The organism is Phytobacter cepae, from assembly GCF_054165735.1.
In genome coordinates this window covers 1954553-2067212 of the sequence record NZ_CM135107.1, presented here as the reverse complement: position 1 = coordinate 2067212, position 112660 = coordinate 1954553, and the positions used below count along the sequence as shown (strand labels likewise).

The following is a 112660-nucleotide window of genomic DNA, read 5'->3' as shown; positions in this document are numbered from 1 at the left end:
CGTCAGATGATGGTCATTTTCATCACTCATCCCGACGTTAAAAACCGGAAAGTCTTTTTCACCGGCAACGGCCTTAAGCTCGTTAAGAATGGTGGCGTTTTTACCCGCCTGGCTGTTTTCCATCATCAGTGCAATTTTCATCTTCATCTCCAGATTAACGTGCTCGATAGCAAATGTTAGTCAACCTTACTACCTGGTAAACATACTTTCAAATTTAATGAAAAAAGGTTTTAAAAAAGCAAATTGCCTTCACAGTTTTGCTGGCGTGAAATGAGCGCGAGGGAGAAAACGGGATGGACGATACATGCGGAAAACAAAAAGGAAGGCGGTGGTGAAATTTTTTTCCAGCATGGCCGGCGTCACCTTTTTTCTCATCACCCTGGTCGGTTATTGGTGTGGAAGTGCACCTGCAACCGCAGCCCCTGGCAAAAGTCAGACCGCGGAACAATCTGTTCCCGTCTGGCTTTATGATGCCCAGAGCTTCGAGTTCTGGCGAGATGATAAAGGCCAGTATCAGGGACTTTACCCCACGCTTGTCCGTTTGATTAACGAAACCTACGGTTATCACCTGCAAATTATCCCCATTGATGGCGAAGCGATTGCCCGCCAGTTTAGGAACAATCAATACGGCGTTTATGCCGGGGTGATACGCACGGAAGATCGTGCGCGCACTCGCCTGCTCTCCTCCCGGATTTTCGATAACGAAGTGGTGGCAGCCAGCCTAAATCAGCGCGTTTTTAAAACGGAAGAGTTGACCAAAGCGCGCGTACTGTTTCGTGCCAATGATGCCACGCTGGAACGGGTCAAACAGAGCTACCCCGCCCTCACCTTCCGTGATTTACGCATGGTGAGCAGCAGCGAAGAAGCGTTTCAGTTATTAAGTGATGATCGGGCCGACTTCTACATCAATGATGCCAGTGAGATGGAAAACACCACGCGCTATTATCAACTGTCGCGCCCTTTTCCCGCCTTACGCATTGCCAGCGTGTTTGCTTTTAGTCCTGAGCTCGTCAGCCTGCGCAACACCTTCAATACGTTCATTGATGACGCCTGGCGAAGCGGCAAAATGCAGCAGCTGTTAACGGAAAATAAACGGCAGTATCTGTTGAGTCGTATTACGGTGAGCGACGATGAGCAGGCGTGGTTACAGGCGAACCGCCTTGAGCTTTGGTTGCCAAAAAATGAAAACTTCGCCCCGCTTATCTGGCGCGATCGCTCCGGCTATCATGGCTCAGCCATTGATATGATTAATGACATGCGCGACTTAATGCATATTAATGTCGACGTGCATTATGTTGATGATTATTTCTCTGAACTCCGCCGTCAGAACTGGCCCATTAAACTGGTTGAGTTGATTGACGTTCGCGATCCGTCGCCACCAGAGGGGATGATTGGGCCGACAATTTCCTGGCATAACGTTTACTACAACCGCATCGGCCAGCCCTTCCTGTGGGATGAAGAGCAGATTCGCCACCAGCGTGTCGGCGTAATTAAAGGCAGCTTCTCGCAGTTTTATCTGCAGCAACGTTATGGCAGCGACATTACGCTCGTGACTTATGCCAGTGTCGATGGACTGATCTCGGGTCTCGAAAACGATAAAATTGACTTTGTGCTCGGCGATTTAAGCACCATGGAGAGCTCGCTGCGCGGCAATGAGTTGTTCCGGGGTGTCCTGAAGGTCGCAGGCATCACCCGCTCGGAATACCGGATTGGCTCACGGGTCGATAACGACCATCCACTGCACAGTTTGATGACCAGGCTGCATCGGTTGTCGAGCTACCGTACCCAGCTTGAGCGTAGTGAGCCCCCTTCCGCGTTCCCGGAATTAACCCGCAACACGCTGAAAATCATCAGCGTTCTGCTCCTTATCACCGTTATCTTCAGCCTCTTTCTGCTGGTCATTATGTGGCGACACATGAAGCAGAATCGTGTGGTGAATCGCAACATTGTACAGGCGCTGGAAAAAGTAAACCGCGCCCATGATGATGAGACGGGCAGCCACATTCAGCGGGTGGCCAGGTATTGTGGTTTTCTCGCCAGGGAATTACATCTGTCTCGTCGCGTCGTCAGGGATATCGAAAATTTTGCCTCCTTGCATGATGTGGGCAAAATCGCTGTGCCAGAGCGAATCTTACGCAAACAGGGCCCCCTCACACCGGAAGAGTTTGATGAAATGAAGCTGCACACTCTTAAGGGCTGGCGGATCATTCAGGGGCTGTCGCTGGGCCCGATTGCGGAGAACATGATTCATTTCCATCATGAGAAATGGGATGGCAGCGGTTACCCGGAAGGGCTTCGCGGTGAACAAATACCGCTGGAAGCTCGCATTCTCGCACTCGCCGATGTTTACGATGCCCTGCGTCAGAAACGAATATACAAACCCAGCTTCAGCCATACGCAGGCATCGCAGATCATCGCCGATGGCGCAGGCCGCCATTTTGATCCGCAGCTGGTGGCACTGTTTCGTCAACATCACGCACAATTTGCGCTGATCTACGACAGCCTTGCCGACTGAGTTTGAGTTGTTGTGCATAAAAAGGCCTGTTCCGCAGGCTATTCCAGCGATTGCCCACGCCCTGCCCGTGTAAGATGCAACAATGCCCATAAAAAACAGAGCGAATTCATGAACAAAATCAGTGTTGCCGCCGCATTGTTGCTGCTCACCGGGTGCACCATCACCAAAGAACCTAAAGTGAGCAGCGTTGATACCACCAGCGGCATCGTGCGGCTTAGTTTTAGTGAAGCGATGATGCAATCGGCACGCTATGACAGCTATACCACTCAGGGTACGGCCAATAAACAGTGCCAGCAGATGGGCTATGCCACCGCTGTGGCTTACGGCCAGCCTATTTCCACCTGTAGCGTTATTAGCGGTTCAGTGTGCATGAATACCACGGTGACCATTCAGTATCAGTGTCGCGGTATTGCTTTTAATCAAACTGCTTCCGCCGGGACACAAGCCTGGTAATCCCCCTGCCAGCGTTAATTCGCTGGCCATAATGCCATTTAATAAATTAAAGAATAATTATCATTTGCAGTGGTAATAATAATGCAATGCGTTTTATTCCCATTCTCATTGTTAATAAATGAATTTTTTATTTTACCTTTTGCAAATAATTAAATAACAAATTATAGTGGCGACACTTTACTCCCCTTTATTATTTTCTGGAGCTGCACCATGTTAAAAGCTGAAATGATTGAAAAACTCAATGAGCAGATGAATCTGGAACTCTTTTCTTCTCTGCTTTATCAACAGATGAGTGCCTGGTGCAGCTTTAACAGTTTTGAAGGTGCTGCCGCCTTTTTGCGTCGCCATGCGCAGGAAGAGATGACGCACATGCAGCGCCTGTTCGACTATCTCACCGACACCGGCAGCCTGCCCCGCATCAGCACCATTCAGATGCCGGTTGCGGAATACGCTTCCCTGGATGAGTTGTTCCGTGCCACTTACGAACATGAACAGTTAATTACGCAAAAAATCAATGAACTTGCCCATGTAGCCATGACGTCTCAGGATTATCCTACGTTCAATTTCCTGCAGTGGTACGTTGCCGAACAGCACGAAGAAGAGAAACTCTTTAAATCGGTTATTGATAAACTGACCCTTGCAGGTAAAAGTGGTGAAGGTCTTTATTTCATCGATAAAGAACTGTCCACCCTCGATACGGCAAATTAATAATCCGTGCGGTAATGGAGATTCATTACCGCATTATTTTAATGGCGACAGATTTTACTTTCGTGTGTTGAAAACCCCTCTTCTGCCGGAATAAACTTTCCGCGTGACGCCAGAAATGCCACCAGTTCCGCAGCCGTCATCTCAGATGCAGAACAGGTATGAAAACGCGCCTGCTCCCCGAATCGCCTTGTAATGGCTTCCACCAGACTCTTTTCTGAATACGTCTCTGCCGATTCCAGCATCATGTTAAGCACTTCATGACCGTGTATTGTCGCCATAACCCCTCCGGTTAAAAATGGCATAGTAAACGGCACCCTGAAAAGGTGTGTTGCGCTGCGACAGGTTTACACGCATCGGACGCAAAGGTTTCACCCACTCGCCCAGCTTGAAAAAGCGAGGTCAGGGCCATCACTTCTTCGCAAACTTTTCTTTACACCCTCTGTAAGGGTGGTTTGACGAATATGCTGTTTTCACTTACTCTGCGCCGCATATTTGTATATCCAGCCCTATCTGTTACAGAGGAAAGCGTGAAAAATCGAACACTTGGTAGTGTTTTTATCGTTGCTGGCACCACCATTGGTGCCGGGATGTTGGCCATGCCACTGGCCGCAGCCGGGGTCGGTTTTGGTGTAACGTTGGTGTTACTGGTGCTGCTTTGGTCGGTCATGTGCTACACCGCTCTGTTGCTACTTGAAGTCTATCAGCACGTTCCGGCCGATACCGGGCTGGGTTCAATAGCACGCCGTTATCTGGGCCGGTATGGTCAATGGGTCACTGGTTTTAGCATGATGTTTTTAATGTACGCGTTGACTGCTGCCTACATGAGCGGTGCCGGTGAGTTGCTGGCCTCCAGTTTGAGCGACTGGACGGGCGTTTCTCTCTCTCCGGTTTACGGCGTGCTGCTCTTTACCCTGGTGGCGGGTGGAGTGGTCTGCATTGGCACCTCGCTTGTGGATCTTTTTAACCGTTTTCTGTTTAGCGCGAAGATTATTTTCCTGCTCGTGATGCTGGCACTACTCGTGCCACACATTCATCACGCAAACTTACTGTCGTTGCCGCTGGAGAAAGGCCTCGCACTGTCGGCCATTCCGGTCATCTTCACCTCTTTTGGTTTCCATGGCAGCGTGCCCAGTATCGTCAGCTATATGAATGGCAACATTCGTAAGCTACGTTGGGTATTTATTACAGGCAGTGCGATCCCTCTCGTCGCCTATATTTTCTGGCAACTGGCAACCCTGGGAAGTATTGAATCATCAACCTTTGCCGGGCTGCTGGCAAACCATGCGGGGCTGAACGGTCTGTTGCAGGCGCTTCGGGAAGTTGTGGCTTCGCCACACGTAGAACTTGCCGTACATCTTTTTGCTGATCTGGCGCTGGCAACCTCATTCCTCGGCGTATCGCTAGGACTCTTCGATTATCTGGCCGATCTGTTCCAGCGCAGAAATAACGCGATGGGACGGGTGCAATCAGGGCTTATTACCTTTCTGCCACCCCTGGCCTTCGCGCTTTTCTACCCACGCGGTTTCGTCATGGCGCTGGGCTATGCCGGTGTCGCCCTCGCCGTGCTTGCACTGCTGCTACCTGCATTGCTGGTCTGGAAGAGCCGCCATGCGCACCCGGATGCCCCTTACCGGGTCGCGGGTGGCAAACTTGCGCTTGTTACCATAATGGCCTGCGGCATCGGCATTATTCTGGTGCAGTTTGCTATCGTCATCGGGTTTTTACCGGAAGTCGGCTAAAAAAAGGGGCTCATGTCTGAGCCCCTTCTCTTTTAATGCAAACAACAGCTTTTGAACTTCCTGCCACTGCCACACGGGCAAGGATCGTTACGCCCCACTTTGACACCGTTCACAATCGGCTGCTGCATGACCGGCTGCTGTGGGTTAGCTGACCAGTAATCGTAAAGGCGCAGCGCGGCAGGACGAATAGCGTCCAGGCTATGGTTAAACTGCACTTCGTCCATCTCATCCAGGCGAGCGAAGTTCTCTTCAGTACCGTGCAGCGCGATGGCATCGAGGTCGGCTTTCAATGCGTCCGGCAGCGCCGACCAGTCGCTTAGACCAACACCGCGCATATAGCCAAAGCACCACTCTTCCACTATGGTAAAGAGTCTGCCGTCCACTTCATTCTCACCAAATACGGGCTCAAACTGATCCGGATAGTGGCTCAGCCGCTCGGCAATATCATTCATGTGCTTGAAACAGAGATTGATAAAACGATCCATTTCACGATCGTTCTTCCAGCGAGGGATATTTTTTTCGCCCCCCCAAATAGCCACTAACCAGCGGTCAGGCTCTACCACAACCGGACCAGACAACACCGCCGTCAGCAGACCGTCCAGCTCAGCGACGTCCATAATTGATTCATCGTCATGCGCATAAGACATCAATGTCTCTTCCAGCCACTGCAATTCGTTTTCGTTTAATGGGCCTTCGGTCATATGATGAACTCCTGAGGGCGAGGGGATTAATGGGAACTGCCTGAAGGGTAAAACAAAATAGTTAAAACAGAAAAACCACCCGGAGGTGGTTTCACGACACTGCTGGCAATGATACCCATGCCGGACAAAAAATATCAAGCGGTAATCATACTTTATAAAATTATGAATAAAATATGTACTACGCCTGTTTAGTGAAAATGGCTGGCTGAAACAGCTTCAGATATAACGCCTTATCACCGGGATAATCCTGGCCAGATAAACCACAACCATGCAAACAGTAAATATCATCAGTTGCCATAAAACACAGGCAATAAGCGGATGCATACTGGTTAAAAAGTTTAGATAGTAGGGAAAGGTTCTTACCAACACAAAATCCGAGATCAAATAGGTGCCAAACACACATAAAGCCATTGTGTGTATCAGGCCTTTACTTTTCACCAAGATTTTATTGTTAGCGACACACTTTATAATATAAAAGAAAGATAAACTTTCAACGATGGTATTGAGTGACTGAAGATCGCTCCAGCTCAAGTACCTTCCGTAGCCGAGATCAAATTGACTCCACGAAATCAAGACGGCAAATATCACTGAAATTATAAAAGCCGCAATCGCAATAGCCAGAAGTGCTGACGATGAAGGGACGTATTTTTGTACATAGTACCCGGCGCATAAATAGCCCACCGGATAGGCAAAGAATGTTAATTCTATCTTTGCATAGGCCTGCACACCCAGACCATGCGTTAAGCTATACAAAAAACCGAAAAGCAGTAAAGAGATGATCAGCAACATCTCGATGTCTCTTTTATCCAGCGCCTTAATCAGCCGCTGAAGAAAAGGCAGCGCAAAGAGGATGCCAATATAAAGGTAAAGATACCATAACGCATTCGAGGCCGGTTTGCCTGTCAGCGTTTTTATCGTCTGCAGCCCATCACTAAACGTTGTGGGGAACGCATTGTTTACATAAAGATAAAACATTGAAAAAACGACCAGAACCACCATCATTCTGCCTATTCTTTTTGCATGTACAGAATAAGGCTCCACACGTGATAATAAAACCGCGCCCGTAGCCATTATAAAAACAGGCACGGCGACCCGGCATAAATAAAAATAAGTTAGTGATGAAAACCACGTGATGGAGGGAGAAAGCGATAAAAAAATCTGGCTGTTAGTGTGGTTTACAATCACCAAAAATATGGCCAGTACTTTTGCCAGGTCAAGATACAGGTAGTGATCTTTTTGCATTTATGCGGTCACATACAATCATGGGTAAAATGTCAATAAATGTAAATATATATGACGTTTAACGATATGCAAGCAATTAATCGGATAAACGTGCCTCTGTATGCTTTTTTCTAACAAGGCGACATAAATTTGACTTAAGGTATGCCAGATCATATATCTTGCAAAAGCGCGATCATCCAACTCAGTAACTGTGTTTTTGAACAAAGAAAAACTCTAATAATGTACCCGCTTTTTTTAGAGGTCACTGCCTTCAATTAGAGTGACTTTAGAGAGGTGCAAGAATATATTCTTTCCGGTGTTGTACCCTATTCACTTTGCATTTTTAACATGATGTCCAGGCTTCCCACAGTTATCAGGCTCCATTCTGCAATGGCCTAATCATTACTCTGGCGGATGACGGCAGTCGGTATGAGTAAAAGGTGCGGGGAGAATTTCAGGCAGCCGTGGAAGAGGATTTGTTTTGCCCGACGGGAAGCCACATTACAAAAACAAAAAAACCACCCGGAGGTGGTTTCACGACACTGCTTATTGCTTTGATTATTCTTGTTTTTCCCATGGTACCCGGAGCGAGACTTGAACTCGCACAGCGCGAACGCCGAGGGATTTTAAATCCCTTGTGTCTACCGATTCCACCATCCGGGCTCGGGAAGAAATTGGAGGCGCGTTCCGGAGTCGAACCGGACTAGACGGATTTGCAATCCGCTACATAACCGCTTTGCTAACGCGCCAAATTCTTCAGGCTTTTCAGCCAGCACCCGCAAAACGCCGATGCTTTTAAACTGGAGCGGGAAACGAGACTCGAACTCGCGACCCCGACCTTGGCAAGGTCGTGCTCTACCAACTGAGCTATTCCCGCATATCAAGTTATGTTGCAATCACTTGATTTTGTTATCTTCTGGAAGCCTGCGCTGCCGTCTGATGCGATGCATTCTACTTACCTGGCGCACTGAGTCAACGTTATTTTTCAAAACCGGGATCGTTTGATGAAAATTAACGCGATACGATCACTGATCGAGCAAATCGCCGCGTGCAGCGTTCAAATACTGCAGCATTGACCACAATGTCAGAACCGCAGCAACAAGGAACAGCGCAATCCCTGCCCACTCGACCCACTCATTTGGACGCCATAACATCCAGGTCAAAGCAGCCATCTGCGCCGTGGTTTTGACTTTCCCAACCCAGGACACGGCCACACTGTTACGCTTACCCAGCTCGGCCATCCACTCCCTAAGGGCAGAGATGATAATTTCACGCGCAATCATGGTGGCCGCAGGCAGCGTCACCCACCAGCTATGGTAATGCTCTGCCACCATGACCATGGCGATCGCAACCAGCACTTTATCGGCAACCGGATCAAGAAACGCGCCAAAACGCGTACTCTGGTTCCAGCGACGCGCCAGATACCCGTCAAACCAGTCTGTTACCGCGGCAACAAGAAAAATCAGTGCGGAAGCAAAAGGAGCCCACGGAACAGGGAGATAAAACGCCAGCACAAAGAATGGAATCAGGATGACGCGGAACAGGGTGAGCAACGTAGGGATATTAAATTGCATAATGACGGTAACTGTCTGTTGTCAGTAAATTTTGACCCTATGTTGCTACAGAGCCCCTAATGTTTCAACGAGTAGTAGATCTTTTCTGCCAGGCCTTGCGAGATGCCCGGCACTTTTGCAATTTCTTCGACGCTGGCATTCACCAGCCCTTGCAGACCGCCCATGTATTTTAGCAGCATCTGGCGGCGCTTCGGTCCAACACCTTCAATCGTCTCAAGGCTGCTGGTATTTTTTACTTTAGCCCGTTTTTTACGGTGACCGCTGATCGCATGATCGTGCGATTCATCACGAATGTGCTGAATAACGTGCAGCGCGGGTGAATCCGGCGGTAAGCTGAATCCCTCCCCTTCCGGTTCGAAGAACAGCGTTTCCAGACCGGCCTTACGGTCGACCCCTTTTGCTACGCCCAGTAACAGCGGGTGGGTTTTATCCCAGGGCACATCAAGTTCCGCGAACACGGCTTTCGCCTGCCCCAGTTGGCCTTTGCCGCCATCGATGATGATCACATCCGGGATCTTGCTCTCTTCAATGGCTTTTCCATAACGTCGACGCAGCACCTGATTCATTGCAGCGTAATCATCGCCAGGGGTAATGCCGGTGATGTTGTAACGACGGTATTCGGCGCGCAGCGGGCCATTCGCATCAAACACGACACAAGACGCCACCGTCTGTTCGCCCATAGTATGGCTGATATCAAAACACTCCATGCGCCTGACTTCCGGAATCTTCAGGAGCGTTGCCAGTGCGGTAAGTCGCTGACTGACGGTGGATTGCTGAGCCAGTTTGGTGCTCAATGCTATGGCCGCATTGGTACGCGCCAGTTTTAAATAACGCGCGCGATCCCCACGAGGTTTTGTCTGCACATTGATTTTACGCCCCGCCAGTTCGGAGAGTGAGTCCGCCAGCAGCGTTTTATCACTGAGGGTAAAATCGAGCAGGATTTCGCCCGGTAGCGTGCGCATCTGGCTCCCCTGCAGATAGAACTGCCCAACAAAGGTTTCGACCACCTCCTCCAGTTCCGTACCGCCGGGAACCTTCGGGAAATAGCTGCGGCTCCCCAGAACCTTACCCTGACGAATAAAGAGCACGTGGACGCATGCCATACCGGCATCAAACGACACACCGATAACATCCAGATCGTCACCCGAATTAGAGACAAACTGTTTTTCGGTTACGCGTCGTACGGCCTGGATTTGATCGCGAATGCGCGCAGCCTCTTCAAACGCCAGCGACTGACTGGCCTTTTCCATTCGCGCGATTAGCTGGGTTAATACCTGGTCGTCTTTTCCCGAGAGGAACAGACGCACATACTCGACCTGCTGCGCATACTCTTCTTCGCTCACCAGACCGGCAACACAAGGCCCAAGGCAACGGCCTATCTGATATTGCAGGCAGGGACGCGAGCGGTTGCGGTAGACGCTGTTTTCGCACTGGCGTACCGGGAAAATTTTTTGCAACAGCGCCAGGGTTTCACGAACGGCATAGCCGTTAGGAAACGGGCCAAAATACTCCCCTTTCGCATGCTTTGCCCCACGGTGCATTGCCAGCCGAGGGTGCGTATCTGCACTCAGGAAAATAAAAGGATATGATTTATCATCGCGCAGCAAGACGTTGTAGCGCGGTTGATAGAGTTTGATGTAATTGTGTTCAAGCAGTAGCGCTTCTGTCTCGGTATGGGTCACCGTGACGTCAATTTGCGCTATTTGTGCCACCAGCGCTTCGGTTTTACGCGACGCAAGGTGGCTACGAAAGTAGCTCGAAAGACGCTTCTTGAGATCTTTGGCTTTGCCAACGTAGATGACCGTGCCGCCGGCGTCATACATACGGTAAACGCCGGGGTTGCTGGTCACGGTCTTAAGGAAGGCTTTTGAATCGAAAACTTCATTCACTGACTTGCTAACGTCTCCGCATTACACAGACCATGGCGTATTGCCAGGTGCGTCAGTTCAACGTCACCGTGGATGTTCAATTTACTGAACATACGATAACGATAACTGTTCACCGTTTTAGGACTGAGGTTCAGTTGTTCAGAGATCTCATTGACCTTCTGACCTTTGGTGATCATCAGCATAATCTGCAATTCGCGTTCAGACAAACTCTCGAACGGTGAATCGGCTTCGGGCTCGATCTGACTCAATGCCATCTGTTGAGCAATATCAGAGGCGATGTAACGCTGCCCGGCATGGACCGAGCGAATGGCGTTCACCATCTCCTGTGGCGCCGCGCCTTTACTCAGGTAACCTGCAGCACCGGCCTGCATCACTTTGGTCGGCAGAGGATTTTCAGTGTGAATCGTTAACATGATGACTTTGGTATCGACATTAAGACGCACTATTTTACGCGTTGCTTCAAGGCCGCCGATACCGGGCATGTTCATGTCCATCAATACCACGTCGACGGAATTACTCCGGCACCATTTAACGGCATCTTCACCGCAACAAACTTCGCCAGAAACTTTTATGCCCTTAATATCTTCGAGAATGCGTCGTATCCCTGCGCGCACAAGTTCGTGGTCATCAACAAGAAGTACGTTGATCAAAGGAATATCTCCAGAAGAGGGGGTGACGCTGCTGCAAACTAATTCCTCTCATACTAACGGTTTTTATCATGGTAATGAAAGGTAAATAATGCAGCGCCCTGCATTTGACGCACGTTTTTGGAAATTAACCTGTACATGGTGTGGAAACTTCCGCAACACGCGGGAGGGACAACAGTACAATTCAAAAATCAGCTTTCAAAAAGTTACCCAAAAGTCAGTGGGCGCGCTGAATATAAAAATGAAAGTTGTAACAATAATTAACCGGCGCAATACCTCGGTTAAACATATATTTGCAGAGCAATATTGGAAAACGAATAAGCGGCAACAGTTTAATTTAATAAACCGCCGACGGGGAGTTCAAAAAACAACCACTGCTGATTTACTAAAATGTTGTGGTATACTCCGCCGCTTTGACATTCTATGTCGCGCGAAGATACTGTAACGTAACGAGGTAATTACATGAGCACCCCTGATTTCACCACTGCTGATAATAGCCAGGAACTGGCTCAGGAAGTCTCCTGCCTGAAGGCAATGGTCACGCTGATGTTGCAGGCGATGGGACAGGCTGATGCGGGTCGCGTAATCCTGAAAATGGAGAAGCAAATCGCGGGTCTGGAAGATGACGCTCAGGCGGCAGTGTTCTCAAACACCGTTAAGCAGATTAAGCAGGCTTACCGTCAGTAAGCGAATCCGGCTGGTGGCTAATGATTGGCTGGCAGCCGGTTTTCGTCTGGCACGCAGAACCGTTGTGACGCTCAAATCATCCCGATTGCGGCAGCATAGCAGGCAATTTGGGTCTTATTCGGCGCGTTAAACTTCTTCTGCATATTCTTTTGATGGAAGTTCACCGTATTCTCTGAAATCGATAAAATTATTGCGATTTCCGCCGAGGTTTTCCCTTCCGCTGTCCATCTCAGAATCTCTTTTTCACGCTTGCTGAATTTCATCTCCGGGGCTGTAACCATATCGTCGCCCAATCGGACCAACGCAAGCAGACTGAGTTGCACCAGCAGTTGTAAACGCAACTCCAGGTCATCACCTTCCCTTACTTTGCCGAGCGTACTGGCCCGCGACACCGAGAGAAAACCGAGTGCGTGATTAGGCAGCATCATGCATTGAGTGACCCCTTTACGTAGTCCGTGATCCCGTGCAGCGTCCCACAGCATCGGCGCTTCGTGGAATAAGGTGTCATTCCACGGCAGATGGCCGTGCATAAAATTCTCCGCCTTCAGTACCGGATCGATAGCGGAATAATTCTCCGCCAGGTAATGCGTCATCCACACCTCGGGATATGACGATTCGATATTGATTTTAGGACGAGTAAAGGGCACCGGGTGGCGAACACACAGCGAAAAATAGTCATATTCCAGTTCCTGCGTTTGACGCTTCAACTCAGAATATACTTCATCCGTGCAGCTCATCTCCTGAAAACGCAGTAGCGTCTCTTTGCGCCACTTAAAAAAGTCATTCTCCCACATCTGACGGATATCACCCCTGCCACTAATCATCATTATTATGAATACAATAAATTAACACATAAAACTTTTTTATAAGTATAAAATATCTTTCTATGGGGGAAATAATTTGAAACCTGGGTTCAATATTCAGGCAAAACAGGTTAGGTTTCCTCGGGTTGCCTGAAGGTTTTGAGACAGCGGGGGATATATCCCCGACAGATGTGGCTGTAATAAATTAGCAGAAATAAATTTAACTTAAGTTTTACTTATTCTCAGGATCGGGAATTAACCTTTCCAGACCCTGAGTGGGTTACTGCATCAGAAATTTCTCCAGAAACTGCCGGGTACGCGGCTGTTGCGGATCGGCAAAAAGCGACTTCGCAGGGCCCTGTTCGACAATCCGCCCCTGATCCATAAAAATGGCCCGGTCGGCGACATCACGCGCAAAACTCATCTCATGCGTGACGATGACCATGGTTCGTTTTTCCTGCGCTAGCTGACGTATGGTATTCAGGACCTCGCCCACCAGCTCTGGGTCCAGCGCCGAGGTCGGTTCATCAAACAGAATCACATCCGGGCGCATTGCCAGCGCACGGGCAATGGCCACCCGCTGCTGCTGCCCGCCTGATAAGCGCCGGGGATAGCTGGTCTCTTTACCGCTCAGGCCCACTTTTGCCAGCAGTTCACGCGCCCGCGTTGACGCCTCTTCCTTCCCTTCTCCTTTCACAATCACCGGCCCTTCGATGATATTTTCAAGCACGGTACGGTGAGGAAATAAGTTGAAGCTCTGGAAAACAAAACCCACGCGCTGGCGAAGCTCACGAATTTGCGCCTTTTGTTGGCTCAGCGCCCGCCCGGTATCAATGGTAATCTGGCCGACCCGAATGGAGCCATCTTCCGGCTGTTCCAGCAGGTTAATGCTACGCAAAAGCGTGGTTTTACCCGAGCCACTCGGCCCGATAATGGCGACCACTTCCCCCTCTTCTACTTCCAGATCGATACCGTGCAGCACCGTCTGACCGTGAAATTTCTTCACCAGGTTCTTCACTTCAATGGCACTCATTTCGGCTCACGCTCCTGACGATTAAGCTGATTTTCGAAGTAGTTTTGTAAGGCGGAGAGAACGGTCGCCATCACCCAGTAGATCAGAGAGGCGGCAAGATACATGGTGAAAACCTCCAGCGTGCGGGAGGTGATTAACTGCGCCTGGCGGAACAATTCCGGCACCTGAATCGTCGCGGCCAATGAGGTATCTTTCACCAGACTAATAAAACTGTTGCTGAGCGGCGGCAAGGCGACGCGAGCAGCCTGCGGCAGAATGGCGCGCCTGAGCGTCTGCCAGGGCGTCATCCCAATACTGGCTGCGGCCTCCCACTGACCTTTATCGATGGAGGAAATCGCCGCGCGTAAGGTTTCAGACGTGTAGGCTGCCGTATTGAGCGACAAACCGATCATCGCCGCGGGAATGGGATCCAGCTCGATTCCAAACTGGGGCAAACCGTAGTAGATCATAAAAAGCTGCGCGATAAGCGGCGTGCCGCGAAATATTGAAATGTAGATGCGTGCCAGCCAGCGCACGGGCCAGACAGGGGACATGCGCATCAGGGCCAGCACAAAACCCAGCAGCAGGCCAAAAATCATGCCACCAATACTCAGTTGGAGCGTAAAAACAGCACCTTTGAGCAGGAAGGGCGCGGAGTCCAGAATCAGTTGTAAGCTCTCTTGCATTATGATTGCTACGCCTTGCGATTAAACGTGAGGGTGGTAGGCGAAGAGCGCCGGTGCACCACCCGTATGAATAAACAGAACGGGCCCTTCATCTTTAAACCGTTTCTGGTTAATGCCATCGATCAGCCCTGCCATCGCTTTTCCGGTGTAGACCGGGTCAAGTAAAATCCCTTCCAGGCGCGCCAGCAATTTTACTGCTTCACTGCCTTCATCGTTAGGTGTGCCGTAGCCAGGGGCAAAATAGTCATCCCATAACAGAATGTCGGCCTTCGCCTCCACCTCAAGAGACCGGGCAACGGCCTGTTGCAACGTCACCACTTTGGGCTGCTGCTCGGCAACGCTACGCGAGACGGTGACACCAATCAGTTCAACCTCGGGCAGAAGCTGTTCAAGCCCGACCGCAAGCCCGGCATGGGTGCCTGCACTGCCTGAAGCGACCACCACTGAAGAGAGACTGACCGCGCCTTCACATTGCTGGGCAATCTCCAGCGCACTTTCAACATAACCGAGGGCGCCTAAGGCATTCGAACCGCCTACCGGAATCACATACGGACGATACCCCTGCGCTTCAATGCGTGTTGCCAGTTCATCAAGCTGACGCACCGGATCGGTTAAGGCATCACACATCTCGACCTGGGTATTAAATAGCTCAAGCAACAGGCGATTACCGTTAGTTAGATAGTTTTCCGCCGTGGTACCGATCGGGTTTTCCAATAGCGCAATACAGTGGAGACCCAGTCTGGCCGCGACGGCGGCAGTTTGACGCACATGGTTTGACTGAATAGCGCCTGCGGTGATCAGCGTGTCCGCCCCTTCCCGCAATGCATCTGCAGCGAGGAACTCCAATTTGCGCAGCTTGTTCCCCCCCATCGCCACTGGCGTGACGTCATCACGCTTGATGAAGATATCGCGTCCCATATAGTCAGAAAAACGGGGCAGATACTCCAGCGGCGTGGGCGCACCAATTAATTCCAGACGCGGGAAGCGGGTCAGGTTATGCAAGGACATGGATCCTCCGGTTGCGGAACAGGTTTTGCCTTTAATTATGCACATATACAGCGCGTAAATAAAAAAAGGCGCTAAATTTAGCGCCTTTTTGTCGTCCCGACGATTATTTCGTTACGTCGGCACCAAACCATTTTTCAGAGAGCGCCTTCATGGTGCCATCTTTCTGCATATCTGCAATCGCTGCATCAATGGCTTTCAGCAGATCATCATTGTCTTTACGCAGGGCAACACCCGACTCCTGACGAGAGAACGCATCACCGGCGACCGCCAGCGTATCTTTGGTTTTCTTCACCAGATCCAGCGCCGCCAGACGGTCAACCAGGATGGCATCGATACGCCCAACGCGCAGATCCTGATATTTTGTCGGGTCATCATCATAAGTGCGAATATCGACACCCTGAACATTCTGACGCAACCACTCTTCGTAGTTGGTTCCCAGACCGACACCGACCTTTTTACCTTTCAAATCCGCCGCGGATTTGATGCCGCCTTCATTGCCTTTTTTCACCAGCGCCTGGATACCAGAGACGGTGTACGGCGTAGAGAAATCATATTTCTTCTTACGCTCTTCCGAAATGGTCACCTGGTTAATCACCACGTCGATGCGTTTAGAGTCCAGAGAAGCCAGCATGCCATCCCATTTGGTCGGCTTAAGATCCGCTTTAACACCCAGGTGTTTCGCCAGCGCCTGCGCAAACTCGACTTCAAAGCCGGTAAGTTTGCCATCGTCGCCCTGGAAACTGAACGGCGGGTAGGTTCCTTCAAGTCCGACCAACAACGTACCGCGATCTTTCACTTTCGCCAGCAGATTTTCCGCTGCGAAGGTTTTCACGCTCATCCCGGCGACCAGCGCAACCGCCATCGCGCCCATCAGTGCCTGACGACCCAGAAGTGCAAGTTTCATAATGACCCCGAATGATAAATTTTAAAAACAGGGTAAGGGCCTTGTCATAAAGCACAAGACCCCTTCCGTTAGATGTTATTCATTTTTAATATATATCAGATCGTGCGCCGACCGCGATTTTTTGCATCACATTGAAATGTGATTGCGCTTTAAATTGCGCGTACTTGCGTAACGCGATGCGGTAATTGTTGGTACTGGTGGTGGGTAGCCAGGGCTCCAGATTCTCATCAGGGAACCCTTGATCAAGCAGGTCGCGGGAAACATTCAGCTCGGTCAGGTGATTGCCGAGGCGACGCAAACGTACCACATACTCACGAACGGTGCCGTGACTCATCTCCGTCTGGTCGAACAGGAATTGTTTAAAACCGATGATGTCGAAGAAGTCGCTCTGCTCTTTACAGTGCAGATCGCCGCAGAAACGACAGAGCGCGACCCATTCCTGCTGCTCTTCCTGCCATGCAGCCTCATCCAGCAAAATATCCAGGCGGGAAATCGCGATTTTGTTCACAATCTCGCCCCGACGCACCAGAGTGATACGGTCGAGAAGCTTGTGACAATGCGCACAATGCGTTTGGCTGTGTTTAAAGTCTTTAAGATAGCGGCTTAGTGGCCGTCTTTTAGGTTGCTGCACCGTCATGATAACTCCTGGTTGTCAATGCAATGTGCGGCATCTTCCAGGGTTAACAGACAACCAACCCTATAACTTACCCAGCTTGGTACGTAAGCGTTTTATGGCCTGACTATGAAGCTGACTTACCCGTGATTCCCCGACTTCCAGGACCGCGCCAATCTCTTTAAGATTGAGCTCTTCCTGATAATAAAGCGTCAGAACCAGCTGTTCGCGTTCCGGCAAGGACTCAATGGCTTCCATGACACGGTGACGCAAATTACTTTCCAGTAACTGGAATAACGGGTTTTCCTGTTTATGATCGTCAGTGACAAGCTCAATACTGTCGCCGTGCTCTTCCCGCCACTCATCGTAGGAAAAAAGCTGGCTGTTGTTGGTATCGAGCAGCATCTGACGGTACTCTTCAACAGGGATACCAAGACGTTGCGCCACTTCTGTCTCCGTCGCGTTACGTCCCAGCTCTTGTTCAAGTTGCCCCATCGCCTGTGCCACTTCGCGAGCATTACGCCGGACGCTGCGCGGCACCCAGTCACGGCTGCGCAGTTCATCCAGCATTGCCCCACGAATACGCTGCACTGCGTAAGTGGTAAATGCCGTTCCTTGCAGAGCGTCGTATCGGTCAACTGCATTCAGTAACCCGATCCCGCCCGCCTGTAGCAGATCGTCCAGTTCCACACTCGCCGGCAGACGCACCTGCAGGCGCAATGCTTCGTGACGCACCAGCGGAACATAACGCTGCCACAGCGAGTGTTTATCCATTACACCTTCAGCGGTATACAGTGAATTCACGATAAACAGCCCTGCGTTAGTTTGAGTTATCGGCATGATTATCCGATTCTGTAGGGGTTTTAATCGGATGAATAGTGGGTGAAATGGGCGTTATTTGCAGTAATAAAAATTTTATGTGCTCTGAATCGCATTAATTGGCCAGCTATGGCACAAGACGGGACGGCTTTTTTTAGGATAAAAAAGCGGGGTTTTGAATAACAAATATTCAAGGTTAAGAACTAACCTGCTTATATGTATCAGTTTCTTAACAAGGTTGCTGCTGACGCGCGCGGCTTTGTCTGAGGGTGCGGGGGGCAACCGGCATGAGCAGTGTTGGATAAAAAGAAAGCGGCATTTATTAACTGAGGCGCTAAAAAAAGGCATCGTTAGCTGATGCCTTTACAAATAAATACAGCGATCAGGCTGTTTTTTCTGGAACGAAATAAAATACCGTTTCAAGCACGCCTTCGGTGTAATGACGCATATAAAGCTTATAATCTGAGCGGAAGGAGAAAATCAGCTCGGGTAGCTTCCAGAAATCGTCCACAAGGTGATACGCACAGATTGCCAATACCGGATGATCGTTCAGAATGTGTTCGCGCGAACCTTCCAGGGCCGCATATTCATGACCTTCGATATCCATTTTTATAAATGAAATTTTTTCATTTACCAGGGCATCTAAGGTATTGATTTTGACTTCGATATCGCCTTCTTCATCCATGTGAGACCAGATGCCGGAAGAGGTAAATCTCAAGCGGCCTTCCTGGTTTGACACGCCATACTCATGGAAATGTATCTCTCTGAGATCTTGAAGCTTAGATTTAATTTTTGCCATTTGGCCCGGTTCAGGCTCAAACAGATGAACACTTTTATAGTCTGGATAATGGCGAATAAAATCGCGGGTCGTTTCACCGTCGAAGCAGCCTACATCGGCAAAAACAATATCTTTAGCATCTAACCCAAGAAAGGATTCAAAGTAAATATCCGCGGGTCGGAATGAGAACCAGGACAATTGTTCCAGGTCTTCAGTCAATCTGAAATTTACCAAACGTGTGAATGTTTCTTTCGAAGCCTCATCAGCTAATAGGTTGAAAACAGATGCATATTTTTCGCGGTGGTTTGCATGATCAATATTAAACGCTGATGAACTCACATGCGTTGGCTCTCTTAACGTCAGGCCTGAATATTTTTTAAAACTAAAATAGTCAAGACCACGTAAATCGCTATCTTTAATGACTTTACTGGCAGTAACGGGTCTTCCGTCAACAATAGAAGATATCACGATCGACTGTTTGGGAACGTCAGCCAATTTAACCACCGGAATGTCCTTAAATGCGGTATCGGTGGTAAAATCGTCAATCACTCCATCAGGTTTTATATGCGCAATGATATCTGCAGCATAGGGTGTTCTGCCAAAAATATAACGAGGGGTGCTACCGCTCATAAATTCGTCACATAACTGGCGAATTGACTCGCCGTGTTTAATCGTCATAACAACCCCAAAATATGTTTTTAGGTAAGATTAAAAACCTTTGATCTACAAAGATTTTATCCATAAGGTGGCATCATCTTTCGGTTTAAAGATTTACCGCAGTAAAAGATCCACCGCGTCTACATCAAGCACCAGACATTTCGTTTTCTCATATACGTCTCTTCTTTCGATAAAGTAATTATCGATAAATATCGAATCTGGCTTAATATAATTGGCCTTACTTTCTTTATCTTGTACATGATAAATACCGTCGAACACTGCGGGAGAAATTCTGACCTTTTCCAGTGTTTGATGGACATCAAACTCATGGCGGGTAATCAGGTAGACTTTCTTACCCTCAGCAATAGACTGGTAAATGAACCCGATCACTTTAGGTACAACGAAACCGTTAATAATGAGCGTATCATCAAGATCTACATACACGTTTTTGTAGTCGCGATTGACCCGCGCCTTGGTACTAATGCAGCGATCTATTAACGTGACATCTTTATTCGGCAGGGCAGCAACATCCCTGCCCATAAAATCATGGATGGCCATCAGTGGCAGGTTGATCCCCTGAGCACGCTGGAAAACCATGGTGCCACTCACTCTGCAGGAAATTTCCAGCAGCTTCCACTTACCGTTTTGAGCGGCTTTTAGCTGAAAGAACCAGGGACCGCGTAGCGTCATTCTGCTGTTAATGGTCCGGGCAATGACGGCCAATTCTTCAGTCAGCTCAACCGACTGCGAACGCATGGTAATACCTGCACGTATACGCTCACGTGTACGTGGCCCCATCCAGACAACCTCACCTTTGCGACTGGTGAAACAATCCACGGTCAATTCCCCGCCGGGAAGATATTCAACAATAACCGGCGACGCGATATTTTTGCAGGCTAAGACCGCTTCTTCGCTATTATTGATAAGCGTTACGCCCTGCCCGCCCTGACCTAAATCGGGTTTAATGATGACCGGCCACTTCGTAATATCATCGATGCTCTGAAAATAATCTGGCGCCCAGTCACAATCCTGGAACAGGTCATAGGAAAGACTTTTTCTACGCGCTATACGGGTTGCAGAGGGGTCGCCATTAACCATAAAAAAGCCGAGCGCATTTGCTAACGGTGCAAGCGCTTCTGCCACGGTGTCGTGGGTAGCAAAAACCACCTCAATGCGATGATCTTTTATTATATCGGCGAACACCGCCTCAAACTGGGGATGGTTGATATTGGGTATGTCAGAAAGATAATTCGGGAAAGTAAACCTGCCGTGATCTTCTACGCTAGAAGCCCCAATGATATTCACATGTAATGAATAACGCAGCGATTGATATATTTCATTCGCATTTTCAGCACCGCATGGGAAAACCAGTACGTTAATTTTTTTTCCAGCACTCATTATTCATTTCCTGCAAGGACGTCCTGAACGATTTTTAACATTGCCACAATATCATCGTGTCCATAACGTTGATCCAGAGGCAAGGGAATCAGGTTATGTTTGAGATATAATGCATCACTCTCTTTCGCACAAACTTCCTCCAGATGTGGCCAGTAGGTTGCTACGTACACTTTTTTAGCGATAAGTTTTGCTTTAATCCCTTCCTGTTCAATAAGTAACGGATAAACCATTGGAACATCGTCGTCGGTAAGCGTGATATCCAGTCTGTTTATTGGCGAAAGGGTGTGATGCAGTAAAGCGAAATTTTCACGACGACGTTCTTTCACATAAGCATAATCAATACCCGACATGAAATTTTTCGTCAGGTTTGACATGAGCCTGATTTCTGGTGCATTCAGCTGATTATCCGCCTCGCAAAAATCGGCATAGGCGGCGTTGGCCCCCAGATCGTGGCGTTTTAACAAATGTGAGCATCGTTGCCAGGAATGATCCCGGACAAACTGTTCATCCAATTTTCCACAGGTGATCGCCATGCCACCATCTGGTAATCCGAAAAATTTCCGGGGACTGTATATTGTCGCTTTCGCATGGTGAGGAGAAAAGAAAGCCTGGGCATTGTCGACAATCAGGTTGGGGTATTGGGCTGCAATGGTTTCAACAAGCTGAGACTGAACGCCGAAATAGTTATTACAGAGAATATACTCATCACTTTGAATCCCCTGTAGAACGGGTTCCATTTTTTTATTCACAGCATAAAAGATAATTTCACAATTTTCTTCTTTTATTGCTTGCCAAATGACCGGACAGGTAAAATCCGGTACCCTCAATCTTTTAACGCCGTGCAAACGAATAATATATTTTAAGGCATTACGAGCAGAATTAAGACAGGTGGCATTATCATGATAAAGATTGCCACGCCCGGTTTCCATTTCAAGAAACCCGCCAAACTCTCTATAAGCATTCATAGTTATCCAGCATCACATTAATATCTTCAGGAGAGTTAAACATCATCACATCGATGATAGACAGACCCGCTTCAAATTCCGCATTCGGTTTAAGTTGGCGATAGGCTGGGAGATGATTTTTTTGAAAAACTAAATTAATATTGGCGGAGAGATATTTGCTTTTATCAAAGAATTCCATCCCTCCAATAGGATTCCAGTACTCAGAGACACCCTCAATATTCTTGCAAATATTGAGCGCCCATTCATCTGGCGCTGAGGGGGGCTCTATCTGCATATTTAAATGTGAAAAAATTGAAATATTGGCCTGAATACCAAGATAGGCACATACAGAGCCCAGAACATGCATATTCAACTCGGTAATGCTCTGCGTCTCAATGTTCAACGCGTCTTCCAGTACGGCTAATGTCTTTCTGTAAAACGGCGCTCGTTTTTTATAGTGCTCAACCTGTCTGACTAATTTCGTCTTCCAGTCGCTACTGTTATTAATTTCAGTATCTTTTATCGTTGTGGTATAGCTTTTTTTAATGAGTGGAACCGAAATATACTGCCAGCCACTTTCTGGCTTTAAAATTCTGTTTCTTTCAATCCACCCATGACGTATAAACTGGACCTCGTCCAGCAATATCATTCTATCCGTCTGTTTAATTAAACTCAGATAGCCAATATAGGGGAAGAAATAAGGCTGCATTATTGCTATTTTCATTTAACACCAGCTTGCTTTATACGGCATTATGCGAGAAAGACAATCTGAACAGGCAGCAGGCACTGCCGCAGATACGATCCCTGGGAACCTGGCGCAACAGGTATGAAAACACAGGCTACCGCCCGTGGCTTACAGCAACCAATGCGCTAAAAATTTGCTGAAGTGCAGGGAAAAGGACTTTATTTATAAGCCCATAGTGTCATAACCTGGCTTAAGTCAATGGAAAAAAAGCCATACATTTATGGCTTTTTTTCGACAATCAAATGCTTATTTACAGTAGGGTGTATCAGGATACTTTTTCAAACAACGAGGGTTGAACCGTTAGCGGCGACTGGATGATGTCGACAATCTTTTCCTGTTCTTCAAATTCCAGATCGGGATAAATGGGCAAACATAGAATCTCATCAGCGACAAGATTTGCCTGAGGTAACAACCCTTTCGCCGCACTGGGTAATCCGCGATACATCGGGAAGCTGCTAATTAACGGGTAGAAATAGCGGCGTGACATGATCCCGTTTTGCTTGAGCAATTCGTAAATAGCATCACGGCTTAACGGATAATCAGGGCCAATGCGCACCGGGAAATAGGCATGATTCCAGTCAATGTCATCAGGGACATCCAGCACGCTGACTCCGGCCACGCCTTGCAATAATTTGCGGTAACGGGCATCCAGCGCCACACGTTTATCAAAAGCGCCCGCAATGTGTTGCAGTTGCAACAAACCAAACGCCGCCTGCACTTCGTTCATCTTGCCGTTAATTCCCGCCGCAACGACGGTTGTTTCCCCGGCAAAACCAAAGTTTTTCAGATAATCAATGCGTTGCTTAGTGCGCTCATTGTGGCAAATGATGGCCCCGCCTTCGAAGGTATTAAAGACTTTTGTGGCGTGGAAGCTCAACACGGAAAGGTCGCCGTGGTTGAGGATGCTGGTCCCCTCTTTTTTCACCCCAAAAGCGTGTGCCGCGTCGTAAATCACCTTGAGGCCATAGATGTCCGCGATTTTCTGTATTCGGTCTACATCACAAGGGATACCGTAGCAGTGGACCGGCATAATCGCGGTGGTATTAGGGGTAATCAGTTCTTCGACGCGATCGGGGTTGATGTTAAACGTATGGGGATCAATGTCGGCAAAAACAGGCGTCAGCCCGTTCCATAACAAGGTATGAGACGTCGCCACAAAAGAGTAAGGCGTCGTAATGACTTCGCCCGTCACTCGCAGCGCCTGCAGTGCTGTTAAGAGAGCCAGTGTTCCGTTGGCAAACAGGCAAACGTGCTTCACACCGAGATAGCGCGCAAGCTCAGCTTCCAGCTGTTGATGGAAACTGCCGCCATTTGTTAAGTTTTTGTTTTGCCATATTTTCTCTAAATAAGGCACAAACTCTTCCAGTGGCGGCATAAGCGGACTGGTAACGTATATATTCTTGCCCATAGAACCCTTCACGCACATGCGCACGAGTGATGATAATTCATCATACCGTCGCCTCTGCTGACTTATCGGCAAAACAGCACCATTTTCCAGGGCCATTTCCTGAGTTCATTGGCGAGTGAAACCTTGCTATCACCTGAACAGAGCAGCAAAACGGCGGATATTTACCAACTGGTATTAAAGGACATTATGGCAAATTGAGGCATCGATCGGTTCACGATCCCTTACGCGCGTACACGCGTGGGTTTGCTTAACGGAAGAAAAGATGAACGAACATGCTTTGGTGAGTATTGTTGTCCCGGCCTATAACCCCGTCTTTTTTGAGACTGCGCTGTTGAGCGCCCTCAACCAAAGCTGGTCTAACCTTGAAATTGTTATTTGCGATGACAGCCTGGACGACACTATTCGTATCGTGAGTGAGCGATATGCAGCCCGTTCCGCTATTCCGGTTCGCTATTATAAAAACGAAATTCGTCTCAATGAAGAAGGCAACGTATTGCGTGGTGTGCATCTTGCTAAGGGGAAATATATTAAATTCCTCTATGACGACGATATTATTTATGCCGACTGCGTCACACGGCTGGTCGCAGCGCTTGAATCAGCCCCGAATAACCGACTCGCCTCTTCACGTCGCATGCGAATTGATGCAGACGGCAACCCCCTGGTAGACATTGGCGCGACCGCCTATCCCTTTGCCGGGGACGTTATCCTGAATGGCGCAGATGCTCTTGCTTTTTTCACCGATTATTTATTTAACTTCGTCGGTGAGCCGAGCGTCATACTCTGCTATCGCGATGATCTCGTTGCTTTCGGCAACGATCTCTTCTTGCTCAAAGGCGAAAGCATGCCCTTCCTGGGAGACATGGCGGTTTTCGTTAAGTTATTGCATCTTGGCAACCTGGCATATGTTAGCGACACGCTCTCCGCGTTTCGCGTGACGGAATCGCAAAGCAGCCAGCTTGCCAAATCAGAAAAATTCCGTGACATCGTGAGTACGACCTACACCCGTATGCCGCAAGTGTTGCGTGAACTCGGCTGGTACAAAGGTGATAAAGAGCAAAATCAGCTGGTGCGCGTCGCGCCGATGAGCGATCCCACACGGTTCCAGCAGGAAAACTTGCTGCGTGGAGTTCTTGAGTCTTTGCAACGCTCTCAGCGTGACTATCAAAGCTGGCAAATGGGTAAGTGGTTAAATGAACGACAACTCACCGCCCGCCAACAGGCTCACGCAGAGGCTTTCCAACAACGTCGCGGTACGCAGCAAACGCTTTGCGTCATCATCGACCAGCAGGGCCATTCTGTAGAAGCCACGGCGATCACCCTGGCAAGCCTGGAAGCCTGGACGGGATATGGGCTGACAATAGAACCCGTGGTATTAAGCAGTGACGCTGTCGAACTGCAGGTCACGACAATCCTTGCCTCTTCTGCGGATCGTATTAACGCCATCAATACTTATGTTGCCGGGCACCCCGGTGACTGGATCCTGTTCTTACAGGCGGGCGAGACGCTTATTAAGAGCGGCATGCTGACGTTCGATCTGGCGTTGGACAGCGCAGCAGGATGCGATGCCATTTACGGCGATGAAATTTACCAGGATGGCGATCGGATTGTGGGGACCGCGCTACGCCCGGATTTCAACCTCGATCTGCTGCTAAGCTGCCCGGCCGAGATGGCACGCCACTGGATTTTTCGCACCGACACGCTGCTGGCGCTGGGTGGATTTAATCCACAATATGCTCACGCCTGGCAGTTTGAAATGATCACCCGACTGATTGAACATAAAGGCATACAGTTCGCGGGCCATCTGCCGGAACCCTTTGTGAAAGCCCATCCGCCTGTGATGGCGGCCGAGGCCGAGGAAGTCGCGATCCTGACGCAACATTTGCACCACCGTGGCTACCAGAACGGTACGGTTGAGGCGCCGCAGCAGGGCCTCTATGCCCTGCGTTATCATCATCAGCAACGGCCCCTGGTGTCGATCATTATTCCCACCAAAGATCAGCTTGCCGTACTGATTCCCTGCGTCACCAGCCTGCTGGAAAAAACCACTTACGCCAATTACGAATTGTTGATCGTCGATAACAACAGTGAAACGCCTGAAGCCCAGCAGTGGCTGGAGGGGATCGCCGGTATTGATCCGGGTCGAATTCGGGTATTGCGCTATCCGCATCCGTTTAACTACTCCGCGATTAACAATATGGCAGCACGGGAAGCGCGCGGGGAGTACCTTGTCCTGCTGAACAACGATACCGCCATCATTAACGGCAACTGGTTGGATCACATGCTTAACCATGGCCTGCGTCCTGAAGTGGGGATCGTCGGGGCAAAACTGCTTTATCCCACCAGCCGGGTCCAACATGCGGGCGTGGTGCTTGGCCTGCGCGGCCCTGCCGATCATCCCTTTATCGACAGCGAACCTGACCGCCCGGGCTATATGCACCGCCTACAGGCAGATCAAAATTACAACGTCGTGACGGCGGCCTGTCTGCTGATCCGAAAATCACTGTACGAAGAGGTCGGCGGGTTAGACGAAGTGAACTTTACCGTCTCCTATAACGACGTGGATTTGTGTCTTAAAGCCAGACAGGCCGGTTATCTGACCGTCTGGACGCCGTATGCGGTCGTCATGCATGAAGGCAGCGTGAGTCAGAATAAAGTGGATAAAACCGCGCAGGAGAAAAAACGCCAGCGCTTTATGGCCGAGCAGGACGTCATGTACCAAAAATGGCTGCCGCTCATCGCTAACGATCCGGCCTACAACCCCAACCTGTCGCTGGATAATGCCGGTTTTGAGCTGGTCCTTGACGACCCGACGCGTTGGCAACCACTGCACTGGCGGCCTCTGCCGGTGGTGATGCCTTTTGCCCTCGATAAACAGCCGGGCAGCTACCCGCGCCTGGTGTCAGCCCTGGACACGCTGCACGATGCCGGACTGATGGAGGGCGTCGTCAGCCGTCGTGCGCGTAGCTATGTCGACATTGCCCGCATTGAGCCGAGCGCTATCATCATCCAGCGGCAGATTATGCCGTTTATGGAAGAGTGGCTGCAGCGCAGCAAAAAAATCACGCCGGTAATGACGGTCTTTGACCTGGATGAGTACCTCCCGGCACTGCCTGCCAACGCCGCTGCTCGTGGGGATTACCCGCAGGATATTGAACGCGCACTGCGTACCACCGTCGCTCATGTTGACAGGCTGATTGTCGCCAGTGAGTTGATGGCAGAGAGTTGTGCCGGCATGCATCAGGATATTCGTGTCTTGCCCACGTGGCTTGCACCATCGCAATGGGGTGCGCTTTCCAGCCTGCGTAACAGAGGGAAAAAACCACGCGTCGGCTGGGTGGGTGATGCAGGCAACGTTGCGGACCTGGAAATCATTCATAAACTTGTCGGCCAACTTGCCGATCGGGTCGAGTGGGTTTTCTATGGCTATTGCCCACCTTCTCTGCGCCCGGTCGTCAGTGAATTCCATGCGGCAGTCAGTCCTGAACGTTACCCGCGTAAACTGGCCAGTCTGGATCTCGACCTTGCACTGTTGCCGCTTGCAGATACGCCATGGAATCGTCATAGCAGCGCGGTAAAACTGCTGGAGTTTGGCGCCTGCGGCGTCCCGGTCATTTGCAGTGACATCATCAGCCTGCGTAACGCGTTAACGGTAACCCGTGTCGAAAACCGCGCCCGCCACTGGCTCGATGCTATCGACATGCACCTTCATGACCTCCCGGCAACGCACAAGCTTGGCGATGCCCTGAAAGCCGGGGTCATGCAAAGCGGCCTGTTGCAGGGTGAAAATCTGCTCACCCACGCCCGCTGCTGGCTACCTGACTAAACAAAAAGGCCGGAACAAAAATCTGTTCCGGCCCTCTGTATTCGTTTTGCCGGATGGCGGCGTAAACGCCTTATCCGGCCTACGGTCCGCTATCAGCGCAGTCACCGTAGGCCTGATAAGCGAAGCGCCATCAGACATTGCCGTTAGCGTGATGGTAACCACGCCTTACGCCAGTCATCCAGCCCGGCATCACGCAGGTACCAGTCACGGTGCACCGCTTCGCGCAGGGCATCGCCCTGCCGTTCACGTAATAGCGGGTCGTTGATAAACGCCTGAATGACATTCATCCAGTCTTTGAAGCGGTTTTCGACCAGAGTGACCGGCAGACCGCAGCGATAAGGCGCAAGGTTGGTCGCGATAATCGGCACCCCGCAGGTGCCAATCTCCAGCAGGCGCAGGTTGCTTTTACACTCGTTAAAGTGGTTAGCCTCCAGCGGCACCAGGGCAAGATCCAGGTTCAACGACGCCAGTTTTTCCGGGTACATATCAAAAGGGACGCCCGGGTGGAACTCGCAACGCACATTGCGCGGTTTCATGCCCATAAACACCCATTCAACCTGCCCTTCCAGCGCTTTGATAAGCGGCAACAGGATCTCCAGATCGCCACTATGAGAGCTGCCTCCTGCCCACCCAATGCGGATTTTTTCACCCACGCCACGCTGGCTTTGCAGATGCCCCCACTGGTCCGGTGCTAGTCGGTTAAGGGCCACGCGAATATCCGAATGGAAACGGCTGTACGCCTCGGCCAGCGGTTCGGTTGAGACCACCAGCCAGTCGGCGCTGTCGATGACCTTGCGGAACGTCTTCAGGGCTTTTTGCGGGAAGTGCTGCCGGGTGCCATTTTTGAGCGGGATGTTCAGCAGGTTATCATCATATTCCAGAACAATTTTGGCGTTGTTAACTTCACGCAGCTGGGTAATGATTTCCGGGAAACGGCTACCCGTTACCAGCTCCAGCAACACCACATCCGGTTGTAATTGTGCCGTCTCCATCAGCCCTGGAATCGCACTGATGAGCGCGCCCTCCATATGCAGATGACGCTCAAGCGCCTTGAAAGGCTGCATGACGCGGTGGTGACCATTGCCCTGCCAGTTTACGTGATGGGCCAGTACGACAGGCAGCGGTCTTCCCGGCAGAGGCTGACGAAAACGTGCCGTGTGTTCGCTCAGGGTGAACGGCGTCCCGGTTTTTTGCATTAAGGGGTGGTAAGCGGGTTCCGCCAGTACCCCTTCCTTCCACTCGCGGCGTAGGGTCGCGTAGTCTTCGCGAAGCGGTCGCTCCTGGACCTTGAACTGCTGCCCCATTAAGCGGGTTGCCCCGCCCATATGTTTCACACGTGCGTAAGGGGTCCAGACGTTGAGATAACCTGACTTTTGTGCCCGCAGACCGAAATCCACGTCGGCGAGATACAGGGGTAACGCCTCCTGATTCAGGCCGTTCAGGGCGAAGAAAACCTCTTTACGTACCATCATGCACGATGCACTGACCGCCGCCAGATTGCGGGGAGTTTTCAGGTAGTGCTGGTAGCCATTGCTGTTGCCGTCGGCCCCGTCAAAAGCCACCTCCGCGCCCGGCCCCACCCCGACCAGGTAGCCGCCATGCTGAATGCGGCCATCACTGTATTCCAGCCGCGCACCCACCACGCCCACTTCGGGCCGGAGCACCTGCTCAACCATCGCCCCCAGCCACTCTCCGTCAATGATTTCGCAATCATTATTGAGGAACAGCAGCACCTCGCCCCGCGCCTGTTGCGATGCGGCATTGTTAATTTCTGCAAAATTGAACGGCGCGTCATAGCGTAAAACGCGAACCTGCTCGATACCGGAATCCGCCAGATCGTTAAGAAAACGGCAGGCATCTTCCTCAACGGACTGGTTATCGACAATCAGCAATTCGTAGCGGGTATAGCGCGTTTTTTCCATCAGGCTTTCAACGCAGCGCTTTAATAGCGCAAACCGGTCGCGGGTAGGAATGATGACAGAAACCAGCGGCGTGGCATCCCAGTGATAACGGACACGTGCCACGCCGGGTGCCATCCCCTCCTCCAGCGTCGCGCGGATCCCCAGACGCGAGAGGTGAGATAACAGAATGTCCTGGCATTCCTGCTGAACCTCGGCAGAGCTTGACCACTGTGAGGGCAGATACGGACTCTCAACCAGCACATCCGCCACACGCCCCAATGCCCCTGCGCCCTGGGCTTCAACAAAGCGCCAGAGCAGGTCGATTAACGGCGCATGAGAATAACGTGCATCCAGCCCACCCAGTTGCAAAGCCATATCTCGTGAGAACAACAGCACTTCGCCCACATAAGGGATGCCGCGCAAGAGATCGATATTCACGTCCGGGCGGATCGCCAGCTGCGGCTCGCCGTTTTCTTCCCGGGTCATCTCATCGCAGTAGAACAGCCAGGCGTTTTGCTGGTGCAGGCGCTGCTCACAAAAGCGCAGCAGCGCATCGTCCAGCAAGGTAAATCCTGCCGGGATAATCAGCATGGCGTCGGCGCTGCGTTCAGCTAACAGGGTATTGATGGCGGAAGCCGGACTCGCCTGCCCGCTAATGACGTCGACGCTGACGGGTGGCAACGATTGCGTATGAACAGTAGCCAGCGTTTTTTCGCGGGCAGCACCGTCTGTCTGTGGGTCGACAACGATCACGCCAATGCTGCCCTTTTCCGGATAGCTTCGGGCAAACGAGAGCAATGCCTCCCGGCGAGCCGCGCTTAACTGACGATCGTCAAGCCAGCGGGACATGGAGTAGTCAGTCGACTGCTGAGCGATGACCGCTTTGCTGTGGAAGTTCAGTGCATAGCGGGCTTTTTCATTAATATGGAGCGGCTTTTCTGCCAGCGGCTTTGAAAAAATGGCATCCAGCATGCTGCCAAGGTGCCATTTCTTGATGAAGTCTGACCGATGCGCAGTAACCCATTTAAGCGCGCTGGGATAACCGTTTTTCAGCAGTTCCAGCCACTCTTCGGCATCCGGGCAGTTGCGCAGGGTTAGCGCGCAGAAATGTTCGTTTTCATGGCGCTCAACATTATCTTCGTTGAGGTAGCCTTCCACATAACCTTCATTCGCCAGAAATAGCGGAATGCCGAGCGATAAGGCTTTCGGTACGCTGTCTTCATTGCCGATAACGACGTCATACTGTTCAAGCCAGGCAGGTTCAATGCCTGTCCTCTGTGAAGAAAGATCCAACCAGTCGAGCTGGATCCCCTCTTCGCCGGCTTTTTGCTGAATTTCATACATTTCAGCCGTCATTTTGGGGGCGACGTAGAGGATTTTCTGCAAACCCTGGGTTGTACGGGTTCGCTCATACGCCGCAAATTTTTCCGCCACGGTCCAGGGCAGCGTCTGAAGTTGGGCACTTTCAATGCCCGTTTGCAGCAGTATGTTGTTGCTGCGCGTCGACTGCCCAAGCGTCAGGGTGGCAAGCTGGTTCTCCAGTTGCACGCCGTAAGGGATATAAAGATCGTTGTAGTCGCTGAAATGGCGGAAAATCATCGCCCCGGCCAGACGCTGTTCGGTCAATGCGTCCAACAGCAGATCGTGAAAGTAACCGCGATAGATCCAGATGGCGTCGTAGCGTGCCGCGAGGTGCCCCCGTGACTCCGTTATCACCTTGAAGCGGCCTGTTGCAGCGCGCTGTTCAATTTCGTGGGTCAGCACTTTGCCCGCGGCAGAGGTCATGATATCAATCTGCCAACCTGCGGCCAGTAAGGCATCGGTCACATCCAGCGCTTCGCAGGTGTGGGCAGAGTAAACGTCTAGTTTATCGACGCTGATTAATATACTTCGCATCTGTCATCCTCAACATCGTCGGAAGTGCCCGGCCTGCATCGTGCGGCATGTTAAAAAGGCACAGCGGTAGTTATGGGATATTGTGCGGTAACAGGGGGATATTGAGAGGGAAAAAAGGTTACAGAAAAGGGCTTATATCCAGCGATTGTCGATAAAAACCAATAAAAAAAGGCATCCGAAGATGCCTTTCTGAAAGCGTTGCGATTAACGCAGCAGGGACAGCATGGTCTGCGGAACCTGGTTGGCCTGAGCCAGTACAGAAGAGCCAGCCTGTTGCAGGATCTGCGCACGGGACATGTTGGACACTTCGGTCGCGTAATCGGAGTCCTGAATACGGCTGCGGGCAGCGGTCAGGTTGCTCACGGTGTTGTTCAGGTTAGTGATGGTGGACTCGAAACGGTTCTGAGACGCACCCAGCAGGCTGCGCTGGCTGTCTACCGCTTTGATTGCGTTATCGATGTCAGCCAGTGGGCCGCCATTCACGCCGCCGGTGGCGTTCACGGTGCCGCTCAGAACGTCAAAACCTTCAGCAGCAGTGGTACGTGCGTTGCCGTTAACAGTCTGGCTCGTCGTGGTGAAGGTTGCACCCGTTGCGTTGAACAGGTTGTAGTCGTTGCTTTTGCTCATGGAGATAGAGATGGTTTCGCTATCTTTAGAGCCAACCTGGAAGCTGTAGGAGGTGCTGGTGCCGGAACCGGTGTTCAGCACTTTGATGCCGTTGAAGTCAGTCTGCGTGGTCACGCGGTTAACTTCTTCCATACGCTGGTTAACTTCAGCCTGGATGGAGTCGATGTCTGATGCAGAGTTGGAGCTGTTCTGCGCCTGCACGGTCAGGTCACGGATACGCTGCAAGTTGTTGTTGATCTCGGACAGCGCGCCTTCAGCGGTCTGCGCCAGGGAGATACCGTCGTTGGCGTTACGTGCAGCAACGGTCAGACCGTTGATGTTGGACGTGAAACGGTTTGCAATAGCCTGACCTGCAGCGTCGTCTTTGGCGCTGTTGATACGCAGACCGGAAGACAGGCGCTCAATCGAAGTACCCAGAGAAGACTGTGATTTAGTCAGGTTGTTCTGAGTCGTCAGCGACAGGGTGTTAGTATTAATAACAGCCATGGTGTAGTTCCTTCATTGATGAATGTAAGTTCCGGTAAGGGCCAGCGGCATCATCACCGTCATATTAGTTATCGACGGTCTGAACAAATGCTTTAACGCTTTTTTGATTATTTTATTAACAGCATAACCCATTGAGTTCATACATAAAAAAAGCGCCGCAAGCGGTAACACCGATCGGTTAAGCAAAATGATCGGTTGAACGATCCGGCGGGTAGACGACAATAGCCTCATCAATTCTCTGATGGGGCTTTTTAATGCTTTCGACCTGGCTTGACGATACGCAGACCTGGGCTGAACCCGCTTCACTTTCCTGTTTCCAGCGTGCCATTCCCCTTGAGTGGATTTCTCAGGTACTTGAGTCCACGAATAAAGCCAGTATCCGTAAACGTAAGCTCCCTGCAGAACTCGTGGTCTGGCTGATTGTGGGCATGGGATTGTACCGCGACCGTTCCATCACGGATGTGGTGACAAAACTCGACCTCGTCCTGAGTTCGCAGGAGGGGGATACACTCGCCGCCAGTTCCATTGCCCAGGCCCGACAACGGCTCAGCGAAGAACCGCTTCGCGAACTCTTCACGCTGACGGCCGGGCACTGGACCCAACAGGAAGACAAGGATGACCTCTGGCACGGATTACGCCTGTTCGCCGTTGATGGCACGCTTTTCCGCACACCCGATACACCTGAACTTGCAGACCATTTTGAGTACATAAAGCATCGCCCGGACAGACACACTGAGTACCCGATGGTCAGGCTGTGCGCGCTGATGTCCCTGCGCAGTCGGTTGATCCACGATGTGAAATTTGGGCCGGCAAACACCGGTGAAGTCAGTTACGCGAAGCAGTTATCGCCTCAGGTGCAGAGCCTGACGCTGTTTGACCGCTGTTACTTGTCCGCAGAATTACTGATTAACTGGCAACACAGGCAACAGGACGCGCACTGGCTGGTTCCCCTGAAAGGCAATACAAAATACCGGATAGTTGAAACCTTCGGTGAGGGAGACCATCTGGTGGAGATGCAGGTCTCACCGCATGCGCGAAAACAGGACAGCTCGCTGCCTGAAAACTGGCAGGCCCGGCTAATAGAATGTGAGGGTGAATCAGGTGATTACAAAGGTTTTATTACCTCTCTGACAGAGCCGGAGCAGTATCCGGCAGAGGCGCTGCGTTATGTGTATCAGGAGCGATGGAGTATAGAAAACGGCTACGGAGAGCTGAAACAGTTCCAGCTGAGTACAGCGACTCTGCTGCGCAGTCAGAAGGTGAGCGGAATATATCAGGAAATCTGGGGCCTGCTGACAGGCTATAATCTGATACGGATGGAGATGAGTCAGATAGCCCGGGAAGCAAAAGTGGCGCCGCTGCGAATAAGCTTCGTGATGGCGATGAGGCTGATCCAGGATGAACTCATCTGGTGTTCACTGAGTAAACCCGGGACGATCCCGACGAAGCTGAAGAAAATGCGGGAGAATGTGAAGCAATTTATCCTGCCAGAAAAGAGAAAACGGCCCAAAAAGAGGACCGTTCGAATCTCTAAAACCCAGTATCCCGTTCGCTCAAAACATCTTAAGTGAACGGTGTTACCGCAAGCGGCGCTTTTTTTGTCATCAAGACATTTGCGATTAACGCAGCAGGGACAGCATGGTCTGCGGAACCTGATTGGCCTGAGCCAGTACAGAAGAGCCAGCCTGTTGCAGGATCTGCGCACGGGACATGTTGGACACTTCGGTCGCGTAATCGGAGTCCTGAATACGGCTGCGGGCAGCGGTCAGGTTGCTCACGGTGTTGTTCAGGTTAGTGATGGTGGACTCGAAACGGTTCTGAGACGCACCCAGCAGGCTGCGCTGGCTGTCTACCGCTTTAATGGCCAGGTCGATGTCTGCCAGCGGGGAACCGTTGGTGCCGCCGCCAGAAGCAACGGTACCGCTCAGTACGTCGAAGCCTTCAGCTGAGGTTGCACGGGCGTTGCCGTTAACCATGCCGCCGGTAGCACCGGTAGCAGCGGTGGTATTGAACAGGTTGTAGTCGTTGCTTTTGCTCATGGAGATAGAGATGGTTTCGCTATCTTTAGAGCCAACCTGGAAGCTGTAGGAGGTGCTGGTGCCGGAACCGGTGTTCAGCACTTTGATGCCGTTGAAGTCAGTCTGCGTGGTCACGCGGTTAACTTCTTCCATACGCTGGTTAACTTCAGCCTGGATGGAGTCGATGTCTGATGCAGAGTTAGAGCTGTTCTGCGCCTGCACGGTCAGGTCACGGATACGCTGCAAGTTGTTGTTGATCTCGGACAGCGCGCCTTCAGCGGTCTGCGCCAGGGAGATACCGTCGTTGGCGTTACGTGCAGCAACGGTCAGACCGTTGATGTTGGACGTAAAGCGGTTTGCAATTGCCTGACCCGCTGCGTCATCTTTTGCGCTGTTGATACGCAGGCCGGAAGACAGACGTTCAATAGAAGTACCCAGAGAAGACTGAGATTTAGTCAGGTTATTCTGAGTCGTCAGAGACAGGGTGTTAGTATTGATAACAGCCATGGTGAAATTCCTTCATTGGTAAAAGTAAGTTCCGGTAAAGGCCAGTGGCGTCATCACCGTATTACTAGTTATCGACGACCTGAACAAATGCTTTAACGCTTTTTTGATTATTTTATTAACAGCATAACCCATTGAGTTCATACATAAAAAAAGCGCCGCAAGCGGCGCTTTTTTTGTCATCAAGACATTTGCGATTAACGCAGCAGGGACAGCATGGTCTGCGGAACCTGGTTGGCCTGAGCCAGTACAGAAGAGCCAGCCTGTTGCAGGATCTGCGCACGGGACATGTTGGACACTTCGGTCGCGTAATCGGAGTCCTGAATACGGCTGCGGGCAGCGGTCAGGTTGCTCACGGTGTTGTTCAGGTTGGTGATGGTGGACTCGAAACGGTTCTGAGACGCACCCAGCAGGCTGCGCTGGCTGTCTACGGCTTTGATTGCGTTATCGATGTCTGCCAGCGGGGAACCGTTTACGGTACCTGCGGTAGCGCCGGAAGCAACAGTACCGCTCAGTACGTCGAAGCCTTCAGCAGCAGTGGTACGTGCGTTACCGTTAACAGACTGACCGGTAGTTGCGAAGGTGGTGCTTGCGCCAGCATTGTACAGGTTGTAGTCGTTGCTTTTGCTCATGGAAACAGAGATGGTTTCGCTGTCTTTAGAGCCAACCTGGAAGCTGTAGCTGCTGGTACCGGAGTTGGTGTTCAGTACTTTGATACCGTTGAAATCAGTCTGCGTGGTCACGCGGTTGATCTCTTCCATACGCTGGTTAACTTCAGCCTGGATGGAGTCGATGTCTGATGCAGAGTTGGAGCTGTTCTGCGCCTGAACGGTCAGGTCACGCACACGCTGCAAGTTGTTGTTGATCTCGGACAGCGCGCCTTCAGCGGTCTGTGCCAGAGAGATACCGTCGTTGGCGTTACGTGCAGCAACGGTCAGACCGTTGATGTTGGAAGTAAAGCGGTTAGCGATAGCCTGACCCGCCGCGTCGTCTTTTGCACTGTTGATACGCAGGCCAGAAGACAGGCGTTCAATAGAAGTACCCAGTGAAGACTGAGATTTAGACAGGTTGTTCTGAGTCGTCAGCGACAGGGTGTTAGTATTAATAACAGCCATGATGGAATTCCTTTAAAAGTTAGCGTATTCAGGCATCTGCCTACGGCTTTCTCACCGTTGTTTCTGATTATCGACCGATATACGACAACCTTTAGGAAAAAAATCATTTTTTTAAAGCGATAAACTGCCCCGTATTCTCGCGCTTTATTTGCCCATTGTTTTTTTAAAAAGTCTCTAATCTTTTCTCATTCGCTGCCGATAATCCATCCAGTGATTGTCTCAGATGAAAGGATGTTATTTATGGCAACAATTAGTTCGCTCGGTGCTGGCACCAGTATGAGTTCAAGCCTCAGCACACTGTATGATGGCTTAGAGTCTGCTGAACAAACCAAACTGACGCCTATTACCAAGCAGCAGACCTCCTATAAGGCAAAGCTGACTGCATGGGGTGTTGTTCAAACCTCTTTAAATAAGCTGCAGACGGCCTCTGATGCGCTGAAGAATACGTCGGCGATTGCCTCAGCGAAGGTGACGAGCACCAACAGCGCCTTCACCGCGACGCTGGCGAACAGCGCAACGGCAGGAACCTATTCGGTAGAGGTCTCAGCGCTGGCTTCTGCGCAGTCGTTACTCAGCCAGAAAGTGGCAAGTAAGGATACCGATCTGGGCGACAGCAATCTGGCCTCGCGCACTATTACCATTAAGCAGCCGGGTCAAACCGATCCCTTTACGGTGACGCTGGCGAGCGATAAAACCAGCCTGGCTGACGTGCGTGATGCGATCAACGCGAAACAAGGTAGCGTGACAGCCAGTATCATCAAAGCCGATGACAACAGCTATTACCTGTCGCTGACGTCCAAAGAGAGTGGCACCGCGAATGCGATGACCATCACTACAGATGACCCGTCTCTGGAACAGTACATCAGTTACGATGCAACGGGTGCCGGTCCGAGTAGCATGACTCAACAGGTCCCCGCTGCGGATGCGAAGCTCAAAGTGAATGGCATCGACATTACCCGTAGCAGCAACACGATTACGGATGCCCCTGAAGGCGTCACGCTGACGCTGACTAAAACCAATGTCGGCAGCCCGGAAACATTGACGGTCGCAAAAGATAACACCGCGATGACCTCAGCGATTCAGGCATTTGTTGATGCTTACAACTCGCTGCAAACCACGATCGGCAATCAGACCAAATATACGGCGGTTGATCAGGGTACGACCAGTCAGGACAGTTCGAATGGCGACCTGCTGGGCGACGGTACGCTGCGTAATATCCAGACGCGTGTGCGCTCCATGCTGTCGACCAACCAAAGCGGCGGTTCTCTTTCTGCGTTGTCTCAGTTGGGCATCACGCAGGACATTAATGGCAAGCTGACCGTTGACAGCACCAAGCTTGAAAAAGCACTGAATGAAAAATCTGCCGACGTGATTACCTTCCTGTCGGGGGATGGCTCAAAAACCGGGTTTGCTACCCAGACCAGTGCGTTGTTGAAAGATATCCTGGGTACGGACGGTTCTCTGCAGAATGCGACCGACGGTATCAATAAAACGCTGAAAAAGCTGTCAGAAGATTATGACCGCGTAAACACGCAGATTACGGCCACCATGGCCCGTTATAAAGCGCAGTTTACGTCATTGAGTACGCTTATCTCTTCACTCGACTCAACGGCCAGCTATTTGACGCAACAGTTTAATGCAATGAGTTCTTAAGTTACTGATTGAGGTTTGACATGTATACGAAATCGGGAATCCAGGCCTATGCAACGGTCGGCATTGAAAGCGCCGTCCTGAGCGCCAGCCCACATCAACTTGTGGTTCTCCTTTTTGATGGCGCCCTAAGCGCGATGAAAAAAGCAGCCATCTTGATTGAGCTGGGAGATATTCCCGGTAAAGGAAAGGCGCTGTCACATGCCATCAACATCATCAGCAATGGTTTGCGCGCGGGTCTTAACCACGATGCCAGTGGTGAGCTCGCGGCCAACCTTGATAGTCTTTATGACTACATGACACGGCGTCTTTTACAGGCCAATTTGCACAATGACCTTACCGCCATTGAAGAAGTCGCAGCGTTGCTTACCAACATTGCGGATGCCTGGAAAGAAATTGGTCCACATAATCCAAATGCGCGGGACACATACTAATGGAAGCAAATTTCGGGTTGCTCCACCACTACCAACAACTGCTGATGACCAGTTGTACCATGCTCAACCTGGCGAGGGAAGCTCGCTGGGATGACCTGATTCAACATGAACTGGCGTACGTGACGGCGGTAGAAAAGCTGACACAATTTCAGGGTGCAAGTGATGTTGCACCCCCAGTGCAGGCACAAATTCGCCCCCTTCTGAAACAGATCCTTGAGAATGAAGTGGAGCTGAAAACGTTACTGCACCAGCGCATGGAAGAATTACGGAATCTGGTTGGACAAACATCCCGACAACATAACCTGAATTCAGCATATGGACGTCTCTCTGGCAATGTTCTGTTCCCCAGCGAGTTGTGATCTCGCGTCGATGATGCGGGTGAATATTTAACGCTTCACCCGCGCCATTTCCCCGCTTTCAGCCATACTTCGTGTGTTCTTAATCAGGAGCACGGAAGATGAAAAACCCCACGCTATTGCAGGCATTTCACTGGTACTACCCGGACGGCGGAAAACTGTGGCCAGAGATCCTCGAACGCGCTACGCGTTTGAATGATATTGGCATCAATATGGTCTGGTTACCTCCCGCCTGTAAAGGGGCAGCCGGTGGCTATTCGGTCGGTTATGACAGCTACGATCTTTTCGATCTGGGTGAGTTCGACCAGAAAGGCACTGTTGCCACCAAATATGGCGATAAATCCCAACTTCTCGCAGCCATCAATGCTCTGCATGACAACGATATCGCCGTCCTGATGGATGTGGTGGTAAACCATAAAATGGGGGCTGATGAAAAGGAGTCTATTCGCGTCAATCGAGTCAACGAGCAGGATCGCACCCACATTGACGATGAAATCATTGAGTGTGAGGGCTGGACGCGCTACACCTTCCCTGCCCGTCAGGGTCAGTACTCGCGCTTTGTCTGGGATTACAAATGTTTTAGCGGCATCGATCATATTGAAAACCCGGATGAAAATGGCGTGTTCAAAATTGTCAACGACTACACCGGCGACGGCTGGAACGACCAGGTCGATGACGAAATGGGCAATTTCGATTATCTGATGGGCGCGAATATTGATTTCCGCAATCACGCGGTCACTGAGGAGATCAAGTACTGGGCGCGCTGGATGATGGAACAGACCCAGTGTGATGGTTTTCGTCTTGACGCGGTGAAGCACATCCCGGCCTGGTTCTATAAAGAGTGGATTAATCATGTGCAGGAGGTTGCACCGAAGCCGCTGTTTATCGTCGCTGAATACTGGTCACATGAAGTCGACAAGCTGCAACAGTACATTGATCAGGTGGAGGGCAACACCATGCTGTTTGATGCCCCGCTGCACATGAAGTTTCATGAAGCTTCGCTGCAGGGGCGCGAATATGACATGCGGCAGATTTTCACCGGTACGCTGGTCGAGGCCGATCCTTTCCATGCCGTTACCCTGGTGGCCAATCACGACACCCAGCCTCTTCAGGCACTGGAGGCCCCGGTAGAAGCCTGGTTTAAACCGCTGGCCTACGCGCTTATTTTACTGCGTGAAAACGGTGTGCCATCGGTATTTTACCCGGACCTGTTCGGCGCGAGCTATGACGACACCGGAGGCGATGGCGAAACATACCACGTTGATATGCCGGTCATTGATAAGCTCGCTGAACTCATTCAGGCCCGGCAACGCTATGCCCATGGCGTGCAGACTCTGTGGTTTGATCATCCCAACTGCATCGCCTTCAGCCGCAGCGGTACCGAGGAAGACCCGGGCTGCGTGGTGGTGATGTCCAACGGCGATGAAGGGGAGAAGACGCTGGCGTTGGGTGATAACTACGGCAATAAAACCTGGCGGGATTTTTTGGCTAATCGGGAAGAGACGGTAACCACAAATGCCCAGGGCGAAGGCGTGTTTACCTGCCAGGGCGGCAGCGTAAGCGTGTGGGTGATTGACGAAGAGTAACGATCAAACGCTGGGTGAAAAGATTCACTCAGCGTTTGCCATCACTGGCGAATTACGGTTTTAGCCCCACCGCTTTTTTCCTGGTCAGTGCATCGGCACATTCAGGGGTCGGTTTTTCGACGCGTTTTAGCGTCATCCCATCGTAATCAAGACGATCGCCTGTACGCGTTATACGATAGCTGTCGAGCTGCTGGGTGATGTTGTCGAGCACATCTTCACGAACGGAAAGTTTTCCCGGCACGGCGATGACCCGTTGCCACTGACGACAATCCAGCGTGTCCCCCTCAGGGGTCACAATTAAACTGGCAATCGCCTCCGGGCTCACCAGTTCACTTTGCGGCCCTTCAGACTGCCAGTACCCTGCCAGCCCTGGCGGTGCCGGGTGTTTGACGACACCTTCATAGTTTTCAAGTGGCACACAACCGCTTAAGAGCACTAATGCACCGATAACCCAACGTTTTTTCATCATTTTTCCTGCCTCCAGAACCCCAAAGAGTTTGGCATCAAAAACGCACCGTCACCAGTCTTTCGTGGCCGACAATCCCCCTTTTCGCATTGATTCTTTGACGTGCTCCGGGGTTAATCACCGCGCCACCGTGTATGATCCTCCCCCTCACGCGGTTATTGACTGCATAAATAGATCCTTCTGAGTTCAGAGGCTGACGTTATGTCCTGGCACCATTTTAAACAAACCTTCCTGATTAAGTTCTGGTCCCCTATTCCGGCCGTGATTGCGGCGGGCATTCTTTCCACCTACTACTTCGGCATTACCGGCACCTTCTGGGCCGTCACCGGCGAATTCACCCGCTGGGGTGGCCAGTTATTGCAACTGATGGGCATACATGCCGAAGAGTGGGGATACTTTAAGCTCATCCATCTCGAAGGCACGCCGCTGACGCGCATCGACGGCATGATGATAATCGGCATGTTCGGCGGCTGTTTTGCTGCGGCACTCTGGGCGAATAACGTGAAGCTGCGATTTCCACACAGCCGCAAACGCATTGCGCAGGCCATTGCGGGGGGCATCATTGCCGGTTTTGGCGCACGTCTGGCGATGGGCTGTAATCTGGCCGCCTTTTTCACCGGGATCCCACAATTTTCCCTCCACGCCTGGTTTTTTGCGATCGCCACCGCTATCGGCTCCTGGTTTGGCGCCCGCTTTACCTTGCTGCCCTTCTTTCGCATACCGGTGAAAATGCAGAAAGTCTCTGCGGCCTCACCGCTCACGCAAAATGCCGATCAGGCCCGTCGCCGCTTTCGCTTAGGGATGTTGATATTTGCGGGCATGCTGGGCTGGGCGCTGCTCACCGCCATGAATCAACCCAAACTGGGACTCGCTATGCTGTTTGGCGTGGGCTTCGGTTTGCTGATTGAGCGCGCACAGATTTGCTTTACTTCGGCTTTTCGTGACCTGTGGATCACCGGGCGCACGGTAATGGCGAAGGCCATCATCTTCGGTATGGCGGCCAGCGCAATTGGTATCTTTAGTTATGTTCAGCTCGGGGTGGAAGCCAAAATCATGTGGGCGGGTCCGAATGCGGTGCTGGGCGGCCTGCTGTTCGGCTTCGGCATTGTGCTGGCGGGCGGCTGCGAGACCGGTTGGATGTACCGCGCGGTTGAAGGACAGGTGCACTTCTGGTGGGTCGGTCTTGGCAACGTCATCGGGTCAACGTTACTGGCTTATTACTGGGATGGGCTGTCCCCGGTGCTCGCCACCAACTGGGATAAAATCAATCTCCTCAAATCATTCGGCCCACTCGGCGGGCTAGTGGTGACCTACGTTATGTTGGTCATCGCTCTGCTGCTGGTGATTGGCTGGGAAAAACATTTCTTTCGGCGTGCAGCGCCCGTGGCTGCTAAGGAGGCTGTATGAGTATTGTGCCTGATTATCGTCTGGATATGACCGGCGAGCCCTGCCCCTACCCGGCGGTAGCAACTCTCGAAGCCCTGCCTCAACTCAAAAAAGGGGAGATACTGGAAGTGGTAAGCGACTGTCCGCAGTCCATCAACAACATTCCGGTCGATGCGCGTAACCATGGCTATACGGTGCTGGACATCCAGCAGGATGGCCCGACCATTCGTTACCTGATTCAACGTTAACGCAAAAAAAAAGACGGCCCTGTTCAGGGCCGTCATCAAACAAACCTACACCTGCATGTTCATCACTTCCTGATACGCAGAAACCAGCTTATTGCGCACCTGGATGCCCATTTGCAGGGAAATGGATGATTTCTGTAGATCGGTCATCACGTCGTTCAACGCCACGCCCGGTTCACCGAGGGTGAATTTTTCAGCCTGCGTGCGCGCTGCGTTCTGCGTATCGCTGATTCGATCCAGCGCCGCGTGCAATTGCCCGGCGAAACTGACGGTCTGAACGCTGTCAGCATTGTCAATGCTTTGATTTTTAGCGATTCCTGCCGTAGCTTGCAGCTGGCTGACAACGCTTTCAATACCCTGAATTGCCATGGATTTTTCCCGGATGGTTTGATACCCGGACAATACTAACAGTTTGTCAATGCGATAATGCCGGTAAATAACGACAAAAAACCAGGTTATTTGAGGCATAGAAAATTCCGAATCATCAAATAATGGCACAGCCATGTTAATGGATAAATGTCGAGTTTGCCGACCCGGGAGTCTGTTTTGCTTCACTACTCAAATAACAACATCCACCCTGAGTTAAGAGGTGCACAATGAGTGCAACTTCAGCGACTGCGCCCCAGAATAAATCTCTGGAGTGGATCAACCGCTTACGTGCTAACCCCAAAATTCCATTAATGGTTGCGGGAGCTGCAGCCGTTGCCATCGTCGTTGCGATGGTGTTGTGGGCAAAAAGCCCTGATTACCGCACGCTTTACAGCAACCTGTCCGACCAGGACGGCGGTGCTATCGTTACCCAACTCACCCAGATGAACATCCCCTACCGCTTCGCTGAGAACGGTGGCGCACTTGAAGTTCCTGCCGATAAAGTGCATGAACTGCGCCTGCGCCTTGCGCAGCAGGGCTTGCCAAAAGGCGGCGCCGTTGGGTTTGAACTGCTCGATCAGGAAAAATTCGGCATTAGCCAGTTCAGCGAGCAGGTTAACTACCAGCGCGCGCTGGAAGGTGAGCTGGCCCGTACTATTGAAACGCTCGGCCCGGTTAAAGGGGCGCGCGTCCATCTTGCCATGCCAAAACCGTCGCTGTTTGTGCGTGAGCAAAAATCCCCTTCTGCCTCCGTGACCGTTAACCTGGCGCCGGGCCGCGCCATGGACGAAGGCCAAATCAGTGCCGTCGTACACCTGGTTTCCAGCGCCGTAGCGGGTCTCCCGCCGGGTAACGTGACCGTCGTCGACCAGACCGGTCGCCTGCTCACCCAGTCGAACACGGCCGGGCGCGACCTGAACGATGCCCAACTCAAATACGCAGCGGACGTTGAAGGCCGCGTTCAGCGTCGTATCGAAGCGATTCTGGGTCCGATTGTTGGCAACGGCAACATCCATGCCCAGGTGACCGCGCAGATTGATTTCGATAATAAAGAGCAGACCGAAGAGCAGTATCAGCCTAACGGCGATGCCTCTCAGGCGGTGCTGCGTTCACGTCAGACCAATGAAAGCGAGCAGATTGGTGGCCAGTATCCGGGTGGGGTTCCGGGTGCGTTGTCTAACCAGCCTGCGCCTGCAAACAGCGCGCCGATTACTACTCCGCCGGCTAACCAGAATCAACAGCAGAACGGCCAGCAGAATGCCAACGGTCAGCAGCAGACCACCTCGACCGCCAACACCGCCGGGCCGCGTAATACCACGCGTAATGAAACGGCTAACTACGAAGTCGATCGCACGATTCGTCACACCAAGATGAACGTGGGCGACATCCAGCGCCTCTCCGTTGCAGTGGTGGTGAACTACCGGACGCTGGCGGATGGTAAAACCGAAGCGCTGACGGCTGACCAGATCAAACAAATTGAAAACCTGACCCGCGAAGCCATGGGTTACTCAGAAAAACGTGGCGATACCCTCAACGTGGTGAACTCACCGTTCAACTCGACCGACGATGTGGGTGGTCAGCTGCCGTTCTGGCAACAGCAAGCGTTTATCGATCAGATGCTGGCTGCAGGTCGTTGGTTGCTGGTGCTTATCGTGGCCTGGCTGTTGTGGCGCAAAGCGGTACGTCCGCAGCTGGTGCGCCGCCAGGAAGAGGCGAAAGCGATTCAGGAAGAGCAGCGTGCCCGTGCTGAAATTGAAGAGTCGGTCGAAGTTCGCCTCAGCAAAGATGAGCAGCTTCAGCAGCGCCGCAGTAATCAGCGCATGACGGCAGAAGTCATGAGCCAGCGCATTCGTGAAATGTCTGATAACGATCCGCGCGTCGTGGCGCTGGTCATTCGCCAGTGGATGAGTACTGAACATGAGCAATAATACAGGCACCCTTAGCGGGACGGATAAAAGCGTCATCCTGTTGATGACCATTGGCGAAGACCGTGCGGCAGAGGTGTTCAAACACCTCTCCCAGCGCGAAGTGCAGCATCTCAGTACCGCCATGGCAAGCGTAAAGCAGATTTCCAACAAACAGTTGATGGATGTTTTGCAGGAGTTCGAGAACGAAGCGGAACAGTTCGCGGCGCTCAATATCAACGCCAACGACTATCTGCGCTCCGTGCTGGTCAAAGCGCTCGGCGAAGAGCGTGCCGCCAGCCTGCTGGAAGATATTCTCGAAACCCGCGACACCACCAGCGGGATCGAGACGCTTAACTTTATGGAGCCGCAGAGTGCCGCCGATGTTATTCGCGACGAGCACCCGCAGATTATCGCCACCATCCTTGTCCACCTCAAAAGGGGTCAGGCGGCCGATATTCTTGCCCTGTTTGATGAGCGTCTGCGTCACGATGTCATGCTGCGTATCGCCACCTTCGGCGGCGTACAGCCAGCCGCACTGGCAGAACTGACCGAAGTGCTGAACAACCTGCTCGACGGCCAGAACCTCAAGCGCAGCAAAATGGGCGGCGTGAGAACTGCGGCCGAAATTATCAACCTGATGAAAACCCAGCAGGAAGAAGCGGTCATTACCGCCGTGCGCGAATTCGACGGCGAGCTGGCGCAGAAAATCATCGACGAAATGTTCCTGTTCGAAAACCTGGTGGACGTGGACGACCGCAGTATCCAGCGCCTGCTGCAGGAAGTGGATTCCGAATCCCTGCTGGTTGCACTGAAAGGTGCCGAACCACCGTTGCGCGACAAGTTCCTGCGCAACATGTCGCAGCGTGCGGCAGACATCCTGCGCGACGACCTTGCCAACCGTGGCCCGGTGCGTCTGTCGCAGGTGGAAAACGAACAGAAAGCTATCCTGCTTATTGTTCGTCGTCTGGCAGAAACCGGCGAGATGGTGATTGGCAGCGGCGAGGATACCTATGTCTAACGAACTGCCGTGGAAGGTCTGGAAACCTGAAGACCTTGCCATCCCCGTCCCTGCCTTCGCTCCGGCCTTCGACGATAACGACGAGCCGGAAGAGGAAAATGTTGAGGACGAACTGTCTGCTGAGCAAAAACGCCAGCAGCAGTTAGCGCAGATCCAGATGCAGGCGCATGAGGCGGGCTACAATGCGGGCCTGGCCGAAGGTCGTCTGAAAGGCCAGGAACAGGGTTATCAGGAAGGTCTGGCGCAGGGTCAGGAAAGTGGCCTTAACCAGGCGCGTCAGCAGCAGGCGCCCCTGCACGCCCGGATGCAGCAACTGGTCAGCGAATTCCAGTACACCCTCGATGCACTGGACAGCGTCATTGCCTCTCGCCTGATGCAGATGGCCCTTGAAGCGGCCCGACAGGTGATTGGTCAGACGCCCTGCGTGGACAACACGGCACTCATTAAACAAATTCAACTGCTGCTTCAGCAGGAGCCGCTGTTTAGCGGCAAACCGCAACTGCGCGTCCACCCGGATGATTTGCAGCGCGTGGAAGAGATGCTCGGCGCGACGCTAAGCCTGCACGGCTGGCGTCTGCGCGGCGACCCGACCCTCCATCCTGGCGGCTGTAAAGTGTCTGCGGATGAAGGCGATCTTGATGCGAGCGTGGCGACACGCTGGCAAGAACTGTGCCGCCTGGCCGCACCTGGAGTGGTGTAATGACCACACGACTGAACCGTTGGCTGAACACGCTGGACACCTTTGAAACCCGGATGGCGCAACTGCCGTCCGTGCGTCGTTATGGTCGTCTCACCCGCGCAACCGGCCTGGTGCTTGAAGCCACCGGCCTGCAACTGCCGCTGGGCGCAACCTGCATCATTGAGCGCCATGACAAGGGCGAAATGAGCGAAGTCGAGAGCGAAGTCGTCGGATTCAACGGTCAGCGTCTGTTCCTGATGCCGCTTGAAGAAGTGGAAGGCATTCTGCCCGGTGCGCGCGTCTATGCGCGAAGCGCGTCGGCGGACGGTCTGCACAGCGGTAAGCAGCTGCCGCTCGGCCCCGCCTTGCTGGGCCGCGTACTGGACGGCGCGGGTAAGCCTCTTGATGGTCTCCCCTCCCCGGACACCACGGAAACCGGCGCGCTGATCACCCAGCCCGTTAACCCCCTCCAGCGTACCGCCATCGAACATGTACTGGATACCGGTGTGCGTTCGATCAACGCCTTGTTAACGGTCGGTCGCGGTCAGCGTATGGGCCTGTTCGCCGGTTCCGGCGTCGGAAAGAGCGTACTGTTGGGCATGATGGCGCGTTACACCGAAGCCGACGTGATTGTCGTCGGGCTGATTGGTGAACGTGGTCGTGAAGTGAAAGATTTTATCGAGAATATCCTCGGTGCCGATGGCCGTGCACGTTCGGTTGTCATTGCGGCCCCGGCGGATGTCTCTCCTTTATTGCGTATGCAGGGCGCTGCTTACGCCACGCGCATCGCGGAAGATTTTCGCGATCGCGGTCAGCACGTGTTGCTGATTATGGACTCCCTGACGCGTTACGCCATGGCCCAGCGTGAAATCGCGCTCGCCATCGGTGAGCCGCCAGCCACGAAAGGTTATCCCCCTTCTGTTTTCGCCAAACTGCCTGCGTTGGTTGAGCGTGCAGGCAACGGTGTGAGCGGTGGCGGTTCCGTTACCGCGTTCTACACGGTGCTGACCGAAGGTGATGACCAACAGGATCCTATTGCTGACTCAGCGCGCGCCATCCTCGACGGACACATCGTATTATCTCGCCGTCTGGCGGAAGCCGGTCACTATCCGGCCATTGATATTGAAGCGTCTATCAGTCGTGCGATGACCGCGTTGATTACGGAAAAACATTACGCACGCGTCAGAAATTTCAAACAGTTGTTGTCGAGCTTCCAACGTAACCGCGACCTGGTCAGCGTGGGAGCCTATGCCCGTGGCAGCGATCCAATGCTGGATAAAGCCATCGCCCTGTGGCCGCAACTGGAAGCGTTTTTGCAGCAAGGTATTTTCGAACGTGCGGGATGGGAAGATTCTATGCAAGCCCTTGAGCTTATCTTCCCGACGGTCTAATGCACCTGGAGAGCGACGATCATGACGCAAAATAGCGCGTTAACGACGCTAAAGGATCTGGCAGAAAAAGAAGTTGAAGATGCGGCACTGAAGCTTGGAGAGATGCGCCGCGGCTGTCAACAGGCGGAAGAGCAACTCAAGATGCTGATGGACTACCAGCATGAGTACCGCAATAACCTGAATAATGATATGAGTCAGGGGATTGACGCCCAGCGCTGGCAGAACTACCAGCAGTTTATTTTGACGCTGGAAAAAGCCATTGAACAACACCGCCAACAGCTGGCGCAGTGGTCCCAAAAAGTGGACAGCGCACTGGGCTGCTGGCGGGAGAAAAAGCAGCGCCTGCAGGCATGGCAAACATTGCAGGACAGACAGGCGGCCGCTCTGCTTCAGGCCGAAAACCGCCTTGACCAAAAGAAAATGGACGAATTTGCCCAGCGCGCTTCACAGAGGAAATTTGAATGATCACCCTGCAAAAATTGCTCGCCACGGATGTGGATGCGACCAGTGGCGGCCTGAGCGGTAAAGCCGGCGGCGACACGGCACAAGATTTTCTTGCCCTTCTGGCCGGTGCGCTCGGCGGCAACGCCACCCTGGGTGACGATGCTGATGCTGGCCTGTCACTGGCTGGCCTGCAAACCGCCGCTGGGAAATCGGCGAAGAACCTGCGTGCGCTCGCTGCAGACGCCGGCGAGACGCCGGCACAGAAACTTGCCGACCTGCTGGCGCGCCAGGCGTCCGACAAGGCAACGCTTTCCGCTGATGAAACGACGCAAGTGCAAAATCTGTTGTCCGGGCTGACCCCCACCGCCAAAAGTGATGTGCTGGCAGCGCTGACTAAAGGCAGTAAAGCCAGTGACGACAGTAAAACAGATTTAAGCGATGAAGAGCTCTCCAGCCTCAGTGCGCTGATGGCGATGCTGCCGCATCAACAAACGGCACAGCTGGCGCCAAAAGCCGCTACCGGCGCATCGTCTGTTGAGGTTACCGCGTCGACCACCCGGACCCTGGGCGCAACGCCACTGACCGGCAAATCCACGGACGCTGCGGCCCTTTCCGCGCAGGCAAAATCAGACAGCGCACTGCCGCAGCCTACGGTCGCTACCGGCGATGACAGCTTCCAGGCCGCTGCTGCCCTGGCGGTGAAAAAGGATGCGGATAACGCGAACCTGACCGTGAACACCACCGCAAGCCTTGCGCCGGTCGTCAGCCACGCATCATCGGCTCAGGCCAGCGCACCCGTTTCTGCCGCCGTGCTCAGCGCGCCCCTGGGCAGCAACGAGTGGCAGCAGACCCTGAGTCAGCACGTCACCCTGTTTACGCGTCAGGGACAGCAGAACGCACAGCTGCATCTGCACCCTGAAGAGCTGGGTCAGATTCAGATCTCCCTCAAAATTGACGACAACAATATGGCGCAGTTGCAGATGATGTCTCCGCACAGCCATGTGCGCCAGGCACTGGAAGCGGCGCTGCCCACGCTGCGTACCTCTCTGGCTGAGAGTGGTATTCAACTGGGCCAGAGCAACATCAGCAGTGAAAGTTTCGCCGGCCAGCAGCAGTCGTTCTCCGGACAGCAACAGTCATCTCGTTCAGGTAGCAGTGAGCGTTTTGTTACGGAAGATGATGAACCGCTGATAACCTCAACAAGCCTGCAATCCGCGGCTCGGGGCAACAGTGCGGTTGATATCTTTGCCTAAACGCCAGAGGTAGCATGATTATCCCCGTCTTTTCCGCGCTTTGACGTGAACAGGACACGGGATAATCAGCCTATTAGCAGTACCTAACAGGAAGCACGCATCAGATGACTGACACCGCTATAACCAAAAAACGTAAGCGTTCAATCTGGATCCCGCTGTTGGTGTTAATCACCCTTGCTGCATGTGCCACGGCGGGCTATAGCTATTGGCGTATGCAAGCGCACCCGGATACGGATGCCAAAGCGGAAGCCGAAGCGCCACCGCCGCCACCTGCACCGGTCTTTTTCGCTCTGGATACTTTTACGGTCAATCTGGGCGATGCGGATCGCGTGTTGTACATCGGTATTACGCTGCGTCTGAAAGATGACCTGACGCGGGCAAGACTGAGCGAGTATCTGCCGGAAGTCCGCAGCCGTTTACTGCTGCTCTTCTCCCGTCAGGACGCCTCGCAGCTTGCAACCGATGAAGGGAAACAAAAACTTGCAGCCTCGATCAAAGAAGCGCTCGCATCACCGTTAGTGCCCGGCCAGCCGAAGCAGGAAGTCACTGACGTTCTTTATACAGCTTTCATTTTGCGGTAAAGACATGGGCGATAGCATTCTTTCTCAGGCCGAAATCGATGCGCTGCTCAATGGAGACAGCGATAAGAGTGATGATCCAAAACCGGGTGTGGGTGGCGACAGTAATATTCGCCCCTATGATCCCAATACCCAGCGCCGCGTGGTTCGTGAACGTCTGCAGGCGCTGGAGATCATCAACGAACGTTTCGCGCGCCAGTTCCGTATGGGGCTGTTTAACCTGTTGCGTCGTAGCCCGGACATTACCGTCGGCGCCATTCGCATTCAGCCCTATCATGAATTTGCGCGTAATTTACCCGTTCCCACGAACCTGAACTTGATCCACCTGAAACCCCTGCGCGGTACGGGACTGTTTGTTTTCTCCCCGAGCCTGGTGTTTATTGCCGTGGATAACCTGTTTGGCGGCGATGGCCGTTTTCCGACCAAGGTTGAAGGCCGCGAGTTCACCCATACTGAACAGCGCGTCATTAATCGCATGCTCAAGCTGGCGCTGGAAGGCTACAGCGATGCATGGAAAGCGATTCACCCGCTGGATGTGGAGTACGTCCGTTCAGAGATGCAGGTCAAGTTCACCAATATCACCACGTCTCCGAACGACATCGTGGTGAATACGCCGTTCCATGTGGAAATCGGCAACCTGACCGGTGAATTTAATATTTGTCTGCCTTTCAGCATGATAGAACCGCTGCGCGAAGTGCTGGTCAACCCGCCACTGGAAAACTCCCGTTCTGAAGATCAGAACTGGCGCGATAACCTGGTGCGTCAGGTGCAGCACTCCGAACTGGAGCTGATTGCTAATTTCGCCGATATTTCCCTGCGCCTGTCGCAGATACTTAAGCTCAAGCCCGGCGATGTGTTGCCGATCGACAAACCCGATCGCATCATTGCGCATGTGGACGGAGTGCCGGTACTCACCAGCCAGTATGGCACGCTTAATGGTCAGTACGCCCTGCGTGTCGAGCACTTGATAAACCCGATTTTGAATTCGCTGAATGAGGAACAGCCCAAATGAGTGATATGAACAATCCGTCCGATGACAACGGCAGTGCGATGGACGATCTGTGGGCTGATGCGTTAAACGAACAAAAAACCACCACCAGCGGTGCGAAAAGCCCGGTCGATGCGGTATTCCAGCAGCTCGGCGGTGGCGATGTCAGCGGCAGTTTGCAGGATATCGATTTGATCATGGATATCCCGGTCAAACTGACGGTAGAACTGGGTCGCACTCGTATGACGATTAAAGAGTTGCTGCGTCTGACCCAGGGTTCCGTTGTTGCTCTTGATGGCCTGGCGGGTGAGCCGTTGGACATTTTGATCAACGGTTATCTTATCGCGCAGGGTGAGGTTGTGGTCGTCGCCGACAAATACGGCGTACGTATTACCGATATCATCACCCCGACCGAACGTATGCGTCGTCTGAGCCGCTAAGCCCTGATATGAAAACCCAGGCCACGGTAAGCCAACCGTCTGCCGTTCCCGGTTCGCCACTGCTTCAAGTCAGTGGCGCACTGGTACTGATTATTGCCCTGATTCTTGCCGCCGCCTGGATTGCAAAACGCACCGGCTTTGCAGGTAAGAACGCTGGCGCACGCGGACTTAAGGTGAGCGCCACCACCTCTGTTGGCCCACGTGAACGCGTGGTGATTGTCGATGTGGATGATGCGCGCCTGGTACTGGGCGTCACGCCGGGGCAAATCAATCTGTTGCATAAGTTACCCCCTGCGCCTGTCGATCCCGATAAGGTGACCGAGAAGACCCCGGATTTCCAGTCCGTGATGAAGAATTTGCTCAAGCGTTCCGGGAGATCCTGATGCGCCGTTTGTTACCTTTTGCGCTGGCCGGATTATGGCTTGCTGCACCTGCCGCATTTGCTCAGCTCCCGGGCCTGGTCAGTCAACCACTCGCGGGCGGAGGCCAGACCTGGTCTTTGCCGGTGCAGACGCTGGTCTTTATTACCTCGCTGACCTTCCTGCCTGCCATTCTGCTGATGATGACCAGTTTCACCCGCATTATCATCGTGTTTGGTTTGCTGCGAAATGCGTTAGGTACGCCGTCCGCACCGCCAAACCAGGTGCTGCTCGGACTGGCGTTGTTTCTGACCTTTTTTATTATGTCCCCGGTCATCGATAAAATTTACACCGAGGCCTATGAGCCGTTTACCGAAAGCAAGATTTCGGTCGATGTGGCGCTGGAACGCGGGGCTCAACCGCTGCGTGAATTCATGATGCGCCAGACGCGTGAAGCCGACCTGGCGCTGTTTGCCCGACTGGCGAACAGCCCACCGATTCAGGGGCCTGAAGCCGTGCCTATGCGCATACTGTTACCAGCTTACGTCACCAGTGAACTGAAAACGGCGTTCCAGATAGGGTTTACGATTTTCATTCCGTTCCTGATTATTGATCTGGTGATTGCCAGCGTGCTGATGGCGCTGGGGATGATGATGGTGCCGCCGGCAACCATTGCCCTTCCCTTCAAACTGATGCTGTTTGTGCTGGTCGACGGATGGCAGCTGCTGGTCGGTTCGCTGGCCCAAAGCTTTTACAGTTAGGAGTGAACAATGACACCTGAATCGGTGATGATGATGGGCACCGAGGCCATGAAAGTGGCCCTCGCGCTCGCTGCCCCACTCCTGCTCATTGCATTGGTTACCGGTCTTATCATCAGTATCCTGCAGGCTGCGACGCAGATTAACGAAATGACCCTGTCGTTCATCCCGAAAATCATCGCGGTTTTCGTTGCGATTATTGTCGCTGGCCCGTGGATGCTCAATCTGCTGCTGGATTATATGCGCTCGTTGTTCACCAACCTGCCCTATATCATCGGATAAGCGACGATGTTGCAGGTCTCCAGCGATCAATGGCTTGCCTGGCTGAGCATGTATTTTTGGCCCTTTATCCGCATTATGGCGCTGATCATGACCGCGCCTATTCTCAGTGAGCGTAGCATTCCAAAGCGGGTAAAAGTGGGGCTGGGACTGATGATTACCTTTATCGTCGCCCCTACGCTGCCTGCCAACGATACCACTATCTTTTCTGCAAGCGCCGTGTGGATGATATTTCAGCAGCTGCTTATCGGTATTGCGCTGGGCTTTACGATGCAGTTTGCTTTTGCCGCTATACGTACAGCGGGTGAGCTGATTGGCTTGTCTATGGGGCTGTCGTTTGCCACCTTTGTTGACCCCACAAACCACCTTAATATGCCCGTTCTGGCGCGTCTGGTGGATATGTTAGTGTTATTACTGTTTATGACCTTTAACGGTCATCTGTGGCTGATTTCGATGCTGGTGGATACCTTCCATACGCTCCCGATTGGCGGCGATCCGATTAACAGCAATGCCTTTTTGGCATTAACGCGCGCGGCAGGGATGATTTTCCTCAATGGTCTTATGCTCGCGCTGCCGGTGATTACCCTTCTTCTCACCGCTAACCTTGCGCTGGGATTACTCAATCGAATGGCACCCCAGCTGTCGGTTTTCGTCATCGGTTTTCCCATCACTTTGAGCGTCGGCATGTTGTTAATGATGCTCATGATGCCGCTGATTGCACCTTTTGCTGAGCGTTTATTTGGCGAAATATTCAATCTCTTAGCAGATATTATCAGTGAGCTGCCACGAAATAATATTCCATAAACATCGAGGGGTCTTCTTGAGGATAATCCTAAAATGAAATTCCGTTAATACCCTCCACGATATACCCAGCGCGGTTTAATTGTTTTTATCACTCTCACATAACATAAGATTTACTTTACTTTGAGATGATTCCTGGCAAATTATACGTAACTTTACGGGATAGTGGTTTCGCCTGAGGTCTACATCCTGCTCATTGTTATTACTTTTTTGTCTGGTGGTTCAGAGACCTCTGGCGAGGGTGAATTATCGTTATGCATTGAGTGAGGGTATGCCATGTCAACGATTATCATGGATATATGCAGTTATACCCGCCTGGGACTAACGGGTTATCTGGCGAGTCGGGGGGTTAAAAAGCGAGAAATCAACGACGTAACGACCGTTGAAGAACTCGAATCAGTTTGTGCAACGCTACAGCCATCGGTGGTGTTTATTAATGAGGACTGCTTCATTCATGACCCTGTAAGCAGCCAACACATTAAAGAAATCATTAATCAGCATCCTCGTACTTTATTTATCGTTTTTATGGCAATAGCAAACATCCACTTTGATGAATATCTGTTAGTCAGAAAAAACTTATTGATAAGTTCTAAATCTATTAAGCCTGAGTCGCTGGATGTTTTCCTGGCGGATTATCTCAGTAAAGAAAAGAAGAACATCGGCCTTGGCAATTTACCCACGCTATCATTAAGCCGCACTGAATCAAGTATGCTTAAAATGTGGATGTCAGGTCAGGACACGATACAAATCTCAGACCAGATGAATATTAAAGCTAAAACGGTATCATCACATAAGGGAAATATTAAAAGAAAAATTAAAACGCATAATAAGCAAGTGATCTATCACGTGGTACGCCTGACTGATAATGTAACCAGCGGTATTTTTGTGAACATGCGTTAACGTTAACGCTTCACCCTCCTGTTCAGGAGGGCGAAAAAACTATTCGACCTTTTCAACAAAAACCCCGTCCGGGTGGTCTTTCTCATTGAAGAACCAAATTCCGAGCGGGTAATCATCAAGCGAAACCAGATACATGGTTCCTTCACTGAACTCTTCTATTGCCAGCACCATACCAGGGCGGCGTGGACCACCGTCCGTTTTGACCGTGACACGATCATTAACCTTCATACACATCCTCCTGTCGCATTTGTGCCAGTGTAGAACAATTCTCATTATCTGGCAGCGTCAACGCGTTCAGCTGTCGATTTTTTCTACCGACTATACTTAACGCTGGCCTGGTCATTGAGGTAAAGGTGATGAAGACAGCCAAAGAGTTCAGCGATACCGCAAAACGTGACGTCAATGTCGATGTGGATGCCCTGCTGGCTGCAATTAATGAAGTTAGCGAGAGCCGTATCCAACGGGTAGAAGACGATGAGGGACAACGCGTCAGCGTCGATGGGCGGGAATATCACACCTGGCGTGAGCTGGCAGAAGCCTTCGAGCTTGATGTTCATGACTTCAGCATCAGTGAGATAAATCGCTGACAGAAAAAATCCCGGTCATGGAATGACCGGGATGAAGCTTGCTTTCGCAAGAAGCACTTAAAAATTCGTTACATCAGGGAATCTGATGTAGCCCGCACTGTATCTGCAAACATTTTGCATGACAAGGATATATTGGCGGGCACAATAGTTAGTTTTGAAATATTTTTCAGGCACATAATTACGCAACCCAATACTGGCGCGCCCCTTACCCGTTTCCTTGTTATCGCGTGCGTCACTTCATCGTGCTTAATTGAGATTTGTCTTAGCAATGAATGCCAGGCCAATAACAAATACAGGAGTTTTTATGCCCACACTGAATGATGCGCTGCTGGTCTTTTCTGATATCGATGGCACGCTCATGGACAGCCATACCGGTGAATGGCAGGCTGCCGCCCCATGGCTTGCACGCCTGCGCGAGCACGCTATCCCTCTAATCCTTTGCAGCAGTAAAACAGCGGCTGAGATGCTGGCTATCCAGCGAATTCTGGGGGTAGAGGGACTGCCTTTTATTGCCGAAAACGGGGCGGTGATTCAACTTGATGTTAACTGGCAGGACAGCGCCGGTTATCCGCGCATTATCCAGGGATCGTCCCACGACGAGATTTTCAGCGTGCTCGAACAGCTGCGCCAACGGGACGGCTATAAATTTACGGCTTTTAGCGAACTTGATGAACATGTACTTGCCGACGTTACCGGTCTTCCCCCTGCTCAGGCGAGCCTGGCACGCCTTCAGGAGGCTTCAGAAACGATTATCTGGCGTGACAGTGATGAACGGATGGCAGCCTTCAACACGGCGCTGGCAAGCCTTGGGTTACGTTTCGTGCAAGGGGCACGATTCTGGCACGTGCTGGATGAACGTGCCGGCAAAGATCAGGCAGTGAACTGGTTGACGCGCCAGTATCATCATCATGACAACAAAACCTTTATCACGCTTGGGCTGGGTGATGGCCCCAACGACGCGCCGCTACTGGACAATGTTGATTTTGCTATCGTGGTGAAGGGGCTTAACCGTCAGGGGATCTCACTACGTGATGACAGCCCCACGCGGGTTTTTCACACCACGCGTGAGGGTGCGGAAGGCTGGCGCGAGGGGTTGGATCATATGCTTGATTCAGGTTCCTCTTCATCCTGAGCACAAATCTGATTTCGCCCTGCTCGTTTAGCCCGATATAACCGGCTGTCTGCAACGGATTGCAGATGCTGGAAATCGTAACTGCCGGTCTCTTGAGCGCTGCTTACGCCCAGCGAGCCGCTGATGCGGATGGTCTGGTTTTTCAGTACCAGAATCTCTTTGCCACCGATGCGGGCGCGAATGCGCTCAGCAACCTGTGCCGCTTCCACCAGCGTGCGTCCGGGTAGCAGGACGCAAAACTCCTCGCCCCCGACGCGCCCGGCAATATCCGGCTCCCGTATCGAGTTACCAATCAGGCGTGCAGCATGCGACAGCACTAAATCCCCCGCCTGATGACCATATTTATCATTGATACGCTTAAAGTGATCGAGATCGATCTGGATGACCGAGAAAGGCAACTGCTGGAGATGACATTCAGCGGAGAGGGCTTTTGCTCGTTCAAAGAGGGCGCCACGATTGGGCAATCGGGTGAGTGGATCGTACCACGCCTGCCACTTTAAGGTGTGCTGGAGGCGGTACATGTTATTGACCATCCTGCGGATAACGCCCCATGCGATCAGTACCATGCAGGTGAACAACACCCATAACAGCGCTAAAGCAACGCTGATGTTCCCGAAATCCCCGTGTAACCCTTCCTGTAATGTGTGGACGCGCAGCATCACCCCATCGAAATGTCTCAGCTTTTCCCAACTGACGAAACGGGTGCCCATGCGCATCCAGCCAGCCATCTCTTGCGCGATTGCCTGATTGAGTTGGCGGCGTTCTGCTGGTGTGAAAGCCTGCGTGCGATCTTCACTGGTCACCATGGTACTGGCCAGTAATGACCACTTGCTGTCATAAAGCTGGTATTCACCATCGGTCTCAGACTGTCGCGCTTCAATCAAAATTTGACGCAGCGAGGAAATGGAGAAGCTCATCGCCAGCACGCCATACCAATTATCCTGATAATCAAGCGGCACGCTGGCGGTGACGACAGCGTCACTGTCTGCGGGTTTATGTGCCTGATCGGTAAACCAGCGCACCCCACGCTGCGGGTTATCCCGTTCGCGTTGCTGAAGGAACCACGCACGGGTCAACAACTGATAATAATCCCTGACAATATGGTCTTGCTGCTCAATCGGATGGGTTGAAATATAAAATCCGGCGCGTGAGACATACCACGACTGACGCGGACGCATAACGGCAGTGGAGGCCAGTCGAAGGAGATAGCCCAGTTCAAGCGCCGCGGTGAGTTCGTTATGCAAGAGGTCATTATCCCGGCTGAGCAGCCGGGTCTGTCCGACAAAATAGTCAGACACGCCATACAGCGGAAGAGTACGCCGATTATCCAGTGCTATTTGCCAGGCAGGCAAGGCGCGCTGATGTTCAAACTGCCCCTGCACCTTGTGCAAAACTTCAAAGGCCAGCGGCGTTTGCAGCGCCCCCTGCATGCCATTGCGGAAAAAAAGTAAACGATCAACACCCACCTGTAACTGCCTGTCCAGCACATTACTGACGTTATCCAGTGCGTTGCGTTGGTTCGCGATATAGGCATCCCGAAGAACCGCCACTTCACGCCAGGTCAGTACGGTTGAGCACACCATAACGATAATAAAGCAGAGATTAACCACCCCGCTGGGGTCGAACCATTTTTTTACCTTATCCAGCCGCAATGGGCTTTTTACGACGTTGTCCTGTCGCACGGTGACTCCCTGAATAAATGAAATAATCGATCACGGTGGCCGGACGAAATGTGAATACAAATGAAAACGCCCGGGCATGCCGGGCGCTTATATGGCTATGCCTCTTCGTAAGCATGACACCGGTTTCCGGGAACTAACTCTTCCTCCCGAAAGGCTTCACGCTTGACGCCATAACCGTCATACCAGCGACATTCCACCATGCCACTGGCATACCCGGTCACAATCATGCAGGGACCGCCGCTTTTCACTTTAACTTCATCACTGACCAAAAAGACCATTATTGCCTCCGGTATCAGGGTGAACCGTTTTCACCTTAGACGAAATTGAGGTGCTTTGCGTAACCGCGCTCCCCTTTTACGCTTTCTCTCCCCGCAACCGCGACACCGCCTTCACCAGCAGCAGCGCAACGGCACCCACAATAAGCCCCACAACAAGGTTGGCCAGCATTGGCACAACGCCTTGCACGATAGCGGAGTCACTGTCGGCAACGGTCTCGATGGCATGATGCAATGGGGGAATACCGTGCGTCACGATACCGCCACCGACCAGGAACATCGCTAACGTACCGACCACCGTGAGCACTTTCATCAACCAGGGGGCGACAATTAACAACCCTTTGCCTACGAATTGGGCAAGCGCGGAGGATTTCTCCACCAGCCAGTAGCCCATGTCATCAAGTTTAACGATGACCCCTACCAGCCCATAAACGCCGATGGTGACCAGCACGGCGATCCCTGAAAGGATTAACACCTGGTTGAGTAAGGGGGCCTCGGCAACAATACCCAGTGTAATCGCCACAATTTCTGCCGAAAGAATAAAATCGGTGCGAATAGCCCCTTTGACCTTCTCCCGCTCAAAGGTTTTGGGATCCTGAGCGGCCATGGCCTGAAGACGTTGCTGACGCACTTCCGGGCTCTCCGGGTGTTTACGGGCATGCAGCGTGTGCAGCACCTTCTCTAACCCCTCGAAACATAAAAACGCGCCCCCTATCATCAGTAATGGGGTGACTGCCCAGGGAATAAACGCACTGATCAGTAACGCCAGGGGCACCAGAATCACTTTATTGAGCAGCGACCCTTTCGCCACGCTCCAGACCACGGGCAATTCGCGGTTTGCCCGCACGCCGGTGACCTGCTGCGCATTCAGCGACAAATCATCACCCAGTACACCCGCCGTTTTTTTCGCGGCCAGTTTGCCCATGACCGAGATGTCATCCAGAAGCGTTGCGATGTCATCCAGGAGGGTTAGTAAGCTACTTCCTGCCAAAATATCCTTCCTTATTAAAAGCCGTTATTTTCGTTAAACACGCTAAGTATGATGTAAAAAAACAGAGACGAAAATCGCTTAAGCAATAGCAACAGAAATTTAACAGTTAAAGCACAATTAACTGCTCGCCAGGCTGATAGTTTTGGCGTTAACTATATGCTTCCTTTTTATTTTGCTGCGAGGGAGTATGCGTTTCAGGCACGTTTTACCGCTTTTAGGTGCGCTTTTTGCGCTTTATATCATCTGGGGTTCCACTTACTTCGTCATTCGCATTGGCGTACAGAGCTGGCCACCTTTTTTGATGGCAGGCACCCGTTTTTTGTCAGCCGGGCTTCTGTTAACCGCCTTTTTGCTGATCACCGGGCATAAACTTCCCCCTCTGCGCCCGATGCTTAACGCCGCGCTGATTGGCGTACTCCTTTTAGCGGTTGGCAATGGTTTTGTCACCGTCGCCGAACATCAGGATGTTCCCTCTGGTATCGCCGCCGTGGTGGTCGCAACGGTGCCCTTGTTTACGCTCTGCTTTAGTCATTTTTTTGGGATTAAAACCCGTAAGCTCGAATGGCTGGGCATCGCTATTGGCCTTGCCGGCATTATCCTGCTCAATAGCGGCGGCAATCTTAGCGGTAACCCCTGGGGCGCGCTGATGATTCTCATCGGTTCAATGAGCTGGGCCTTTGGCTCCGTCTACGGTTCACGCATCGAATTACCCAGCGGTATGATGGCCGGGGCCATTGAGATGCTCGCCGCCGGTCTGGTGCTCATGTTAGCTTCGCTGCTCTCCGGCGAACGCCTGACGGCAATGCCGACGACCGAGGGATTTTTGGCCGTAGGCTATCTGGCTCTGTTTGGCTCCATTATCGCCATTAATGCCTATATGTATCTCATTCGCAACGTCAGCCCGGCGGTGGCGACCAGCTACGCTTACGTTAATCCGGTGGTGGCCGTGTTACTGGGTACCGGTTTCGGCGGTGAATATCTCTCATCAACCGAGTGGGTAGCGCTGGGCATAATTATTATGGCCGTCGTGCTGGTGACCCTCGGAAAATATCTCTTCCCTGCGCGTCCTGTTGTTACGCCGTGCGACGTGAAGAAATAAGCGTCCGTTATTGAATTCCCCGGGTGTCGATCTGCGCGGTGTCTCCTCCCCCGCAGATCCACTCTTCCAGACGCTCTGACAGCGCCTGGGCTGACAGTTTTAGCCGACCGCGTAACGCACATTCCCAGACCACCATGACCCGCCACCCTTGTTCACGAAGCAGCGTAATGTCGCGCTTATCACGCTCAACATTTTTCCCAATTTTCTCAAGCCAGAAATCCGTGCGCGTCGCCGGAACCTTAAACAGATAGCAGTCATGATGATGCCAAAAACAGCCATGCGTAAAAATGACGCACTGATAGTCGTCCAGCACAAAATCGGGGCGTCCTGCCAGCTCTGCCGCCTGCACACGATAAGCCAGCCCCAGCTCGTCAAGTAACGTTGCCAGCCGCTTCTCAATGGCCGTATCACGGGTCGCAATCGCGCGCATATTTTTACTGCGTGTCGCTTTATCATGAACATCTGCCATCAGATACCCCGTCAGGGTTTAGTCAGGTTGTGGCTGATGAAACCGCGTGAGAACGCTGTCATCAATGCCATAGAAGTCGCCTCGCAGCTCAGCGGCCAGTTTCGCCATAAACTGCATCAGATATGCTGCATTATGGTGGGCCAGTTCACGCCCTTTTTCTGTCTGCATCGTGTGCGGCAGCGAAAGCAGCTTGGTGCGAAAATGGTCAAGCGCATACTGTTTATCGTTCAGAACACGTCGTTCTGCAAAGGGATCGTTGCCATCGAATAAGGGCGTACCGAGTGCGCCGGCCACTGCAAAGACGCGCGCAAGCCCTATCGCACCCAGCGCCTCAAGGCGATCGGCATCCTGCACTATTTTGGCCTCCAGCGTTTGCGGCGCAATGCCTGCGCTGAAGCTGTGCGCCTCAATGGCATGCATCACCCCGGCGTAACATTCACGTGGGAAATCAGGGAAATCGGTCTCCAGAATGTCACGCGCCTTACGTGCCGCCATCTGCGACGCCTGATGGCGTTGCGGGTGATTTTTGGGCAGGCTCACAATGTCGTGAAAGTAACAGGCTGCAAGAACGATTCGTTCATCTACGGATTCCCCTGCAAATAAATGCTGTGCCGTTTGCCATACCCGGCGAAAATGTGTCACATCGTGCGCGGCATCAGCGTGCGTATAATATTGATGTAGCCAGGCGTCAAAACGCGGCTGCCAGTGCGTTATGGTCATTATCTGTCCGTTTTATCAGCGTCTTCACCCTCTCTTTTTCTGCTAACGCTGCGGCGGGTGAAACAACCTGAGCGCGATCCTCCACGAAATTAATATTTTAATGAATAATTAACGCCAATGCATTTAAAGAATGAATTATTTAATCTTTATTCAGACGCTTGTATTTTTCCAGCCACTTGTGACATTATTAAAAAGCTCACTGCATAGAGTAGCTTCTGATTTATTCATTCTCTTCTTATCCTTTCTCTGGAACGCCCGAACTTAGCTTCGGGCTTTTTTTGCTCATGCATCATCTCCACAAATAATTAACCAAGAAATATTCATCAGAGATATTTTATATATTTATCCAAGACTGAAACCACAAACCATCACCCTCATAACTGATAAATCAATCACCATAATAATAGACACAACACCATGAATTCATTAAATAAATATCAAACCGATTTGAAACATTTTGCAATATTTAAACCCATTTGGTTACATCTTTGTCGTAAATTTAAATGAACTTCATAGAATAGTATCAACGTGTAATTTCGGATGAAGTTACGTGCATTCAAATAAATTATGATCTCAAGGGAATAGATTATGAAAAGAAAAGTACTGGCGATTTTAGTTCCTGCTTTATTAGTTGCAGGCGCAGCAAATGCAGCAGAAATTTATAATAAAAATGGCAACAAAGTTGATTTTTACGGCAAAGTCGTTGGTGAAAGAGTCTGGACCAACACCGATAACAGCAATAGCGAAAATGCTGATACGTCTTACGCCCGTATCGGTATTAAAGGTGAAACCCAGATCAATTCCGAACTCACTGGCTTCGGTCAGTGGGAATACAACATGAAGGCCAATACCCCAGAAGGCACCCAGGATGAAAGCACGCGTCTGGCGTTTGCGGGCTTGAAATTTGGTCAGTTTGGTTCCTTTGATTATGGTCGCAATTACGGTGTAGCTTATGACGTCGCGGCCTACACCGATATGCTGGTCGAATGGGGCGGTGACTCGTGGGCGGCAGCCGACAACTTTATGAACGGTCGTACCAACGGCGTTGCCACCTACCGCGTGACCGATTTCTTCGGCGAAGTTGAAGGGCTGAACCTGGCGCTGCAGTATCAGGGTAAAAATGATAGCGATCATAGCGTTACCCAGCAGAATGGCGACGGTTACGCAATGTCTGCTTCTTACGAATATGAAGGTTTTGGCGTTGCCGCAACTTACGGCAAATCGGATCGTACCGACGAGCAGTCCTTTGACCGTAAAGGCGACAATGCTGAAGTCTGGTCAATCGCCGCGAAATATGATGCGAACAATATCTATGCAGCGATGATGTACGGCGAAACCCGTAACATGACCGTTGAAGCTGACGATCAGTTCGCCAACAAAACACAAAACTTCGAAGCGGTTGTTCAGTACCAGTTTGACTTCGGCCTGCGTCCTTCACTCGGCTATGTTTACTCTAAAGGCGATGACCTGAGCCGTCGCGGTAAATTCAAAGGCGGTGATGCCTCTCGCGTCAACTACATTGAAGTGGGCACCTGGTACTACTTCAATAAAAACATGAACGTTTACGCGGCGTATCAGTTCAATCTGCTGGATGACACTCACTACGTTAAAGAAACCGGCACCAATAAAGATGACCAGTTCGCGCTGGGTATCGTTTACCAGTTCTAAAAAGGGTTCTTCTGATTCAAGCCCGCAAACTGCGGGCTTTTTTATGGCTTTATCTGCCCCACCCCCACGCAACGTCCATCCTTACGCAATCGTCTTGCTGCGCTTTCTGACACCACCGGTGCTTTGATCCCGTATTAACAAACAGAGACTGGCTACAAAATGAGAAAAGTGATTCACTACAAGGCGGATAAAAGCGTAGATTGCGTTACGTTTATGAGATGTGTGCACATGACAGATTTATCCATGATGTGTAACATTCGGGACGTGAAAACGAGGGATTTCCGAAAAGAAATCAACAAGAAGTGGCGGAGAGAGGGGGATTTGAACCCCCGGTAGAGTTGCCCCTACTCTAGTTTTCGAGACTAGTCCGTTCAGCCGCTCCGGCATCTCTCCGTTTAGATGGTTGCCATCATGCCAGGTTATTTGGCATTTTAACAGACCCTGTCCCACGAAATGGGTTCAAGTGGCGAGTTTGCGAGCGAAGCGATGATAAAGTGGCCCTGGAAAACAAAAGATATCTCCCATGACGCTGAATTCCCATGGGAAGCTGCGCTAAATATTCCTGTTTTAGCGAGCCTTTCATCAGAAGAACAAGCAAAGCTGGTACAGCTGGCTGACCGATTTTTGCAACAAAAACGGCTGGTGGCTTTGCAAGGATTTGAACTCGACGCCCTGAAAAGTGCGCGCATCGGGTTAATTTTTTGCCTTCCTGTTCTGCAACTGGGTCTTGAGTGGCTGGACGGTTTTCACGAAGTCCTGATTTATCCTGCTCCCTTTGTCGTGGATGATGAATGGGAAGACGATATCGGTCTCGTCCATAGTCAACGGATGGTGCAATCAGGTCAGAGCTGGCAGCAAGGCCCGGTGGTGCTCAACTGGCTCGATATTCAGGATTCCTTCGATGCCTCAGGATTCAACCTGATCATCCATGAGGTTGCGCATAAGCTTGACGCCCGCAATGGCGATCGCGCCAACGGTATTCCTTTCATTGCTCTGCGCGATGTTGCGGGATGGGAACACGATCTGCATGCGGCGATGGACAACATTCAGGACGAAATCGATCTGGTAGGTGAAAGCGCCGCGAGTATAGATGCCTATGCAGCGACCGATCCCGCAGAGTGTTTCGCCGTGCTGTCAGAGTACTTTTTTAGCGCACCCGAGCTCTTTGCCCCTCGCTTCCCGCTGCTCTGGCAACGGTTTTGCGTGTTCTATGGGCAGGATCCGCTTACACGCCTGCGCGATCGCCCTTTCTCGTCCGACGATCGGGTAAACCATGTACACTAAAAATACAGCTTGAGGATTAATTAATCAGTTGAATCAGCAAGTTAAATTTAGCGTTGACACACATGAACGTGGCAAGTAATATGCGCCCCGTTCACACGATTCCTCTGTAGTTCAGTCGGTAGAACGGCGGACTGTTAATCCGTATGTCACTGGTTCGAGTCCAGTCAGAGGAGCCAAATTTAAGAAGCCCGCTTAAGGAAACTTAAGCGGGCTTTTTGTTCTCTCTGCGTTCATCCTCTGCCAGCCGCATCAGTTCCTGCTTCAACCAGTCCGTTGCTTCACGTTTACCGCTTCGCTTATGCGAATAAATCTTCACCTCAAATCCCGGCACGTCGAAGGGCAATGGAAAAATGTTAATCGGTGCGGCCAATGCGAATTTTTCAGCCGCATAGCGTGGAATAGCCATCAGTAAATCGCTTTCAGCTACCATAAACGGTGCGCTGAGCATGGAGGGCGTTTTTACCGCGATCCGCCGTATCAGTCCCATGCTTTCCAACTGGACGTCAAGCACCCCCTGCTTCTCATTCCACGGCGTCACCACCAGATGTCGTGCAGTGAGGTAATCATCCAGCGTCAACTGCCTGCGGGTCGCCTTGCTGATGACAACATACTCATCCTGGAACCAACTGATTTCATCAAGCTCTGGTTGTTCAATATCACCGGGTGCACTGAATCCCAGCGCCAGGTCAATCTCCCCCGCCAGTAATTCTGTCAACGCCGGACTATGGGGCAGATATCGTAGCTCAAAACTGAGGCCGGGCGCGGCCGCCTGTAATCTGTTCATCAAGGCCGGAAAGATACAAAACGCCGTGAAATCGGTAATAGCAATTTGCAGGCAATCCGTACTGGTTAAGGGAACAAAGACCGGCTGAGGCGTCAGTTCCTGGTTCAAAAACCGAAGCGCTGAGGCAATAGAGGGCGCAAGCGAGTTGGCATACACGCTGGGACACATCGTGTGGCCTTCACGATAGAAAAGCGGGTCATTAAGCGTGACACGTAAACGTGAAAGCGCGTGACTTAAGGCTGAGGTACTCATCGCCAGCTCTTCGGCTGCCTGGCGGACAGAACGGTGACGGTAAACCGCATCGAATACAGGCAGCAGGTTCAAATCAAGACGACGCAATACAGAATGCATAATATTCATCAACCAGTGATTTCATTGCACTTAATTCTTTTTACAATAACGCTTATGCTGTTCGTCATCAATTTTGAACTCACGAAAAAGAAGCGGGAAAAACAATGAGTACGACGATTCGTCAGGCCCGACCAACTGATGCCAACGCGATTTACGACATGATTTACGAGCTTGCCGTATATGAAAAAGCCCCTGAAGAGGTGGTGACCACAGCGGATGAAATCCGCGCCACGCTGTTTGGTGAAGGCAGCAAAACGGAAGCGCTAATCTGTGAAATTGACGGAAAAATTGCAGGCTATGCCGTGTTCTTCACCAGTTATTCCACCTGGCTTGGGCGTAACGGCATCTATATGGAAGATCTGTATATTTCGCCAGATTTCCGCTGTCAGGGCGCAGGGAAAGCCTTGCTGAAGCATATTGCACAATGTGCGGTGCAACGGAAATGTGGTCGTCTTGAATGGAGCGTACTCGACTGGAATCAGCCGGCCATCGATTTTTATCTCAGCATCGGCGCACTGCCGCAGAGCGAATGGGTGCGCTATCGTCTTGATGGCGAAGCATTGCTGAAATTTGCTGAATAACGCTTATTTACGCAACCTCCCCGCCCTACCCTCTGTGCGGGGAGTTGCCGATCAAATCTGGTAATCAATCGCCTCTTCATCGGCTTCCATCACCTGCCGTTTAATGTCTTCTACCGACAGACCTGCATTACAGAGTTCAATAAACCGCCACACATAGTTACGTTGTAACTGACCGCGTTTCAGACCCAGCCAGACGGTATTGGCATCAAACAGATGGCGTGTATCCAGGCGAACCAGCTTGCCCTCTTCGTTCTCCCCGCTCGACTGTTCCGCCACCAGCCCTACGCCAAGCCCCAGCTCGACATAGGTTTTGATCACGTCAGAATCCTGGGCACTGAGTACGACATCCGGCAGCAGACCTTTGCGACCAAACGCCTCGTCTATGCGTGAACGTCCGGTGATCCCCTGACGATAGGTGATCAGCGGCCAGCGGCCGATCTCTTCCAGCGTTAATGGAGAGCATTGTGCTAACGGATGGTCCTGGGGCACCAGCAAACTATGGTGCCAACGGAACCATGGGAACGCTGCCAGAGCGCTGTCATTACTCAAACGTTCACTGGCGATACCGATATCCGCCCCGCCATTGTGTAGTAGCGCCTCGATCTCCTGCGGCGTCCCCTGAATCAGCTCAAGGCGTACCTCGGGAAAGAGCGCCCGGAAGGACTTGATAACCGACGGCAAACTGTAGCGCGCCTGGGTATGGGTCGTGGCGATTGTCAGGACACCGGAGGTATCGTTAGTGAAGAGATCGGCCAAACGCCGCACGTTACTGGCTTCATTCAGAATACGTTCTGCAATGACCAGCAGCGCTTTACCGGGTTCGGTCATCCCCAGCAGTCGTTTACCGCGGCGGATGAAAATCTCAATCCCCAGCTCCTCTTCAAGCTCACGGATATGGCGACTCACACCGGATTGCGATGTATAAAGCATATTGGCGACTTCGGTAAGATTGTAATCCCGGCGCGCCGCTTCCCGGATAATTTTCAGTTGCTGGAAATTCACCCTTCCCTCCAGAGCCTACAGACATGACGTTATTGTTAAAGTCTGAGGCCTGGGAGAACAAATAATAAAAACCAGCATCTTATTCCTTTATGGAATAAAGCTTAACTGACCAGTTGCAGTTCACGATTGTCCATCGCCGGGCGACTGACCAGAGACATAAGAATTTCTTTTACTGCCTGAGCCTGTGGCGACAGCGAGCCGCGTGCAGAAACATTCAGGGAAAGCGGCAGATTCATTGACGGCGTCGTAATTCGCGCCATCCAGCCGTTTGCCGCACTGCTCAAAGAACGCGCTGCGGATTCCGGTAGCACGGTCACGCCCATTCCGCTGGCAATGGCCGCGGTCAGGGTAGAAATAGATTCGATCTCACCGATAATTTTGGCCGTCAAACGACGCAACGAAAATGCCTCATCCACACGCAGACGCACTGCGCTGTAATCGCGCGGCAGGAAAAGATTCATCTCGGCCACTGCGGTTAAATCGACACTCTGACCGGGGCAGTCTCGCGTTCCCACCAGATAGAGGTCTTCTTTCAGCAACGGCACGCTGGTAATGCCGGTTCCTGGCGCGCGCTCGTAGAGTACTGCCATATCCAGTTGACCATTCAGCAACTTGTCGTTGAGTACCGCACCGCTATTCTCGTGCAGATAAACGGTCACTTCCGGCAGCTCATTGCGTACCGCTTGCAGCAGCGGCATGGTCACGGAAGAGGCTGCGGTACCCGGCGCGAGACCGATGGAGACCTGTCCACGCAGACACTGACCGACGTTGCTTACCGCCATCTGGGCCTGCTCACACTGGCGCAGAATTGTGCGCGCATGGGTGTAGAGAATTTTCCCGGCTTCGGTTGGCGTGACCCCACGCTTGGTACGAATCAATAACTGTTGGTCCAGCTCACCTTCCAGAGTGGCAACCTGCTGGCTCAACGCAGGTTGAGCGATATGAAGAACTTCAGCAGCCTGTGTCAGGCTTCCGATATCAACGATTTTTACAAAGTATTTCAGGCGTCTTAAGTTCATTTTGCCTCCTGTTCGGGATACCAGTGCCACCGTGGGCATTTATGTTGTCGGAGGAGTTGCAAGATGCTTGCCAGTTTTAAATAAGGGAGTCAATTATGCCTAACAGGCTGGATAATAAGAGATTCTAATCGCAGTAGTAGATTTGATTATTAAAACGCAGGTTTGTGCTCTGCCCCATAAGAGACTCTTCTGCCTCATCCTGGTGCAAGGTAAGGCGCCGTCGCCTTCGCTGTTTAACGAGCAAGCGGATTGCTGAAATAGTCAGCAAACAGTTCTGCAATGACAACGCAGTCTTTGACAAGAAGATAATGCATCGTTAATATCCGCCCCGTTCACACGATTCCTCTGTAGTTCAGTCGGTAGAACGGCGGACTGTTAATCCGTATGTCACTGGTTCGAGTCCAGTCAGAGGAGCCATATTTAGAGAAGCCCGCTTAAGGAAACTTAAGCGGGCTTTTTGCTTTTTCAACATCGTGCGTTTTACGCAGGCGACTTACCCTGGGCACCTTTAGATAAAGTTTTCGCCAGGATCGCCGATACTAAGGTGAGGCTTTGTCCTCACGCTGCTAGATTTTTTGTTTCTTAACAACAGGATGATCGAAATGGATAGCTCGCAGATCGTATCATTATCTACCAGTCTCAATTCCTACCAGCTCAACAGTCAGGTGAGTACGCTGGTGCTGAGGAAAGCGCTGGATGCCCAGGAATCAGCGGCAGCCGATCTGATTAATCAGATCCCGCAGTTGCCTTCGAATCCGGCCATCGGCCGTAATATTAATACCACCGCCTAGTCAGCTTTGCCCGATGGCGTTCAGGCAAGCACCATCCGGCAAAATATGACCGCAAGCCCGCAGTTAAAATCTGCGGGCTTTTTTGTCTGTTATTTACAGCAGGTGGGGAGCGGCGGGTACGTTCAGCTTCACCGGCATGCCGGAACGGCGTTCAAGCACCTGTTTCGTCTGATTGACGTCAACATCGTCAGCATTAATCACCGCACGTAACGCCGGCGTAATCGACAACGGGACTTTATTGTCAGATTCAAACTCAGCTCGGTTGCGTGACAAGGGTTCGTGTACTTCCACCCAACGGCTGCCATCCGGTTCAACGGTCGCTTTCACCGGTTGATCGATGATTTGCACCCGCGTTCCTACCGGTACATTATTAAACAGATATTTTATGTCATTGGCCCGCAAACGGATGCAGCCCTGACTGACGCGCAGCCCGATACCAAAGTTGGCATTGGTGCCATGAATCGCATACAGCTTACCAATATAAATCGCGTACAGGCCCATCGGATTATCCGGCCCGGCGGGCACCATCGCGGGCAGCGTAATCCCCTGTTTCGCATATTCACGACGCGTGTTAGGTGTCGGTGACCAGGTCGGCCCCTGCTGTTTACGCTGAACGGAGGTGACCCAGTTACGCGGGGTTTCGCGCCCGGCCTGACCGATGCCAATCGGCAGTACTTCCACCGTATTTCCGCCCTTCGGGAAATAATACAGGCGCATTTCCGCCACGTTGATGACGATACCCTCGCGCACGGTGGGCGGCAGAATAATTTGCTGAGGGATCGTCAACTGGGTTCCGGCTTTCGGTAGAAAAGGATCCACCCCTGGATTGGCCTCGAGCATATTGCTCAGCCCCTGCCCATACTGCGCGGCAAACGCCTCCAGCGGCTGAATATTGCCTGCCGGGACGGTAATGACCTGCTCACTCCCCACCAGTCGGCTTCCTTCCGGCGGCAACGGGTAGCTGACGGCCAGCGCACTCTGGCTGGCGAACAGAATAAAGAGTCCATAAAACAGTTTTATACGACGCATGATTTCCTTTCCTCAGACGCGACAGGCGTAACCTAAGCATAGCGGTTTTTACTCTTTTTCTCGCTTAGCCGTAAAACCTGGATATTACCCCCTCTCCCCCCATTATCGACCAGGCCTCCTTGCATGCTTTTTCAATAGAGCGTAGGCTTGCAGCCAATTAAAACCGATCGGTCTAAATTATGAGTAGTGAAACGCTCGTTGTACAGAAACCCCGTCGCGGACGGCCGCCGAAGGTCGAACGCGAGTTTACCGACATCCGTCAGGAACTGATCCGTTCCGGGCTTGAGGTGCTGACGGAAACGGGTTATCTGTCTGCCGGTATCGAGGCGGTGATTAAAAACATCGCGGTACCGAAGGGGTCGTTCTATCACTGCTTTAAGAGCAAACAGGAATTTGGTCTGGCGGTCCTTGCCGCTTACGGCGCCTACTTTGCGCACAAACTCGACAAATACCTGCTCAACGTTGACATGCCGCCGCTTGAGCGGATGACGGCATTCGTTCTTCATGCGGGTCAGGGGATGGCGAAATATCAGTTCCGTCGCGGGTGCCTGGTAGGCAACCTGCTTCAGGAAGCCCCTCTTCTGCCCGAGGAATTCCCGGTACAGCTCAAGGCGATTCTGGGGGAATGGGAAAGCCGCGTTGCCCGCTGTTTTGCCGATGCAAAGGCGCAGGGCTTGCTCCTCGCCAACGCCTCACCAGAGAGGCTGGCTGGCGTCTTCTGGTCAGGTTGGGAGGGCGCCGTGATGCGCGCGAAACTCTACCAGTCCACTGAACCGCTTGATCAGTACTGGGAATTCTTTTTGCACAGTATTACTAAAATAACACCTGCACAGGACGGCTCCGACGCCGAAAATCATACTCAGACGAGGAAAACTCCGTCATGAAAGCTTTAGTTCTGGAACAGATTGAAAACAAAACCCTGGCAGCCGTGAAAGAAATTGCCCTGCCTCCTCTTGCCGATGGCGATGTGCTGGTCGACATTGACTGGTCCAGCCTTAACTACAAAGATGCTTTGGCAATTACCGGCAAAGGCAAAATCATTCGCCAGTTCCCGATGGTTCCAGGTATCGATTTTTCCGGTATCGTCAGCGACAGCCGTGATCCACGTTTCGTTGCGGGTCAGCCTGTTCTCCTGACCGGTTGGGGCGTCGGGGAAAACCATTGGGGCGGCCTTGCTGCTCAGGCCTGCGTCAAGGGAGACTGGCTGGTTTCCTTGCCGCAAACGCTTAGCGCTCGTAATGCGATGATTATTGGTACCGCTGGCTTCACCGCCATGCTGTGTGTCGACGCGCTGGTTAACGCAGGGGTGAAACCGGAAAGCGGTAAAGTGGTTGTTACCGGTGCCAGCGGCGGCGTGGGCAGCACCGCCGTTGTCCTGCTTAAAGCGCTGGGTTATACCGTTGTCGCAGTCAGCGGGCGTGAATCTACCCACGATTTTCTGCGTCAGCTGGGCGCTGATGAGATCCTGCCGCGGAGTGAATTCGAAGAGACCCGTCCATTAGAAAAACAGCTGTGGGCCGGTGCGGTCGACACCGTGGGCAGCAAAGTGCTGGCGAAAGTCCTGGCGCAGACCAACTACGGCGGCTGTGTTGCCGCCTGCGGTCTGGCGGGCGGTTTTGACCTGCCAACCACCGTGATGCCGTTTATCTTGCGTAACGTCCGCCTGCAAGGGGTGGATTCCGTGATGGTCCCAACCGCCGAGCGTGGCGCAGTCTGGGAACGTCTGGCCCGAATCCTGCCGGAAAGCTACTACCAGCAGGCCTCTACGGAAATTGGTCTGGAGCAGGCCCCTGCCTTCGCCGCCGACTTCCTGAGTAACAAAATCCAGGGCCGTACACTGGTGAAAATCAGCGGGTAATTAACCCTCTCCGGTATGGCATTCGTCATACCGGAACCTCAGGCCAATCCTAAAACCTGCTCTTCTCTTTTTGTTTCATAAAGCTGTGACATACTGTTGTTCACAGCCGCACACCCGTGAAACAAGGAGTAAATGATGAATAATAAGGGTGCAAATCTGACCCCTGAAGAGGCGCTGGACCAGCTGGAAGCGCTCTATAACCAGTCGGTGAATAACCTGCGCGATGCTATTGGAACCTATATTGAAAACGGTTCGCTTCCCACCCCAGAAGCCAGAATTAAAGGCCTGTTTGTCTACCCGGAGCTCTCCGTAAGCTGGGACGGCAGCGCGACAAACCCACCGAAAACCCGTGCCTATGCCCGTTTCACCCATTCCGGCTGCTACACCACCACCGTAACCCGTCCGGCGTTGTTCCGTCCTTATCTACATGAACAACTCGTTTTGCTTTGCCAGGATTATGGCGCCCATATTGAAGTCAGACCGTCTGCCCATGAGATCCCCTACCCCTACGTCATTGACGGTTCAGAGTTAACCCTCGACCGCTCCATGAGCGCCGGGCTTACGCGCCACTTCCCTACCACTGAACTGGCGCAAATTGGTGATGAAACGGCTGATGGCCTGTTCCACCCCACCGAGCTTTACCCGCTGTCGCACTTCGATGCACGCCGTGTCGATTTTTCGCTTGCCCGTCTGCGCCACTACACCGGCACGCCGGTTGAACACTTCCAACCGTTCGTGCTTTTCACCAACTACACCCGTTACGTGGATGAGTTTGTCCGCTGGGGTTGCAGCCAGATCCTCGACCCGGACAGCCCCTATGTGGCCCTCTCCTGCGCCGGAGGCCACTGGGTGACCGCCGACACCAACGCACCGGAAGAAGCCATCTCCGATTTGGCGTGGAAAAAGCACCAGATGCCGGCCTGGCATTTGATCACCGCAGACGGCCAGGGCATTACGCTTATCAATATTGGCGTCGGCCCCTCCAATGCCAAAACCATCTGTGACCACCTGGCAGTACTCCGCCCGGATGTCTGGATGATGATTGGCCATTGTGGCGGGCTGCGCGAAAGCCAGTCGATTGGCGATTACGTCCTGGCACACGCCTACCTGCGTGACGATCACGTTCTGGACGCGGTGCTACCGCCAGACATTCCTATTCCAAGCATCGCAGAAGTGCAACGCGCGCTGTATGACGCGACCAAAGAAGTCAGCGGTATGCCGGGCGAAGAGGTTAAACAGCGGTTGCGTACCGGCACGGTGGTGACCACCGACGACCGTAACTGGGAATTGCGTTACTCCGCCTCGGCGCTGCGCTTTAACCTCAGCCGCGCGGTGGCTATCGACATGGAAAGCGCCACCATTGCCGCTCAGGGCTACCGCTTCCGCGTCCCTTACGGCACGCTGCTCTGCGTCTCCGATAAACCCCTGCATGGTGAAATCAAGCTGCCGGGTCAGGCTAACCGTTTTTACGAAGGGGCCATTTCCGAACATTTGCAGATTGGCATCCGGGCGATTGATCTGCTGCGCGCTGAAGGCGATAAATTGCACTCACGCAAACTGCGCACCTTTAACGAACCCCCGTTCCGTTAATGATTGTCCCGATAAAAAAATAAAGAAGGATTTTTATGCAAAACCCAACTCCCCTTGCGTCGTTACGCACGCTGCTGTCGGCCATGGATGTCGACGGCATGATTGTCCCCCGTGCCGATGCGTACCAGAGCGAAGACTGCGCGCCTCATGATGACAAACTCGCCTGGCTCACCGGTTTTACCGGTTCGGCGGGCCTGGCGCTGGTACTGCGTGACAAGGCGCTGATGTTTGTTGACGGGCGCTATCAGGTGCAGGTGCGCAATGAAGTGAATCTCGATGACTTTGAGATTCATCATCTGCACAATGAACCGCTGGCCGAGTGGCTGAATGCCTGCCTGCCCGCAGGGAGTCGTATCGCCTTTGAGCCGATGCTGATGGTCAACAGTCAGTTTAGTGCGCTTGTCGCCACTCATTGTGAGCTGGTGCCACTGAGTGAAGATCCGTTTAATGCCATCTGGCTGGATCGCCCTGCCCCGCCCTGTGGTGCCATTCACGAAATGCCGGTAGAAATCAGCGGCGAGAGTAGCCCTGATAAACGGGCGAGGATCGCCGCAATACTGGCAGAAAAAGGGGCCGATCTGCTGGCCATTACGCAGCCGGATAACATCGCATGGCTGTTGAACATTCGGGGTTCTGACGTCGCAATGAACCCGGTGGCTCACTCTTTTGCCCTTCTCAGCCGCGACGGCGACATCGAGTGGTTTGTCGATCACCGTAAGACGCACAGTCTTTCAGGAACGCTGAAATCGTCGCTGCGACTGTCGGCATGGCAGAACTTCCTCCCCCACTGCCAGCAAATTGCACCGGGTAAAAAAGTCATGCTCGACGCCGATTACGCTCCGGTTGCACTGCGTTTTGCTATCGAGCAGCACGGTGGCGAGATCCTCTGGCAGGCCGATCCTATTACCTTCATCAAAGCGCAAAAAAATGATGTCGAGTTGGCAGGATATCGCGACAGCCACCGCCAGGATGGCGCAGCGTGGGTGAACTTTTTGGCCTGGCTTGCCGATGAAGTTCCGGCCCGTGAAGCCGCAGGCCATCCGCTGACGGAACTGGAGGCGCAGGATAAGCAGTTGATTTTCCGCCAGCAGCAGCCGGGGTTTATTCAGCAGAGTTTTAGTACCATTTCGGCGTCTTCAGACAATGCGGCGATGTGCCACTATCACTCAAGCGAAGCCACTAACGCGGCCATCACCCAGGCCAACTTTTACCTGAATGATTCCGGCGGCCAGTATCACAACGGCACCACTGACGCTACGCGTACGCTTTCGTTTGGTTTACTCTCCGCTGAACACCGTCAGCACTATACCGCCGTGCTGAAAGGTTTTCTGTCGATGCTGATGCTGCAATTCCCGAGCGGTACACAAGGCCACCAGATTGATGCCTTCGCCCGCCGTTCACTCTGGGATTTGGGTCTGGATTTTGACCATGGCACCGGACACGGCGTCGGGCATCAGTTACTGATCCATGAGCAGCCGCAGCGTATTGCCAAAAAGGTCAATCCCTGGCCGCTGGTCGCCGGGAACATCATGACCGTTGAGCCTGGCTATTATCGAACAGGCCATTACGGTATTCGCATTGAAAATCAGGTTGAAGTGGTGGAAAGCCGCCCGGGATTTTGTCGTTTTCGCTCGCTGACGCTGGTTCCCATTGATTTACGTCAGGTCGAGGGGTCTCTCCTGTCAGATCAGGAAAAACAGTGGCTCAACGACTACCACCAGCTGGTGAGAGAGACATTGCTGCCGCTGGTCGAGAGCCGTGCTCAGTGCTGGTTACTTTCTGCAACCGAACCGTTTATTGATTAACACTCTACCCAAACCCTGTAGCACCGCTGTTACAGGGTTAATGATAATCTTCTCATGATTTCACTTTGCCTGATTCTTATCTTCTCAGGGATATTCATTTATTCTTTAGCTGTAATGAAATACCTTTCCTGACATAGCCTTACCCGCCACGTGGTATTGTTTGCTTGCCTGAAACCCAGTAAGTGGATTAATATCCTTAGGATTTTTCCTAAGCCAAATTGATTAATTCTTATTTTCATCTCAGCAACAAGAGTTTTATTGCTTTTGTTTTGTTCAGCTATATAGAATAAACGGGCTAATACCAGGATGCCCAGAGGTTTCAAGGGAATGAATTTTCTTATAAATATTGATGACAACCCGCTGTTCTCTACTGGCATTGTCGGTTTAATTCATAAAGCCATTAAAGAATGTAATATTGCGTCACCTTTTGTAAGTTCAGATTTCACTGCGGAAAATATTCATAAAGCCGATTACATCTTTATGACCATTTGCCCTGGTGAGTATTTTCTCTGTTTTAAGGATTTAATAAACAGAAAGAAGTCGGTTAACACTTTTATTTTCATCGGTAGCGAGACGCTGCCTGCCAGACACAGCCTGCCAGAATGCATTAAAGAGGCTCGCTTCTTTTCCCAAAAGGCAGGCGCGGACGTAGTGTATGAGGCGCTGCTCAACGCGCTACGGGGTGCTGCGCCCGAGCGTGAAAGCAATCAAAGCCCTGGCAAGAGTGTTTATGCCTGCATCAATTGTAATTATCGTGCGCTTTCCTTTACTCAGGAAAAGATTGCCCGCGGCCTTAACAGCTGCTTAGGCATGAATGATATTGCCGATCGGATTGGCATTACCTATAAGACTGCTGTTAGTCATAAAAAGAACATCATGAATAAATTCAATCTCAATAACAAACTGGAACTCTATGAATTCATTGCTCAGTACCATAAAAGAAAACACTGATTCTTTTTACGGAGCCTGAAATGCTGGGTCGATTAAAGCATGCATTGCTCTCGGAAAATATTCATCTTAAATACCAGCCTGTCTATTCTCTCTCCCATGAAGAGGTCGTGGGTTTCGAGGCATTATTACGCTGGCGCGATCCGCATTATGGTAGTGTCTGCCCTGAAACCCTCGTGACGCTAGCGGCACAGCATGGCCTGATGAATACCGTTTCGGTGTATGTGATTAAAAAAGCGCTTTCGCAGATGGCCCATTTAATAAAAGCGCATCATCTTTTCTTAAGTTTTAATGTCCATCCAACCGATTTCCTTTCGCATTCATTTAAGGACTTCTTATTTTCTGCACTGGCCCGGCATCAACTTACGGCCTCTGACCTCATGCTCGAAATCACCGAGGTGCCCTGCCACAATCTTAGCACGCTTAATCAAAATGCTCAGCTGCTTGCAGAAAAGGGGTTTCGTCTTGCCCTGGATGACTTTGGCAAAGGCTGCTCCGACAGCGAACGTCTGCGGGCGCTGCCCGTTACCGACGTTAAAATAGACCGCTTATTAACGCATGCGCTGTGTGAAGGTCTCGGTAACGGCCACGGGTCCGACGCGCAAAAACACTGCGATTCGCTCTATCGGTTCCCGTACCCGCTTATTTTTGAAGGCGTGGAAACGCAGGCGCAGCTGACCTGCCTGCGTGAACGCTTCCCGCGTGCGCGGGTGCAGGGATGGTACTTTTCAAAAGCGGTGCCTATTGAAGGGGTGAGAAGGTTGCTGGGTGAGTCTGTAGCCTGAGGCAAAGGGTGAAGGGAGGCAGGGATTTAAAAGCAAAAAGCCTGCTTAAGTTTCCTTAAGCAGGCTTTTTAAATTTGGCTCCTCTGACTGGACTCGAACCAGTGACATACGGATTAACAGTCCGCCGTTCTACCGACTGAACTACAGAGGAATCGTGTGAACGAGGCGCATATTAACGAGGCCTCCTGCCCTTGTCAAAGGCTGTTTTCACAAAAACGATCGTTTGCCGATTTATTCTCCACTCTGTGGGAAAATGAAGCGCTTACGTGTTGTCGCGCGGGACTTTCGGGTATTTCCACAACCAGCGACCGCTTACCATACGCCAGTAGAAGAGGATGCCGCGCACCGCCCAGTCGAGCACCATTCCAAGCCAGACGCCGACCACGCCCATACCAAGCATAATTCCCAGCGTGTAACCCGCGACGACACGACAGCCCCACATCCCGAGCATCGACACCCACATCGCGAAACGCGCATCACGCGCGCCCTTCTGGCCCGCAGGCAGTACCCATGAGGCGGCCCAGATAGGCATAAATGCGGCGTTAAGCCAAAGCAGCGTTTTCACGACCTCTTTAACATCCTCTTCATGGGTATAGAACGAGGCCAGTAGCCCGGCAAAAGGTGCGGTACTCCAGGCAATAAGCGTCAGGACAATCGTCGACAGCCAGAAGACATGACGCAGCTGGCGCTCAGCCTGCCCCCTTTGTCCTTTGCCCAGGCGCTTGCCGGTGATGATGGTTGATGCAGAACCGAGGGCGTTACCCGGCAGGTTAATCAGCGCCGCTACCGAGAAGGCGATAAAGTTACCGGCGATGACGTTGGTCCCCATCCCCGCCACGAACATTTGCGTTAGCAGTTTCCCGCCGTTAAACAGCACCGATTCAATGCTGGCCGGAATCCCAATCCCCATCACTTCCCAGATAATGGCGAAGTTAAGCGGTTGAAAATAACTTTTCAGGCTGATACGCAGCGCCGGATTAAAGCCAATCATCAGAACCCAGATAATGGCGACCGCGCCAATGTATCGGGAGATGGTTAACCCCAGGCCAGCACCTGCAAAGCCCATCCCCGGCCAGGAGAAGAGGCCATAAATCAATACACTACTGATGATTATGTTGAGGATATTCATCCCGCCGTTAATCAGTAGCGGAATTTTCGTATTCCCGGCACCACGCAGCGCCCCGCTCCCAATCAGCGTTATCGCCGCCGCCGGGTAGCTCAACACCGTCAATTCCAGGTAGGTCAGCGCCAGGGCTTTTACTTCCGGTGTCGCAGCACCGGCAATAAAGTCGATGATTTGCGTACCGAAGGCGTGGATGACCGCAGCCAGCAAAATGGCAAACAGCGTCATGATCACTAACGACTGACGTGCTGCCGCCCTTGCCCTGCGCTTATCGAGCTTACCAAGGCTGAAGGCTACCACCACCGTCGTCCCGAGATCGATGGCGGCAAAAAACGACATCACCACCATGTTGAAGCTGTCGGCCAGCCCTACCCCGGCCATGGCTTCTTTACCCAGCCAGCTCACAAGGAAAGTACTGAGAACGCCCATCATCAGGACACAGGTGTTTTCAAGGAAGATCGGGATGGCGAGCGGGGTGATTTCTCGCCAGAAGAGGACTTTGTAGCTCTTGCGTTTGGCGTACCATGGCGTACGCATGACGGCCTGGCGTATTGGGGCGACGACGTTCAAAATTGACCTTAGAGAGAAAGATGAAACTTCATTTCAAATAATGGGGGAGAATCGCTGATCCTGCAAAGCATTTCCAAAAATTTGTCGTTAATTACAGCAAACTGACGCGATTTGCGGCAGTTGCACAACGCTTTGGGAAATGAGGTTTGACAAAAGTTTTTTCGCCGTTAAGATACGACTCCACACCGATTCCTCTGTAGTTCAGTCGGTAGAACGGCGGACTGTTAATCCGTATGTCACTGGTTCGAGTCCAGTCAGAGGAGCCAAATTTAAAAAGCCTGCTTAAGGAAACTTAAGCAGGCTTTTTGCTTTTCTGCCGCGCGATGCAGTATCAGCTCAGAATGGCTTCCAGTCTGGCCAGCACTTCATCCACGACAGCATCGGGTATGCGTTCCAGTCGCTGACCGCTCCGGGCTCCCATATCAAGGGTTCTGGGCTGGTCGCAGCAAATAACCCCCGTTGTTTTTGTTCCCGCACCGTCCAGTGAGAAGGTAAAGCCGGCCGTACGGGCAAAGTTCCCGCCGCTGGTGATGGGAACAACAACCGGTAGCCGGGTCAGCATGTTAAACGACGCCTTCGATACGATAAGCACCGGACGTTTTCCACTTTGCTCGTGTCCGGCAATCGGATCCAGCGAAACGAGCCAGATTTCCCCTCTCTCCATTTACAGGATCTCCTTGCCCACCGCAGGCACATCAATCCATTCCCGATCCTCTTCGCTCATTTCGGCGTGCGGATCGCACTGCGCCAGCAGCTCCTCAAGCGAATAACGGAGCCGTTTCTGGGGTTCAATTATCAGGCAGCCATTATCAATGGTCATGCCCACTTCGCTGTCCGTCGACAACTCCAGCATTTTCAGCAGGGCGGGAGGAACCGCCAGCATGATGGAGCCACCGACCTTTTTCAGGCGAGTTGTATACATAGAGCACCTCCGAATATTATATTTTAATATAACATCTACGACGGGCGATGCACAATTATTCATCAGATTCATGGTGGCTGGTGTCCTTACCCTGGCGAAGCCCAATAACCCATAAGGCGAGCTTTCCGGTTATTTTTACAGATAGAGTTGCTGATAAAAGGCAATCTCTCTTGCGCCATAGTGCATACCTTGCAGTTGATAGTGCGGCACGCGCTAAACATGGTCGATAGTAGAAAACTGTTTTTGCGATTCAAAGGATTATGACGGATCGGATAAACAAAATGCGGCGCAGCTTCCGTATCCGGGCTGCGCCGCAGGAACATCAGCGGTAGCGCGAAGGCCAGATTTGCTCAGGCGCGATGTCTAACGCTTCAGCAATCAATCTTTCACCTTTGGGCCAGCGGCGGTTAAGGGCGTTGGTCAGCGTGGAGGACGCCAACCGTGACGAGACCGCAGCGCCTAACTACGTCGCCTTACACAACGGGCAATTGTGGCAAAATTCTTCAGGCTGCGTGGCCTTGTAATAAAAACAGCAGGTACGGCGAAAACGGACCTGGTTTCCTGCCGCATCTTTTTGCAGCGGTCGTCGAAAGCGCTTGAGGGGATTCCAGTCCAGACCAAACAGCGCCGGGTCGGCCTGCTCCAGCAGCCAGTTAAAGTCCGCCTGCTGGCGCTGCGCTTGCTCCGCGTTTAACCCTTCCATCCGCCCCTGATACAGGGAGTAGACCCGCACGGCGGTATTCTCCCACAATATCTGCAGCGGCAGACCACTCACCCGCGCCATGCTTTGCCACAGGGGTGCAAAAAACGTTTTGAACAACGCGCTGACCACCGCTTCGCGCCACGCCTCGCGTGAACCGTTGGCGTAACCGGTAGCGACAGCATCCGTAGGCAGCGACGAGGTCCACAGCCCGCCATCGTGTGCGTACTCCAGTCGGCTTGTGCCGAGAGATAACGTGAGTCCCTGGTCATACACGCTCATCGCATAAAGTACGTTTCCGGTGGCAAGAAAAGCCAGCCTCTTGGCGAAGAGCGATGCGGCAATCGCCAGATCCGGCGCACCGACGAGCGGCATCACCCGCTCTAACACCTCTCTACAGGTGATTGCACTTAACATGGCCTCGCCGGGCACGCTGCGCGCGTCGGCCTCGGAAAGCGAACGCAGTCGAAATGCGTGGCGCAAATAGTGACCCTGCTCATCCGTCAGCATGCGACTCTCCCGGAAAAGGAATGCACAACGGCGTATGGAAGAAGGGATCGTCAATTATCCGGCAGCGCAGATTAAATACCTCACGGACCAGCGTTTCAGTCATTATCTCCTGCGGTGCGCCCTGCGCATACACCCGGCCTTCGTGCACGGCCACCAGGTGATCGGCGTAGCGGCAGGCCAGATTCAGATCGTGCAGCACCATAATAATGGTTTTGCCCTGCTGCTGATTCAGTCCACGCAGCAGTTCCAGAATCTCAACCTGATGAGCCAGGTCCAGGTAGGTGGTGGGTTCGTCCAGCAACAGGGTAGGCGTTGCCTGCGCCAGCGTCATCGCAATCCATACCCGCTGACGCTGGCCGCCGGATAATGCATCAACCTGACGATGCTGTAAGGCCACCGTCCCGGTGAGGCGCAGCGCTTCATTGACCTGCTGCTCATCTTCCTCTGACCACTGCCGCAGCCAGTTCTGGTAGGGAAACCGGCCCAGACTCACTAACTGGCGCACCGTGATGCCTTCCGGCGCAACGGGGGACTGCGGCAAAATCGCCAGTTTACGGGCAATCTGCGCCGTATTACTGGTGTGAATATCCGTACCTTCAAGGATGACCGAGCCCGCCTGGGGCGTGAGCAAACGCGCCATCGCTTTTAAGAGAGTGCTTTTACCACAGCCGTTACTGCCAATCAGTACCGATACTTTCGCGGTCGGCAGCGTCAAGTCCAGTGAATCGATCACCTGCCGTTGTTGATAGCTGATGCTCAGCTTTTGTGTTGAGAGAGACACGTTTTCCCCATCACTTAGGTTTTCTGCCGAATCAGCAGCCATAAAAAGAACGGCGCACCGGCCAGCGCCACAAAAATTCCCGCCGGAAGATCGGCTGGCCTAAACAAGGTTCTGGCGAGCAGGTCAGCCACAACCACCATGCTGCCTCCGCTGCACAGGGTGATAAACGCCTGCCCCAGAAAACCATTGCGCACCACAAGCCGGGCAATATGCGGCGCGATAAGACCCACAAATGCCATGGCTCCGCACAGGGCAATCGCCCCGCCCGAGAGCACCACACATCCCAGCAGCAGCAATACCCGCAGCGGCTGAACCCGTACGCCAAGTCCGGTCGCCAGCTCGTCGTGCAAGTGCAGCACTTTCAGGTAGCGCAGCAAAAAAAACAGCACCGGGAGCGCCCAGAGATAAATGGCCAGCAGTTGGCGGACGTTGTCCCAGGTAGCGGCATACACACTGCCACTTAGCCAGACCCAGGCCGAGAAGGTCGTGGTCAGCGGACTGAACACCAGAATGAGCGTCACCCCTGCCCCGGCCAATGCCGATACGCCGACGCCGGTCAGAATCAGTCGCAACGGCGTGAGCCCTTTGCGCCATGAGAGCAGGAAAATCAACCCGATGGAACATGCGGCGCCGGCCATCGCCGCCCAGGGCATGAACGCACTCCCGTATTGCAGACTAAAAAAGGAGAGCCACAGCAGCGCACCGGCACTCGCTCCGGTGGTAACGCCGAGCGTGTCCGGTGACGCCAGCGGATTGCGTACCAGCGTCTGCATAATTAACCCGGCCATCCCTAATCCCGCTCCGGCCAACAGCGCCAGAACGAGGCGGGGCAACCGCAGCTCATGCAGGATAAAACTGTGCGCACTGGCATCGGGCTGTACCAGCAGTCGCAGCGTCTGCGGCAGCGAGAACGCCACGTCGCCCATACTCAACGCCACCAGTGCGATAAGCAAGGAGAGGGTCGCCGCGCACAGCAATATGGGGATTAAACGCCGGGAGTACTGGCGGGAAAGAGGTCCAAAGCGCAAAAGTTGGCTATCCGGCATGATTCCCCCTGCGCTGCGCCAGCAGAATAAAAAACGGCGCGCCCATCAGGGCCGTCATCACCCCGACAGGAACTTCCTGCGGCAGGATCACCACGCGGGCGGCAACGTCAGCCATAAGCAACAACAGCGCGCCGAGCAGCGCGCACGCCGGAAGCGCATGGCGCAGGTCACTACCAAACAACTGCCGTGCAATATGCGGCACCATTAGCCCAACAAATGCGATGTTCCCGGCCAGCGCAACGGCACACCCTGCCAGCCCCACCACCAGCATGCTGGCCAGCAGTCGCACCAGCGCGATGTTCAGCCCCAGCCCCCGCGCTATCTCCTCCCCTGCGTTCAGCACGTTCATCTGTCCTGCCAGCAGGCAAGCGATTACCACCAGCAGCGCCCCGGGCAGCAATACCGGATAAAGATGCTGAAGATCGTTGCCCGCAAGGCTTCCGGCAAGCCAGAACAACAGGGTGTCGAGCGTTTCCTGGTCAATCACCAGAATCGCCTGAGTAAAGGCGTTACACAGCGCCGTAATGGCCCCCCCCGCCAGAACCAGCCGCAAAGGATTAAGCTGACCACTGCTGACGCGACTGGCAAACCAGACCAGGGTGCCAGTGGTACAGGCCCCCGTAAAGGCCAGCAGCAATGTCATCCAGGGGGAGACGATGGCAAAAAAACTGCTGGTTGCCACAATCATTAACGCGGCCCCTGCATTAACGCCAAACAGCCCAGGTGAGGCAACGGGATTGCGGGTGAGCGCCTGCATCAATCCGCCCGCCACGGCAAGAAACGCACCTACGCCCATCGCCAGCAGCGTGCGCGGTAAGCGCGAGGTGCGAATAATCGTCTCTGTCGCACTGGTCGGGTCCACCTGAAAGAGCGCATTCACCAGCTGAGAAAGGGTGTAAAACCGGGGGCCAGTCATCATACTGACCAGCGAGGCCACCATAACAAGTAGGGTGCAGAGCAGAAACCGTCCTTTCATGCTTCGCCCCGCAATAAAGCCAGTTCCACATCGTTGAGGATTTGGTTAGCGCCAAGGATGCCGCCGGATAAACTCCAGGGCACGCTGTCGACTTCCCATAATTGCCCTGCTTTTACGGCACGCAGTTGCTGCCAGAGAGGATGGGCCGTGAGGGTTTGATATTGCCGGGCGATCGCCGGGCTGTTTGAGCGAAGCAAAATGAAAAAAATATCCGCGTCCAGTAACGGAATATTCTCCATGCTGGAAAAGCGCAGAGAGGCGCTGCCTGCCTGCATTGCTTGCTCATTCCAGGCAAATCCCAGTTCAGTCATCACCGACCCCGGAAAGCTGTGCGCCACATAGCTACGAATGTGATCAGGGCGCACTTCTATCACCGAAACCTGCGGCCTGTCTGCCGCAGTAAAACGCGCCCGCATCAGTGTACGAAGCGCGGCAACACGTTCATCCCAACGCTGGAGCAGTTGCTGGCCCCTGCCCGGCTGTAAAACGTGTTGGGCGACCACGCTCAGCGTTTTCTTGAACTCAAAAACATCATCCAGCAGCGCTACCGGCGCAATTTTTTGCATCAGCGGTGCAATATCCTGATGGCGAAAACGGGAAGCAAAAATAATGTCAGGTTTAAGGAGGACGATTTTTTCCAGCGCAGGCTGCGTCTCCAGCCCCAGTTGTGGCACCCCGGAGAGCTGGCTGCGCAGATAACGATAGACCGGTTTTTCGGTCCAGGACTCGACAATCCCGCAGGGCGTCACGCCGAGGGCCGCAAGGCTGTCCGTTGCGCCCTGGAACAAGGAAACCGCACGCGGCCCCGCCGGCTGTCTGGCAAACAAACCGGGCGAGACACTGCATAAAAGCAGTGCCTGCAGGCAGCGTCGGCGGGCGAGAGAAACAGAGCATTTGTTATGCATAGTTCGCTACCCCGCCCCGTTATTGAGGCGGTCACGTTCAGAAATCAAGGCTATAACCCAACGTTGCTGTACGCCCGCGCCCGGCGAAATATCGGTCCGGATCGACAGAGGCACTTTGCGAATAGTAGGTGATGTACTGCTTATTCAACAGGTTAGAAATGCCCAGATTCAGCTGACCGTACGGCAGTTTGTAGCCAACAGCAGCGTCCACCAGCGCATAGCCAGAGAAATCCTTCTCTTCATCATCAAACGTTTTGCTCAGCGCCCAGTTCGCCTGCAGGAAGGTACTCAGCTCGGCGTTCCAGTTCGCCGACCAGCTGGCGATGATGCGATCCGGTGAGATATTCAGACCGTCGAGTTTGGCATCCAGGCTGCCGTTATCGTCACTGTCATAGCGCCCACGCATGTGTGACCACGCCAGGGTTAACTTATGGTCTGCGTTAGGGCTATAGCCCGCACTGACTTCCACTCCATCGATTTCCGTCTTTTCACGACGGGCGACAAACGCATCATTGACCAACTCAACGCGGCTGCCCAGTTTCGAGGTCGATTTGTAATAACTGGCCTCAAAATCGAACGGAGCCTGCTGTACCCGGAAGCCCACTTCACTGTTTTTGGTCACGATAGGTTTCAGGCCGTTATAGTCATTCAGTTTGACGCCCGGCGTGTCGATGCCGCGCAGTACGCGCCCGACATCAGGCACGGTGAAGCCTTCGCTATAACTGGCAAACAGGCTCAGCGGCTCGATGGGGGTCCAGACCACACCGGCGTTATACAACGTCTGGTCGAAGGAGGGGGTTCCGCCCTCCACTTTCACACGGTCGTTGGCCCACACCGTCTGGTAGCTATCAATATTCAGCCGCGCATACTCGTAGCGTATGCCGCCGCTCAGTTTCACCGTTTCAACAGGGGCATATTCCAGTTGCAGGAACGGCGACAGGTCAGTGTAGTTAATTTCCGGCACATAGGTGCGCCCGGTGGACCAGAGATCCTGTTTCGAGTTATCAAACAGGGTATCGAAACCAATGGTCGCTTTAATACGGTTATCCCAGATATCGTCTTTGGTCAGCGCAATCTTGCTGCCGTATTTATCGGTGTAGGCGCGACTTTGATCGTATAAGGTGCCCAGAGGGGCAATGGCCGGATCCTGGAAAGAGGAAGAGTTGGTTGCACCAAACAGGGCTTCGTAGCGCTGATAGTAAGCAAGCGCCGTGAGCTTCATGCCCGCAAGGTTGTAGTTGTCGTACGTGGTCCCTACCGTCCAGACATCGTTATGCGGCGCGGTACCTTCCGGGTTGCCCTTCACCGACGTGGTCAAAACCCCCGCATCGCGATCGCCCGTCACGCTGAGATAATTATCTTTGTTTTTCAGGCGATAACGGTTGAGGCTAAGCTGTATACGTTGATCGTTATCCAGCCAGTACCCCACTTTTGCCAGCAGATCCCAGGCGCGGGAATCCATCAAATCCCCCTGGGTGTTATCAACGCCAATCGCGTGATTATCCGCATCCTTGAATAACCCCTGATCTTCGTAGCTCAGGGCAAACAGATAGTCGATGTACTCTTCGCTGCCGTTGATACTGTAGTTGGTTTTATACGCCAGGGTATCGCGGTCAAACTCCGCTGTGGGCGTTGTTGTCTCCACGCTGAAATGTTGATTAACGGTGCCGGGTTTTGCCCGTTTGGTGATGATGTTTATCACCCCGCCCGTTGCACCGACCCCGTTACTGGCGTTCGCGCCTTTGATCACTTCAATACGCTCGATCATCGACGAGTCAATGGTGTGCATTTCGCGGCCGGTTGGACGCAGTGGGTTCGATTGCGGGATCCCGTCAATCATGACCAGCGGCGTACGCCCTCGCAGCGTTTCACCGCTACCGGACATTTTCTGCCGTGAAGGTGAGAATGACGGTAAAAGGTTGCTGAGGATTTGTGAGGTGTCAGAGGTGATCTGCCGCTGCTGGGCAATCTCTTTTTCACTGATGACCTTAATCACCTGGGGCGAATCGTTACGCGAACCATCGGTACGGGTTGCGGTAACAATCAGCTCATCGTCACTGCTTACCGCCTCCTGCGCATAAAGGGGTGATGCGAAGAGCAGAGCCATCGCGCCATATAAAGGGGAAAATCGCATGCCAACCATCCTCAATATTATCCCCTTCATCAGCGGGGATTGTTCCGTAATAGAATCAAATAATAACAATAGGAAACATTCTGATAACGATTATCAATATCATGAAGAGGATGTAAAGAGAATACAGGATATTTTCCCGGCAAAAGTGGTCACGTCAGCGTGAGAGCGTCCGTGGCGATGACGTATCTTTTAGCGCGGGAGCGGCCTATGGTGTCATGAGTATTTGCTCATCAACAGGAACCTGATTATGCGTGATCTCCCGCCGACCGCTACGTTGCGTACTTTTGAAGCCGCTACCCGACACACCACCTTCACCTCTGCCGCTGAAGAGCTGTGCATTACCCAAAGCGCCGTCAGTCATCAGCTAAAGAACCTCGAAGAACTTTGGGGCCTGCAACTTTTTGAGCGCGGCAGAACCCTCAACCTGACGCCGGCAGGCGCAGCGCTTGCGCCGCTGGTACGAGAGTTCTTTGGCAAACTCGACACCACGCTTAGCTCTCTGCGAGAGCAAAAGGGACGGATTCGATTACGTGTGAATACCACCTATTCCTTCGCCTTAAAGTGGCTGCTGCCACGACTGCCATCGTTAGCACGACTGCATCCGGAGATTCTGGTCACGCTGGAAAGTACTGACCAGGCGATCGGTTTCACCAAAGCAGATGCCGATGTTGCCATCCGCTTTGGTCACGGCAATTACCCCACACTGCATAGTGAATTTATGTTTCGTGAGCAACTTTTCCCGGTGGCCAGCCCGGCACTTTTACAGCGTTTTGGTCTCCCGGATGAGCCTGCTGAATTACTGCGCTACCCTTTACTGACGCGAGACGGGGCCGATCTGGTTCCCAAATGGGACGTCTGGTTTAAACTCGTCGGCATCCGTGCCGACCGGTTACATGAAAGCGTGCGCTTCGCCGACACGAATATGACGATAGAAGCCGCATTACTCGGCCAGGGCATAGCCTTAGCGCGCAGCGGGCATGTTGAGAAAGAGATGGGGAATGGCAGCCTGGTAAGACTCTTTGATGTGCCCTTTCCCTCTCCGGCAGCCTATTACTTTGTCTGCCCTGAGGGCACGGAACGGCAGCCGCATATTGCAACGTTCCGGCACTGGCTGCTGGAAGAATCACATCAGGCACAACTGAGCTATGGGTGAAGGCATGAGCTTTTGCTCATGCCGGGATGACGATACTTCACTGTTCATTCTGACGGGGGCTGGTTAGCATCCCTTCTGCCCAAGCGGTAGCTCGTGCCAGGCGAAACCCGTCTCCTGTTTGCCAGGATATGGGGTTATCGAGCGCCTGCGGAACACTCAAGATGAGAAAAATGCTGGGGTAGGCGGTGACTGCTTCCGCCACGCTGATGACAGGTTAATCACACCAGGAGAACACACGATGTCTGACTACCCTTCCATTGCCCTTCTGGGCCCGGGGGCTATCGGCACTACCATTGCAGCCGTCCTGCAGGAAGTGGGTCGCGCCCCCGTGTTGTGCGGGCGTACTGCGCATCCACAACTGTTGTTGCGTCATGAAAACGGTGAGATTGTCGTCCCCGGCCCGGTACTGAACGATCCCAATACCGTCGCATCGCCGTTTGAGCTGGTGTTTGTGGCAGTGAAAACCACCCAGGTGGCTGACAGTGCCCGATGGTTGTCTGCCCTGTGTGACGAAACCACTATCGTGTGTGCCCTGCAAAATGGCGTTGAGCAAAAAACGCAGTTAGCGCCTTACGTTAACGGCGCGCAGGTGTTGCCTTCCGTGGTCTGGTTTCCGGCACAACGTGAAGCGGATGCTTCCGTCTGGTTGCGCGCAAGACCGCGCCTGACGTTGCCGGCGGTCCCGCAGGCACAACGTGTCGCTGATGCGCTCAGCGGGACGCGCTGCAGTGTTGAACTGGCCGCTGATTTCGCCACCATCGCCTGGCGCAAACTGCTGCAAAACGCCGTTGCCGGTCTGATGGTACTGTCTAATCGTCGGGCCGGCATGTTCTCGCGGGCCGATATCACTGCGCTGGCACTGGCTTATTTGCACGAATGCCTGACGGTCGCCCGTGCAGAAGGCGCGGCGCTGAGCGACAGCGTTCCGCAGGAAATAGTTGACGGTTTTCATCAAGCGCCAGCGGATTTAGGCACGTCTATTCTGGCCGACCGTCAGGCTTGCCGCCCAATGGAGTGGGATATTCGCAACGGCGTGGTGCAGCGTTATGGTCAGATACATGGCATTCCGACTCCCATCAGCGACGTGCTGGTACCGTTGCTGGCAGCCGGAAGCGAAGGGCCAGGCTAACGTCTCAACCGTGCTGACGATAAGCCTCAACTTATTTCAGGTCATGCATACGCATCGGCCTTGCAATAGCGACTTCAAACATTAACGGCAGGCTTATCCTCTTTTTAATACATCCTTGTATTGCATTATTCTTACCGGTAAGGCAAAGCGTTAACTTTCGGGAAGAACAAGGGCGTTAAGAACGTGATCCTGCCATTTACCGTTTATTTTAAGATATGACTCAGCGTATCCCTCTTTCACAAACCCGAGCGCGGCAAGCGTCTTAGCACTACGGAAATTATCCGGAAGATGGTTCGCCATAATTCTGTGTAACTGATATTCGTTATGCACGAACTGAATGGCGGCCTTAAGGACTTCTTGCATCAATCCTTTTCCCTGACAGGCGCGGTCAATAGAAAAGCCAAGATAACAAGCCTGGAACACACCATAGACAACGTTCGTAAAGTTGGCATTTCCCAATATTTTATTGTCACCTTTCAGGGTAAACACTATTGATAAACCCTTGCGTTCCTCAAACGCTTTCCCCGAAACGGCAATTCTTTCGCGAACACTTTCCAGAGCAAAAAAACCTTCATTCCGAAGGGGTTCATAGGGTGAAAAATAATCCCTGTTATCAATAATAAAACGCTGAAAACCTTCTGCTACCTCGTTCGTCAAAAGATAAACATTTGTACGTGGGGTTGAAAATAACATCATTGTGCACACCTTTTGAAATTATTTGCTTTTGAATATATTCACCAGTTTGATATATCAATTCTTAGCCGTACGAATCTGGACGAAAAAAACCCATCTGACGCCGCTCTGAACAGGGCGTCAACATTCACGTTCTTTTCTCATGCTATTACGATAATCCGCAGGGGATTGGGTGTTTTTTTTCAAAATTCATACACTAGCCGCGGATACTATACAGCGAAAGCATTTAATACTGAACGACGGTATGCTCTGATTTGGCCTGAGCAGATTTATTTATTGCATGTAAAATACATTCACCGGAATTATATAATATCAATTTCATTACTGTTCATTTATGCTGGCGCTACTGCCTGGTCAGGATTATTTAACCCGTTCTTACATTACACGTCTAAAGGACAGTACATGCACACCCCCGGACTCGACCCAGGCTACAGACATCTTGTCGCCGGAAAACGCTACAGGGTAGCCAGGACCTTCATTGATTATGACAACATCACCCGAACAGAAGGTGAAGTCTGGACGTTTGTAGGTGCCAGTTTCCTCGCGTATGAAAGTGGTCTGTCGCTGTTTTTCAACATCAACGCTAAGTTAGTGCAGGTAAGGTTACAGGCTATCCCGGAAGAGCAGCTTTCCATTACTGACAATCTGGAAGCGTATCTGGTCCTGCATCGACGGACATGGTGCTTTTGGAGATAGAGAAAACCGTTCTGCCCTCTTTATCCCACCAGCGCCGCGCGCTATTCTGCAGGTTTGGGAAGATAGCACGTTGATTGCAGAGGCAAAATGGAACGTCTGTTTGTTTATGGCACCCTGCGTCCGGGGCATGCTAATGCACATATTCTGGAGAATATCGGCGGGGAGTGGCTGCCGGGTTATGTCACCGGTACGTTTTATGAACGTGGCTGGGGGGCGGCGGCAGATTTTCCAGGAATAGTGCTGGATGAGAATGGTGCGCAGGTACACGGTTACCTCTTTCTTTCCCCTCACCTTACTGCACACTGGTTAATGCTTGATGAATTTGAAGACGGTTACGATCGCGTTAAGGTCGTGGTGACCACGGAAGAGGGTGAGCAGTTAACCGCGTGGGTCTATCAGTTGCAGCCGAAAGCGTCTTGACACCTTTATTGAAAAAATGCCCTGTAGTAAGCAAACCCACAGGGCATTTTCATCTCAGATGAATCAGTCGCGCCAGCCCATTGCGGGTGCTACGTGCTTCAGAATCGCGTCGATAACATGGACGTTATAATCCACGCCTAACTGGTTCGGCACGGTCAACAGCAGGGTATCCGCCTCCGCAATGGCTTCATCTTTTTTCAACTGCTCAATCAGCTTGTCCGGCTCGGCCGCGTAGCTGCGCCCGAAGATGGCGCGGGTCTTCTCATCGAGGAAGCCGACTTTATCGCTGTCATTGCTGCTGCCACCGAAATATGCGCGGTCGCGGTTGTCCATCAGGGCGAAAATGCTGCGGCTGACGGAGACACGCGGGGTGCGGGTATGTCCGGCCTCTGCCCAGGCATCGCGATAGGCCCGAATCTGTTTAGCCTGTTGAATGTGAAACGGCTCGCCGGTTTCATCATCTTTCAGCGTTGAGCTTTGCAGGTTCATCCCCAGTTTTGCCGCCCACACTGCGGTGGCGTTCGAACCGGCCCCCCACCAGATGCGTTCACGCAAACCTTCAGAGTAAGGTTCCGGGCGCAACAGTCCCGGCGGGTTCGGGAACATCGGTTGTGGGTTCGGTTTGGCAAACCCTTCTCCGCGCAGCGTGTCGAGCAAAACTTCTGTATGACGACGCGCCATATCCGCTTCGTTTTCACCATCCGCTGGCTGATAGCCAAAATAGCGCCAGCCATCAATGACCTGTTCCGGGGAGCCACGGCTGATACCGAGCTGCAAACGTCCGCCGGAGATCAAATCTGCCGCACCGGCATCTTCCGCCATGTAAAGCGGGTTTTCGTAACGCATGTCGATAACGCCAGTACCGATTTCAATCTTACGGGTTTTGGCGCCGACAGCCGCCAGCAGCGGGAAGGGTGAACTCAACTGGCGCGCAAAGTGATGCACCCGAAAATAGGCGCCGTCCGCGCCCAGCTCTTCAGCCGCAACGGCCAAATCGATAGATTGCAGCAGCGCATCAGCCGCCGATCGGGTACCGGACTGCGGCGAGGGTGTCCAGTGACCAAATGACAAAAATCCGATCTTTTTCATGGCGTTTGAATCCTTAATTCTCAGGAATAAGCAGCAGAATGGCTTAACTGCCTTTGATGCCCCTACTCTACGCATTAACGAACGAGAATAAATGCCATTTGTTTCACGTTAAGGTTCAAATTTATTGATGGAGATATCTATATGTTTACTACTGCATGTCTTTCGGTATGAGTGCAATGTCAAGTTCATCAGCAAGGGCAAACAAGGCGCTCATGACATCTTTAGATGCCATGAGCGCTTCAGATTCAGTCGCAACACGTAAATCGCCTTCTTTCATTCTGTCGCCGAAAAGCATCAGAGCAGCCCCGCCATGCTGCTTTGAAGGCCACTGTATTCCTCTTGCTTCAGGATTATCACGATGAATACGCGCTGCCCATTTTTGGGTAACTTGATAGTCAGTGACCTCAGAACCCAACAATAGGGCTTGGGTAATGCCCCAGCGTCTCATGGTCATTGGTGTGATATCGACAAGCGGCAAATCAACCTCGGGAACAAGCTGGCTACGGACCCGCCCCTCCAGCTTGCTCAAAGCGAAGTTTAAGCCGGCACATCCAACAGGCAGATCATGAAAGACTGTTTCCATCAGGGCAACAGCTGACGATTCACCTCCGTAGAGAGTGGGTACATTGTTCCCTAAACTATCCTGAAATGGACTGAAACGCGCACCAGCTCCTGCGTTAATGCCCGGATTGAACTGCTTAGCTGAATATTTTGAACCGTGGATACGTTCAATCGGCCTCCCTGCTTTCCAGTTTTTCGTACAGACCGTTGTCGAAATGTCTGGTGACGAAATACTGACGTCCTTGTCTTCAGCCATGCAGTGCTCCTGCTTTTTCCTCTTCGGCTGCCTTCAATACTTTACCAGGCATAGACAGCAGAAGGTCTTTCGGCTTGGAATTATTCAGCCAGCTGTTTGGCGTTCCCAGCCAGATTGCCAGTGCCCATGCCGTCTTAGACTCTCCAAAAAAGGCGATGATCTTTTTCATCACCGGTAGAGGTTGCCCTCCCTCGTCCAGGGCATATTGCGGAAAGTAATCTTTTCCCTGAACAGGAAGTGCAAAAATTCTTTTTGCATGCTTCCAGCGATTCGGCGCAGCGCTGGTGTTACGGGAATGGATACTGGCAAGTTCTGATACTTCGCGGGAAGACAACCAGGTTGAATCTTCCAGGATAGCTGCCTTTAGCTTTTCCAGCCGTTCAGCGTTGCGTGAGGCAGAGGTGTCGTTATTAATGCTTTCGGCTTTCAATTCCGATGCCATATCCCTCTTTAGCCCCCCCTTCTCATTCTCGCGTTCATCCACCGCCACGCTGCGTGATTTGATCGATGCCAGCGCATTAACCGCGCTCATTAGCGCTACCTGAAAATCATCCCGATTTACATTAGTGGGTAGCTTAATCACCACAAACTGGGCTGATTCTCCATCGTTATGATCCTCAAACCGAAAATCGCTGATGTTTTTTACTGGCTTTGTAAAATCAACATCCTCAAGGGAAAGGTATCTCATCTTTTTTTTTGTCCCGGAATTACGTACCCTTGTGACCATATCTCCTCCCAATCCGCTGAGTCATAATTATCATGATATTGCTTATATCAAATATAACAGGTAAATCACGATAATCACGGCCATAAAGGCACAAAAATGCTGATATGAATGACATGTCTGGCAATGCTTTTATTGATTAGAATAAGGCAGGCGTGACTTTGCTCATCCGCCCCTTTTTTTTCATCCTTAATTCACAATCGCTTTGACGCCTTCTGGCGTTCGCAACCAGCGCGGCGCTTTGAGCTCTTCGGCAAAAAACCAGACCAGTTCACATAACAAACCCCGGAGGGCTTTTTCCATTGCCGGCGGCAGTGCTACTTCATTAAGCAACTCACTCAGCGCCAGGCAATACTCGCAGAGCTGATCGGTGTCTGGATCAAAACGGGGAACATGCTCGGGCAATGCATCGACAGTAAAAGCTTCAATAAGATGGGAAGGAATAGCCTCATGAAGCGTCGGGCGTAGCTGCAGCAGATTCGCGCGTAAAAACTGGCAAATAAAACGTCGCTCAGCCGCATTGTTATTGTCGATGAGCATCAGCGCGTATTCGTCGCAGTCGCGGGCGAGATCGGTAAATTCGGGGTGAGCCTGAGAATAGTTGATCATGTGCGGATAAGTCTGGTTGACGGTCGTCGCCATGTACCAGCCTCCATAAAGAAAAATGAAGTGAAGTATTTCAGGAGGCTAATCCCGGCAGCTTGTTTTGCAGGTGCGGGCAAAAGATACCGCGTTAAGTCACTGACAGCAAGGCAGTTTCTGGAAGGCGGCTCGCAGAATCAGCAATGGAATCCCTTTAACGGCGAAAGGGCTTCTTCCATCAGTTTGGCCAGCATCCGCCGTGCGCCGTTTACCGTCTCACTCCCCTGTCGCTCTTCAAGCGTAATGCCAAGATTACCCGCCGATGGCAACATTGCCCCCACGCTCTGCAGGCTGCCCGGCATGCCGATCCGTGTACGTAGCGTTATCCCTAATCCCGCTTGTACAGCCGCCCAGATACCGCTCAGGCTGTGGCTGACGAACACAACGCGCCAGGGGATCCCCACCCTGTCGAGACAGGCAGTGGCACGACTGCGCATCAGGCAGGGGTTTTCGAACAACACCAGCGGCAGGGGCTCGCCCGTTGCGAGCAGCGCGGCAACGTCCAGTTCCGGGTGCTGGATCCACGCCATTTCACACTGCCCAACCAGCTTACCGGCATGGGAAGTTTGCTCCGGTTGCCAGAGCAGCGCCATGTCCAGCGCGTCGTCAGCCAGAGCTGACAGCAGTGCCTGATTGCGGTCCACACGAGCAATAATGCGTAGCCCAGGATGATGGCGTTTGAATTCGCCGAGGATGCCGGGCATCAGCGACTCACCAAAATCCTCCTGCATCCCAATGCGGATCTCCCCTTGTAACAGCCCACCTTTCAGCGCCCGCTGCGCCTCATCGTTGAGTGCCAGCAGACGACGGGCATAACCCATCAGGATCTCACCGTTGTGAGTGAGTTCGAGGTGGCGACCACGCTTCACCACGAGATCCGCCCCGCACTGCATCTCCAGTTTTTTAAGCTGAGCGCTGACGGCAGAGGTCGAGCGGCAAAGGCGGCTTGCCGCCAGGGCAAAGCTGCCAGCCTCAATTCCGGTGACAAAACTGCGCAGCGCATCAAGGTCGAGTGTTAAGGGAAGTTTGTCCATATTCGTCCTGAAATACGGGATGGTTAGTCGCGATTAATTTGATTTTCAGGATGACACTATCACGCCAGTATGGACTCACTGTCAACACGGAGAAAGCACGATGAGACCATCCCTGGACCGAAATACACTCACCCGCATCGCCCCCAAGCTGGCTGAACTCAGTCAGGACGTCCTGTTTAACGATATCTGGCAACGTGACACCCTTTCGCCGCGTGAACGCAGTTTGCTCACCCTCGGCGCGCTCACTGCACTTGGCCGCGTACAGCAAATTCCCTGGCATATCCACTTTGCACAACAAAACGGCCTGACCCGGGAAGAGATCGCTGAAGCCTTTACTCACCTGGCCTTTTACGCCGGCTGGCCCGCAGCGGTGTCGGCGCTCGGCTGTCTGGATGAGGAGCAAAACTGATGCCCTTCACCCGAATCACCCTGCGCGAGGGGTACAGTGACGCGCAGCTGAAGCAGATTTCCGACACTCTGCATCACTGCCTGGTGGAGGAATTCGCGGTGCCAGTCGACGATCGTTTTCAGGTTTTCGAAACGCTCCCGGCCCGTCAGCGCGTGTTTGATAAGCGCTATAAAAGCGGCGGGCGCAGTGATGATTTTATCCAGTTTCATATTTTCGCCGGTAAGCCGCGCACCAAAGCGCAGAAGCAGAACCTCTTTCGTTTACTGAGCGCAAGGCTGCACTCGCATCTGAACATTCAGCCGGACGATGTGATGGTAATGATCCAGTTTAATACCGCCGATGAGTGGAGTTTCAGCCACGGGCGCATGCTCTCTGAGGAGGCGTTATGATCGTCATGCAATACCGTTTCACGCTGCCCGCCGATTACGATATGGCGGTGATCGAACAGCGTATTAACCACAGCGGCGCAAAGCTGGATGGTTTTCCAGGCCTGCTGTTTAAAACGTTCCTCTTTTCCCGCCGGGAAGAGGCCCATGTGACCGAGAACCGTTACGCCCCGCTGTACGTATGGCAGAACGCGCAGGCTATGGCGCGCTTTTTACAGAGCGCAGGCTTTAAAAAACTAACAGCAGATTTTGGCTGGCCGGAAATTGAAACCTGGCTCACGCTTCGGCTGCCAGAGGTTGAGAGGGTGAAAAACGCGGCCTGGTTGTCGATCGCAAAAACGCCGATTTTGCCGCATGACGATTTAGCGTCGCTGGCGCTGGAGAGCCAGCTTTGCGCCTGGGATGTCAGCCGCTGGCAGCTTTTGCAGGTGGATATGGGTGATGCACCGGTGGCGGGTCGGGAGAATTACCGTATTGGCTATGTGGCGATGGGTGAACAGTGACGTTAGCATAAAAAAACCCCGCCGCAGCGGGGTCAGGATTGTTACGCTTTTGCACGACTGGCAATGATGGCGTCCGCCACGTTGCGCGGCGCTTCCGCGTAGTGATGGAACTCCATACTGTAAGTGGCGCGCCCTTGCGACATGGAACGCAGCGTGGTCGAGTACCCGAACATTTCCGCCAGCGGCACGTCAGCCCGAATAATCTGGCTACCGAAGCGCTCTTCCATACCCTGCACCATTCCGCGACGGGAAGAGAGATCGCCCATAATGTTCCCGGCATACTCTTCCGGCGTTTCCACTTCCACATGCATCACCGGCTCCAGAATCGCCGGATCTGCTCTGCGGGCCCCCTCTTTGAAGCCGAAGATGGCCGCCATGCGGAACGCCATTTCCGAGGAGTCAACATCATGATACGAACCAAACGTCAGGGTCACTTTCACGTCCACCACCGGGTAGCCCGCCAGCACGCCGCTGTTCATGGCTTCACGCAAGCCTTTTTCCACTGACGGAATATACTCGCGCGGCACCACGCCGCCTTTGGTGGCATCTTCAAACAGAAAGCCACGACCCGGTTCCAGAGGTTCCAGGCTCAGCACGACATGACCGTACTGCCCTTTACCGCCGGACTGGCGCACAAACTTGCCTTCCACCTCTTTCACCGTTTTACGTAACGTCTCGCGGTAGGTGACCTGCGGACGACCGATGTTCGCCTCCACGCCAAACTCGCGTTTCATGCGATCGACGATAATCTCCAGGTGCAGTTCACCCATCCCGGAAATAATGGTCTGGCCGGACTCTTCGTCAGTATGCAGACGGAACGACGGGTCTTCCGATGCCAGGCGCTGCAACGCAATGCCCATTTTTTCCTGGTCGGCTTTGGTTTTCGGCTCGATCGCGAGCGAAATCACCGGTTCCGGGAACTCCATGCGCTCAAGTGTAATCACCGCATCCGGGTCACTCAGGGTGTCGCCGGTGGTCACATCTTTCAGCCCGACACAGGCGGCAATGTCACCCGCGCGCAGTTCGTCCACTTCATGTCGGTCGTTAGCATGCATCTGCACGATACGACCAATACGCTCTTTCTTCCCTTTGACCGGGTTCCACACTGCGTCACCTTTTCTCAACACGCCGGAATAGACGCGAATAAAGGTCAACTGGCCGACGTAAGGGTCAGTCATCAGCTTGAACGCCAGCGCCGAGAAGGGTTCATCATCGCTCGGGTGCCGTTCAGCAGGCTGGCCTTTTTCATCTACACCCTGGATAGCCGGGATATCCAGCGGCGATGGCATCAGTTCCACCACCGCGTCGAGCATGCGCTGCACACCTTTGTTTTTAAAGGCACTACCACACAGCATCGGCTGGATTTCACCCGCTACGGTGCGAATACGCAGCCCGTTGATGATCTCGGCTTCGTCGAGGTCGCCGGTTTCGAGATATTTATCCATCAGCGCCTCGCTGGCTTCGGCCGCCGCCGAGACCATTTTCTCCCGCCAGACCTGGGCGGTCGCCAGCAGGTCATCCGGCACCGGCGCATAGCTGAAGGTCATGCCCTGCGTGGCGTCGTCCCAAAGAATGGCGCGCATTTTGATGAGATCCACCACGCCGGTGAAGTGCTCTTCCGCACCGACAGGGATAACAATCGGCACCGGGTTCGCCTTCAGGCGATCGATCATCATCTGCACCACGCGGAAGAAATCGGCCCCCGGGCGGTCCATTTTGTTGACGAACGCCAGGCGCGGTACGTGGTACTTGTTGGCCTGCCGCCAGACGGTTTCCGATTGCGGCTGTACGCCGCCGACGGAGTCATACACCATTACCGCACCGTCGAGTACGCGCATGGAACGTTCCACCTCAATGGTGAAATCCACGTGCCCTGGGGTGTCGATAATGTTGATACGGTGCGGCTCAAAACCTCCGTCCATACCCGGCCAGAAGCAGCTCACGGCGGCGGAGGTAATGGTGATTCCGCGCTCTTGCTCCTGCGCCATCCAGTCGGTAGTTGCCGCGCCATCGTGTACTTCACCCAGTTTGTGGCTCATCCCGGTGTAAAACAGGATGCGCTCGGTGGTTGTCGTTTTACCGGCATCGATATGCGCGGAGATACCGATGTTGCGATAACGTTCGAGGGGGATGGGTCGGGGCATGATGCGTCCTTAGTCAGTGTGACAATTAAAATCGCGACCGGGATGGTCGCGTGTTCGTTCGTTGAGTATAATAGTCCTATTGTACGAGTATGTTCGAACTATTTTCTTATGATTGAGCGATTGTTGATATTGCTCAACCCTATGACGCCAGGAGTCAAATGATCCCGAATCATCCCGATACCGAACAAATATTGCTGGAAAACGTCCTTTTTGCCCTCGGCAACCCACTGCGTCTGGCGATGGTCAAGCGACTCGCCGATGGCAGTGAACTAAGCTGTAACGCGTTACGCCCGGAGGAAATAGCCAAGTCTACGATGACCCACCACTGGCGGGTGCTGCGTGACAGTGGCGTCATCTGGCAGCGTCCACAGGGACGCGAGAATATGATTTCACTGCGTCGGGAAGATTTAGACGCCCGTTTTCCGGGACTGGTGGATACGTTGCTGCAGGTGATGCGGGAGGGGAAGTCTTAGGGAATAGCGTGTTGTACTCGCCCTAATATGCTGATCCTACCGCAATAAAAGCAGGCACGAGCGGTCCCCTCGCCCCACTGATCTGAACCCCATAACCTGGAACAGATTCAGGTCTGAGCGTGCCACTGAGTCCGGTAATTTACCGGGCTCAGCCCTCCCAGTCCCATCTTTATTCTGTCATGGTTATAGTAATGGATGTATTTCCCTGTCGCCGTTTCCAGCTCCGACACGTTTTCATACCTTATTCCGTAGAACATCTCCGTTTTCAGCACCGCGAAGAAGCTCTCCATTGCCGCATTATCCAGACAGTTACCCCGTCGCGACATGCTCTGGTGGAGCCCGTGTTTCTCCAGCGTGCTTCGCCATTGACGCATCCGATACATCCAGCCCTGATCGCTGTGCAGTACCGCTCCCTGTCTGACAGTGCCTGAACTCAGCAGGGCATCCAGCATTTTTTCCGCCAGCACATACGCCGGACGCGATGCCATATTGGCCGCCACTATTTCCCTGTTGTAAAGGTCCATTACCACAGACAGATACAGTTTCGCGTTGCCCACCCGGAACTCCGTCACATCGGTTACCAGTTTCACTCCCCACGTGTCAGCGCTGAAGTCCCTGTTTAACAGATTGTCGACGGGCTCCAGTTCAGCGGCCCCCTGCCAGCTCCGGTATTTCTTCCTGCGTGTCAGCGCCTGACAGTCCAGCTCTCTCATCAACCTCGACACTTTTTTATGGTTAATGCGGTGGCCCTGCGCCTGCAGCTCATTTGTCACCCGCCGGTAGCCGTAGCGCCGTTTATGGCGAACAGCAGTGGACATAATGAGGTCGCATATCGGATCCGGACTGACCACACGTGCGTCGCGCTTTTGCCGGTCATACCATGTGCTTTGCGCAAGCTCAGCCGCTTCCAGCAAGCGGGACAGCCGGTGTTCGGGGATCAGTGCCCTGACGATAAGGGCTTTTTCTTTCCCTTTTGCGCTTTTTCTTTCATCAGGGCGTCCAGCTTTTCCAGATAAGCTTTTTCGGCACGCAGGTAAAGCACTTCATCAACCAGTTGTTCCGGTGTCATTTCCTCAGGCGGTTTACCGCGATGTGATGGCTTACGGATCATATGTTTATCCTCGTGACTGTCTGGCGCTAACTGTCCGTTTGCTGCGCGTCTGGCCCAGCTACTGACTGTTTTGTGATCAGGAATATTAAACCGTGCAGCCGTCATTCGCACAGAGAGATGTTCACGCTGCATGGTCTGGATGACCTGAAGGCGAAAATCATCGGAGTAAGAACGGCGTGAGGGGCGAAGTGCAGCCTCACCATGAAAGCCGTAAGCGCTGACCCAGGCACGAAGAGAGGGCTCGGGACAGCCGTACTGGCGTGCAGTGGATGTGAGGCTGTTGCCGCCCTCCACATACGCCCGGACGGCGGCCAGCTTAATGTCGAATGTGTACTTCATAAGAACCTCCGAAAAACTGGTTTGGGATTCCAGGTTTCGGGGTTCAGATCACACCGGGGAGAGGGCCAGGGTGAGGGGGTAAATGCGGCTCTGGTGGTCATTCCGTTCACCTTATGTTCCTTGCTTTTCTATCGCTCCAGAACCCGTGAACGTGCCAGGGCGGTTCACCGCCACCGCCCTGGCGACCCGGGCTCCCGGCGAGGAAAATCGCCGCTGGCGCGGTCCACTGCGCATATTCCTTCAGGCTTATCGGGGACGGGCGAAGGTAACCTCCCTGTAAAGTCGCCCTCGCCGCGCATCCCTGCGCGGCGCCCCGGCCTTACGGACACGCTTCGTCGATTTTCAGCCGGACCCTGCCATCGCGGTGACAGTTTTATTCTCATGGGCCGTTTTATCGCTGTAAAACGTAATATTACTGGGGATTCCTCAGCCCTCGAGGGAGAGGGGACCGATCGTGCGGTCTGTTACTTCGTCTCCGGCAACACGATATTGCTGTTGGCGAGGGTGCCCATATTGTTGTGCATCGCGCAGGCGGCATCCACCAGTTGCATCGCCAGCGCGGCACCGCTGCCCTCTCCCAGACGCATCCCCATGTTGAGATATGGCTCAAGCCCGAGGTTTTGCAGGGCAATGCGCGCCCCTTTCTCCGCCGACAAATGAGACGGAATAAGATAATCCTTCACTCCAGGTTCGATGCGGCAGGCCGCCAGCGCCGAGGCGTAAGAGAGGAAACCATCCAGCACCACCGGCAGACCACAGGAAGCGGCTCCCAGCATCACTCCGGTCATCCCCAGCAGATCAAAACCACCGACTTTGGTCAGCACGTCCAGGCCGTCCTGCGCATTCGGCTGGTTGACCGCAATAGCCCGACGCACCACCTGCGCTTTATGCCCGAGCTGCGATTCCGGCAGGTTCGCGCCAATACCAACCACCTCTTCCGGCGCCTCACCCGTCAGCACACTGACGATCGCCGCGGCTGGGGTGGTATTCGCCATGCCAAGCTCGCCGACGCCGAAGAGTTGTACGCCGTCGGCGGCCAGTTCACGGGTATAGCGAATCGTCTCCAGCAGCAGTTCCTGCGCCTGCGCTGCATGCATCGCCGGCCCCTGCGCGATGTTACCGCTGCCGCGCGCCACTTTCATATTCACCACTCCTGGGATGGGATCGCTGTCGATCCCGACATCCAGCACATGCACTTTTGCTCCCGCCTGGGCGGCCAGTACGCATACGCCGGTAGTGCCCTGAGTCATATTTGCTGCCTGAATCGCGGTGACAATCTGCGGGGAGATCGCGACCCCTTCGTGCCATACGCCGTGATCGGCGCACATCACGATGATCGCTTTCTTGCCCGACTGCGGTTTCCCCCCTAATCCTGGCATTCCGGCAAGCTGCACCGCCAGAGACTCCAGTCGCCCCAGGCTGCCCGGGGGCTTCAGTAAGCCGTCAATGTGCTGTTGCGCCTGAGCCATGGCACCTTTGTCGGGCGCGGGTATGGATGCCAGTATCGAAGTCAGTGTTTGCATAGGAATTCTCATCAGATTTAATGGACTGCTCAGAGCAGCGCCAGAAGAAAGACCAGTTCACCCAGTTCAATGCCGGCACCGAGCGTGTCGCCCGTCTGCCCGCCCAGCGTGCGTTTGAGCATCCAACCGAGCAGCAAAATCGCAAGCGTCGTGATAACCAGTGCGATCAGCCCTTTCACCCCCTCCAGGCCAACGGCAACCACCAGCGCCAGCGCGAGGGTAATCAGCGTCTGGCGGAAAGTGACCTTGCCGATAAACAGATTGCCGAGCCCCTCTTCGCGGGCATAGCGGTGACCGTGCATCATCACGACCGCACAACCGCGCCCGGCGGCACAGGCTGCGCCCAGCGCGGCGGGTATCGACAGACCGCGCAAGCTTAACTCACTGATGACCAGAACTTTTGCCACCAGCACAAACACCAGCGCCAGCCCACCGTGGGTACCAAGGCGGCTGTCACGCATGATCTCCAGCATCCGCTCACGCGTGCGGGCGGAGAACACGCCGTCGCACGTATCCGCCAGCCCATCAAGATGAAACCCGCCGGTCAACAGCGCGAGCGCCAGCACGGTGAAGAGTGCCGCCAGCGGTGTGCCGCACCAGGGTTCGAGCACCATCCAGACCACGCCGCTGAGCGCACCGAGCGTGAGCCCCACCAGCGGGAAATTGACAATACAGCGTACGTAATCTTTGGTTTCCAGCCCGTCCGTCCAGCGCTCGGGTACCGGCAACCGGGTGATAAAGGCGAAGGTCGCCCATAACAGTTTGCTCATTTTATTTTGACTCCAATCCCCGACACCACCAGCCAGACCGCATCGGCAGCCTGCGCCAGACGCTGATTCACCCGTCCGGCGATGTCACGAAAATGGCGGGCGAGACGGTTTTCCGGCACGATCCCCATCCCCACTTCGTTGGTTACCAGCACCACGGACGCCGGGCAGTGCGCGCAGGCGGCAATCAGGTTTTCGATCTGTGCCTGTACCTGCACTTCAAGGGCATCGTAGTCCCAGCTATCCGGGTCATTGTCTCCGCCGTACGCAAACAGCAAATTGGTCACCATGGTGGTGATGCACTCCAGCAGAATGGCTTCTTCCGGGGAATGCCCGGTGGTGATGATGTCGGCAAGATCCTGCCAGCGCTCTTCGGTTCGCCAGTGCGCGGGGCGTCCATCACGGTGGTGCTGGATGCGGGCTGCCATTTCCGCGTCATAAATCTGCGAAGTGGCGATGTAAAGCACCTCTTTCGCCTGTGAGACGAGCGATTCGGCATGGCGGCTTTTTCCACTGCGCGCTCCGCCGGTGACCAGCGTTAACATGTCTGCTCCTGGTGCTGATGCATAATCTGATAGATCCTGTCGATGTCGATATGTTTGCGCATGCCGTCCGCCAGCAGATCGAACTGCTGTGATTTGTACTGCGCGTAATCCACGGTGATGTCCAGTTCAGGAAACCCTTTACGTGTACGCAGGGCATTCACCAGCGCGCGGGTAAATGCGTCGCTGTCAAAAAGGCCGTGCAGATAGGTACCGAACACCAGGCCATTGTCACTGACGGCGCCGTCGGCAATCTGCACGCCGTTTTTTTCCAGCCACAACAGCGCCCGGCAGCCAGCCGCCAGGGTGGTTTCGCCCATGTGGATCTCATAGCCCTTGAGCGCCAGATTGCCACATGCCGTCAACAAACCGGGTAAATCTGTTTGCACCGTTGCCCCGACCAGGGTGGTGGTTTTGTTGGCAGCAAAATGGGTCACCGTGTTCAGCAGTCCGAGACCGGGCAACGTGCCGAGGCCGGACTCCACGTCGTCAATGATGGTCTCCCCCAGCATCTGGTAACCGCCACAAACCCCGAGCACCGGCACACCGTTACGGCTAGCCTGTAACACCGCCTGCGCTAACCCGCTCTCCTGCAGCCAGGTCAGATCTCCCAACGTATTTTTGCTGCCGGGTAAGATAATCAGATCGGTATTGCGTAACTCGTCATGCGAGCGAACGTAGTGCACCCGCACGTCCGGCTGGGCGGCCAGGGCGTTAAAATCGGTAAAGTTCGAGATGTGTGGCAACTGGACAACGGCGATATCCACCGCCCGTTCGCCGGTTCGCAGGTACTTGCCGCGCTGGAGCGCCACGCCGTCCTCGTCTTCCAGATCCACGTCCAGCCACGGCATCACGCCGATCACCGGCACCCCGGTCAGATCTTCAATTTGTTTGATGCCGGGCGTCAGCAGGGCCACGTCACCACGGAATTTATTGATGATGACCCCTTTTACCCGCCAGCGTTCGTGCGCCTGCAACAGGGCCAGGGTGCCATAAATGGAGGCAAACACCCCACCCCGGTCGATATCCGCCACCAGCACCACCGGACATTTTGCCATCTCGGCCATGCCCATATTGACGATATCGCGATCGCGCAGGTTAATTTCCGCCGGGCTTCCCGCCCCCTCCAGCACAATGGCATCGTACTCGTACGCCAGGCTCTGGTAGACGCTGATAATTTGCTCGCGCAGGCGCGGTTTGTATTCGTGATAGCTCACGGCATCCATATCGGTGGCGACTTTACCCATCAACACCACCTGTGCTTTACGATCGCTGGTGGGCTTGAGCAGGACAGGATTCATGCGCACGTCCGGCACGATGCCTGCCGCTTCCGCCTGAAAAATCTGCGCGCGCCCCATTTCCTGACCGTCCGGCGTAATGCCCGAGTTGAGCGCCATATTTTGTGATTTGAAGGGGGCCGTCTTCAGTCCATCCTGAAACAGGATGCGGCATAGCCCCGCCACCAGCACGCTTTTACCCACGTCTGAGGCCGTTCCCTGCAGCATGATAGCCAGCGTCATGATGCCTCCTGAATGTGTGTCGCCCGCATACGGGCATACAGTTCCGCTTCACTCTTGCAAAGCGGCATCCCCAGTTCGGTATGTAATTTTACCAGCCACGGTTGGGTCAGCCCGGCTTGTTCAAGGTGCGTTTTTTGCGCAAACACCTCACCCGGCGTCCCTTCGACCAGCAGCTCACCGCGCCGCAGAACATACACCGCATCGCAGACCTCATAAATCAAATCAATGTCATGGCTCGAGATCACCACATGATTTCCCTGGGCCACGATGCGTTGAATGATGTCGATCATTTGCGCCCGGCCGGAAGGATCCAGCCCCGCGGTGGGCTCATCGAGCAAAAGGTATTTAGCCTGTAAGACCAATGCCCCCGCAATGGCCACGCGCTTTTTCTGCCCGTGGCTCAGGCACTGAATGGGCTGATGACGAAAGGACTGGGCGTCCACGAGCGTCAGTGCATCATCGATTCGCCGGGCGATGTCGGCCGCCGGCACGCCGATATTGCGCAGCGCGAAGGCAATATCACTGTCGATATCGGTATAGAAAATCTGCTGGTCCGGGTCCTGAAAGACAGTCGCCACCTGCTGTCGCAATGCCAGCAGCCCGCGCTTACTGTAATCAAGCGGTTTACCCTGCCATAACACCGCACCCTGCTGTGGGCGGAGGATGCCGCTCAGGTTCATAAACAGCGTCGATTTTCCGCAGCCGTTCGCGCCGATCAATCCGCTCACCGATTGCCGCGAGAAATCGAGCGTTAATCCCTTAAGCGTGGGCGCATCCTGGTAGCTGAACCACAGCGCGTCAGTCGCCAGCATTGTGTTCCTTACAGGTGAAAATCACCCTGATAGAGTTTGATATCCAGCGTGATGGCCAGCGCTTTATAACGCTGTAGCACGCGGGTAAATAACAGTCCCACCAGCATCGCCAGTGAGCGGTAGCTCTGTGGTAAGGAGCGATAACCGAAGCGCAGCGTCTGCGCCCGGTGTATGGCCATCGCTTCATCCAGCAGGATAAAAATAAACCGCCAGGTGAGCAGGATCTGCTCCGTCAACAGACGCGGCACGCGCGCTTTTTGCAGCAATATGATGAGTTGAGGAAACGGCAAATTAAGCACCAGCCAAAAGGTGGCCGCCAGGGCCGCCAGACTGCGCCAGAGCGTCGCATTTGCCATCGTCGCACCTTCCGGCATCACCCCCAGCCACCAGGAACCGAGCGGAACCCCCACCAATAAATGTGTCGGGTCGCTGGTCACACTGAACAAAATAGTCAGCACGCCCACCAGCAAAAATGCCAGAGGAATGGCCATCCAGCGTAGCCAGCGCCAGAAGGTCATACGCAGCAGCCAACAGGTAAAGGCCGCCTGGCACATCAGCAATATACCCTGCCCTGCGGGTGGCAGCGTAAAGGCCAGTATCATCATCAGCAGCCAGAACAGAAATTTGCGCTCCGGGGCAACGTGAAACCAACGGCTCTGGTAACTCAGGCGATCAAGCCCGTTCGTCAACACGCTGTCTGCCTTTCATGTAGCCGAGAATGTAGAAAATCACCGCCGCGCCAATAGACCCTTGCAGGGTGAAAAGCAGACTCTCAATTTCGCCGCTGGCCGGTTCATACAACGGCTGGAACCAGGGTTGATAATGCGGTGCGACCACCTGAATCTGGCTTTCCGCTTCGCCGTCAGATCCGCCATATTCTCCGCCGTGATTAATAAAGAAAGGGAGAATTACCAGCGCGATAACCATGGCGAGTAAAATCAGTGTCTTTTTCATTTTAATGTCCTTGTGCGACGATCAGCTGTCGTTTAGTGAGCTGGTCGTAGATCATGACCGTCAGGAGTCCTTCGGCAATGGCAATCGGAATCTGCGTCAGGCAGAAAATACCCATGAATTTCACGACTGACCCGGTTGCACCCGCTTGTGGATCAGGGAAGGCCACGCCCAGTTGTACAGAGGTGACGAAATAGGTCACCAGATCCGCCAGCATGGCGCATAAGAATACGCAGACATCACGGCGCAACCCGGCTCGGCAGGCCATTTTCCAGACCATATACCCCACCACTGGCCCGATCACCGCCATCGACATGCCGTTGGCCCCGAGCGTCGTCAAACCGCCGTGTGCCAGCAGCAGCGCCTGGAACAGCAGGACAATAGCGCCAAGGATAGCCACCACGCCCGGCCCGAAGAGAATCACGGCAAGGCCAACCCCCGTTGGGTGAGAACAACTGCCGGTGACCGAGGGAATTTTCAGCGCCGACAGCACGAAAACAAAAGCGCCGCAAAGTGCCAGTAACACCTTCTGATTGCTGTCTTCTGCCACGATCTGGCGCAGGCGTACCAACCCGTACCACAGGCAGGGTAAGAACATCACCCACCACGCTACTGCCCACATTGGCGGCAGAAAGCCTTCCATAATGTGCATGGCAAACGCCTGCTCCGGCACAACCAGCAGCAGTAAGGCTGCCGCCAGTCCGCTCAACGACAGACGCTTAAGCTGTTGTTCCAGTTTCATACGTTCTCCCACTGTTTGTTCACGAGGATGGTCGAAAAATAGGGCAACGCCTGCTCGTCGTTAACGTCCGCAAGCTGCCGCCAGCACTGTTCACCGTGGAGCGTGGCTTCCGCCATCATCAGCGCCCTGTCCAGTAGCCCGGCTTCTGCCAGCAATGCTTTGATGCGTGCAAAGCGGCCATACACTTTCATCAGCACCAGGCTTTCATGGTTCGCCAGTGCGTATCGGATCTCTTCTTCGGGCGCGGTGCAGGACACCACTGCCAGCGACTGCTGCTCCATGGCAAGGGGGGTTTGAGTGCGGGCGGCGATGGCGGCAAACGAGGTGACACCGGGCACAATTTCCAGCCAGTCCGGGCGACCGATACGCTGCAACAGGAAGACCCAGGTGCTGAACAGCATGGCATCACCGAGGGTAATAAAACCGACCTGTTTCCCGGCCTGTGCTTCTGCGGTTAACGCCGCTGCCACCTCATCCCACACCGCTTCTTTTTCGGCGCTGTCCGCGCTCATGGGGAAGTGGGTACAGCGGATTTCGGTCTGTTCGCCGAGATATTCCCGCACGATGGAGAGCGCCAGGCTGTCGCCCCCTTTGCGCCCCGCAGGGGCATAGAGCACGTCCAGCTTGCCCAGAATGCGCGCTGCGCGAACAGTGATTAAATCACTGGCACCGGGGCCAATTCCTAATGCGTAAAGCTTGCCACTCATGCGGCTTCCTCCAGTTGTTGGCTCAGCGCCTGATGCAAATGTGCGACGAACATGGCGCGAATATCGCTGTTCTCACCCAGCCCCTGTAGCCACGGCGTAGCGGCAATACCGACATGTTCAAACTGGGTTTTCCAGGACTCGTCGTCGTCAGAGGCCATGTCGTTGATGGCATGGTCGCCTGCGACCAGCATCAGCGGCATCAGGTGGACGGCACTGATGCCCTCGCGGCGAAGACTGTCGATCACCACGTCAATTTCCGGGTAGCTTTCCACCGCCCCAACGCGTGCCGGGAAGTGGTGAACCGCCATCATGTGGTCAAGGCAGGCATAGGCGGCAAAAGCGTGATGACTGGCGCCGTGACCCATAAAGACCACTTTCTCGCCGTCACTCAGCGCAGGCATCTGACGGGCCAGCGCCTGCATCAGTTGCATATAATCGTCGTGGCTGCTGAGCAGCGGCGCACCGATGACCATACGTTTGAAGAGATGACGCAAGGTCTGCACTTCACGGACGATTTTTTCGTACTCGTCACCGTTGATAATGTGCAGCGACTGAATGGCGACATCCTGATACCCCAGATCAGCCAGCTTTTGCAGCGCCTGCAGCGGGGTATCAATGTGCAGGTTATCTCGCTGCTTTAATTTGCGAATGATCATCCCGGAGGTAAAGGCTCTGAACAGGGTACGGTCAGGGCAACTTGCCGCCAGATCGCGCTCACATGCCACGATATTTTTTTCACACGTCTCGTGATAACTGGTGCCAAAACTAATCACTAACAGGGCTTTTTTCATGTTGTTATCCTCACTGATTCGCAAGCCAGCGCCGCAGTCGCTGCGAAAAGGCGTCCTGGCTTTCCAGTAATTCTTCGCCTGACACCGCAGGCATCGGGCGGGTAATCACGATGCAGGGAATACCGGCATCAAGGCACGGTTGTACTTTTTCCTGGTATCCGCCTTCGGCACCGGATGCTTTGGTGATCATCACGTCTGCCCGGCACTGGCGGTAAAACGCGGCGTTAAATTCCGCGCTAAACGGGCCGCACATGGCATAAATCTCCGTCACGCCGAAGCCATTTTCTGCACACTGCGTCATGACATCAGCCACCGGCAGGACGCGGGCAAGCAGCGTTTTTTCAGCCAGCCCGGCGCGCCAGCGCGCTAAATCTTTACTGCCGGTGGTCAACAGCACGCGCTGTCCCAGCCCCTTTGCCACCTCACACGCTGCTTCCAGGGTCGGTACTTTGTGCAGCAACGGATGCTCAAGCTCCGCAAGTTGGTCCGGGCGCTGGTAGCGGCTCAGCAGCACCTTCACCTGCTGGCAGGCGCGGGCGATCGTGTCGCTGACCACTTCCGCATAAGGATGTGAGGCATCCACCACCCAGCGGGTCTGGTTCTGCGTAAGCCAGGTCACCATGGCGGCAAAATCCATTCGCCCGCAGCGCACTTCACCGCGAATGTCGCCGGCAAGATGCTGCCCGGTGGGCGTGGCGACAGACAGGGTGTAGTTCACCCCGGCGGCATCCAGTTGCTGGCAAATCAGGCGTGCATCGCTGGTCCCGCCCATCACCAGCACGCTCCCTGCGCTCACAGCACGTAACCGCGTGGCGTGATCATCAGGCCATCAGCCAAGTAGGTAGTTTTATTTCCCACGATGACCAGACTGGTCATATCCACCGGCTCAAAGTCCATCGCGCCGAGGGTGGTGAGCCATTTTTCCTCTTTTTTACGCCCGGCAGATTTCACTACCCCTACCGCCGTATTCGCACTTTTGCTGGCCGCCAGCAGTTCAAAGGCACGGGCCAGATGGCCTTCGCGCCCCCGGCTACGTGGGTTATAGAAGCAGATAACAAAATCGGCTTCACCGGCGGCAATAATGCGTTTTTCGATGACCGGCCAGGGCGTCAGCAGGTCGCTGAGGCTGATGTGGCAGAAGTCATGCATTAGCGGTGCGCCCAACAGCGCGGCGGCGGCAATACTGGCGGTCATGCCAGGGATCAGGCGAACTTCCACATCAAGTTTCTGTTTACTGACCAGCTCCAGTACCAGACCGGCCATACCGTAAATACCCGCGTCACCACTGCTGATCAGCGCGACGTTTTTCCCGGTTTGTGCCAGCTCAATGGCCGCCTGACAGCGTTCAATCTCTTTGCACATGCCGGTTTTGATCACTTGCTTGTCGCCGGTGAATGATTTCACCAGGTGGGTGTAGGTTTTGTATCCCACCACGATTTCTGCAGCCTGTAGGGCTTCGATCGCTTCCATGGTCATCATGGCCTGAGAACCTGGGCCAATTCCGATTACGCTTAACATCAGTGTGAAACTCCCAAAGTAATAGTGACGCCCTGCTCCCGCAGTGTTTCGCCCACTAGTTGTCCGTGACTCATCAACCAGGCTGCTGGCCCGGAGACGCTGCCCACACCGGCCGTCTTGCGAACAAACTCCGACGCCGGGAAGCGATGTTCATGCTGACGCAAGGCATCAGCGGTAAAAATCTCAAACGGCACGCGCAGGCGTTGCGCCAGTTGCGTGAGCGCCTTTTCATGCTCTTTTAAAGTGATGCTGCCGATAGCCCGTAGCGCCAGCGGGTCAAAAGAGTGCGCCGCCAGTTGCTGGTTGAGCAGCACGGAAACCACGGAAAACGGGGTATCACGGCGACAGCCAATTCCCGCCACCACGCGCCGGGGCACCAGTTTGAAGACCGGTACGGTAAGTTCCGGTAATGTTGCCTGTACCGTGACGCACACCACTGCGGTGAGGTCAGGCAAGTCGTCCAGCGACTCAACGGGGATGAATCCACGCGTGTCGCAGCGGGCGACCTCCGCGCGTAACGCAGTGTCACACCACAGGCCGATGCGTTTGCCGCTGACCAGCCAGTGGTTGATGGTCTTTACCCCGGTGCGCAGATCCTCCATGCCCGCGTCCAACTGGCAGGCAAGCGTGTCCAGCGCCGCCAGTTCGTTAACGTCCGTAGCCGTAGTGATAACCGGGTCGGCACCCAATACGCCCGCCAGGTAACGAGCCAGCTCATTTGCCCCGCCAAAATGGCCTGACAGAAGGCTGATCACGTGCTGTCCACGTTCATCAATGACGATCACCGCCGGATCGCTGAATTTATCGTTGACCAGTGGCGCCAGCACGCGTACGGCAATGCCCGTCGCGCCAATAAATACCAGCGCGGAGTGCTCGCTAAAGGCTGCACGCAGCGCTTGTGCAAAACCGCCGTCAAAGGGGACAAAGCCCTCCTCCAGCAATTTTTCACTGGTGTAGCAGGTCATCGGCAGCGCCCGTTTTAGCCGGTTTGCCAGCGCAACACCGCCGGGTGTCAGGCAAAACAGGGCGATTGATTCAGGCTTTACGGTATTCATGGCTAAAGTCCGCTGCATAAAGACGTGAGTAGTGGTACTCCTCGCCGAGAAATGCGCCGACAAGGATCAGGGCTGTTTTGCGGATCCCGGCGTCGCGCACCTTGCCCGCAATATCCGCCAACGTACCGCGCACGGTCTGGCTTTCCGGCCAGGTCGCTTTATAAATCACGGCGACGGGCGTGGTTGCCGGGTAACCGCCTTCGATCAACCGTTCGGCCACGCGGTTAATGCGTTGTACCGAGAGGTAAATCGCCATCGAGGTCTGGTGGCTGGCAAACAACTCCAGTTGTTCCCGGGGTGGAACCGGCGTGCGCCCTTCCAGCCGGGTGATAATGAGACTTTGCGACACTTCCGGGACGGTATATTCGACGCCCAGCTCCGCCGCCGCGCCAAGGAACGCGCTCACGCCGGGAACCACCTTCCAGTCAATGCCGCGCGCGGTCAGCACTTCACCCTGTTCACGCACTGAACCATAAAGCGACACATCGCCGGTTTGCAGACGCACCACCACTTTTCCGGCTTTGACGCCTGCTTCCATCAGATCGATTATCTGCTCCAGATGCAGTTCGGCGCTGTCGTGGCACTCGGCACCCGGCGGGCAGTAATCAAGCAGTTCGGTGTTGATGAGCGATCCGGCATAGATCACCACCTGCGCCTGTTGCAGTAAGCGGTAGCCTTTAAGGGTGATCAGTTCGCGATCGCCCGGCCCCGCGCCAACAAACCAGACGGTTTGCGCATCAAATTGTTCAGCCATGAGACTCTTCCTTCTCGCAGGAAATCACAAAAACAGGGTTATTCGGTTTGAAGTAGTGGCCGCTACCGAGCGCATGGAGCAGCGAGACCTGAATCTGCTGGCAGTCCAGCGCTGCGACGTTGCAGCCAGCCAGGTGGCTCAGCGCGGTGCTGAGGTTCTCCTGCAGGATGAAGGTCATTACCAGGCGTCCGCCGGGGATGAGCTGCGCCAGTGACCAGTCAATTAACTGAGTTAAATTGCCGCCGCTGCCGCCCATAAACACGGCATCCGCAGGTTGCTCAACGAACAGCGGAGCCACACCTGACACAATCGAAATATTGCGACAGCCAAAATGCTCACAGTTCTCTTCCAGTAGCCCAAGCGCCGCCGGGTTGCGCTCAATGGCGGTTACCTGCAACTGCGGATGGCATAACGCGGCTTCAATGGACACGCTGCCGGTGCCGGCGCCGATGTCGATAAAGTGGCGGGCACGGGATAAGTTCAGCCGGGAAAGCGCCAGCGCGCGGACCCCTTCTTTGGTCATCGGTACGCTT

At 53.2% G+C, this 112660-nt stretch carries 118 protein-coding genes, 8 tRNA genes and 2 pseudogenes (2 of these 128 cut by a window edge); 52 read left to right on the top strand and 76 right to left on the bottom strand.

Annotation, left to right across the window (positions count from 1 at the left end):
• Positions 1-141: the 5' end (the start) of an RpiB/LacA/LacB family sugar-phosphate isomerase gene (locus tag ACUY4Q_RS09675; protein ID WP_458046806.1), read on the bottom strand. It extends 498 nt beyond the left edge of the window; only the first 141 of its 639 coding nucleotides appear in the window; it begins with the start codon at positions 139-141; its stop codon lies off the left edge, out of view.
• 190 nt (positions 142-331) lie between these two features.
• Here ACUY4Q_RS09675 and ACUY4Q_RS09670 point away from each other — a divergent pair, with 190 nt between their 5' ends.
• The 3 genes from ACUY4Q_RS09670 to ftnA all read left to right on the top strand — a co-directional run bounded on the left by ACUY4Q_RS09670 (position 332) and on the right by ftnA (position 3676).
• Entirely contained in the window at positions 332-2515 is a 2184-nt protein-coding gene (locus ACUY4Q_RS09670; RefSeq protein ID WP_458046805.1) for an HD domain-containing phosphohydrolase, read from the top strand.
• A gap of 108 nt (positions 2516-2623) precedes the next feature.
• On the top strand, positions 2624-2968 hold the full coding sequence (gene yecR, locus ACUY4Q_RS09665) for a YecR family lipoprotein (protein ID WP_458046804.1): 345 nt from the start codon (positions 2624-2626) through the stop codon (positions 2966-2968).
• Between the two features lie 210 nt (positions 2969-3178).
• Positions 3179-3676 carry a non-heme ferritin gene (gene ftnA, locus ACUY4Q_RS09660; RefSeq protein WP_458046803.1) on the top strand — a complete coding sequence of 166 codons (498 nt, stop codon included), beginning with the start codon at positions 3179-3181 and terminating at the stop codon, positions 3674-3676.
• Positions 3677-3714: 38 nt separating this feature from the next.
• Here ftnA and ACUY4Q_RS09655 read toward each other — a convergent pair whose 3' ends face one another.
• A complete protein-coding gene (locus ACUY4Q_RS09655; protein ID WP_458046802.1) occupies positions 3715-3954 on the bottom strand; it encodes a YecH family metal-binding protein in 240 nt (79 codons plus the stop codon).
• 249 nt (positions 3955-4203) lie between these two features.
• Here ACUY4Q_RS09655 and tyrP point away from each other — a divergent pair, with 249 nt between their 5' ends.
• Positions 4204-5415, top strand: coding sequence for a tyrosine transporter TyrP (gene tyrP, locus ACUY4Q_RS09650; protein ID WP_458046801.1), 1212 nt, complete (start codon positions 4204-4206; stop codon positions 5413-5415).
• Positions 5416-5447: 32 nt separating this feature from the next.
• Here tyrP and ACUY4Q_RS09645 read toward each other — a convergent pair whose 3' ends face one another.
• The 8 genes from ACUY4Q_RS09645 to uvrY all read right to left on the bottom strand — a co-directional run bounded on the left by ACUY4Q_RS09645 (position 5448) and on the right by uvrY (position 11450).
• The gene (locus tag ACUY4Q_RS09645; protein ID WP_458046800.1) at positions 5448-6116 is read right to left on the bottom strand and encodes a YecA/YgfB family protein; all 669 of its coding nucleotides are present in this window, start codon (positions 6114-6116) and stop codon (positions 5448-5450) included.
• 216 nt (positions 6117-6332) lie between these two features.
• Positions 6333-7358 (bottom strand): acyltransferase, encoded by a 1026-nt coding sequence (locus tag ACUY4Q_RS09640; protein ID WP_458046799.1) that lies wholly within the window; start codon positions 7356-7358, stop codon positions 6333-6335.
• A gap of 555 nt (positions 7359-7913) precedes the next feature.
• Positions 7914-8000 (bottom strand) — tRNA-Leu (locus ACUY4Q_RS09635).
• Positions 8001-8012: 12 nt separating this feature from the next.
• Positions 8013-8086: transfer RNA gene (locus ACUY4Q_RS09630), tRNA-Cys, on the bottom strand.
• 52 nt (positions 8087-8138) lie between these two features.
• Positions 8139-8214 (bottom strand) — tRNA-Gly (locus tag ACUY4Q_RS09625).
• A 148-nt stretch (positions 8215-8362) separates the two neighbouring features.
• Positions 8363-8911, bottom strand: a complete 549-nt coding sequence (pgsA, locus tag ACUY4Q_RS09620) for a CDP-diacylglycerol--glycerol-3-phosphate 3-phosphatidyltransferase (RefSeq protein ID WP_458046798.1) — start codon at positions 8909-8911, stop codon at positions 8363-8365.
• A 56-nt stretch (positions 8912-8967) separates the two neighbouring features.
• Positions 8968-10800, bottom strand: a complete 1833-nt coding sequence (gene uvrC, locus ACUY4Q_RS09615) for an excinuclease ABC subunit UvrC (RefSeq protein ID WP_458046797.1) — start codon at positions 10798-10800, stop codon at positions 8968-8970.
• Positions 10797-11450 carry a UvrY/SirA/GacA family response regulator transcription factor gene (gene uvrY / locus ACUY4Q_RS09610; protein ID WP_458046796.1) on the bottom strand — a complete coding sequence of 218 codons (654 nt, stop codon included), beginning with the start codon at positions 11448-11450 and terminating at the stop codon, positions 10797-10799. The genes uvrC and uvrY overlap by 4 nt, the downstream gene beginning before the upstream one ends.
• A 392-nt stretch (positions 11451-11842) precedes the next feature.
• Here uvrY and ACUY4Q_RS09605 point away from each other — a divergent pair, with 392 nt between their 5' ends.
• Both ACUY4Q_RS09605 and ACUY4Q_RS09600 read left to right on the top strand, forming a co-directional pair.
• A complete protein-coding gene (locus tag ACUY4Q_RS09605; RefSeq protein ID WP_458047306.1) occupies positions 11843-11905 on the top strand; it encodes a hypothetical protein in 63 nt (20 codons plus the stop codon).
• A gap of 4 nt (positions 11906-11909) precedes the next feature.
• Positions 11910-12134 (top strand): DUF2594 family protein, encoded by a 225-nt coding sequence (locus tag ACUY4Q_RS09600; protein WP_458046795.1) that lies wholly within the window; start codon positions 11910-11912, stop codon positions 12132-12134.
• A 71-nt stretch (positions 12135-12205) separates the two neighbouring features.
• Here the strand turns inward: ACUY4Q_RS09600 and sdiA are convergent, their stop codons facing one another.
• The 12 genes from sdiA to ACUY4Q_RS09540 all read right to left on the bottom strand — a co-directional run bounded on the left by sdiA (position 12206) and on the right by ACUY4Q_RS09540 (position 23909).
• Positions 12206-12928 (bottom strand): quorum-sensing transcriptional regulator SdiA, encoded by a 723-nt coding sequence (gene sdiA, locus ACUY4Q_RS09595; RefSeq protein ID WP_458046794.1) that lies wholly within the window; start codon positions 12926-12928, stop codon positions 12206-12208.
• 289 nt (positions 12929-13217) lie between these two features.
• Complete coding sequence (tcyN, locus tag ACUY4Q_RS09590) at positions 13218-13970, bottom strand: L-cystine ABC transporter ATP-binding protein TcyN (protein ID WP_458046793.1); 753 nt, start codon at positions 13968-13970, stop codon at positions 13218-13220.
• The gene (tcyL, locus tag ACUY4Q_RS09585; protein ID WP_458046792.1) at positions 13967-14635 is read right to left on the bottom strand and encodes a cystine ABC transporter permease; all 669 of its coding nucleotides are present in this window, start codon (positions 14633-14635) and stop codon (positions 13967-13969) included. Before tcyL ends, tcyN begins: the two co-directional genes overlap by 4 nt.
• A gap of 21 nt (positions 14636-14656) precedes the next feature.
• Positions 14657-15643 carry a D-cysteine desulfhydrase gene (gene dcyD, locus ACUY4Q_RS09580; RefSeq protein WP_458046791.1) on the bottom strand — a complete coding sequence of 329 codons (987 nt, stop codon included), beginning with the start codon at positions 15641-15643 and terminating at the stop codon, positions 14657-14659.
• Between the two features lie 103 nt (positions 15644-15746).
• On the bottom strand, positions 15747-16547 hold the full coding sequence (gene tcyJ / locus ACUY4Q_RS09575) for a cystine ABC transporter substrate-binding protein (protein WP_458046790.1): 801 nt from the start codon (positions 16545-16547) through the stop codon (positions 15747-15749).
• A gap of 85 nt (positions 16548-16632) precedes the next feature.
• The gene (fliZ, locus tag ACUY4Q_RS09570; protein WP_458046789.1) at positions 16633-17184 is read right to left on the bottom strand and encodes a flagella biosynthesis regulatory protein FliZ; all 552 of its coding nucleotides are present in this window, start codon (positions 17182-17184) and stop codon (positions 16633-16635) included.
• 60 nt (positions 17185-17244) lie between these two features.
• On the bottom strand, positions 17245-17964 hold the full coding sequence (gene fliA / locus ACUY4Q_RS09565; protein WP_437433992.1) for an RNA polymerase sigma factor FliA: 720 nt from the start codon (positions 17962-17964) through the stop codon (positions 17245-17247).
• Positions 17965-18361: 397 nt separating this feature from the next.
• Positions 18362-19435: an FkbM family methyltransferase gene (locus tag ACUY4Q_RS09560; protein WP_458046788.1), complete on the bottom strand. Its 1074-nt coding sequence runs from the start codon at positions 19433-19435 to the stop codon at positions 18362-18364.
• Between the two features lie 93 nt (positions 19436-19528).
• Positions 19529-20812, bottom strand: a complete 1284-nt coding sequence (locus ACUY4Q_RS09555; RefSeq protein ID WP_458046787.1) for an ATP-grasp domain-containing protein — start codon at positions 20810-20812, stop codon at positions 19529-19531.
• A complete protein-coding gene (locus ACUY4Q_RS09550) occupies positions 20812-21777 on the bottom strand; it encodes a hypothetical protein (RefSeq protein ID WP_458046786.1) in 966 nt (321 codons plus the stop codon). Before ACUY4Q_RS09550 ends, ACUY4Q_RS09555 begins: the two co-directional genes overlap by 1 nt.
• Entirely contained in the window at positions 21764-22480 is a 717-nt protein-coding gene (locus ACUY4Q_RS09545; RefSeq protein WP_458046785.1) for a WbqC family protein, read from the bottom strand. The genes ACUY4Q_RS09550 and ACUY4Q_RS09545 overlap by 14 nt, the downstream gene beginning before the upstream one ends.
• A gap of 286 nt (positions 22481-22766) precedes the next feature.
• Complete coding sequence (locus ACUY4Q_RS09540; RefSeq protein ID WP_458046784.1) at positions 22767-23909, bottom strand: DegT/DnrJ/EryC1/StrS family aminotransferase; 1143 nt, start codon at positions 23907-23909, stop codon at positions 22767-22769.
• Between the two features lie 262 nt (positions 23910-24171).
• Between ACUY4Q_RS09540 and ACUY4Q_RS09535 the strand changes: the two genes are divergently transcribed.
• Positions 24172-27732, top strand: coding sequence for a glycosyltransferase (locus tag ACUY4Q_RS09535; protein ID WP_458046783.1), 3561 nt, complete (start codon positions 24172-24174; stop codon positions 27730-27732).
• Here ACUY4Q_RS09535 and ACUY4Q_RS09530 read toward each other — a convergent pair.
• The 3 genes and pseudogenes from ACUY4Q_RS09530 to ACUY4Q_RS09520 form a co-directional block, all read right to left on the bottom strand.
• A pseudogene (locus ACUY4Q_RS09530) lies at positions 27721-27870 on the bottom strand (hypothetical protein); the annotation flags it as partial. The gene ACUY4Q_RS09535 and the pseudogene ACUY4Q_RS09530 sit on opposite strands and share 12 nt — an antisense overlap.
• 5 nt (positions 27871-27875) lie before the next feature.
• On the bottom strand, positions 27876-31529 hold the full coding sequence (locus ACUY4Q_RS09525; protein WP_458046782.1) for a glycosyltransferase: 3654 nt from the start codon (positions 31527-31529) through the stop codon (positions 27876-27878).
• Between the two features lie 204 nt (positions 31530-31733).
• Complete coding sequence (locus ACUY4Q_RS09520) at positions 31734-32642, bottom strand: flagellin N-terminal helical domain-containing protein (protein ID WP_458046781.1); 909 nt, start codon at positions 32640-32642, stop codon at positions 31734-31736.
• A gap of 254 nt (positions 32643-32896) precedes the next feature.
• Here ACUY4Q_RS09520 and ACUY4Q_RS09515 point away from each other — a divergent pair, with 254 nt between their 5' ends.
• Positions 32897-34213: an IS4 family transposase gene (locus tag ACUY4Q_RS09515; protein WP_458043217.1), complete on the top strand. Its 1317-nt coding sequence runs from the start codon at positions 32897-32899 to the stop codon at positions 34211-34213.
• A gap of 48 nt (positions 34214-34261) precedes the next feature.
• Here ACUY4Q_RS09515 and ACUY4Q_RS09510 read toward each other — a convergent pair whose 3' ends face one another.
• Both ACUY4Q_RS09510 and ACUY4Q_RS09505 read right to left on the bottom strand, forming a co-directional pair.
• Positions 34262-35167 carry a flagellin N-terminal helical domain-containing protein gene (locus tag ACUY4Q_RS09510; RefSeq protein WP_458046780.1) on the bottom strand — a complete coding sequence of 302 codons (906 nt, stop codon included), beginning with the start codon at positions 35165-35167 and terminating at the stop codon, positions 34262-34264.
• Between the two features lie 194 nt (positions 35168-35361).
• Positions 35362-36279 carry a flagellin N-terminal helical domain-containing protein gene (locus ACUY4Q_RS09505; RefSeq protein ID WP_458046779.1) on the bottom strand — a complete coding sequence of 306 codons (918 nt, stop codon included), beginning with the start codon at positions 36277-36279 and terminating at the stop codon, positions 35362-35364.
• Positions 36280-36519: 240 nt separating this feature from the next.
• On the opposite strand from ACUY4Q_RS09505, the gene fliD reads away from it, so the two are divergent.
• From fliD to amyA, 4 genes are all read left to right on the top strand, one after another.
• Positions 36520-37932: a flagellar filament capping protein FliD gene (gene fliD / locus ACUY4Q_RS09500; protein WP_458046778.1), complete on the top strand. Its 1413-nt coding sequence runs from the start codon at positions 36520-36522 to the stop codon at positions 37930-37932.
• Between the two features lie 20 nt (positions 37933-37952).
• A complete protein-coding gene (gene fliS / locus ACUY4Q_RS09495) occupies positions 37953-38363 on the top strand; it encodes a flagellar export chaperone FliS (RefSeq protein ID WP_458046777.1) in 411 nt (136 codons plus the stop codon).
• Positions 38363-38722 (top strand): flagella biosynthesis regulatory protein FliT, encoded by a 360-nt coding sequence (gene fliT / locus ACUY4Q_RS09490; RefSeq protein WP_458046776.1) that lies wholly within the window; start codon positions 38363-38365, stop codon positions 38720-38722. The genes fliS and fliT overlap by 1 nt, the downstream gene beginning before the upstream one ends.
• Positions 38723-38820: 98 nt before the next feature.
• Complete coding sequence (amyA, locus tag ACUY4Q_RS09485) at positions 38821-40305, top strand: alpha-amylase (protein WP_458046775.1); 1485 nt, start codon at positions 38821-38823, stop codon at positions 40303-40305.
• A 52-nt stretch (positions 40306-40357) separates the two neighbouring features.
• On the opposite strand, the gene yedD is transcribed toward amyA, so the two are convergent.
• Positions 40358-40771, bottom strand: a complete 414-nt coding sequence (yedD, locus tag ACUY4Q_RS09480; RefSeq protein WP_458047305.1) for a lipoprotein YedD — start codon at positions 40769-40771, stop codon at positions 40358-40360.
• 201 nt (positions 40772-40972) lie between these two features.
• Here yedD and yedE point away from each other — a divergent pair, with 201 nt between their 5' ends.
• Together yedE and yedF are read left to right on the top strand one after the other, a co-directional pair.
• Entirely contained in the window at positions 40973-42178 is a 1206-nt protein-coding gene (gene yedE, locus ACUY4Q_RS09475; protein ID WP_458046774.1) for a selenium metabolism membrane protein YedE/FdhT, read from the top strand.
• Entirely contained in the window at positions 42175-42405 is a 231-nt protein-coding gene (gene yedF, locus ACUY4Q_RS09470; RefSeq protein WP_458046773.1) for a sulfurtransferase-like selenium metabolism protein YedF, read from the top strand. Before yedE ends, yedF begins: the two co-directional genes overlap by 4 nt.
• 45 nt (positions 42406-42450) lie before the next feature.
• On the opposite strand, the gene fliE is transcribed toward yedF, so the two are convergent.
• The gene (gene fliE, locus ACUY4Q_RS09465) at positions 42451-42771 is read right to left on the bottom strand and encodes a flagellar hook-basal body complex protein FliE (RefSeq protein ID WP_458047304.1); all 321 of its coding nucleotides are present in this window, start codon (positions 42769-42771) and stop codon (positions 42451-42453) included.
• Between the two features lie 227 nt (positions 42772-42998).
• On the opposite strand from fliE, the gene fliF reads away from it, so the two are divergent.
• From fliF to rcsA, 14 genes are all read left to right on the top strand, one after another.
• Positions 42999-44699 carry a flagellar basal-body MS-ring/collar protein FliF gene (fliF, locus tag ACUY4Q_RS09460; protein WP_458046772.1) on the top strand — a complete coding sequence of 567 codons (1701 nt, stop codon included), beginning with the start codon at positions 42999-43001 and terminating at the stop codon, positions 44697-44699.
• Complete coding sequence (fliG, locus tag ACUY4Q_RS09455; RefSeq protein WP_458046771.1) at positions 44689-45696, top strand: flagellar motor switch protein FliG; 1008 nt, start codon at positions 44689-44691, stop codon at positions 45694-45696. Before fliF ends, fliG begins: the two co-directional genes overlap by 11 nt.
• On the top strand, positions 45689-46396 hold the full coding sequence (gene fliH, locus ACUY4Q_RS09450; protein WP_458046770.1) for a flagellar assembly protein FliH: 708 nt from the start codon (positions 45689-45691) through the stop codon (positions 46394-46396). Before fliG ends, fliH begins: the two co-directional genes overlap by 8 nt.
• A complete protein-coding gene (fliI, locus tag ACUY4Q_RS09445) occupies positions 46396-47766 on the top strand; it encodes a flagellar protein export ATPase FliI (protein ID WP_458046769.1) in 1371 nt (456 codons plus the stop codon). Before fliH ends, fliI begins: the two co-directional genes overlap by 1 nt.
• A 21-nt stretch (positions 47767-47787) precedes the next feature.
• Positions 47788-48231: a flagellar export protein FliJ gene (fliJ, locus tag ACUY4Q_RS09440; RefSeq protein ID WP_458046768.1), complete on the top strand. Its 444-nt coding sequence runs from the start codon at positions 47788-47790 to the stop codon at positions 48229-48231.
• Complete coding sequence (gene fliK / locus ACUY4Q_RS09435; RefSeq protein ID WP_458046767.1) at positions 48228-49463, top strand: flagellar hook length control protein FliK; 1236 nt, start codon at positions 48228-48230, stop codon at positions 49461-49463. Before fliJ ends, fliK begins: the two co-directional genes overlap by 4 nt.
• Positions 49464-49567: 104 nt before the next feature.
• Entirely contained in the window at positions 49568-50044 is a 477-nt protein-coding gene (gene fliL / locus ACUY4Q_RS09430) for a flagellar basal body-associated protein FliL (RefSeq protein WP_458046766.1), read from the top strand.
• 4 nt (positions 50045-50048) lie between these two features.
• Positions 50049-51053 (top strand): flagellar motor switch protein FliM, encoded by a 1005-nt coding sequence (gene fliM, locus ACUY4Q_RS09425; protein WP_458046765.1) that lies wholly within the window; start codon positions 50049-50051, stop codon positions 51051-51053.
• On the top strand, positions 51050-51469 hold the full coding sequence (gene fliN, locus ACUY4Q_RS09420; protein ID WP_458046764.1) for a flagellar motor switch protein FliN: 420 nt from the start codon (positions 51050-51052) through the stop codon (positions 51467-51469). The genes fliM and fliN overlap by 4 nt, the downstream gene beginning before the upstream one ends.
• A gap of 8 nt (positions 51470-51477) precedes the next feature.
• Positions 51478-51852 carry a flagellar biosynthetic protein FliO gene (gene fliO, locus ACUY4Q_RS09415; protein WP_458046763.1) on the top strand — a complete coding sequence of 125 codons (375 nt, stop codon included), beginning with the start codon at positions 51478-51480 and terminating at the stop codon, positions 51850-51852.
• Positions 51852-52589 carry a flagellar type III secretion system pore protein FliP gene (gene fliP / locus ACUY4Q_RS09410; protein WP_458046762.1) on the top strand — a complete coding sequence of 246 codons (738 nt, stop codon included), beginning with the start codon at positions 51852-51854 and terminating at the stop codon, positions 52587-52589. The genes fliO and fliP overlap by 1 nt, the downstream gene beginning before the upstream one ends.
• A gap of 9 nt (positions 52590-52598) precedes the next feature.
• On the top strand, positions 52599-52868 hold the full coding sequence (fliQ, locus tag ACUY4Q_RS09405; RefSeq protein ID WP_437432724.1) for a flagellar biosynthesis protein FliQ: 270 nt from the start codon (positions 52599-52601) through the stop codon (positions 52866-52868).
• A 6-nt stretch (positions 52869-52874) separates the two neighbouring features.
• The gene (fliR, locus tag ACUY4Q_RS09400) at positions 52875-53669 is read left to right on the top strand and encodes a flagellar biosynthetic protein FliR (protein WP_458046761.1); all 795 of its coding nucleotides are present in this window, start codon (positions 52875-52877) and stop codon (positions 53667-53669) included.
• Between the two features lie 273 nt (positions 53670-53942).
• Positions 53943-54566, top strand: a complete 624-nt coding sequence (gene rcsA, locus ACUY4Q_RS09395) for a transcriptional regulator RcsA (RefSeq protein WP_458046760.1) — start codon at positions 53943-53945, stop codon at positions 54564-54566.
• Between the two features lie 39 nt (positions 54567-54605).
• Here rcsA and dsrB read toward each other — a convergent pair whose 3' ends face one another.
• Complete coding sequence (gene dsrB, locus ACUY4Q_RS09390; protein WP_458046759.1) at positions 54606-54794, bottom strand: protein DsrB; 189 nt, start codon at positions 54792-54794, stop codon at positions 54606-54608.
• 128 nt (positions 54795-54922) lie between these two features.
• Here dsrB and yodD point away from each other — a divergent pair, with 128 nt between their 5' ends.
• Entirely contained in the window at positions 54923-55153 is a 231-nt protein-coding gene (gene yodD / locus ACUY4Q_RS09385) for a YodD family peroxide/acid resistance protein (protein ID WP_458046758.1), read from the top strand.
• Between the two features lie 304 nt (positions 55154-55457).
• Complete coding sequence (locus ACUY4Q_RS09380; RefSeq protein WP_458046757.1) at positions 55458-56285, top strand: mannosyl-3-phosphoglycerate phosphatase-related protein; 828 nt, start codon at positions 55458-55460, stop codon at positions 56283-56285.
• Here ACUY4Q_RS09380 and dgcQ read toward each other — a convergent pair.
• The 3 genes from dgcQ to ACUY4Q_RS09365 form a co-directional block, all read right to left on the bottom strand.
• Positions 56252-57967 carry a cellulose biosynthesis regulator diguanylate cyclase DgcQ gene (gene dgcQ / locus ACUY4Q_RS09375; RefSeq protein ID WP_458046756.1) on the bottom strand — a complete coding sequence of 572 codons (1716 nt, stop codon included), beginning with the start codon at positions 57965-57967 and terminating at the stop codon, positions 56252-56254. The genes ACUY4Q_RS09380 and dgcQ overlap by 34 nt on opposite strands.
• Positions 57968-58062: 95 nt before the next feature.
• Entirely contained in the window at positions 58063-58245 is a 183-nt protein-coding gene (locus tag ACUY4Q_RS09370; RefSeq protein WP_458046755.1) for a YodC family protein, read from the bottom strand.
• A gap of 76 nt (positions 58246-58321) precedes the next feature.
• On the bottom strand, positions 58322-59233 hold the full coding sequence (locus ACUY4Q_RS09365) for a DUF808 family protein (protein WP_458046754.1): 912 nt from the start codon (positions 59231-59233) through the stop codon (positions 58322-58324).
• A 187-nt stretch (positions 59234-59420) separates the two neighbouring features.
• Here ACUY4Q_RS09365 and yedA point away from each other — a divergent pair, with 187 nt between their 5' ends.
• Positions 59421-60332 carry a drug/metabolite exporter YedA gene (yedA, locus tag ACUY4Q_RS09360; RefSeq protein WP_458046753.1) on the top strand — a complete coding sequence of 304 codons (912 nt, stop codon included), beginning with the start codon at positions 59421-59423 and terminating at the stop codon, positions 60330-60332.
• Positions 60333-60339: 7 nt separating this feature from the next.
• On the opposite strand, the gene ACUY4Q_RS09355 is transcribed toward yedA, so the two are convergent.
• Both ACUY4Q_RS09355 and ACUY4Q_RS09350 read right to left on the bottom strand, forming a co-directional pair.
• Positions 60340-60801, bottom strand: a complete 462-nt coding sequence (locus ACUY4Q_RS09355) for a very short patch repair endonuclease (protein WP_458046752.1) — start codon at positions 60799-60801, stop codon at positions 60340-60342.
• Between the two features lie 18 nt (positions 60802-60819).
• A complete protein-coding gene (locus tag ACUY4Q_RS09350) occupies positions 60820-61521 on the bottom strand; it encodes a phosphohydrolase (protein WP_458046751.1) in 702 nt (233 codons plus the stop codon).
• Between the two features lie 588 nt (positions 61522-62109).
• Here ACUY4Q_RS09350 and ACUY4Q_RS09345 point away from each other — a divergent pair.
• Positions 62110-63189 (top strand): porin, encoded by a 1080-nt coding sequence (locus ACUY4Q_RS09345; RefSeq protein WP_458046750.1) that lies wholly within the window; start codon positions 62110-62112, stop codon positions 63187-63189.
• Between the two features lie 303 nt (positions 63190-63492).
• Here ACUY4Q_RS09345 and ACUY4Q_RS09340 read toward each other — a convergent pair.
• Positions 63493-63582, bottom strand: a tRNA-Ser gene (locus ACUY4Q_RS09340).
• Between the two features lie 93 nt (positions 63583-63675).
• Between ACUY4Q_RS09340 and mtfA the strand changes: the two genes are divergently transcribed.
• Together mtfA and ACUY4Q_RS09330 are read left to right on the top strand one after the other, a co-directional pair.
• Positions 63676-64473: a DgsA anti-repressor MtfA gene (mtfA, locus tag ACUY4Q_RS09335; RefSeq protein ID WP_458046749.1), complete on the top strand. Its 798-nt coding sequence runs from the start codon at positions 63676-63678 to the stop codon at positions 64471-64473.
• Between the two features lie 100 nt (positions 64474-64573).
• A tRNA-Asn gene (locus ACUY4Q_RS09330) sits at positions 64574-64649 on the top strand.
• A 26-nt stretch (positions 64650-64675) separates the two neighbouring features.
• Here ACUY4Q_RS09330 and ACUY4Q_RS09325 read toward each other — a convergent pair.
• Entirely contained in the window at positions 64676-65620 is a 945-nt protein-coding gene (locus tag ACUY4Q_RS09325; RefSeq protein ID WP_458046748.1) for a LysR family transcriptional regulator, read from the bottom strand.
• Between the two features lie 92 nt (positions 65621-65712).
• On the opposite strand from ACUY4Q_RS09325, the gene ACUY4Q_RS09320 reads away from it, so the two are divergent.
• Positions 65713-66189 (top strand): GNAT family N-acetyltransferase, encoded by a 477-nt coding sequence (locus tag ACUY4Q_RS09320; RefSeq protein ID WP_458046747.1) that lies wholly within the window; start codon positions 65713-65715, stop codon positions 66187-66189.
• Between the two features lie 51 nt (positions 66190-66240).
• Here ACUY4Q_RS09320 and cbl read toward each other — a convergent pair whose 3' ends face one another.
• Both cbl and nac read right to left on the bottom strand, forming a co-directional pair.
• On the bottom strand, positions 66241-67191 hold the full coding sequence (gene cbl / locus ACUY4Q_RS09315) for an HTH-type transcriptional regulator Cbl (RefSeq protein ID WP_458046746.1): 951 nt from the start codon (positions 67189-67191) through the stop codon (positions 66241-66243).
• Between the two features lie 101 nt (positions 67192-67292).
• Positions 67293-68210, bottom strand: coding sequence for a nitrogen assimilation transcriptional regulator NAC (gene nac / locus ACUY4Q_RS09310; protein ID WP_458046745.1), 918 nt, complete (start codon positions 68208-68210; stop codon positions 67293-67295).
• A gap of 341 nt (positions 68211-68551) precedes the next feature.
• Here nac and ACUY4Q_RS09305 point away from each other — a divergent pair.
• Both ACUY4Q_RS09305 and ACUY4Q_RS09300 read left to right on the top strand, forming a co-directional pair.
• A tRNA-Asn gene (locus ACUY4Q_RS09305) sits at positions 68552-68627 on the top strand.
• A gap of 185 nt (positions 68628-68812) precedes the next feature.
• Positions 68813-69001 carry a YjfB family protein gene (locus ACUY4Q_RS09300; protein WP_458046744.1) on the top strand — a complete coding sequence of 63 codons (189 nt, stop codon included), beginning with the start codon at positions 68813-68815 and terminating at the stop codon, positions 68999-69001.
• A gap of 93 nt (positions 69002-69094) precedes the next feature.
• Here ACUY4Q_RS09300 and ldtA read toward each other — a convergent pair whose 3' ends face one another.
• The gene (ldtA, locus tag ACUY4Q_RS09295) at positions 69095-70030 is read right to left on the bottom strand and encodes a L,D-transpeptidase (RefSeq protein ID WP_458046743.1); all 936 of its coding nucleotides are present in this window, start codon (positions 70028-70030) and stop codon (positions 69095-69097) included.
• Positions 70031-70209: 179 nt separating this feature from the next.
• Here ldtA and acuR point away from each other — a divergent pair, with 179 nt between their 5' ends.
• From acuR to ACUY4Q_RS09265, 6 genes are all read left to right on the top strand, one after another.
• The gene (gene acuR / locus ACUY4Q_RS09290) at positions 70210-70914 is read left to right on the top strand and encodes an acrylate utilization transcriptional regulator AcuR (RefSeq protein WP_458046742.1); all 705 of its coding nucleotides are present in this window, start codon (positions 70210-70212) and stop codon (positions 70912-70914) included.
• Positions 70911-71888, top strand: a complete 978-nt coding sequence (locus ACUY4Q_RS09285; RefSeq protein ID WP_458046741.1) for an MDR family oxidoreductase — start codon at positions 70911-70913, stop codon at positions 71886-71888. The genes acuR and ACUY4Q_RS09285 overlap by 4 nt, the downstream gene beginning before the upstream one ends.
• 135 nt (positions 71889-72023) lie before the next feature.
• The gene (locus ACUY4Q_RS09280) at positions 72024-73478 is read left to right on the top strand and encodes an AMP nucleosidase (protein WP_458047303.1); all 1455 of its coding nucleotides are present in this window, start codon (positions 72024-72026) and stop codon (positions 73476-73478) included.
• A 35-nt stretch (positions 73479-73513) separates the two neighbouring features.
• Positions 73514-75283 carry an aminopeptidase P family protein gene (locus tag ACUY4Q_RS09275; protein WP_458046740.1) on the top strand — a complete coding sequence of 590 codons (1770 nt, stop codon included), beginning with the start codon at positions 73514-73516 and terminating at the stop codon, positions 75281-75283.
• 327 nt (positions 75284-75610) lie between these two features.
• Positions 75611-76234, top strand: a complete 624-nt coding sequence (locus ACUY4Q_RS09270) for a LuxR C-terminal-related transcriptional regulator (protein ID WP_458046739.1) — start codon at positions 75611-75613, stop codon at positions 76232-76234.
• 20 nt (positions 76235-76254) lie between these two features.
• Positions 76255-77016: an EAL domain-containing protein gene (locus ACUY4Q_RS09265; protein WP_458046738.1), complete on the top strand. Its 762-nt coding sequence runs from the start codon at positions 76255-76257 to the stop codon at positions 77014-77016.
• Between the two features lie 75 nt (positions 77017-77091).
• On the opposite strand, the gene ACUY4Q_RS09260 is transcribed toward ACUY4Q_RS09265, so the two are convergent.
• From ACUY4Q_RS09260 to ACUY4Q_RS09250, 3 genes are all read right to left on the bottom strand, one after another.
• Positions 77092-77167, bottom strand: a tRNA-Asn gene (locus ACUY4Q_RS09260).
• Between the two features lie 111 nt (positions 77168-77278).
• Positions 77279-78676: an EmmdR/YeeO family multidrug/toxin efflux MATE transporter gene (locus ACUY4Q_RS09255; RefSeq protein WP_458046737.1), complete on the bottom strand. Its 1398-nt coding sequence runs from the start codon at positions 78674-78676 to the stop codon at positions 77279-77281.
• 124 nt (positions 78677-78800) lie between these two features.
• On the bottom strand, positions 78801-78893 hold the full coding sequence (locus ACUY4Q_RS09250; protein ID WP_458046736.1) for a DUF5951 family protein: 93 nt from the start codon (positions 78891-78893) through the stop codon (positions 78801-78803).
• A 6-nt stretch (positions 78894-78899) separates the two neighbouring features.
• Here ACUY4Q_RS09250 and ACUY4Q_RS09245 point away from each other — a divergent pair.
• Positions 78900-78975: transfer RNA gene (locus tag ACUY4Q_RS09245), tRNA-Asn, on the top strand.
• A gap of 65 nt (positions 78976-79040) precedes the next feature.
• On the opposite strand, the gene ACUY4Q_RS09240 is transcribed toward ACUY4Q_RS09245, so the two are convergent.
• From ACUY4Q_RS09240 to ACUY4Q_RS09200, 9 genes and pseudogenes are all read right to left on the bottom strand, one after another.
• Entirely contained in the window at positions 79041-79373 is a 333-nt protein-coding gene (locus ACUY4Q_RS09240) for a type II toxin-antitoxin system PemK/MazF family toxin (protein ID WP_458046735.1), read from the bottom strand.
• Positions 79374-79631: an AbrB/MazE/SpoVT family DNA-binding domain-containing protein gene (locus ACUY4Q_RS09235; protein ID WP_458046734.1), complete on the bottom strand. Its 258-nt coding sequence runs from the start codon at positions 79629-79631 to the stop codon at positions 79374-79376.
• Positions 79632-79953: 322 nt separating this feature from the next.
• Positions 79954-80070: pseudogene (locus ACUY4Q_RS09230) on the bottom strand (helix-turn-helix domain-containing protein); the annotation flags it as partial.
• A 24-nt stretch (positions 80071-80094) separates the two neighbouring features.
• Positions 80095-80841: an IucA/IucC family C-terminal-domain containing protein gene (locus ACUY4Q_RS09225; RefSeq protein ID WP_458046733.1), complete on the bottom strand. Its 747-nt coding sequence runs from the start codon at positions 80839-80841 to the stop codon at positions 80095-80097.
• Entirely contained in the window at positions 80828-81622 is a 795-nt protein-coding gene (locus ACUY4Q_RS09220) for an ABC transporter ATP-binding protein (protein ID WP_458046732.1), read from the bottom strand. The genes ACUY4Q_RS09225 and ACUY4Q_RS09220 overlap by 14 nt, the downstream gene beginning before the upstream one ends.
• A 14-nt stretch (positions 81623-81636) precedes the next feature.
• Positions 81637-82668 carry a FecCD family ABC transporter permease gene (locus ACUY4Q_RS09215; RefSeq protein WP_458046731.1) on the bottom strand — a complete coding sequence of 344 codons (1032 nt, stop codon included), beginning with the start codon at positions 82666-82668 and terminating at the stop codon, positions 81637-81639.
• Complete coding sequence (locus ACUY4Q_RS09210; RefSeq protein WP_458046730.1) at positions 82658-83644, bottom strand: FecCD family ABC transporter permease; 987 nt, start codon at positions 83642-83644, stop codon at positions 82658-82660. Before ACUY4Q_RS09210 ends, ACUY4Q_RS09215 begins: the two co-directional genes overlap by 11 nt.
• Positions 83641-84549: an ABC transporter substrate-binding protein gene (locus ACUY4Q_RS09205; protein ID WP_458046729.1), complete on the bottom strand. Its 909-nt coding sequence runs from the start codon at positions 84547-84549 to the stop codon at positions 83641-83643. The genes ACUY4Q_RS09210 and ACUY4Q_RS09205 overlap by 4 nt, the downstream gene beginning before the upstream one ends.
• Positions 84550-84586: 37 nt before the next feature.
• Positions 84587-86683, bottom strand: coding sequence for a TonB-dependent receptor (locus ACUY4Q_RS09200; RefSeq protein WP_458046728.1), 2097 nt, complete (start codon positions 86681-86683; stop codon positions 84587-84589).
• 247 nt (positions 86684-86930) lie between these two features.
• Here ACUY4Q_RS09200 and gcvA point away from each other — a divergent pair, with 247 nt between their 5' ends.
• Both gcvA and ACUY4Q_RS09190 read left to right on the top strand, forming a co-directional pair.
• The gene (gene gcvA, locus ACUY4Q_RS09195) at positions 86931-87836 is read left to right on the top strand and encodes a transcriptional regulator GcvA (RefSeq protein WP_458046727.1); all 906 of its coding nucleotides are present in this window, start codon (positions 86931-86933) and stop codon (positions 87834-87836) included.
• A gap of 238 nt (positions 87837-88074) precedes the next feature.
• Positions 88075-88965, top strand: a complete 891-nt coding sequence (locus tag ACUY4Q_RS09190; RefSeq protein ID WP_458046726.1) for an oxidoreductase — start codon at positions 88075-88077, stop codon at positions 88963-88965.
• Positions 88966-89115: 150 nt separating this feature from the next.
• On the opposite strand, the gene ACUY4Q_RS09185 is transcribed toward ACUY4Q_RS09190, so the two are convergent.
• Positions 89116-89661, bottom strand: a complete 546-nt coding sequence (locus tag ACUY4Q_RS09185; protein WP_458046725.1) for a GNAT family N-acetyltransferase — start codon at positions 89659-89661, stop codon at positions 89116-89118.
• A 399-nt stretch (positions 89662-90060) separates the two neighbouring features.
• Between ACUY4Q_RS09185 and ACUY4Q_RS09180 the strand changes: the two genes are divergently transcribed.
• Together ACUY4Q_RS09180 and ACUY4Q_RS09175 are read left to right on the top strand one after the other, a co-directional pair.
• Positions 90061-90354 carry a DUF3601 domain-containing protein gene (locus ACUY4Q_RS09180; RefSeq protein ID WP_458046724.1) on the top strand — a complete coding sequence of 98 codons (294 nt, stop codon included), beginning with the start codon at positions 90061-90063 and terminating at the stop codon, positions 90352-90354.
• Between the two features lie 87 nt (positions 90355-90441).
• Positions 90442-90774 (top strand): gamma-glutamylcyclotransferase family protein, encoded by a 333-nt coding sequence (locus ACUY4Q_RS09175; RefSeq protein WP_458046723.1) that lies wholly within the window; start codon positions 90442-90444, stop codon positions 90772-90774.
• A 63-nt stretch (positions 90775-90837) separates the two neighbouring features.
• Here ACUY4Q_RS09175 and ACUY4Q_RS09170 read toward each other — a convergent pair whose 3' ends face one another.
• The 5 genes from ACUY4Q_RS09170 to ACUY4Q_RS09150 all read right to left on the bottom strand — a co-directional run bounded on the left by ACUY4Q_RS09170 (position 90838) and on the right by ACUY4Q_RS09150 (position 95080).
• Positions 90838-91863 carry an LLM class flavin-dependent oxidoreductase gene (locus tag ACUY4Q_RS09170; RefSeq protein WP_458046722.1) on the bottom strand — a complete coding sequence of 342 codons (1026 nt, stop codon included), beginning with the start codon at positions 91861-91863 and terminating at the stop codon, positions 90838-90840.
• A gap of 148 nt (positions 91864-92011) precedes the next feature.
• Complete coding sequence (locus tag ACUY4Q_RS09165) at positions 92012-92680, bottom strand: RES family NAD+ phosphorylase (RefSeq protein ID WP_458046721.1); 669 nt, start codon at positions 92678-92680, stop codon at positions 92012-92014.
• On the bottom strand, positions 92673-93407 hold the full coding sequence (locus ACUY4Q_RS09160) for an integrase (RefSeq protein WP_458046720.1): 735 nt from the start codon (positions 93405-93407) through the stop codon (positions 92673-92675). The genes ACUY4Q_RS09165 and ACUY4Q_RS09160 overlap by 8 nt, the downstream gene beginning before the upstream one ends.
• 186 nt (positions 93408-93593) lie before the next feature.
• Positions 93594-94046, bottom strand: coding sequence for a hypothetical protein (locus ACUY4Q_RS09155; protein ID WP_458046719.1), 453 nt, complete (start codon positions 94044-94046; stop codon positions 93594-93596).
• 137 nt (positions 94047-94183) lie between these two features.
• On the bottom strand, positions 94184-95080 hold the full coding sequence (locus ACUY4Q_RS09150) for a LysR substrate-binding domain-containing protein (protein ID WP_458046718.1): 897 nt from the start codon (positions 95078-95080) through the stop codon (positions 94184-94186).
• Between the two features lie 100 nt (positions 95081-95180).
• Between ACUY4Q_RS09150 and ACUY4Q_RS09145 the strand changes: the two genes are divergently transcribed.
• From ACUY4Q_RS09145 to ACUY4Q_RS09135, 3 genes are read left to right on the top strand one after another with little or no spacing between them, the layout of a single operon-like run.
• The gene (locus ACUY4Q_RS09145; protein ID WP_458046717.1) at positions 95181-95489 is read left to right on the top strand and encodes a carboxymuconolactone decarboxylase family protein; all 309 of its coding nucleotides are present in this window, start codon (positions 95181-95183) and stop codon (positions 95487-95489) included.
• Positions 95489-95878: a tautomerase family protein gene (locus ACUY4Q_RS09140; protein ID WP_458046716.1), complete on the top strand. Its 390-nt coding sequence runs from the start codon at positions 95489-95491 to the stop codon at positions 95876-95878. The genes ACUY4Q_RS09145 and ACUY4Q_RS09140 overlap by 1 nt, the downstream gene beginning before the upstream one ends.
• On the top strand, positions 95875-96378 hold the full coding sequence (locus tag ACUY4Q_RS09135) for a DUF4865 family protein (protein ID WP_458046715.1): 504 nt from the start codon (positions 95875-95877) through the stop codon (positions 96376-96378). The genes ACUY4Q_RS09140 and ACUY4Q_RS09135 overlap by 4 nt, the downstream gene beginning before the upstream one ends.
• A gap of 41 nt (positions 96379-96419) precedes the next feature.
• On the opposite strand, the gene fusA is transcribed toward ACUY4Q_RS09135, so the two are convergent.
• A complete protein-coding gene (gene fusA, locus ACUY4Q_RS09130) occupies positions 96420-98522 on the bottom strand; it encodes an elongation factor G (RefSeq protein ID WP_458046714.1) in 2103 nt (700 codons plus the stop codon).
• 158 nt (positions 98523-98680) lie between these two features.
• Here fusA and ACUY4Q_RS09125 point away from each other — a divergent pair, with 158 nt between their 5' ends.
• Positions 98681-98995: an ArsR/SmtB family transcription factor gene (locus ACUY4Q_RS09125; RefSeq protein ID WP_458046713.1), complete on the top strand. Its 315-nt coding sequence runs from the start codon at positions 98681-98683 to the stop codon at positions 98993-98995.
• 107 nt (positions 98996-99102) lie between these two features.
• Here the strand turns inward: ACUY4Q_RS09125 and ACUY4Q_RS09120 are convergent, their stop codons facing one another.
• The 17 genes from ACUY4Q_RS09120 to ACUY4Q_RS09040 form a co-directional block, all read right to left on the bottom strand.
• Complete coding sequence (locus ACUY4Q_RS09120) at positions 99103-99918, bottom strand: IS3 family transposase (protein WP_458047302.1); 816 nt, start codon at positions 99916-99918, stop codon at positions 99103-99105.
• 14 nt (positions 99919-99932) lie between these two features.
• Positions 99933-100445 carry a helix-turn-helix domain-containing protein gene (locus ACUY4Q_RS09115; RefSeq protein ID WP_072042734.1) on the bottom strand — a complete coding sequence of 171 codons (513 nt, stop codon included), beginning with the start codon at positions 100443-100445 and terminating at the stop codon, positions 99933-99935.
• 464 nt (positions 100446-100909) lie between these two features.
• Positions 100910-101968 carry a nicotinate-nucleotide--dimethylbenzimidazole phosphoribosyltransferase gene (gene cobT / locus ACUY4Q_RS09110; RefSeq protein ID WP_458046712.1) on the bottom strand — a complete coding sequence of 353 codons (1059 nt, stop codon included), beginning with the start codon at positions 101966-101968 and terminating at the stop codon, positions 100910-100912.
• Positions 101969-101997: 29 nt separating this feature from the next.
• Positions 101998-102738, bottom strand: coding sequence for an adenosylcobinamide-GDP ribazoletransferase (gene cobS, locus ACUY4Q_RS09105; RefSeq protein ID WP_458046711.1), 741 nt, complete (start codon positions 102736-102738; stop codon positions 101998-102000).
• The gene (cobU, locus tag ACUY4Q_RS09100) at positions 102735-103280 is read right to left on the bottom strand and encodes a bifunctional adenosylcobinamide kinase/adenosylcobinamide-phosphate guanylyltransferase (protein ID WP_458046710.1); all 546 of its coding nucleotides are present in this window, start codon (positions 103278-103280) and stop codon (positions 102735-102737) included. Before cobU ends, cobS begins: the two co-directional genes overlap by 4 nt.
• A complete protein-coding gene (locus ACUY4Q_RS09095) occupies positions 103274-104797 on the bottom strand; it encodes a cobyric acid synthase (RefSeq protein WP_458046709.1) in 1524 nt (507 codons plus the stop codon). Before ACUY4Q_RS09095 ends, cobU begins: the two co-directional genes overlap by 7 nt.
• Positions 104794-105609: an energy-coupling factor ABC transporter ATP-binding protein gene (locus tag ACUY4Q_RS09090; RefSeq protein WP_458046708.1), complete on the bottom strand. Its 816-nt coding sequence runs from the start codon at positions 105607-105609 to the stop codon at positions 104794-104796. Before ACUY4Q_RS09090 ends, ACUY4Q_RS09095 begins: the two co-directional genes overlap by 4 nt.
• Before the next feature lie 8 nt (positions 105610-105617).
• A complete protein-coding gene (locus ACUY4Q_RS09085; protein WP_458047301.1) occupies positions 105618-106298 on the bottom strand; it encodes an energy-coupling factor ABC transporter transmembrane protein in 681 nt (226 codons plus the stop codon).
• Positions 106282-106563, bottom strand: coding sequence for an energy-coupling factor ABC transporter substrate-binding protein (locus ACUY4Q_RS09080; protein WP_458046707.1), 282 nt, complete (start codon positions 106561-106563; stop codon positions 106282-106284). Before ACUY4Q_RS09080 ends, ACUY4Q_RS09085 begins: the two co-directional genes overlap by 17 nt.
• A 1-nt stretch (position 106564) precedes the next feature.
• Positions 106565-107302, bottom strand: a complete 738-nt coding sequence (gene cbiM / locus ACUY4Q_RS09075; protein ID WP_458046706.1) for a cobalt ECF transporter S component CbiM — start codon at positions 107300-107302, stop codon at positions 106565-106567.
• Complete coding sequence (locus ACUY4Q_RS09070) at positions 107299-108009, bottom strand: cobalt-factor II C(20)-methyltransferase (protein ID WP_458046705.1); 711 nt, start codon at positions 108007-108009, stop codon at positions 107299-107301. Before ACUY4Q_RS09070 ends, cbiM begins: the two co-directional genes overlap by 4 nt.
• The gene (gene cbiK, locus ACUY4Q_RS09065; RefSeq protein ID WP_458046704.1) at positions 108006-108800 is read right to left on the bottom strand and encodes a sirohydrochlorin cobaltochelatase; all 795 of its coding nucleotides are present in this window, start codon (positions 108798-108800) and stop codon (positions 108006-108008) included. Before cbiK ends, ACUY4Q_RS09070 begins: the two co-directional genes overlap by 4 nt.
• A 10-nt stretch (positions 108801-108810) precedes the next feature.
• The gene (locus tag ACUY4Q_RS09060) at positions 108811-109596 is read right to left on the bottom strand and encodes a cobalt-precorrin-6A reductase (RefSeq protein ID WP_458046703.1); all 786 of its coding nucleotides are present in this window, start codon (positions 109594-109596) and stop codon (positions 108811-108813) included.
• Entirely contained in the window at positions 109593-110318 is a 726-nt protein-coding gene (locus ACUY4Q_RS09055) for a precorrin-3B C(17)-methyltransferase (protein WP_458046702.1), read from the bottom strand. Before ACUY4Q_RS09055 ends, ACUY4Q_RS09060 begins: the two co-directional genes overlap by 4 nt.
• A complete protein-coding gene (cbiG, locus tag ACUY4Q_RS09050; RefSeq protein WP_458046701.1) occupies positions 110318-111373 on the bottom strand; it encodes a cobalt-precorrin 5A hydrolase in 1056 nt (351 codons plus the stop codon). The genes ACUY4Q_RS09055 and cbiG overlap by 1 nt, the downstream gene beginning before the upstream one ends.
• A complete protein-coding gene (locus ACUY4Q_RS09045) occupies positions 111354-112127 on the bottom strand; it encodes a cobalt-precorrin-4 methyltransferase (RefSeq protein ID WP_458046700.1) in 774 nt (257 codons plus the stop codon). The genes cbiG and ACUY4Q_RS09045 overlap by 20 nt, the downstream gene beginning before the upstream one ends.
• Positions 112120-112660: the 3' portion of a decarboxylating cobalt-precorrin-6B (C(15))-methyltransferase gene (locus tag ACUY4Q_RS09040; protein WP_458046699.1), read on the bottom strand. The gene runs 29 nt beyond the window's last position; the window shows 541 of its 570 coding nt (coding positions 30-570); its start codon lies off the right edge, out of view — the gene reads right to left on this strand; it ends in the stop codon at positions 112120-112122. The genes ACUY4Q_RS09045 and ACUY4Q_RS09040 overlap by 8 nt, the downstream gene beginning before the upstream one ends.

Bases quoted from the DNA above. Each gene is read 5' to 3' on its own strand.
- yecR (WP_458046804.1), top strand. From the start codon at position 2,624: ATGAACAAAATCAGTGTTGCCGCCGCATTGTTGCTGCTCACCGGGTGC.
- ftnA (WP_458046803.1), top strand. From the start codon at position 3,179: ATGTTAAAAGCTGAAATGATTGAAAAACTCAATGAGCAGATGAATCTG.
- ACUY4Q_RS09655 (WP_458046802.1), bottom strand. From the start codon at position 3,954: ATGGCGACAATACACGGTCATGAAGTGCTTAACATGATGCTGGAATCG.
- ACUY4Q_RS09645 (WP_458046800.1), bottom strand. From the start codon at position 6,116: ATGACCGAAGGCCCATTAAACGAAAACGAATTGCAGTGGCTGGAAGAG.
- ACUY4Q_RS09640 (WP_458046799.1), bottom strand. From the start codon at position 7,358: ATGCAAAAAGATCACTACCTGTATCTTGACCTGGCAAAAGTACTGGCC.
- pgsA (WP_458046798.1), bottom strand. From the start codon at position 8,911: ATGCAATTTAATATCCCTACGTTGCTCACCCTGTTCCGCGTCATCCTG.
- ACUY4Q_RS09600 (WP_458046795.1), top strand. From the start codon at position 11,910: ATGAGCACCCCTGATTTCACCACTGCTGATAATAGCCAGGAACTGGCT.
- sdiA (WP_458046794.1), bottom strand. From the start codon at position 12,928: ATGTGGGAGAATGACTTTTTTAAGTGGCGCAAAGAGACGCTACTGCGT.
- tcyN (WP_458046793.1), bottom strand. From the start codon at position 13,970: ATGAGTGCCATTGAAGTGAAGAACCTGGTGAAGAAATTTCACGGTCAG.
- tcyL (WP_458046792.1), bottom strand. From the start codon at position 14,635: ATGCAAGAGAGCTTACAACTGATTCTGGACTCCGCGCCCTTCCTGCTC.
- dcyD (WP_458046791.1), bottom strand. From the start codon at position 15,643: ATGTCCTTGCATAACCTGACCCGCTTCCCGCGTCTGGAATTAATTGGT.
- tcyJ (WP_458046790.1), bottom strand. From the start codon at position 16,547: ATGAAACTTGCACTTCTGGGTCGTCAGGCACTGATGGGCGCGATGGCG.
- fliZ (WP_458046789.1), bottom strand. From the start codon at position 17,184: ATGACGGTGCAGCAACCTAAAAGACGGCCACTAAGCCGCTATCTTAAA.
- ACUY4Q_RS09560 (WP_458046788.1), bottom strand. From the start codon at position 19,435: ATGACGATTAAACACGGCGAGTCAATTCGCCAGTTATGTGACGAATTT.
- ACUY4Q_RS09555 (WP_458046787.1), bottom strand. From the start codon at position 20,812: ATGAGTGCTGGAAAAAAAATTAACGTACTGGTTTTCCCATGCGGTGCT.
- ACUY4Q_RS09550 (WP_458046786.1), bottom strand. From the start codon at position 21,777: ATGAATGCTTATAGAGAGTTTGGCGGGTTTCTTGAAATGGAAACCGGG.
- ACUY4Q_RS09545 (WP_458046785.1), bottom strand. From the start codon at position 22,480: ATGAAAATAGCAATAATGCAGCCTTATTTCTTCCCCTATATTGGCTAT.
- ACUY4Q_RS09540 (WP_458046784.1), bottom strand. From the start codon at position 23,909: ATGGGCAAGAATATATACGTTACCAGTCCGCTTATGCCGCCACTGGAA.
- ACUY4Q_RS09535 (WP_458046783.1), top strand. From the start codon at position 24,172: ATGAACGAACATGCTTTGGTGAGTATTGTTGTCCCGGCCTATAACCCC.
- ACUY4Q_RS09525 (WP_458046782.1), bottom strand. From the start codon at position 31,529: ATGCGAAGTATATTAATCAGCGTCGATAAACTAGACGTTTACTCTGCC.
- ACUY4Q_RS09520 (WP_458046781.1), bottom strand. From the start codon at position 32,642: ATGGCTGTTATTAATACTAACACCCTGTCGCTGACGACTCAGAACAAC.
- ACUY4Q_RS09515 (WP_458043217.1), top strand. From the start codon at position 32,897: ATGCTTTCGACCTGGCTTGACGATACGCAGACCTGGGCTGAACCCGCT.
- ACUY4Q_RS09510 (WP_458046780.1), bottom strand. From the start codon at position 35,167: ATGGCTGTTATCAATACTAACACCCTGTCTCTGACGACTCAGAATAAC.
- ACUY4Q_RS09505 (WP_458046779.1), bottom strand. From the start codon at position 36,279: ATGGCTGTTATTAATACTAACACCCTGTCGCTGACGACTCAGAACAAC.
- fliD (WP_458046778.1), top strand. From the start codon at position 36,520: ATGGCAACAATTAGTTCGCTCGGTGCTGGCACCAGTATGAGTTCAAGC.
- fliS (WP_458046777.1), top strand. From the start codon at position 37,953: ATGTATACGAAATCGGGAATCCAGGCCTATGCAACGGTCGGCATTGAA.
- fliT (WP_458046776.1), top strand. From the start codon at position 38,363: ATGGAAGCAAATTTCGGGTTGCTCCACCACTACCAACAACTGCTGATG.
- amyA (WP_458046775.1), top strand. From the start codon at position 38,821: ATGAAAAACCCCACGCTATTGCAGGCATTTCACTGGTACTACCCGGAC.
- yedD (WP_458047305.1), bottom strand. From the start codon at position 40,771: ATGAAAAAACGTTGGGTTATCGGTGCATTAGTGCTCTTAAGCGGTTGT.
- yedE (WP_458046774.1), top strand. From the start codon at position 40,973: ATGTCCTGGCACCATTTTAAACAAACCTTCCTGATTAAGTTCTGGTCC.
- yedF (WP_458046773.1), top strand. From the start codon at position 42,175: ATGAGTATTGTGCCTGATTATCGTCTGGATATGACCGGCGAGCCCTGC.
- fliE (WP_458047304.1), bottom strand. From the start codon at position 42,771: ATGGCAATTCAGGGTATTGAAAGCGTTGTCAGCCAGCTGCAAGCTACG.
- fliF (WP_458046772.1), top strand. From the start codon at position 42,999: ATGAGTGCAACTTCAGCGACTGCGCCCCAGAATAAATCTCTGGAGTGG.
- fliG (WP_458046771.1), top strand. From the start codon at position 44,689: ATGAGCAATAATACAGGCACCCTTAGCGGGACGGATAAAAGCGTCATC.
- fliH (WP_458046770.1), top strand. From the start codon at position 45,689: ATGTCTAACGAACTGCCGTGGAAGGTCTGGAAACCTGAAGACCTTGCC.
- fliI (WP_458046769.1), top strand. From the start codon at position 46,396: ATGACCACACGACTGAACCGTTGGCTGAACACGCTGGACACCTTTGAA.
- fliJ (WP_458046768.1), top strand. From the start codon at position 47,788: ATGACGCAAAATAGCGCGTTAACGACGCTAAAGGATCTGGCAGAAAAA.
- fliK (WP_458046767.1), top strand. From the start codon at position 48,228: ATGATCACCCTGCAAAAATTGCTCGCCACGGATGTGGATGCGACCAGT.
- fliL (WP_458046766.1), top strand. From the start codon at position 49,568: ATGACTGACACCGCTATAACCAAAAAACGTAAGCGTTCAATCTGGATC.
- fliM (WP_458046765.1), top strand. From the start codon at position 50,049: ATGGGCGATAGCATTCTTTCTCAGGCCGAAATCGATGCGCTGCTCAAT.
- fliN (WP_458046764.1), top strand. From the start codon at position 51,050: ATGAGTGATATGAACAATCCGTCCGATGACAACGGCAGTGCGATGGAC.
- fliO (WP_458046763.1), top strand. From the start codon at position 51,478: ATGAAAACCCAGGCCACGGTAAGCCAACCGTCTGCCGTTCCCGGTTCG.
- fliP (WP_458046762.1), top strand. From the start codon at position 51,852: ATGCGCCGTTTGTTACCTTTTGCGCTGGCCGGATTATGGCTTGCTGCA.
- fliQ (WP_437432724.1), top strand. From the start codon at position 52,599: ATGACACCTGAATCGGTGATGATGATGGGCACCGAGGCCATGAAAGTG.
- fliR (WP_458046761.1), top strand. From the start codon at position 52,875: ATGTTGCAGGTCTCCAGCGATCAATGGCTTGCCTGGCTGAGCATGTAT.
- rcsA (WP_458046760.1), top strand. From the start codon at position 53,943: ATGTCAACGATTATCATGGATATATGCAGTTATACCCGCCTGGGACTA.
- dsrB (WP_458046759.1), bottom strand. From the start codon at position 54,794: ATGAAGGTTAATGATCGTGTCACGGTCAAAACGGACGGTGGTCCACGC.
- yodD (WP_458046758.1), top strand. From the start codon at position 54,923: ATGAAGACAGCCAAAGAGTTCAGCGATACCGCAAAACGTGACGTCAAT.
- ACUY4Q_RS09380 (WP_458046757.1), top strand. From the start codon at position 55,458: ATGCCCACACTGAATGATGCGCTGCTGGTCTTTTCTGATATCGATGGC.
- ACUY4Q_RS09370 (WP_458046755.1), bottom strand. From the start codon at position 58,245: ATGGTCTTTTTGGTCAGTGATGAAGTTAAAGTGAAAAGCGGCGGTCCC.
- yedA (WP_458046753.1), top strand. From the start codon at position 59,421: ATGCGTTTCAGGCACGTTTTACCGCTTTTAGGTGCGCTTTTTGCGCTT.
- ACUY4Q_RS09355 (WP_458046752.1), bottom strand. From the start codon at position 60,801: ATGGCAGATGTTCATGATAAAGCGACACGCAGTAAAAATATGCGCGCG.
- ACUY4Q_RS09350 (WP_458046751.1), bottom strand. From the start codon at position 61,521: ATGACCATAACGCACTGGCAGCCGCGTTTTGACGCCTGGCTACATCAA.
- ACUY4Q_RS09345 (WP_458046750.1), top strand. From the start codon at position 62,110: ATGAAAAGAAAAGTACTGGCGATTTTAGTTCCTGCTTTATTAGTTGCA.
- mtfA (WP_458046749.1), top strand. From the start codon at position 63,676: ATGATAAAGTGGCCCTGGAAAACAAAAGATATCTCCCATGACGCTGAA.
- ACUY4Q_RS09320 (WP_458046747.1), top strand. From the start codon at position 65,713: ATGAGTACGACGATTCGTCAGGCCCGACCAACTGATGCCAACGCGATT.
- nac (WP_458046745.1), bottom strand. From the start codon at position 68,210: ATGAACTTAAGACGCCTGAAATACTTTGTAAAAATCGTTGATATCGGA.
- ACUY4Q_RS09300 (WP_458046744.1), top strand. From the start codon at position 68,813: ATGGATAGCTCGCAGATCGTATCATTATCTACCAGTCTCAATTCCTAC.
- ldtA (WP_458046743.1), bottom strand. From the start codon at position 70,030: ATGCGTCGTATAAAACTGTTTTATGGACTCTTTATTCTGTTCGCCAGC.
- acuR (WP_458046742.1), top strand. From the start codon at position 70,210: ATGAGTAGTGAAACGCTCGTTGTACAGAAACCCCGTCGCGGACGGCCG.
- ACUY4Q_RS09285 (WP_458046741.1), top strand. From the start codon at position 70,911: ATGAAAGCTTTAGTTCTGGAACAGATTGAAAACAAAACCCTGGCAGCC.
- ACUY4Q_RS09280 (WP_458047303.1), top strand. From the start codon at position 72,024: ATGAATAATAAGGGTGCAAATCTGACCCCTGAAGAGGCGCTGGACCAG.
- ACUY4Q_RS09275 (WP_458046740.1), top strand. From the start codon at position 73,514: ATGCAAAACCCAACTCCCCTTGCGTCGTTACGCACGCTGCTGTCGGCC.
- ACUY4Q_RS09270 (WP_458046739.1), top strand. From the start codon at position 75,611: ATGAATTTTCTTATAAATATTGATGACAACCCGCTGTTCTCTACTGGC.
- ACUY4Q_RS09265 (WP_458046738.1), top strand. From the start codon at position 76,255: ATGCTGGGTCGATTAAAGCATGCATTGCTCTCGGAAAATATTCATCTT.
- ACUY4Q_RS09255 (WP_458046737.1), bottom strand. From the start codon at position 78,676: ATGCGTACGCCATGGTACGCCAAACGCAAGAGCTACAAAGTCCTCTTC.
- ACUY4Q_RS09240 (WP_458046735.1), bottom strand. From the start codon at position 79,373: ATGGAGAGAGGGGAAATCTGGCTCGTTTCGCTGGATCCGATTGCCGGA.
- ACUY4Q_RS09235 (WP_458046734.1), bottom strand. From the start codon at position 79,631: ATGTATACAACTCGCCTGAAAAAGGTCGGTGGCTCCATCATGCTGGCG.
- ACUY4Q_RS09225 (WP_458046733.1), bottom strand. From the start codon at position 80,841: ATGCTGACGGATGAGCAGGGTCACTATTTGCGCCACGCATTTCGACTG.
- ACUY4Q_RS09215 (WP_458046731.1), bottom strand. From the start codon at position 82,668: ATGCCGGATAGCCAACTTTTGCGCTTTGGACCTCTTTCCCGCCAGTAC.
- ACUY4Q_RS09210 (WP_458046730.1), bottom strand. From the start codon at position 83,644: ATGAAAGGACGGTTTCTGCTCTGCACCCTACTTGTTATGGTGGCCTCG.
- ACUY4Q_RS09205 (WP_458046729.1), bottom strand. From the start codon at position 84,549: ATGCATAACAAATGCTCTGTTTCTCTCGCCCGCCGACGCTGCCTGCAG.
- ACUY4Q_RS09200 (WP_458046728.1), bottom strand. From the start codon at position 86,683: ATGCGATTTTCCCCTTTATATGGCGCGATGGCTCTGCTCTTCGCATCA.
- gcvA (WP_458046727.1), top strand. From the start codon at position 86,931: ATGCGTGATCTCCCGCCGACCGCTACGTTGCGTACTTTTGAAGCCGCT.
- ACUY4Q_RS09190 (WP_458046726.1), top strand. From the start codon at position 88,075: ATGTCTGACTACCCTTCCATTGCCCTTCTGGGCCCGGGGGCTATCGGC.
- ACUY4Q_RS09185 (WP_458046725.1), bottom strand. From the start codon at position 89,661: ATGATGTTATTTTCAACCCCACGTACAAATGTTTATCTTTTGACGAAC.
- ACUY4Q_RS09180 (WP_458046724.1), top strand. From the start codon at position 90,061: ATGCACACCCCCGGACTCGACCCAGGCTACAGACATCTTGTCGCCGGA.
- ACUY4Q_RS09175 (WP_458046723.1), top strand. From the start codon at position 90,442: ATGGAACGTCTGTTTGTTTATGGCACCCTGCGTCCGGGGCATGCTAAT.
- ACUY4Q_RS09170 (WP_458046722.1), bottom strand. From the start codon at position 91,863: ATGAAAAAGATCGGATTTTTGTCATTTGGTCACTGGACACCCTCGCCG.
- ACUY4Q_RS09165 (WP_458046721.1), bottom strand. From the start codon at position 92,680: ATGGCTGAAGACAAGGACGTCAGTATTTCGTCACCAGACATTTCGACA.
- ACUY4Q_RS09160 (WP_458046720.1), bottom strand. From the start codon at position 93,407: ATGGTCACAAGGGTACGTAATTCCGGGACAAAAAAAAAGATGAGATAC.
- ACUY4Q_RS09155 (WP_458046719.1), bottom strand. From the start codon at position 94,046: ATGGCGACGACCGTCAACCAGACTTATCCGCACATGATCAACTATTCT.
- ACUY4Q_RS09150 (WP_458046718.1), bottom strand. From the start codon at position 95,080: ATGGACAAACTTCCCTTAACACTCGACCTTGATGCGCTGCGCAGTTTT.
- ACUY4Q_RS09145 (WP_458046717.1), top strand. From the start codon at position 95,181: ATGAGACCATCCCTGGACCGAAATACACTCACCCGCATCGCCCCCAAG.
- ACUY4Q_RS09140 (WP_458046716.1), top strand. From the start codon at position 95,489: ATGCCCTTCACCCGAATCACCCTGCGCGAGGGGTACAGTGACGCGCAG.
- ACUY4Q_RS09135 (WP_458046715.1), top strand. From the start codon at position 95,875: ATGATCGTCATGCAATACCGTTTCACGCTGCCCGCCGATTACGATATG.
- fusA (WP_458046714.1), bottom strand. From the start codon at position 98,522: ATGCCCCGACCCATCCCCCTCGAACGTTATCGCAACATCGGTATCTCC.
- ACUY4Q_RS09125 (WP_458046713.1), top strand. From the start codon at position 98,681: ATGATCCCGAATCATCCCGATACCGAACAAATATTGCTGGAAAACGTC.
- ACUY4Q_RS09115 (WP_072042734.1), bottom strand. From the start codon at position 100,445: ATGAAGTACACATTCGACATTAAGCTGGCCGCCGTCCGGGCGTATGTG.
- cobT (WP_458046712.1), bottom strand. From the start codon at position 101,968: ATGCAAACACTGACTTCGATACTGGCATCCATACCCGCGCCCGACAAA.
- cobS (WP_458046711.1), bottom strand. From the start codon at position 102,738: ATGAGCAAACTGTTATGGGCGACCTTCGCCTTTATCACCCGGTTGCCG.
- cobU (WP_458046710.1), bottom strand. From the start codon at position 103,280: ATGTTAACGCTGGTCACCGGCGGAGCGCGCAGTGGAAAAAGCCGCCAT.
- ACUY4Q_RS09095 (WP_458046709.1), bottom strand. From the start codon at position 104,797: ATGACGCTGGCTATCATGCTGCAGGGAACGGCCTCAGACGTGGGTAAA.
- ACUY4Q_RS09090 (WP_458046708.1), bottom strand. From the start codon at position 105,609: ATGCTGGCGACTGACGCGCTGTGGTTCAGCTACCAGGATGCGCCCACG.
- ACUY4Q_RS09080 (WP_458046707.1), bottom strand. From the start codon at position 106,563: ATGAAAAAGACACTGATTTTACTCGCCATGGTTATCGCGCTGGTAATT.
- cbiM (WP_458046706.1), bottom strand. From the start codon at position 107,302: ATGAAACTGGAACAACAGCTTAAGCGTCTGTCGTTGAGCGGACTGGCG.
- ACUY4Q_RS09070 (WP_458046705.1), bottom strand. From the start codon at position 108,009: ATGAGTGGCAAGCTTTACGCATTAGGAATTGGCCCCGGTGCCAGTGAT.
- cbiK (WP_458046704.1), bottom strand. From the start codon at position 108,800: ATGAAAAAAGCCCTGTTAGTGATTAGTTTTGGCACCAGTTATCACGAG.
- ACUY4Q_RS09055 (WP_458046702.1), bottom strand. From the start codon at position 110,318: ATGTTAAGCGTAATCGGAATTGGCCCAGGTTCTCAGGCCATGATGACC.
- cbiG (WP_458046701.1), bottom strand. From the start codon at position 111,373: ATGAATACCGTAAAGCCTGAATCAATCGCCCTGTTTTGCCTGACACCC.
- ACUY4Q_RS09045 (WP_458046700.1), bottom strand. From the start codon at position 112,127: ATGGCTGAACAATTTGATGCGCAAACCGTCTGGTTTGTTGGCGCGGGG.